The sequence below is a fragment of the Dyella terrae genome (assembly GCF_004322705.1).
Taxonomy (GTDB): domain Bacteria; phylum Pseudomonadota; class Gammaproteobacteria; order Xanthomonadales; family Rhodanobacteraceae; genus Dyella_D; species Dyella_D terrae.
This window is the reverse complement of record NZ_SIZZ01000002.1, coordinates 630,093-745,435: the sequence shown is the minus strand read 5'-3', so window position 1 is coordinate 745,435 and position 115,343 is coordinate 630,093. Positions and strand designations below refer to the sequence as shown.

The 115,343-nt window shown below is 63.4% G+C and carries 98 protein-coding genes and 1 other RNA gene (2 of these 99 cut by a window edge); 47 read left to right on the top strand and 52 right to left on the bottom strand.

Annotation, left to right across the window (positions count from 1 at the left end):
• Window positions 1-12, bottom strand: partial view of an NAD+ synthase gene (locus tag EYV96_RS14150; RefSeq protein WP_131152180.1) — the beginning only. The gene continues 1,620 nt to the left of window position 1, outside the view; only the first 12 of its 1,632 coding nucleotides appear in the window; its start codon is at window positions 10-12; its stop codon lies beyond the left edge, outside the window.
• Between the two features lie 250 nt (window positions 13-262).
• Between EYV96_RS14150 and EYV96_RS14145 the strand changes: the two genes are divergently transcribed.
• The 5 genes from EYV96_RS14145 to EYV96_RS14125 all read left to right on the top strand — a co-directional run bounded on the left by EYV96_RS14145 (window position 263) and on the right by EYV96_RS14125 (window position 7,239).
• Complete coding sequence (locus tag EYV96_RS14145; protein ID WP_131152179.1) at window positions 263-835, top strand: fimbrial protein; 573 nt, start codon at window positions 263-265, stop codon at window positions 833-835.
• Window positions 836-890: 55 nt separating this feature from the next.
• Window positions 891-1,640 (top strand): fimbrial biogenesis chaperone, encoded by a 750-nt coding sequence (locus tag EYV96_RS14140; protein ID WP_131152178.1) that lies wholly within the window; start codon window positions 891-893, stop codon window positions 1,638-1,640.
• Between the two features lie 64 nt (window positions 1,641-1,704).
• Entirely contained in the window at window positions 1,705-4,386 is a 2,682-nt protein-coding gene (locus tag EYV96_RS14135) for a fimbria/pilus outer membrane usher protein (protein ID WP_165488685.1), read from the top strand.
• 338 nt (window positions 4,387-4,724) lie between these two features.
• Window positions 4,725-5,798, top strand: coding sequence for a fimbrial protein (locus EYV96_RS14130; RefSeq protein WP_131152176.1), 1,074 nt, complete (start codon window positions 4,725-4,727; stop codon window positions 5,796-5,798).
• A 340-nt stretch (window positions 5,799-6,138) separates the two neighbouring features.
• Window positions 6,139-7,239: a fimbrial protein gene (locus tag EYV96_RS14125; protein ID WP_165488684.1), complete on the top strand. Its 1,101-nt coding sequence runs from the start codon at window positions 6,139-6,141 to the stop codon at window positions 7,237-7,239.
• Between the two features lie 352 nt (window positions 7,240-7,591).
• Here EYV96_RS14125 and sucD read toward each other — a convergent pair whose 3' ends face one another.
• Both sucD and sucC read right to left on the bottom strand, forming a co-directional pair.
• On the bottom strand, window positions 7,592-8,467 hold the full coding sequence (sucD, locus tag EYV96_RS14120) for a succinate--CoA ligase subunit alpha (RefSeq protein ID WP_131152174.1): 876 nt from the start codon (window positions 8,465-8,467) through the stop codon (window positions 7,592-7,594).
• A 14-nt stretch (window positions 8,468-8,481) separates the two neighbouring features.
• Window positions 8,482-9,645, bottom strand: coding sequence for an ADP-forming succinate--CoA ligase subunit beta (gene sucC / locus EYV96_RS14115; RefSeq protein ID WP_131152173.1), 1,164 nt, complete (start codon window positions 9,643-9,645; stop codon window positions 8,482-8,484).
• A gap of 670 nt (window positions 9,646-10,315) precedes the next feature.
• Here sucC and EYV96_RS14110 point away from each other — a divergent pair.
• Both EYV96_RS14110 and EYV96_RS14105 read left to right on the top strand, forming a co-directional pair.
• Window positions 10,316-11,974 carry a sensor histidine kinase gene (locus tag EYV96_RS14110; protein ID WP_131152172.1) on the top strand — a complete coding sequence of 553 codons (1,659 nt, stop codon included), beginning with the start codon at window positions 10,316-10,318 and terminating at the stop codon, window positions 11,972-11,974.
• 320 nt (window positions 11,975-12,294) lie between these two features.
• The gene (locus tag EYV96_RS14105; RefSeq protein ID WP_131152171.1) at window positions 12,295-13,695 is read left to right on the top strand and encodes a sigma-54-dependent transcriptional regulator; all 1,401 of its coding nucleotides are present in this window, start codon (window positions 12,295-12,297) and stop codon (window positions 13,693-13,695) included.
• 35 nt (window positions 13,696-13,730) lie between these two features.
• Here EYV96_RS14105 and EYV96_RS14100 read toward each other — a convergent pair whose 3' ends face one another.
• From EYV96_RS14100 to EYV96_RS14085, 4 genes are all read right to left on the bottom strand, one after another.
• Window positions 13,731-15,290 (bottom strand): ATP-binding response regulator, encoded by a 1,560-nt coding sequence (locus EYV96_RS14100; protein WP_205746168.1) that lies wholly within the window; start codon window positions 15,288-15,290, stop codon window positions 13,731-13,733.
• Between the two features lie 69 nt (window positions 15,291-15,359).
• Window positions 15,360-15,806, bottom strand: coding sequence for a response regulator (locus EYV96_RS14095; protein ID WP_131152170.1), 447 nt, complete (start codon window positions 15,804-15,806; stop codon window positions 15,360-15,362).
• Complete coding sequence (locus tag EYV96_RS14090; RefSeq protein ID WP_131152169.1) at window positions 15,803-17,599, bottom strand: ATP-binding protein; 1,797 nt, start codon at window positions 17,597-17,599, stop codon at window positions 15,803-15,805. Before EYV96_RS14090 ends, EYV96_RS14095 begins: the two co-directional genes overlap by 4 nt.
• 108 nt (window positions 17,600-17,707) lie before the next feature.
• Window positions 17,708-20,044 carry a GH92 family glycosyl hydrolase gene (locus EYV96_RS14085; protein ID WP_131152168.1) on the bottom strand — a complete coding sequence of 779 codons (2,337 nt, stop codon included), beginning with the start codon at window positions 20,042-20,044 and terminating at the stop codon, window positions 17,708-17,710.
• Between the two features lie 145 nt (window positions 20,045-20,189).
• On the opposite strand from EYV96_RS14085, the gene EYV96_RS14080 reads away from it, so the two are divergent.
• From EYV96_RS14080 to EYV96_RS14065, 4 genes are all read left to right on the top strand, one after another.
• On the top strand, window positions 20,190-21,242 hold the full coding sequence (locus EYV96_RS14080) for a LacI family DNA-binding transcriptional regulator (RefSeq protein ID WP_131152167.1): 1,053 nt from the start codon (window positions 20,190-20,192) through the stop codon (window positions 21,240-21,242).
• Window positions 21,243-21,345: 103 nt separating this feature from the next.
• Window positions 21,346-22,578, top strand: coding sequence for an L-fucose:H+ symporter permease (gene fucP, locus EYV96_RS14075; RefSeq protein ID WP_240732609.1), 1,233 nt, complete (start codon window positions 21,346-21,348; stop codon window positions 22,576-22,578).
• 7 nt (window positions 22,579-22,585) lie between these two features.
• Window positions 22,586-23,563 carry a carbohydrate kinase family protein gene (locus EYV96_RS14070; protein WP_131152165.1) on the top strand — a complete coding sequence of 326 codons (978 nt, stop codon included), beginning with the start codon at window positions 22,586-22,588 and terminating at the stop codon, window positions 23,561-23,563.
• Window positions 23,560-24,777: an AGE family epimerase/isomerase gene (locus EYV96_RS14065; protein WP_131152164.1), complete on the top strand. Its 1,218-nt coding sequence runs from the start codon at window positions 23,560-23,562 to the stop codon at window positions 24,775-24,777. The genes EYV96_RS14070 and EYV96_RS14065 overlap by 4 nt, the downstream gene beginning before the upstream one ends.
• A 43-nt stretch (window positions 24,778-24,820) precedes the next feature.
• On the opposite strand, the gene EYV96_RS14060 is transcribed toward EYV96_RS14065, so the two are convergent.
• From EYV96_RS14060 to EYV96_RS14050, 3 genes are all read right to left on the bottom strand, one after another.
• Complete coding sequence (locus EYV96_RS14060) at window positions 24,821-26,068, bottom strand: hypothetical protein (RefSeq protein ID WP_131152163.1); 1,248 nt, start codon at window positions 26,066-26,068, stop codon at window positions 24,821-24,823.
• 62 nt (window positions 26,069-26,130) lie between these two features.
• Window positions 26,131-26,541: a hypothetical protein gene (locus EYV96_RS14055; protein ID WP_131152162.1), complete on the bottom strand. Its 411-nt coding sequence runs from the start codon at window positions 26,539-26,541 to the stop codon at window positions 26,131-26,133.
• Between the two features lie 35 nt (window positions 26,542-26,576).
• Window positions 26,577-27,137: an energy transducer TonB gene (locus tag EYV96_RS14050; RefSeq protein ID WP_131152161.1), complete on the bottom strand. Its 561-nt coding sequence runs from the start codon at window positions 27,135-27,137 to the stop codon at window positions 26,577-26,579.
• Between the two features lie 171 nt (window positions 27,138-27,308).
• Here EYV96_RS14050 and EYV96_RS14045 point away from each other — a divergent pair, with 171 nt between their 5' ends.
• From EYV96_RS14045 to EYV96_RS14025, 5 genes are read left to right on the top strand one after another with little or no spacing between them, the layout of a single operon-like run.
• Window positions 27,309-29,618: a TonB-dependent receptor gene (locus tag EYV96_RS14045; protein WP_240732561.1), complete on the top strand. Its 2,310-nt coding sequence runs from the start codon at window positions 27,309-27,311 to the stop codon at window positions 29,616-29,618.
• 27 nt (window positions 29,619-29,645) lie between these two features.
• Window positions 29,646-31,652, top strand: a complete 2,007-nt coding sequence (locus EYV96_RS14040) for a serine hydrolase (RefSeq protein WP_131152159.1) — start codon at window positions 29,646-29,648, stop codon at window positions 31,650-31,652.
• Between the two features lie 11 nt (window positions 31,653-31,663).
• Window positions 31,664-32,656 (top strand): dipeptide epimerase, encoded by a 993-nt coding sequence (locus tag EYV96_RS14035; protein ID WP_131152158.1) that lies wholly within the window; start codon window positions 31,664-31,666, stop codon window positions 32,654-32,656.
• A gap of 24 nt (window positions 32,657-32,680) precedes the next feature.
• Window positions 32,681-34,000 (top strand): peptide MFS transporter, encoded by a 1,320-nt coding sequence (locus EYV96_RS14030; RefSeq protein ID WP_131152157.1) that lies wholly within the window; start codon window positions 32,681-32,683, stop codon window positions 33,998-34,000.
• A 10-nt stretch (window positions 34,001-34,010) separates the two neighbouring features.
• Window positions 34,011-34,934, top strand: a complete 924-nt coding sequence (locus tag EYV96_RS14025; protein ID WP_240732559.1) for a MurR/RpiR family transcriptional regulator — start codon at window positions 34,011-34,013, stop codon at window positions 34,932-34,934.
• A gap of 113 nt (window positions 34,935-35,047) precedes the next feature.
• Here the strand turns inward: EYV96_RS14025 and EYV96_RS14020 are convergent, their stop codons facing one another.
• The 4 genes from EYV96_RS14020 to EYV96_RS14005 form a co-directional block, all read right to left on the bottom strand.
• Window positions 35,048-35,581, bottom strand: coding sequence for a TlpA family protein disulfide reductase (locus EYV96_RS14020; protein ID WP_131152155.1), 534 nt, complete (start codon window positions 35,579-35,581; stop codon window positions 35,048-35,050).
• A 150-nt stretch (window positions 35,582-35,731) separates the two neighbouring features.
• Entirely contained in the window at window positions 35,732-36,313 is a 582-nt protein-coding gene (ssb, locus tag EYV96_RS14015; protein ID WP_131152154.1) for a single-stranded DNA-binding protein, read from the bottom strand.
• Window positions 36,314-36,425: 112 nt separating this feature from the next.
• The gene (locus EYV96_RS14010; RefSeq protein WP_131152153.1) at window positions 36,426-37,415 is read right to left on the bottom strand and encodes a VTT domain-containing protein; all 990 of its coding nucleotides are present in this window, start codon (window positions 37,413-37,415) and stop codon (window positions 36,426-36,428) included.
• A gap of 80 nt (window positions 37,416-37,495) precedes the next feature.
• A complete protein-coding gene (locus tag EYV96_RS14005; protein ID WP_131152152.1) occupies window positions 37,496-38,698 on the bottom strand; it encodes an MFS transporter in 1,203 nt (400 codons plus the stop codon).
• A 217-nt stretch (window positions 38,699-38,915) separates the two neighbouring features.
• On the opposite strand from EYV96_RS14005, the gene EYV96_RS14000 reads away from it, so the two are divergent.
• The gene (locus tag EYV96_RS14000; protein WP_131152151.1) at window positions 38,916-39,908 is read left to right on the top strand and encodes a polyprenyl synthetase family protein; all 993 of its coding nucleotides are present in this window, start codon (window positions 38,916-38,918) and stop codon (window positions 39,906-39,908) included.
• 187 nt (window positions 39,909-40,095) lie between these two features.
• On the opposite strand, the gene EYV96_RS13995 is transcribed toward EYV96_RS14000, so the two are convergent.
• Genes EYV96_RS13995 through ubiH form a run of 3 tightly spaced genes read right to left on the bottom strand, consistent with a single transcriptional unit; the run spans window position 40,096 to window position 43,365 of the window.
• Window positions 40,096-40,884, bottom strand: a complete 789-nt coding sequence (locus EYV96_RS13995) for a dienelactone hydrolase family protein (RefSeq protein ID WP_131152150.1) — start codon at window positions 40,882-40,884, stop codon at window positions 40,096-40,098.
• Window positions 40,885-40,918: 34 nt separating this feature from the next.
• The gene (locus tag EYV96_RS13990) at window positions 40,919-42,133 is read right to left on the bottom strand and encodes a UbiH/UbiF/VisC/COQ6 family ubiquinone biosynthesis hydroxylase (protein WP_131152149.1); all 1,215 of its coding nucleotides are present in this window, start codon (window positions 42,131-42,133) and stop codon (window positions 40,919-40,921) included.
• On the bottom strand, window positions 42,130-43,365 hold the full coding sequence (gene ubiH, locus EYV96_RS13985; RefSeq protein WP_131152148.1) for a 2-octaprenyl-6-methoxyphenyl hydroxylase: 1,236 nt from the start codon (window positions 43,363-43,365) through the stop codon (window positions 42,130-42,132). Before ubiH ends, EYV96_RS13990 begins: the two co-directional genes overlap by 4 nt.
• A gap of 216 nt (window positions 43,366-43,581) precedes the next feature.
• Here ubiH and EYV96_RS13980 point away from each other — a divergent pair, with 216 nt between their 5' ends.
• Genes EYV96_RS13980 through EYV96_RS13970 form a run of 3 tightly spaced genes read left to right on the top strand, consistent with a single transcriptional unit; the run spans window position 43,582 to window position 45,696 of the window.
• Window positions 43,582-44,190, top strand: a complete 609-nt coding sequence (locus EYV96_RS13980) for a hypothetical protein (RefSeq protein ID WP_131152147.1) — start codon at window positions 43,582-43,584, stop codon at window positions 44,188-44,190.
• Between the two features lie 14 nt (window positions 44,191-44,204).
• On the top strand, window positions 44,205-44,771 hold the full coding sequence (locus EYV96_RS13975) for a cob(I)yrinic acid a,c-diamide adenosyltransferase (RefSeq protein ID WP_131152146.1): 567 nt from the start codon (window positions 44,205-44,207) through the stop codon (window positions 44,769-44,771).
• 10 nt (window positions 44,772-44,781) lie between these two features.
• Window positions 44,782-45,696, top strand: coding sequence for a histone deacetylase family protein (locus tag EYV96_RS13970; protein ID WP_205746180.1), 915 nt, complete (start codon window positions 44,782-44,784; stop codon window positions 45,694-45,696).
• Window positions 45,697-45,722: 26 nt separating this feature from the next.
• Here EYV96_RS13970 and msrB read toward each other — a convergent pair whose 3' ends face one another.
• Window positions 45,723-46,124: a peptide-methionine (R)-S-oxide reductase MsrB gene (gene msrB, locus EYV96_RS13965; RefSeq protein WP_131152144.1), complete on the bottom strand. Its 402-nt coding sequence runs from the start codon at window positions 46,122-46,124 to the stop codon at window positions 45,723-45,725.
• Window positions 46,125-46,210: 86 nt separating this feature from the next.
• Between msrB and EYV96_RS13960 the strand changes: the two genes are divergently transcribed.
• The 6 genes from EYV96_RS13960 (at window position 46,211) to EYV96_RS13935 (ending at window position 53,261) form a co-directional block, all read left to right on the top strand.
• A complete protein-coding gene (locus tag EYV96_RS13960) occupies window positions 46,211-48,739 on the top strand; it encodes an LPS-assembly protein LptD (RefSeq protein WP_131152143.1) in 2,529 nt (842 codons plus the stop codon).
• 23 nt (window positions 48,740-48,762) lie between these two features.
• On the top strand, window positions 48,763-50,121 hold the full coding sequence (locus EYV96_RS13955) for a peptidylprolyl isomerase (protein ID WP_484488893.1): 1,359 nt from the start codon (window positions 48,763-48,765) through the stop codon (window positions 50,119-50,121).
• Between the two features lie 8 nt (window positions 50,122-50,129).
• A complete protein-coding gene (gene pdxA, locus EYV96_RS13950) occupies window positions 50,130-51,125 on the top strand; it encodes a 4-hydroxythreonine-4-phosphate dehydrogenase PdxA (RefSeq protein ID WP_131152141.1) in 996 nt (331 codons plus the stop codon).
• Between the two features lie 48 nt (window positions 51,126-51,173).
• Window positions 51,174-51,965 (top strand): 16S rRNA (adenine(1518)-N(6)/adenine(1519)-N(6))-dimethyltransferase RsmA, encoded by a 792-nt coding sequence (gene rsmA, locus EYV96_RS13945; protein ID WP_131152140.1) that lies wholly within the window; start codon window positions 51,174-51,176, stop codon window positions 51,963-51,965.
• A gap of 61 nt (window positions 51,966-52,026) precedes the next feature.
• Window positions 52,027-52,410: a Co2+/Mg2+ efflux protein ApaG gene (gene apaG / locus EYV96_RS13940; RefSeq protein ID WP_131152139.1), complete on the top strand. Its 384-nt coding sequence runs from the start codon at window positions 52,027-52,029 to the stop codon at window positions 52,408-52,410.
• A complete protein-coding gene (locus EYV96_RS13935) occupies window positions 52,410-53,261 on the top strand; it encodes a symmetrical bis(5'-nucleosyl)-tetraphosphatase (RefSeq protein WP_131152138.1) in 852 nt (283 codons plus the stop codon). Before apaG ends, EYV96_RS13935 begins: the two co-directional genes overlap by 1 nt.
• A gap of 78 nt (window positions 53,262-53,339) precedes the next feature.
• Here EYV96_RS13935 and secA read toward each other — a convergent pair whose 3' ends face one another.
• Both secA and EYV96_RS13925 read right to left on the bottom strand, forming a co-directional pair.
• On the bottom strand, window positions 53,340-56,072 hold the full coding sequence (secA, locus tag EYV96_RS13930; protein ID WP_131152137.1) for a preprotein translocase subunit SecA: 2,733 nt from the start codon (window positions 56,070-56,072) through the stop codon (window positions 53,340-53,342).
• 246 nt (window positions 56,073-56,318) lie between these two features.
• Window positions 56,319-57,254 (bottom strand): M23 family metallopeptidase, encoded by a 936-nt coding sequence (locus tag EYV96_RS13925; protein ID WP_131152136.1) that lies wholly within the window; start codon window positions 57,252-57,254, stop codon window positions 56,319-56,321.
• Window positions 57,255-57,283: 29 nt separating this feature from the next.
• Here EYV96_RS13925 and EYV96_RS13920 point away from each other — a divergent pair, with 29 nt between their 5' ends.
• Window positions 57,284-57,766 carry a DciA family protein gene (locus tag EYV96_RS13920; RefSeq protein WP_131152135.1) on the top strand — a complete coding sequence of 161 codons (483 nt, stop codon included), beginning with the start codon at window positions 57,284-57,286 and terminating at the stop codon, window positions 57,764-57,766.
• Between the two features lie 245 nt (window positions 57,767-58,011).
• Here EYV96_RS13920 and lpxC read toward each other — a convergent pair whose 3' ends face one another.
• The 17 genes from lpxC to rsmI form a co-directional block, all read right to left on the bottom strand.
• Window positions 58,012-58,926 carry a UDP-3-O-acyl-N-acetylglucosamine deacetylase gene (lpxC, locus tag EYV96_RS13915; RefSeq protein ID WP_131152134.1) on the bottom strand — a complete coding sequence of 305 codons (915 nt, stop codon included), beginning with the start codon at window positions 58,924-58,926 and terminating at the stop codon, window positions 58,012-58,014.
• Window positions 58,927-59,367: 441 nt separating this feature from the next.
• Window positions 59,368-60,546 (bottom strand): cell division protein FtsZ, encoded by a 1,179-nt coding sequence (ftsZ, locus tag EYV96_RS13910; protein WP_131152133.1) that lies wholly within the window; start codon window positions 60,544-60,546, stop codon window positions 59,368-59,370.
• Between the two features lie 146 nt (window positions 60,547-60,692).
• Window positions 60,693-61,925 carry a cell division protein FtsA gene (ftsA, locus tag EYV96_RS13905; RefSeq protein WP_131152132.1) on the bottom strand — a complete coding sequence of 411 codons (1,233 nt, stop codon included), beginning with the start codon at window positions 61,923-61,925 and terminating at the stop codon, window positions 60,693-60,695.
• Window positions 61,922-62,665 (bottom strand): cell division protein FtsQ/DivIB, encoded by a 744-nt coding sequence (locus tag EYV96_RS13900; RefSeq protein WP_131152131.1) that lies wholly within the window; start codon window positions 62,663-62,665, stop codon window positions 61,922-61,924. Before EYV96_RS13900 ends, ftsA begins: the two co-directional genes overlap by 4 nt.
• The gene (locus EYV96_RS13895) at window positions 62,662-63,609 is read right to left on the bottom strand and encodes a D-alanine--D-alanine ligase (protein WP_131152130.1); all 948 of its coding nucleotides are present in this window, start codon (window positions 63,607-63,609) and stop codon (window positions 62,662-62,664) included. The genes EYV96_RS13900 and EYV96_RS13895 overlap by 4 nt, the downstream gene beginning before the upstream one ends.
• A complete protein-coding gene (gene murC / locus EYV96_RS13890) occupies window positions 63,606-65,045 on the bottom strand; it encodes a UDP-N-acetylmuramate--L-alanine ligase (protein ID WP_131152129.1) in 1,440 nt (479 codons plus the stop codon). The genes EYV96_RS13895 and murC overlap by 4 nt, the downstream gene beginning before the upstream one ends.
• Window positions 65,042-66,118 (bottom strand): undecaprenyldiphospho-muramoylpentapeptide beta-N-acetylglucosaminyltransferase, encoded by a 1,077-nt coding sequence (gene murG / locus EYV96_RS13885; RefSeq protein ID WP_131152128.1) that lies wholly within the window; start codon window positions 66,116-66,118, stop codon window positions 65,042-65,044. Before murG ends, murC begins: the two co-directional genes overlap by 4 nt.
• Window positions 66,115-67,359: a putative lipid II flippase FtsW gene (gene ftsW, locus EYV96_RS13880; RefSeq protein ID WP_131152127.1), complete on the bottom strand. Its 1,245-nt coding sequence runs from the start codon at window positions 67,357-67,359 to the stop codon at window positions 66,115-66,117. The genes murG and ftsW overlap by 4 nt, the downstream gene beginning before the upstream one ends.
• Window positions 67,359-68,561: a phospho-N-acetylmuramoyl-pentapeptide-transferase gene (gene mraY, locus EYV96_RS13875; RefSeq protein WP_131152126.1), complete on the bottom strand. Its 1,203-nt coding sequence runs from the start codon at window positions 68,559-68,561 to the stop codon at window positions 67,359-67,361. The genes ftsW and mraY overlap by 1 nt, the downstream gene beginning before the upstream one ends.
• The gene (locus tag EYV96_RS13870; protein WP_131152125.1) at window positions 68,551-69,918 is read right to left on the bottom strand and encodes a UDP-N-acetylmuramoyl-tripeptide--D-alanyl-D-alanine ligase; all 1,368 of its coding nucleotides are present in this window, start codon (window positions 69,916-69,918) and stop codon (window positions 68,551-68,553) included. Before EYV96_RS13870 ends, mraY begins: the two co-directional genes overlap by 11 nt.
• On the bottom strand, window positions 69,915-71,390 hold the full coding sequence (locus EYV96_RS13865) for a UDP-N-acetylmuramoyl-L-alanyl-D-glutamate--2,6-diaminopimelate ligase (protein ID WP_131152124.1): 1,476 nt from the start codon (window positions 71,388-71,390) through the stop codon (window positions 69,915-69,917). The genes EYV96_RS13870 and EYV96_RS13865 overlap by 4 nt, the downstream gene beginning before the upstream one ends.
• A complete protein-coding gene (locus EYV96_RS13860; RefSeq protein WP_240732557.1) occupies window positions 71,387-73,204 on the bottom strand; it encodes a peptidoglycan D,D-transpeptidase FtsI family protein in 1,818 nt (605 codons plus the stop codon). Before EYV96_RS13860 ends, EYV96_RS13865 begins: the two co-directional genes overlap by 4 nt.
• On the bottom strand, window positions 73,201-73,473 hold the full coding sequence (ftsL, locus tag EYV96_RS13855; protein WP_131152123.1) for a cell division protein FtsL: 273 nt from the start codon (window positions 73,471-73,473) through the stop codon (window positions 73,201-73,203). Before ftsL ends, EYV96_RS13860 begins: the two co-directional genes overlap by 4 nt.
• Window positions 73,470-74,399: a 16S rRNA (cytosine(1402)-N(4))-methyltransferase RsmH gene (rsmH, locus tag EYV96_RS13850; protein ID WP_131152122.1), complete on the bottom strand. Its 930-nt coding sequence runs from the start codon at window positions 74,397-74,399 to the stop codon at window positions 73,470-73,472. The genes ftsL and rsmH overlap by 4 nt, the downstream gene beginning before the upstream one ends.
• 213 nt (window positions 74,400-74,612) lie before the next feature.
• Window positions 74,613-75,059 (bottom strand): division/cell wall cluster transcriptional repressor MraZ, encoded by a 447-nt coding sequence (gene mraZ / locus EYV96_RS13845; protein ID WP_131152121.1) that lies wholly within the window; start codon window positions 75,057-75,059, stop codon window positions 74,613-74,615.
• A gap of 323 nt (window positions 75,060-75,382) precedes the next feature.
• Window positions 75,383-75,749: RNase P RNA component class A (gene rnpB / locus EYV96_RS13840), an RNA gene on the bottom strand.
• A 55-nt stretch (window positions 75,750-75,804) separates the two neighbouring features.
• Window positions 75,805-76,638: a 16S rRNA (cytidine(1402)-2'-O)-methyltransferase gene (gene rsmI / locus EYV96_RS13835; protein ID WP_131152120.1), complete on the bottom strand. Its 834-nt coding sequence runs from the start codon at window positions 76,636-76,638 to the stop codon at window positions 75,805-75,807.
• A gap of 89 nt (window positions 76,639-76,727) precedes the next feature.
• Between rsmI and EYV96_RS13830 the strand changes: the two genes are divergently transcribed.
• The 14 genes from EYV96_RS13830 to EYV96_RS13765 all read left to right on the top strand — a co-directional run bounded on the left by EYV96_RS13830 (window position 76,728) and on the right by EYV96_RS13765 (window position 91,467).
• Window positions 76,728-78,548: a penicillin-binding protein activator gene (locus EYV96_RS13830; protein ID WP_131152119.1), complete on the top strand. Its 1,821-nt coding sequence runs from the start codon at window positions 76,728-76,730 to the stop codon at window positions 78,546-78,548.
• Window positions 78,548-78,904, top strand: coding sequence for a YraN family protein (locus EYV96_RS13825; RefSeq protein WP_131152118.1), 357 nt, complete (start codon window positions 78,548-78,550; stop codon window positions 78,902-78,904). The genes EYV96_RS13830 and EYV96_RS13825 overlap by 1 nt, the downstream gene beginning before the upstream one ends.
• A gap of 364 nt (window positions 78,905-79,268) precedes the next feature.
• Window positions 79,269-79,772, top strand: a complete 504-nt coding sequence (locus EYV96_RS13820; RefSeq protein ID WP_240732555.1) for a hypothetical protein — start codon at window positions 79,269-79,271, stop codon at window positions 79,770-79,772.
• Window positions 79,773-79,804: 32 nt separating this feature from the next.
• A complete protein-coding gene (locus tag EYV96_RS13815) occupies window positions 79,805-80,572 on the top strand; it encodes a VirB8 family type IV secretion system protein (RefSeq protein WP_131152117.1) in 768 nt (255 codons plus the stop codon).
• 71 nt (window positions 80,573-80,643) lie between these two features.
• A complete protein-coding gene (locus EYV96_RS13810; protein WP_131152116.1) occupies window positions 80,644-81,417 on the top strand; it encodes a TrbG/VirB9 family P-type conjugative transfer protein in 774 nt (257 codons plus the stop codon).
• Window positions 81,414-82,613, top strand: a complete 1,200-nt coding sequence (locus EYV96_RS13805; RefSeq protein WP_240732554.1) for a TrbI/VirB10 family protein — start codon at window positions 81,414-81,416, stop codon at window positions 82,611-82,613. Before EYV96_RS13810 ends, EYV96_RS13805 begins: the two co-directional genes overlap by 4 nt.
• Before the next feature lie 14 nt (window positions 82,614-82,627).
• Complete coding sequence (gene virB11, locus EYV96_RS13800) at window positions 82,628-83,668, top strand: P-type DNA transfer ATPase VirB11 (protein WP_131152115.1); 1,041 nt, start codon at window positions 82,628-82,630, stop codon at window positions 83,666-83,668.
• A 53-nt stretch (window positions 83,669-83,721) separates the two neighbouring features.
• Window positions 83,722-84,420, top strand: coding sequence for a lytic transglycosylase domain-containing protein (locus EYV96_RS13795; RefSeq protein WP_131152114.1), 699 nt, complete (start codon window positions 83,722-83,724; stop codon window positions 84,418-84,420).
• A gap of 66 nt (window positions 84,421-84,486) precedes the next feature.
• Window positions 84,487-84,858, top strand: a complete 372-nt coding sequence (locus EYV96_RS13790) for a TrbC/VirB2 family protein (RefSeq protein WP_240732552.1) — start codon at window positions 84,487-84,489, stop codon at window positions 84,856-84,858.
• Window positions 84,851-85,147: a VirB3 family type IV secretion system protein gene (locus EYV96_RS13785; protein ID WP_131152112.1), complete on the top strand. Its 297-nt coding sequence runs from the start codon at window positions 84,851-84,853 to the stop codon at window positions 85,145-85,147. Before EYV96_RS13790 ends, EYV96_RS13785 begins: the two co-directional genes overlap by 8 nt.
• Window positions 85,148-85,186: 39 nt before the next feature.
• Window positions 85,187-87,601 (top strand): VirB4 family type IV secretion/conjugal transfer ATPase, encoded by a 2,415-nt coding sequence (locus EYV96_RS13780; RefSeq protein WP_131152111.1) that lies wholly within the window; start codon window positions 85,187-85,189, stop codon window positions 87,599-87,601.
• Window positions 87,602-87,651: 50 nt separating this feature from the next.
• Window positions 87,652-88,416, top strand: a complete 765-nt coding sequence (locus EYV96_RS13775) for a hypothetical protein (protein WP_131152110.1) — start codon at window positions 87,652-87,654, stop codon at window positions 88,414-88,416.
• Between the two features lie 36 nt (window positions 88,417-88,452).
• Window positions 88,453-89,586 carry a TrbL/VirB6 family protein gene (locus EYV96_RS13770; RefSeq protein ID WP_131152109.1) on the top strand — a complete coding sequence of 378 codons (1,134 nt, stop codon included), beginning with the start codon at window positions 88,453-88,455 and terminating at the stop codon, window positions 89,584-89,586.
• 192 nt (window positions 89,587-89,778) lie between these two features.
• Entirely contained in the window at window positions 89,779-91,467 is a 1,689-nt protein-coding gene (locus EYV96_RS13765) for a type IV secretory system conjugative DNA transfer family protein (protein ID WP_131152108.1), read from the top strand.
• A gap of 8 nt (window positions 91,468-91,475) precedes the next feature.
• Here EYV96_RS13765 and EYV96_RS13760 read toward each other — a convergent pair whose 3' ends face one another.
• From EYV96_RS13760 to EYV96_RS13730, 7 genes are all read right to left on the bottom strand, one after another.
• The gene (locus tag EYV96_RS13760) at window positions 91,476-92,999 is read right to left on the bottom strand and encodes a tetratricopeptide repeat protein (RefSeq protein WP_131152107.1); all 1,524 of its coding nucleotides are present in this window, start codon (window positions 92,997-92,999) and stop codon (window positions 91,476-91,478) included.
• An 82-nt stretch (window positions 93,000-93,081) separates the two neighbouring features.
• Window positions 93,082-93,642, bottom strand: a complete 561-nt coding sequence (locus EYV96_RS13755) for an alpha/beta hydrolase (protein ID WP_131152106.1) — start codon at window positions 93,640-93,642, stop codon at window positions 93,082-93,084.
• 114 nt (window positions 93,643-93,756) lie between these two features.
• A complete protein-coding gene (locus EYV96_RS13750; protein WP_165488683.1) occupies window positions 93,757-94,650 on the bottom strand; it encodes a sigma-70 family RNA polymerase sigma factor in 894 nt (297 codons plus the stop codon).
• Window positions 94,647-94,976 carry a putative quinol monooxygenase gene (locus EYV96_RS13745; protein ID WP_131152104.1) on the bottom strand — a complete coding sequence of 110 codons (330 nt, stop codon included), beginning with the start codon at window positions 94,974-94,976 and terminating at the stop codon, window positions 94,647-94,649. The genes EYV96_RS13750 and EYV96_RS13745 overlap by 4 nt, the downstream gene beginning before the upstream one ends.
• Window positions 94,977-95,052: 76 nt before the next feature.
• The gene (locus EYV96_RS13740) at window positions 95,053-95,268 is read right to left on the bottom strand and encodes a DUF3820 family protein (protein WP_131152103.1); all 216 of its coding nucleotides are present in this window, start codon (window positions 95,266-95,268) and stop codon (window positions 95,053-95,055) included.
• A gap of 90 nt (window positions 95,269-95,358) precedes the next feature.
• Window positions 95,359-95,838: a hypothetical protein gene (locus tag EYV96_RS13735; protein WP_131152102.1), complete on the bottom strand. Its 480-nt coding sequence runs from the start codon at window positions 95,836-95,838 to the stop codon at window positions 95,359-95,361.
• 28 nt (window positions 95,839-95,866) lie between these two features.
• On the bottom strand, window positions 95,867-96,544 hold the full coding sequence (locus EYV96_RS13730; RefSeq protein WP_240732550.1) for a hypothetical protein: 678 nt from the start codon (window positions 96,542-96,544) through the stop codon (window positions 95,867-95,869).
• A gap of 345 nt (window positions 96,545-96,889) precedes the next feature.
• On the opposite strand from EYV96_RS13730, the gene EYV96_RS13725 reads away from it, so the two are divergent.
• Complete coding sequence (locus EYV96_RS13725; protein WP_131152100.1) at window positions 96,890-97,327, top strand: hypothetical protein; 438 nt, start codon at window positions 96,890-96,892, stop codon at window positions 97,325-97,327.
• 40 nt (window positions 97,328-97,367) lie between these two features.
• Here the strand turns inward: EYV96_RS13725 and rhtC are convergent, their stop codons facing one another.
• Window positions 97,368-97,997 carry a threonine export protein RhtC gene (gene rhtC, locus EYV96_RS13720; RefSeq protein ID WP_131152099.1) on the bottom strand — a complete coding sequence of 210 codons (630 nt, stop codon included), beginning with the start codon at window positions 97,995-97,997 and terminating at the stop codon, window positions 97,368-97,370.
• Window positions 97,998-98,230: 233 nt separating this feature from the next.
• On the opposite strand from rhtC, the gene EYV96_RS13715 reads away from it, so the two are divergent.
• The 4 genes from EYV96_RS13715 (at window position 98,231) to metK (ending at window position 103,670) form a co-directional block, all read left to right on the top strand.
• Window positions 98,231-99,493 (top strand): nucleoside permease, encoded by a 1,263-nt coding sequence (locus EYV96_RS13715; protein ID WP_131152098.1) that lies wholly within the window; start codon window positions 98,231-98,233, stop codon window positions 99,491-99,493.
• A gap of 168 nt (window positions 99,494-99,661) precedes the next feature.
• Window positions 99,662-101,152, top strand: a complete 1,491-nt coding sequence (locus tag EYV96_RS13710; RefSeq protein WP_165488682.1) for a serine hydrolase domain-containing protein — start codon at window positions 99,662-99,664, stop codon at window positions 101,150-101,152.
• Between the two features lie 109 nt (window positions 101,153-101,261).
• Window positions 101,262-102,248 carry a tRNA dihydrouridine synthase DusB gene (gene dusB / locus EYV96_RS13705; RefSeq protein WP_131152096.1) on the top strand — a complete coding sequence of 329 codons (987 nt, stop codon included), beginning with the start codon at window positions 101,262-101,264 and terminating at the stop codon, window positions 102,246-102,248.
• Window positions 102,249-102,470: 222 nt separating this feature from the next.
• Complete coding sequence (gene metK / locus EYV96_RS13700; RefSeq protein ID WP_131152095.1) at window positions 102,471-103,670, top strand: methionine adenosyltransferase; 1,200 nt, start codon at window positions 102,471-102,473, stop codon at window positions 103,668-103,670.
• A 75-nt stretch (window positions 103,671-103,745) separates the two neighbouring features.
• On the opposite strand, the gene EYV96_RS13695 is transcribed toward metK, so the two are convergent.
• The 5 genes from EYV96_RS13695 to EYV96_RS13675 all read right to left on the bottom strand — a co-directional run bounded on the left by EYV96_RS13695 (window position 103,746) and on the right by EYV96_RS13675 (window position 111,759).
• Window positions 103,746-104,753 carry a DUF2955 domain-containing protein gene (locus EYV96_RS13695; RefSeq protein ID WP_205746167.1) on the bottom strand — a complete coding sequence of 336 codons (1,008 nt, stop codon included), beginning with the start codon at window positions 104,751-104,753 and terminating at the stop codon, window positions 103,746-103,748.
• A 29-nt stretch (window positions 104,754-104,782) separates the two neighbouring features.
• Complete coding sequence (locus EYV96_RS13690; protein WP_131152093.1) at window positions 104,783-105,889, bottom strand: HlyD family secretion protein; 1,107 nt, start codon at window positions 105,887-105,889, stop codon at window positions 104,783-104,785.
• A complete protein-coding gene (locus EYV96_RS13685) occupies window positions 105,886-107,406 on the bottom strand; it encodes an efflux transporter outer membrane subunit (protein WP_131152092.1) in 1,521 nt (506 codons plus the stop codon). Before EYV96_RS13685 ends, EYV96_RS13690 begins: the two co-directional genes overlap by 4 nt.
• A 36-nt stretch (window positions 107,407-107,442) precedes the next feature.
• The gene (locus EYV96_RS13680; RefSeq protein WP_131152091.1) at window positions 107,443-108,549 is read right to left on the bottom strand and encodes an AI-2E family transporter; all 1,107 of its coding nucleotides are present in this window, start codon (window positions 108,547-108,549) and stop codon (window positions 107,443-107,445) included.
• Window positions 108,550-108,891: 342 nt separating this feature from the next.
• On the bottom strand, window positions 108,892-111,759 hold the full coding sequence (locus EYV96_RS13675; protein WP_131152090.1) for a serine/threonine-protein kinase: 2,868 nt from the start codon (window positions 111,757-111,759) through the stop codon (window positions 108,892-108,894).
• A gap of 100 nt (window positions 111,760-111,859) precedes the next feature.
• On the opposite strand from EYV96_RS13675, the gene EYV96_RS13670 reads away from it, so the two are divergent.
• Complete coding sequence (locus EYV96_RS13670) at window positions 111,860-113,728, top strand: ATP-binding cassette domain-containing protein (RefSeq protein WP_131152089.1); 1,869 nt, start codon at window positions 111,860-111,862, stop codon at window positions 113,726-113,728.
• Between the two features lie 48 nt (window positions 113,729-113,776).
• Here the strand turns inward: EYV96_RS13670 and EYV96_RS13665 are convergent, their stop codons facing one another.
• Together EYV96_RS13665 and ppc are read right to left on the bottom strand one after the other, a co-directional pair.
• A complete protein-coding gene (locus tag EYV96_RS13665) occupies window positions 113,777-114,397 on the bottom strand; it encodes a TIGR00645 family protein (protein WP_131152088.1) in 621 nt (206 codons plus the stop codon).
• A 77-nt stretch (window positions 114,398-114,474) separates the two neighbouring features.
• Window positions 114,475-115,343, bottom strand: the final stretch of a protein-coding gene (ppc, locus tag EYV96_RS13660) for a phosphoenolpyruvate carboxylase (RefSeq protein WP_131152087.1). It continues 1,837 nt past the right edge of the window; only the last 869 of its 2,706 coding nucleotides appear in the window; its start codon lies off the right edge, out of view — the gene reads right to left on this strand; it ends in the stop codon at window positions 114,475-114,477.

The window sequence follows — 115,343 nt, the reverse complement described above, 5'->3', positions numbered from 1 at the left end:
AAGCTGAGACATGCACGGATTCCTCGTTGAGCGTTGGCAAATGATAGCCGAGTCCCCGGCACCCAACGTTCGCAGCGTCGAATGAGACGCCTGCGCCTCGGACTGTTCTGAAAGTCACGCCACCCCCTAAGAAGACCCACCGGGAATGGCGCTTGTCCCCTAAGACCCTTGCCCAAGTCCCGAGTCGGTCCCGGCACGGTGCGCTGGCGCGCACCTTCGGAACGAGGGAGGTCACTCTCCAAACCCCTTTTCTGGATACCCAATGAAGATTTCTACCTTCCTCGCTGCCTTGGTCGCAACGCCGATCATGGCCGTCGCCTTCTCGCCCAATGCACACGCCGGCGACGGCACCATTACGTTCAAGGGAATGATCAAGAGCGTTACCTGCGACATCACCGGTGGTGACAACACCGATGGCAGCAAGGGCGACATCACCGTCAACCTTCGCGACACCAACATCACCGCCCTGCCGCGTGGCAGCCGCACCAGCCCCACGGCGTTCTCGCTCAACATCGGCGGCACCGGCGGCTCCTGCACCGATGGCAAGATCGCCAAAGTGGTGTTCGAGCAGCTCGAAAGCCCGCTGATCAACCCGGTCACCGGCAATCTCAAGAACAGCACGGGCGCGGGCCGTGCCACGAACGTGGAAATCTCGCTGAGCAACGACAAGGGCCAGGTCATCAACCTCGCGACGAATGAAAATTCAACCGAGGCGGAGATCGACGGCGGCGCGGCCACGCTCAACTACACCGCGTACTACCAGGCAGACGCCAACAATGACGTGACGGCGGGTACCGTCGATACCAACGTCATCTATTCCATGGACTACAACTGATCCCTGCTTGCGGGGTGCCTTCTGGCGCCCCGCCCTTCACCGGCTTTTCGATCCCATGATTTCCTTGAACCTCCTGCGCCGCGCTCCGCTGCTGGCGCTTTGCGTGTGCAGTTTCGCGGCCGAAGCGGGCATCCGCATTACCGGCACCCGCGTGATCTATGACGGCGGGGAGCGCGAAACCAGCGTCAAGATCGACAACGATGGAAGCCCCCGACTGATCCAGGCGTGGGTGGACGAAGGCGATGCCTCGATGTCGTCCCAGCAATCGACCGCACCCTTCGTACTGACGCCCCCTATCTCGCGCATCGACTCGGGCAAGGGCCAGACGCTGCGCCTGATCTATACGGGCGAAGGCGCGCCGAAGGATCGCGAGTCGGTTTACTGGCTGAACGTGCTGGAGATCCCTCCGCGCGCCACGGGTGATGCCGCCACGGGTGACAACCATCTGCAGTTCGCCATCCGCACCCGACTGAAGATCTTCTATCGACCCAAGGGCCTGGAAGGTTCGCCTGCAAAAGCGCATGAGCAGCTGGTGTGGAGCCAGGTCAGGAAGGAAGGCGACGCGTACTTCGTGCTGTGCACCAACCCCACGGCTTACAACGTGTCCTTCAATCGCCTGACGCTGAAGGCGCGCGACGGATCGGTTGATCGCACCCCGACATTCACCGGCGGCGGCATGTGTCCGGCGCGGGGGAGCGCCACGTTGCAGGTCACCGGTTCGCAGACGTTCGGACACCTCATGGAAGTGAGCGTCATCAATGACTACGGCGGCTTCGACGCGCACGAAGCGCGCATCACGAACTGACTCACCCATCGCCCGATGCCTGTCTGCGAAGCCGGGCATAAAGCTCCAGGAACACCGCCAAGCCATGAACCACGCTAGCCAATCCACGCCCCTGGCAACCGACCATCCCCTGTCCGCACTGAGCCGCAGGCGCCTGTTCGTTGCCACGCTGTTGTCGGTAGCGGCGGCACCGGCGTGGAGCGCCGCCAATGACGCGAGCCCATCGCTGGCCGGACCCAACGACCTGACAGAGATTGAATTCAGTTCCAGCTTCACGGGCTCGTCCATCGACCTGTCGCGCTACGCGCGGCAGAACTTCGTCTCGCCAGGCGCTTACCGTGTCGACGTGCGCGTCAATGGCACGTCGCATTCGCGACAGGAAATCCAGTTCCACGCGGCCACGCAGGGGCTTTCGGCGACGGCATGCTTCCGCATGGAGCAGCTGCTGCAGTTCGGCATCGATCTGCCAGCGAACGAAGACGGCGAGGATGACCGACACTGCGCCTCCGTTGACCAGGTCGTGCCGGGTGCCTTCGCCACTTATGACCCGAACACGCTCCAGCTTGACCTGAGCGTGCCGCAGGTCAACATGAAGCGACAGGCGCGTGGCTACGTGGCGCCGTCGCTGTGGGATCGCGGCACGGTATCGGGCTCGATCGGATACAGCGCACACGCCTATCGTTCCGAGGACACCCACGCTGCTCCCGGCGCCAAACGCCAGCAGACAGACAGCGTCTATGTCGGCCTCAATAACGGCTTGAATGTCGGCGGCTGGCGCGTCCGCCATCGCGCCTCGGCCCAGTGGCAAAGCGGGCGCCCGACCAAAGTGCAGGGCATCGGACTGCAGGCGCAGCACGACATCACGCCGTGGCGCGCGCAGCTCACGGTAGGCGACACCTTCAGTTCAGGCCAGCTGCTTCCCAGCACGGCTGTACGGGGCGTCAACGTCCGCTCCGATACGCGCATGTTGCCGGACTCGCAAAATGGCTACGCTCCCGTTGTGCGTGGCGTGGCGCAGACCCAGGCACGCGTCACCATCGAGCAGAACGGATATCTGCTGCACGAACAAACCGTGGCGCCGGGCGCCTTCGAGATCGACGATCTCTATCCCACCGGCCAGGGTAGCGATCTGCTGGTGACGGTGACCGAGTCAGATGGTCGGTTCCACACTTTCACGGTGCCGTTCGCGTCCGCTCCGCAATTGCTGAGACCCGGCAACACCCGTTTCGAAGTGACAGCGGGCCAGCTACGCTCGCAACGCGCTGACAAGGCCCCATACTTGCTGGAGGGCACGCTTCAGCGCGGCGTGAGCAACAGCGTCACAGCCTATGGTGGCATCCAGGCAACGCACGACGGTGGTTACCGAAGCGTCTTGCTGGGCGCCGCCTTCAATACGGCGGCTGGCGCACTGTCGTTCGACCTCACGGGTGCAAAAGCCAGTCTGCCCGGACTGCCCGATCAGGGTGGTTATAGCCTGCGCCTGGGTTATGCCAAGACCGTGCCTTCCACGCGCACGCAGTTCACGGTGGCCAGCTATCGGTATACAAGCGATCGCTTTCTTCCGCTCAGCGAGGCCGTGGCCTGGCGCGAACAGCTGAAAGCGAGAATCCATCAGATCTCTCCCTCGGGTTCAGGCAGACCCAGGTCGCAAATCCAGGTCAACATCAACCAGCCGTTACCCAAGGGTTCCTTCTACCTGACGGCCAGCCACCAGCGCGGCAGGGCATCGTACGAACGACACACCACGTTCCAGGCAGGGTATTCGACGCAAATCAGGCGAACCGGCATCAACCTTTCCGCAAGCCGCACGTTGCTGCCCAATGGTCGAAAGGACAACCAGTACCACCTGTCCATGAGCGTTCCCCTGGGTTCGCCGAACATGCCGTCGCTCAATACGAGCATCACCCGCGATGCTCGTGGCGTGTACAGCGGGCGCGCGGGCATGTTTGGCGCACTGGGCAAAGAACGCCAGGTCAACTTCGGACTCCAGGCTTCCGCCACGAAAGGCGAGCCGCTTCGCCGGACGCTTGGTGGCAATCTGTCGTGGACCGCGCCGTATGCCAATCTTGGCGCAAGCCATACGTACGGTGCGCGCACAAGGCAGACCTCAGCATCGGCGTCGGGTGGCGTCGTCTTTCATCGCGGAGGCGTGACGCTTGCCAGGCAGCTGGGTGAAACGATGGCCGTCGTGGAGGCGAAGGGCGCGGAAGGCGCGCGCATCAATGGCAGCAGCCGCGTGGACCGCCGTGGCTACGCGGTCATTTCAGGACTGACGCCGTATCGACATAACGAAGTGTCGCTGGATACACGTCGCCTGCCGCACGGATCGGAATTCGAGTCCACGCGCACGCAGGTGACGCCGCGCGCCGGCGCGATCGTGGCAGCTCGCTTCGATCGGATGGGTGGCCGCGCGCTGCTCATTCGATCACGGCAGGCCAATGGTGAACCACTCCCGTTTGGCGCGCAGGTGTTCGATGAATCGGGCGCCGATGCCGGCATGGTTGGACAGGGCGGACAGATCTACGTGCGAACGGAACAACTGCAAGGTCGCCTGCTGATTCAGTGGGGCGCGGAAACCTCACAGCGCTGCCATGTGCCCTATTCACTTGACTCCAGTACGACGGACAGCGACTGGACATCCATTGATGTGGTCTGCGAAGCCGACTCGAGTTCAATCAACGCGACGAATGTCACTAGATCCTCGGCCACTCAACAGGAAGACCACCAACGCGTTGAGGTCAGCACCCCGGAATGGGCTGCGCTGTGATGCTGAAACAGGAATGCATCCATGACGTCTCCATGGCTCACTCTGATCCTCAGACCAAGAGGCTGTCCATGAATCGTCGTCGGCACCTAAGGAGAGGACGTAGCTGGTTTTTAGACTCATGTCTCTGGTTGCTCTGACATGGCAGGCCAATGCGAAATGCCCGGACTCAAACGCCGATGTTGCTCTGGATATCGGAGCCGCTGGCTTAACCCTCCCAAGAGATGCACCCATTGGAACTCAGCTCACACCATAAACAGCCAGGTCATCCAGACCCTTTCCTATGAGTAGCGGATGGCTTTCGATGGGCCGCAGCCCATGAATCGCAGAAGGATACCCCGGTGAACGATCAGATCCCCTCATTTGTCTCGCAAGGCATACGCCGGCTTCGGCGTGTTCGACGCCTTGCGTGCCTGGGCGCACTGTCCCTGATGAGCTTAGGCGCACACGCGGACATCAGCTGCGGCTCACCGGCGGCAAGCTCCTACACGTTGAACATTCCGTCGGGGAATATCGCGGTTTCGCGGGACGCGCCTGTGGGCACTTTCCTGACCTCGTTCAGTTCGATGACGACGCTGAGCACGTCGCTCTGGAAGTGCAGCGACAACGACTGGCCCACCATGATCGAGCCCGTCATGCGCGTCGAACTGATCCCCAGCGGCACATTCGCGGACGGCTATGTCGCCTTCAAAACCAATGTCGAAGGAGTAGGACTGGTCATGCGCGCCGAGGGCTACCTCCACTCGGGCTGGAACGGTTATGCCGACAAGATCGGCGCCGCGTGGCTCTTCCTCGGCGGTCACTATATCGGTGACAACGGCACCTACACTTTTGGTGCCCGCGCCGAGTTCGCACTGGTCAAAACGGGCCCCATTGCCGGTGGAAAGGTCCAGTTGACCGGAGTCGTGGCAAAAGCGGCCATGCGAGGCTCCTACACAAAGACCATTGTGCGGGAGGTCAATATCCTTGCCTCCGGTGGACCCACCTTTGTTTCCCGCGGCTGCAGTTCCAGCGACGTCAACGTGAATCTTGGCGAACACGGTACCAGCAGCTTTTCCGGCGTGGGATCACGATCGACGGCCACGGATTTCCAGATTGACCTGACAGGATGCTCGTCGGGCATGGCTGGCATCCAGTACCGCATCGATCCTGCGCCCGGCATTGACGCGATCGACTCCGGGCGTGGCATTGCAGGGCTGAGCACCGCGTCATCCGCGCAAGGCGTCGGCGTACAGGTGACGAAGCCGGATGAGAGCCTTGTACCGTTTGGCACGCCCCTGGGCGCCTCCGGCTATGACGCATCGAAGGGCGGCCAGCTCAGCATCCCGTTGCGCGCTGCCTATGTGATGCTGAGCCCATCGGTTCGCGGCGGACAGGCAGACTCGCAGATGGTCTTCACGCTTGATTACCTGTAGCTGCACGCACCGGGTGGCGCCAACGCAGTGTGACGGTCATTCCCTTGAGAGCGCGCCATTACCGAACCAGCGGCCCGATCGCACCCGGCACAGCGGACAGCTCGATGATTCACCGTGAGCCATGAGTAGTGCAGGAAGCTCCTTGACGGCCAGGCTGTCATGGGTGGGGAGACTGTCGACACGTCTCCGCTTCGGCGTTGCACCCGCAGGGAACATCCCGTGCCCGGTGCCGGATCGGGATCGCTCTGATCGCCGCGACCGCGCCATGCCAATGCACGAACAATTGCGCATGTCATGGCCGGATATCCGGATCGTCCTCCATTCACAGCCACGAATCACCATGCCAGAGAACACCATGAGTTTGAGTTTGAATCCGCGGGATAACGCGAAGATGGGCACGCGTCATCGCATCGTTTGGCGTGCCTTGACGACGTGGCTGCTGGTGGCCTTCGCGTTGCTGGCACCTCTGACTTCGCATGCAGAGGCGACATGCGAAAGACAAACCACCGAAGGGCAAGGTCCGGACCTTGGCAGCGAGGCCCACGTCATGCCAAGAGATGCCCCCATAGGTACGCAACTGACGCCGTTCTCGCCGATGACACCATTTGGAATGGACGTGTGGAGGTGTTCGTTCAAGGCAGGCGAAAGCGTGTGGCTCAAAATGTCTGGTTATATCCCCACAGGATTCATGAGCAATGGTCGAATGGTCTACCAGACCGCTGTTGATGGTGTGGGGTACGTGTTGGGAGCGCAGGCATTCGTGGCCGATCGATGGATTGACACCCCTGAACCAGAAGGCATACCTGTCAACGACGTTTACACCGTCATCACAAAATGGACCGCGCCGCAGGACATGACGGACGTCCCCATTGGCCTCCGAACCACCATCGCCCTTGTCAAATATGGCCCCGTGACAGGCGGGAAGCTTGCCCATAAAACTGGCGTCGGCTTAGCCACTGTGCACACGCATTGGGATCGAGACGGGTACGAGGGAGGTATCACCCTGGGGTCCATGGGTGAGCCGACTTTTGTAGGCTTATCCTGCAAGACTTCAGACGTGAACGTGACGATGCGAGATAGCAGCGTGCACGACCTGAAGACTCCAGGCTCCGTCGGCGACAGCGCGGACTTCGATATCAAGGTCGAGTCGTGTAATTCAGGCCTGGGCAGCATCCGCTACCGACTGGACCCGGCCCCTGGCATTCCGGCGATCAATTCTGCAGAAGGCATCATTGGCCTGGCAGCGTCATCTGGCGCAAAAGGCTACGGCATTCAGGTCACCAATGCATCCGACCAGCCCGTTGCCCTGGGCGAGTTCTTTGATACGCACTCGTCCAGTGACACGACGATTCCCTTGCGGGCGCGCTATTACAGAACCGGCGGCAACGCCATGATGGGCACCGCCGACAGTGCCATGGTCTTGTCCATGAGCTATGAGTAGCGTGAAGCCGGCAAACCCCCGGGGCATCATCGCAGCCGGCGTTTCCCCGGGGGATGGTGCTCGTCGCGGGACACGCCGACTACCCCCATGGCGGCCTCCCATCGCTCGACATCGGCAGAACCTCGTTCGTGAGATCCTGGTTCGATGCATTGCAATGCACTTCCGACGCAACGAGCCGGGACGCATTCGGCAAAGTTGAGAGCCATGGACGGCGCCTCACGGCGTGCACCGTCGCGACGTTGCGGTTTTGCTCCGCCCGCCGCCATACCTGCCTTTCATGCGCACTCTTCGGTGGGCAGGCACAAAAAAGGCCGCGACATGCGCGGCCTTTTCAGTACCCGGCTGGCAGGTATTACTTCTTCATCAGGCCCGCAAGCGTCTTGCCCAGGTCGGCAGGCGACTTCACCGTGGTGACGCCAGCCTTCTCGAGCGCAGCAAACTTCGCCGCAGCCGTGCCCTTGCCGCCGGAGATGATGGCGCCGGCATGGCCCATGCGCTTGCCGGCCGGAGCCGACGCGCCAGCGATGAAGGACACCACCGGCTTGGTGACGTACTCGCCGATGAACTCAGCGGCGTCTTCTTCCGCCGAACCGCCGATCTCGCCGACCATGATGATGCCTTCGGTCTGCGGATCGTCCTGGAACATCTTCAGGCAGTCGATGAAGCTCAGGCCATTGATCGGATCGCCGCCGATGCCGATGCAGGTCGACTGACCCAGGCCTTCGTTGGTGGTCTGGAACACGGCTTCGTACGTCAGCGTGCCCGAACGGGACACGATGCCGACCTTGCCCGGCTTGTGGATGTGACCCGGCATGATGCCGATCTTGCACTCGCCCGGGGTGATGATGCCGGGGCAGTTCGGACCGATCAGGACGGTTTCCGGATGCTGGGCCAGCACGTTCTTCACGCGCAGCATGTCCAGCACCGGGATGCCCTCGGTGATCGCCACGATCACGCGGATGCCCGCGTCGACGGCTTCGAGGATCGAGTCGGCCGCGAACGGCGGCGGCACGAAGATGACGGACGCATCGGCGCCGGTTTCGTCGACAGCCTCGGCCACCGAATTGAAGACCGGCAGACCGATGTGCTCGGAACCGCCCTTGCCCGGGGTCACGCCACCGACGACCTGGGTGCCGTAATCCAGCGCCTGCTGTGCGTGGAAGGTGCCCTGCTGGCCGGTGAAGCCCTGCACGAGGACCTTGGTGTTCTTGTTAACGAGAACGCTCATGATTCAATTGCTCCTCAGGCCTTGGCCGCAGCCACGGCTTTCTGCGCCGCATCGTTGAGGTCGTCGGCCGGCGTGATCGCCAGACCGGAGTTGGCCAGCAGCTCGCGGCCCAGCTCCACGTTGGTGCCCTGGAGGCGAACCACGACCGGGATGGTCAGGCCCACTTCCTTCACCGCGGCAATGATGCCCTCGGCGATCAGGTCGCAACGCACGATGCCGCCAAAGATGTTGACCAGGATGGCCTTCACCTTGTCGGAGGAAAGGATCAGCTTGAACGCCTCGGTGACGCGCTCCTTGGTGGCGCCGCCACCCACGTCCAGGAAGTTGGCCGGCTCGCCGCCTGCCAGCTTGATGACGTCCATGGTGGCCATGGCCAGACCGGCGCCGTTGACCATGCAGCCGATGGTGCCGTCCATGGTCACGTAGTTGAGGTTGTGCTGCACGGCAGCCGCCTCGGCCGCGTCTTCCTGGCTCAGGTCGCGCATGGCGGCCAGGTCGGCGTGACGGAATTCGGCGTTGTCGTCGGAGTTGACCTTGCCGTCGAGGGCGGCGAGGTTGCCGTCTTCGAGGATGGCGAGCGGGTTCAGCTCAACCAGCGACAGGTCCTTCTCATTGAAGAGCTTGTACAGGCCCAGCATGATCTTGGTCAGCTGGCCGACCTGCTTCGCGTTGAGGTCCATGGCGAAGCCGAGCTGGCGGCACTGGTACGGCTGCAGGCCTTCGACGAAATCCACCACGATGGTGTGGATGTCTTCGGGCGTGTCCTTGGCAACCTGCTCGATATCCACGCCACCGTGCTTGGAGGCGATGAAGGACACCGACTTGGTGTCGCGATCCACCAGGATCGACAGGTACAGTTCCTTGGCGATGTTGGTGGCATCGGTCACCAGGACCAGGTTCACCGGCAGCGCACGGCCAGCGGACTGGTAGGTTTCCATGTTGGTGCCGAGCATGCCCTTGGCGGCAGCGCGGACGTCATCGAGGCTCTTGCAGAACTTGACGCCACCGGCCTTGCCGCGGCCACCGGCGTGGATCTGCGCCTTGACCATCCATTGGGAACCGCCGAGCGCCTTGGCGGCGTCGACAGCGGCGTCGGGAGAGTTGGCAATCTTGCCCGGCGGCACGGCAATGCCGTACTGCGCGAACAGTTCTTTAGCCTGGTACTCGTGGAAATTCATTCGATACCTCGAGCGAACGGGGAAAACATGGCAACCGCGCCCCGCGAGGGACGGGCATGGGGAGCGGACGGCGAAAACACGCTGCCGGCATGCAGTGCGCGGCCGCCATGCCTGACATGACGAGAACTGCGCAATACGGCCGCCTATTTTCGCGGATACGGGCGGGGATGGAAAGGGCTTTGGCCGCTTCGGCACGCGGGGGTTCGGGTGCTGCGCACCCTGTAAAGACGCCACGCTGCGCGTGGCTGTGAACGGTAAACGGATGAAAAGCGGAGGGTTTTCGGAACCTTGGCGGGTGAATTCGGGCGCTGGCGCGCCCTGTGGGGCCGCCCGCTGTGCGGAGCTGTGAATGGTGAATAGGGAGAGCGGACCCGGGTAACCGTCCGCTTTGCTCTTACCGTTTACCGTTCACAGCGCCAAAGGCGCGACACCCCTGAGGGGGCGCTGGCGCGCCGTGTGGTGTCGCCCGCTGCGCGGGCTGTAAACGGTGAACAGGGAGAGCGGGCCCGGGTAACCGTCCGCTTTGCTCTTACCGTTTACTGTTCACAGCGCCAAAGGCGCGACCCCACAGGCGGCGCCAGCCGCCGGCTTCACAGCCCGCGAAGCGGGCGGCTTCCCGGGGCCCCACCCTCATCCCTACACTGCCCCTCAGCCAACCAGGGGCCCCCACGTGCCAAATTCGACGCCGCCCGCCTTCCTCCAGCCCCCGACACCCCCGGAAGCCGTCAGGCACGAACTGTTCTTCCTCAATTACTTCCGGCTGGCGCAGGCCCTGGTTTACGTCGGCCTGGCCTTCAGCCCGCCGGCGCTGGGCTGGCCCCGGATGGTGGATGCGGATTTCGCGCGCATCGTCGCCCTCGCCTACCTGGCGTTCGCGGTCGTCGCGGCGGCACTGACGCGCCGGACCATGCCCTGGACCAAGCTGGTGACCTCGGCGTCCCTGGTGGTCGACATTGTCGTCGCGGTGCTGGCCATCAGCGCCATGCAGGATGCCCGCATCGGCATCGCCATGATGCTCGCGGTGAATCTCGCGGCCGGCGCACTGTTGCTGCCCTTGCGGCTCGCCCTCTTTTTCGCGGCCCTGGCGACGCTGGGCATGCTCGGCCACTCGCTGGTGTCGGTGCCCCAGGACAGCATCACCAACGATCGGCAGATGTTGGAGTCGGGCCTGTTCGGCCTGGCCTACTTCGCCATCACGATGCTGTGTTACGTGCTCAGCCGCCAGCTCCGGGCCACCGAAGCACTGGCCGAACAGCGCAGCATCGACCTGGCCAACCTGGCGCAAGTCAACGAGCTGATCATCCGCCGCATGAAGACCGGCGTGCTGCTGGTTGACGACGCCAACCGCATTCACCAGATCAATGAATCGGCCTGGATGCTGCTGGGCAATCCCACGGCCGATCAGCGCGACCTGGGCCGCGTGGCGCCTGAGCTGTCGCGCCGCCTTTACCACTGGATCACTTCCGGCAAGCTCGACGAAACGGCGACGCAGCTGGCCGACGGCGTGCCCGAAGTCGTACCGCGCTTCAGCCGGCTGGCGCCGAACGACGATTCGCACGTGCTGATCTTCCTTGACGACACCTCGCTGCTGTCACGTCGTGCCGAAGAACTCACCCTGAGCTCACTGGGTCGCCTCTCCGCCTCCATCGCCCACGAAATCCGCAACCCGCTGGCCGCGATCCGCTACTCCGCGCAGCTGCTTGCCGAATCGCAGGATCTGGGCGCCACCGACCAGCGCATGGTGGAGATCATCAACAACCACTGCGTGCGCCTGAACGAGATCATCGAGAACATCCTGCAGCTGTCGCGTCGCGAACGTTCGCGGCCGGAGACGCTGGACCTGGGGCGCTGGTCGCAATCCTTCGTCGACGAATACCGCCAGGGCAACGACCTCGGAAACGACACCCTGCGCGTGATCACCAACGGGAGCGAGCCTGTGGCGGCCGTGGCCGATCCGCAACAGTTGCAGCAGGTCGTGTGGAACCTCGTCCAGAATGCGCTGCGCTATGGCCGCATGCCGGGCGAACCGGCGCGCGTGATGGTGGTGGCCCGCCATGGCGAGCACGGCGTGCCCATTCTCGAAGTGATCGATCGTGGCCCAGGCATTGCGCCAAAGGTGGCCGCGCAGATCTTCGAGCCGTTCTACACCACGCACGAGTACGGCACGGGTCTGGGCCTCTATCTCGCGCGCCAGATGGCAGAAGCGAACCAGGCCGGGCTCGAATACGTGCGCGTTGCCGGCGGCGGCAGTTGCTTTCGACTCGTGCTTACCCCGCCAGCGCGCGTCCCGGGCAGTGAAGGCGACACCGCCGCGCACCAGATGATCTGAGCTGACGCGGCGCCCACCCGGGCCAAGGGCGGCCCCACCCGGCGGCTTGCAGCGCGGGGCGAACCCTTCCACAAGGCGCCCGGCCCGCGCGATGGCCCGGATCACGGCCACCCCTGGCCAGGGCATGCCAACACGCAGGCGAACTGACTTCTGGCAGGACGAAGGTTCTTTCGGACGGGTGGCCTCGCGGGAACACCACCGGGGAGTGACACCACACGGCGGCGCACGGGCACTTCCCAGCGCAGCCAGAGCTTTGACCCTCTCGCGCACGGCAAGTAACCTAACGCGATAGGGAATTTCCGAACTCAGCCGGCAGAACCATGAGCCAACAGACCGTCCTGGTCATCGACGACGAACGCGACATCCGCGAACTCCTCACCATCACCCTGGGCCGCATGGACCTTCAGGTGGATGCGGTAGGTACGGTCTCCGAGGCCCGGCGGGCATTGGCGGAGCGCACTTACGACCTGTGCTTCACCGACATGCGCCTGCCCGATGGCAGCGGCCACGAGATTCTCGAGCTGATCGCGGCGCAGTACCCGGACATGCCGGTGGCCATGATCACGGCCTATGGCAATGTCGATGCGGCGGTCAACGCGCTGAAGGCCGGCGCCTTCGATTTCGTGTCCAAGCCGGTCGACATCCAGATGCTGCGCCAGCTCGTGCGCACGGCGCTGCGCCTGGCCGAGGAAAAGCGCAGCGGCGCCGCTGCAGCCAAGACCAGCCCGCCGGGCGATCGCCTCATCGGCGACTCGCCGGTGATGCAGCAGGTCCGCGCCACCATCGGCAAGCTCGCGCGCAACCAGGCCCCGGTGTACATCGCCGGCGAGTCGGGCGTGGGCAAGGAGCTGGTCGCCCGCCTGATCCACGAACAAGGTCCGCGCGCAAGCGGCCCCTTCGTGCCGGTCAACTGCGGCGCCATTCCCTCGGAGCTGATGGAGAGCGAGTTCTTCGGCCATCGCAAGGGCAGCTTCACCGGCGCCGTCAGCGACAAGGAAGGCCTGTTCCAGGCCGCCAACGGCGGCACCCTGTTCCTGGACGAAGTGGCTGAGCTCCCTCTGCACATGCAGGTGAAGCTCCTGCGCGCGATCCAGGAAAAGGCGGTGCGCCCGATCGGTGCCCGCGAGGAAATCCCGGTCGATGTACGCATCCTCTCGGCCACCCACAAGAACCTTGCCGCGCTGGTCGAACAGGGCCAGTTCCGCCAGGACCTTTTCTATCGCATCAACGTGATCGAGCTGCGCGTGCCGCCGTTGCGCGAGCGTCGCGGCGACGTGCCCATGCTGGCATCACACATCCTTCGCCAGCTGGCCCAGAAAAGCGGCGGCGCCACGGGTCGCCTCCTGCCGACAGCGCAGCAGGCGCTGGACAGCTACGACTTCCCGGGCAACGTGCGCGAGCTTGAGAACATCCTCGAGCGCGCCATGGCGATGTGCGACGGCGACGAGATCGACATCATCGACCTCATGCTGCCCCAGCGCACGCCGCGCGGCGTCAGCGAAGCGCCCGCACCGGCTTACGGCACGCCTCCGCCCGCACCGCCCGCCACGCCGGCCAGCGCGAGCGACGGCGGTCTCGACGACTACATCAGTAATCTCGAACGCACGGCCATCATCAAGGCGCTGGAAGAATCGCGCTACAACAAGACGGCGGCCGCGAAAAAGCTGGGCATCACGTTCCGCGCGCTGCGCTACAAGCTCAAGAAGCTGGGTATCGACTGAGCAACCAAGGGCGCCATGGACGCGGCGCCCTTCCCTCAAATGTCTTCGCTCGCCAGAAGCGCCTTGCGCATCGTGCGCAAAAGGTCATTGGTCTTGATCGGCTTGTCGACCAGGTACAGATGCTCCACCACGGGCATCTCATCCAGATCCGGCGGCGCGTCGGGACGAGCAAGCAGAATCACGGCACGCGCATAGCCGTGCTCGATCAAGGCAGCGAGCGTACGCACGCCGGTGAACAGGTTCATGTCCGAATCCATGACCACCAGGTCAGGCACGCCGTGCGCTTCGATCCACTGCAACGCCGCCGTACCGCTCTGGCTGGCATGCGGCTGGTAGCCCCAGGCGTCGAGCGTGTCGACCAGCAGCGACAGCTGCGCGGCCTCTTCGATCACCACCAGCACGCGCTCGGCATCACCCTGAAGACCCACGGCCTCCGATACCTCCGGCCCGTCTTCGTTGCGTTCGGTCAGCGGCAGGTACAGGTGGAACGTCGTGCCTTTGCCCGGCGCACTATCGACGCGCATGACGCCGCCATGGCTGGTGATGATGCGCTGGCATGAGACGAGGCCAAGACCCGTACCCGACTCCTTGGTCGTGAAGAACGGCTCGTACAGATGCGCGATCGCCTGTTCGTCCATGCCCACGCCGGTGTCGGATACGGACAAGCGCAGGTAATGGCCTTCGACAAACGATTCATCGTCGTCGAAAAAGGATTCGCCCAGGAAGAGATGCGTCGTTTCCACGCGCAACTGCCCGCCGCCGGGCATCGCCTGGATGGCGTTGAGACACAGGTTCAACAGGCATTGCTGCAACTCGGTATGGTTGCCCGAAAACTGTAGCTCCAGGTCATCGGCAAACAGATCCAGCGAAATGTTCTTGGGCACGCTGCCCTGGAGCAGCAAACGCAAGGCGTCGAGCAGTGCATTGACGCGCACCTGTTCGGCGCGCTTCGCACCGCGTGCGAACGTCAGCATCTGCTGCACCATTTCCAGGCCGCGCCTTCCGCAATCACGCACCAGCTTGCCCAGGCGAGCCAGGCGCGGATCTTCCTGGTAATCCTGCAGGCTTTCGCCGGCCAGCAGCAGCGGCTGCAGCATGTTGCGCAAGTCATGGCTCAAGCCACCGGCGAGCATGGCCAGGCTCTCGAAGCGCTGCGCACGGATCAGCTCCGCTTCCGCGCGCCGTTGCGAGCGCTGCGCTTCGGCTTCACGCATGGCGCGGCGCACTGCGCTGGCGAGGCGCGCGGGATTCTGCTTGAGGATGTAATCCGTCGCGCCATTGCGAAGCGCATCAATGGCCGCTTCTTCGCCGAGCGTGGCCGAGACGAAGATGAAAGGCAGATCCTTGTCCTGCTCGCGCAACAGTTCCAGCGCGCGCTCGCCCGAAAACCCCGGCATGCTCAGGTCGGACAGGATCACGTCCGGCTGGAACTCGTTCAGCGCCTGCACGAAAGCGCCCTCTTCATCGACGAGGCACACGTCGAACTCGATGCCGTCGGCTTCGAGTTCCGACAACACGAGCTCCGCATCGAGCAGACTGTCTTCGATCTGCAGCACCCGAATGCGTGGCAGCTGTGCGATCGTTTTCTCCGGCATGCGGTACATCTCCCGGCACGTCCGTGCCTTCACCACCGTGCGGTCACATGCGCCCCACGGCCGAAACGGTTAATCCTGTTCGGGCCCCTGATTCAGCACGGCCCAGAACTGGCCGAGCGTGCGGACGGCTTCGAAAAACTGATCGACATCCACGGGTTTGATCACGTAAGCATTGACGCCAAGGTCCCAGCTGCGCGCCAGATCGCTTTCCTCGCGCGACGAGGAAAGGATCACCACGGGAATGCGCCGGAAACGCTCTTCCTCGCGCATGCGCGTGAGCACCTCCAGGCCATCCATGCGCGGCATCTTGATGTCGAGCAGGACGACCGACGGATCAATCGGATCCCGACCGCTGAACTGCCCGCGACAGTAGAGGTAGTCGAGGCAGTCCACGCCGTCTTCGACATGGATGACCGGGTTGGCGAGATTGGCGTCGTTCAGCGCCTCCATGGCCATTTCGGCGTCGGCCAGGCTGTCTTCGACCAGAAGGATGGTACGGATATCTCGATGGTTCATTGACGTTCCTGCGCGAAGCTATCCGCCAGGTCCGAAGCGGGCAAAGTGAAGTGGAAACGTGCGCCCTGTCCTGGCTGTGCATCGGCCCAGACCTTGCCACCGTGACGCGACACGATGCGCCTCACGTTGGCCAAACCGATGCCATTGCCCGGGAATTCCGATGCCCGGTGCAGTCGTTGGAACACGCCAAACAGCTTGCCGGCGTATTGCATGTCAAAGCCGGCGCCGTTGTCGCTCACCACAAACTCGTAGTCGCCATTGGTGCTGCGATGGACTTCCACGTTGATGCGCGCCACGTCGCTGTGGCCCGTGTATTTCACCGCGTTGCCCAGCAGGTTCTGCCAGACCGTGCGCAACATGTTTTCGTCGCCGATGACGATGGGCAGCGGCGCGATGGTCCACATGATGCGGCGGTTCTGCACATCCGATTCAGCAAGGACGCGCGCCTCTTCCGCCAGGGACTGCATGTCCACCGGCTGCAGGCGCAAGGCGCCGCGACCCAGGCGTGAGAACACCAGCAGGTCCTCAATCAGCAGGCCCATGCGCTTGGCCGCGTCGTTGATGACGCTGATGTAGTGGCTCGTCTTTTCGTCGGCGCCGGCACCCAGGTGCTGTTCGAGCTTGTTGGCAAATCCGGCGATATGGCGCAGGGGCGCCCGAAGATCGTGCGATACCGAATAGCTGAAAGCCTCCAGCTCGCGGTTCACGTCGGAGATCTGCGCGACCTTGCCTTCGAGCTGGCGATTGAGTTCCTTGACCTGCTGCTCCACCAGCGCGCGCGCGGTCACATCGCTGACGGTCAACAACAGCACCGGCTCGCCACCATCCCCCTGCTGCAAGCGGCGGGCGTTGATCACCACGTGGCGATCCACGCCATCGACCGTGCGCTGGATCAGTTCGTAATCCCACAATTCGCGGTCGAGCAGCAGGACATCATTGAGTCGCTGCAGCAGCGCGCTGTCACGCCATGCCCCTTCGCCGATTTCCACCAGGGCCATCGACTGGCGATGTCCGGGCAGCAATCCATAGAGCTCGCTAAACGCGGCATTGACCAGCAAGGTGCACAGCTTGGTGTCGAGCAGGGCGATCGGCTCGCGCACGGCCTGCACGATCATCTGCGAACGCTGCACGGCCTGGCCGGCGCGCTCTTCGGCCATCAGGCGACGACTGATCTGGCGCTCGGAGACGATCACCACGATGCCCAGCAGGATGATCTGCGCGGCCGCGGTAATCGACAGCACCAGGCTGCTGTTGAACGAGGCGCTTTTCGCTTCTCCGCGCCGCGAGGACAGGGTGGTGTCTTCGCTTTGGACGATGCCGTCGATCAGCGAGTCCATCTGGAACAGCGACACCGAATCGCGCAAGGCGTCGGTGGCACCTTCCTTGTCGCCGACCTTCAGGCGCATCACCGCCTGCTCCATCAGGGCCAGGCGCCCGCTGACCGTGCTGCTGAGGGCACCGATGCGCGCCTGCTGGTCGGCGCTGTCCAGCGTCATGTTGCGCAGCTGGTTGAGCATCACCGGGACTTCCTTGGTGGCCCGGGTGGCGCGCTCCTTGGTCTGCGCGTCGTCGGCGCCGTCCATCAGGCGGTACATCGCCGCTTCGCTGTCACGGGTGACGTAGGCGATGCGATAGGTCAGCGATTTGACTTCGGAGGAATGCGTGACGCGCTCATTGGCGGCAATGGCGTCACGAGACCCGCTGCGGGTCACCATGAAGGGCAAGGCCACGATGACGAGCACGGCGAACAGTAGCCCGCCGAGGCGCCAACGCAGGGCCACCCGGTCCCGCATACGGGGCCGGGTGACAGGCGGAGCTTTCCGTGAAGCATGCTGCATGCGAAGCATGGTTACAGAATCCTCCCATGCTCGCCACCCGACAGATCAAGTCGGGAATCCTTCTTAGCGTTTATAGGAACTGGTCGAGGCTGGGCGTGAGCCTTCACTGACACCCCAGGCCTTCCCCGGCTGCGCCTGCATGGTGAAGTGCAGCTCGCCACCGGCCAGGATCTCGCCGTGTCGCAGAAAGACCCGATCCAACGGCTTGCCGTTGAGGGTGACGCTGCCCACGTAGGGGTGCGCGTCATCCAGCGGGGCAGCCGTGACCGTGAAGGTCTTGCCGTTGGCCAGGTGCAGGGCGGCCCTCTTCACGAACGGCCGGCCGATCGCGTACTCGTCGCTGGCCGGGGTCACAGGGTAGAAACCCAGCGCCGTGAAGACATACCAGGCCGACATCTGGCCCAGGTCATCGTTGCCGGCCAGTCCGTCCGGACGCGGGGCGTACTGGCTGTCCATGATCTGCTTCAGGCGGGCCTGGGTTTTCCAGGCGGCCCCGGCGTAGTCGTAGAGATAAGCCAGGTGGTGACTCGGCTCGTTACCGTGTGCGTACCAGCCGATCAGGCCCGTAATATCTTCGACATGGGCAAAGTGGGACTTATCCACCTTGGCGTCGAACACGCTGTCCAGCTTGGCAGTGAACGCCTGGTCCCCGCCCATGGCGCCAATCAGGCCGGCAACGTCCTGCGGCACATACCAGGAGTACTGCCAGGCATTGCCTTCGGTGTAATCGCTGCCATAGCCGGCGGCATCCGGATCAAACGGTTCACGGAAGCTGCCGTCGGTCTTGCGCGCGCGCATGAAGCCGGTCTTTTCGTCGTAAGCGTTGCGCCAGTTGGTCGCACGCTTGCCAAAGGCCTGCGCCACGTCGTCCTTGCCCATGGCCTTGGCCATCTGCGCGATGGACCAGTCGTCGTAGGCGTATTCAAGGGTTTTGGAGGCGCCTTCAGGCTCTTTGTCGATCGGCACGTAGCCGAGCTTCATGTAGTCGCCAAGTCCGCCGTACGGTGCGTAGGTGGCACTGGCGACCATGGCCTTCATCGCCGCGTCGGCGTCGAAGCCGCGGATGCCCTTGATGTAGGCGTCGGCAATCACGGGCACGGCGTGGTAGCCGATCATGCACCACGTCTCCAGGCCCTGGTATGCCCATACCGGCAGGATGCCGAAGGGGCTGGCCTCACGCGCGGCGATCAGCGACTTGATGAAGTGCACGCTGCGATCAGGCTGCAGCAACACCATCAGCGGCTGCTGCGCGCGGTACACGTCCCACAGTGACCACGTCGAATGGAAATCGAAGCCCTCCGCGCGATGCACGTTGTTGTCGGGGCCGCGGTATTCGCCATTGACGTCCATGCTCAGGGTCGGTGAGAGCATGGCGTGGTACAGCGAAGTATAGAAACTGGTCCGCTGCGCCTTGGGTGCATCGATATCGACCACCGAGAGCACGTCGTCCCAGGCCTTGCGCGCCTCGGCCCGACGCGCGTCGAAGTCCCAGCCCTTGCCATCGCTGTCGAGGTTGGCGACGGCGTTGGCTTCACTGACGGGGGAAATGGCGACCTTCACCTCCAGCGGCTTTTTCAGCGCACCGAAATCAAAGACGCCCACCAGCGCCCGCCCCTGCTGCGCATCGCTGTCTTCGGCCTGGTTGCCCGGACCCTTGAAGCCTTTGTAGGACACGTTGGTTTCGCGATTGAGGATCTGGCGCGAGGTCATCGGCTGCGAGAAGCGCATGGCGAAGCACAGCTCCCGACCCGGGGCCCAGCCGCGCGTCTGGCGGCAGCCGGTGATGGTGCCGTCCTCGTGCACCCTCAGGTTCGACCAAAGCACCTTGCCGGGGTAGTCATAAATGCTCGGGCGCAGGTCCAGCAGGACATGCGCCGGCTTGCCGGCCGGGTAGGTGTAGCGGTGCCATCCGACACGGCGTCCGGCCGTGAGTTCGGCACGCACGCCATATTCACTGAGGGTCACGGCGTAATACCCGGCCTCGACCCGCTCCGAGTCGTGACTGAAGCCGGAGCGATAGCCACTGCCGGGCTTGGCGGGGTCACCCGGTTCGAGGCGGACGTCGCCGGCGATGGGCATCACCAGCACATCGCCCAGGTCCGAATGGCCCGAGCCGGAAAAGTGGGTGTGGGAGAAACCCAGGATGCTGCTGTCACCGTACTGGTAGCCGGCAGCCCATTTGTAGGCGTGCTTGAAGTCGGGCATCGCCGTGTCGGGAGAGAGCTGGATCATGCCAAAAGGCACCGTGGCGCCAGGGAACGTGTGGCCATCGCCTCCCGTGCCAATGCGCGGATCCACGTCCGCGGCGTTGCCGCTTTTCGCCGGCACGGCGCCAGCGGAAGTGCACAAGGCGGCCAACAGCGCGGCGGGCAGCCAGGCGCTTGCTCGGATCTTCCCCATCAGCATTTCTCCCCAGACCTGTTTAGATCGTTCCAAATGCCATACGCTAGCACCGCCAGCCCAGGCACTGCATGCTGCGGTGCGAGATCACTATCTGGCGCGGATCGACTACTTTTAGATCGTTCCAAACAACCTCAGGGCCGCCATGGAAAGCAGCGCTTCCATTCGACGAAAGATCACTTTGAACGACATCGCCGCCGGTTGCGGCGTATCGCGGGCCACCGTGTCACTGGTGTTGCGCGGCAGCCCCCTCGTCAACAAGAACACGCGGGCACGCGTGGAGGACGAGCTGCGTCGTCAAGGCTACGTCTACAACCGTGCCGCTGCCAACCTGCGGCGCCGCACGTCCTCCAGCGTGGCCCTGGTGCTGAATGACCTGGCCAACCCGTTCTTCGCGGAATTCGCGGCCGGCGTGGACGAAGTGCTGGCCGAAGGCGAGTTCGTCACCCTGCTCGGCAACACGGGCGAGTCGGCCGAACGCGAACAGGCGGTGCTCGGCTCGCTGATCGAGCACGGGCCCGGCGGCATCATTCTTTCGCCCGCCGAAGGCAGTGATGCGCGGCACGTGCTTGCCGCCGTCGGCACGCAAACACCGGTCCTGCTGTTCAACCGCGAGCTCGGCGGCAGCCTGCCCGAATACGCCCACTGGGATCGCCTGATGCTGGATAACCAGCGCGGCGCGAAGCTGGCCACCCAGCATCTGCTGGAGCAAGGCCATCGACGCATCGCTTTCTTCGGCGGCCATGACGATTCGAGCTCGGTGCACCAGCGTTTGGACGGCTACCGAGAAGCGATGCACGAAGCCGGCGTCGACGTACTGCCGCACTGGCGCGTCGAAACCGCGCCCACGCGCATGGATGCGGCGCGCGCAACCGAGCAACTGTTCGCGCATGACGCTGCGCCCACGGCGGCTGTCTGCTACAACGACGCCGTCGCGCTGGGCCTGATGCTGGGCCTCAACCAGCGCGGCATCAAACCAGGCGAGGACTTCGCCATCACCGGCTTTGACGACGTTGCGGAAGCCGCTTTCAGCACGCCGCCACTTACTACGCTGGCCACTGATCCGCGCGCACGCGGACGACAGGCGGCGCAGATCCTTCTCGCGCGCCTGCGCAATCCGCAAGCCGATGCCACCACCACGGTGGCGCCGGTGACGCTGGTGATCCGCGAAAGCAGCGCTCACCCGCCACGCTCCTGACCTCCACTAGGAACACGACATGGCCTTTGCTGCACCGCCTGCCGACACGTCGCGCCCGACCGACGGTACCGCCCACGAGCGCTACACGGATTACCCCGTGGCGATGGGTGTCGCCACCACGATCTTTTTCATGTGGGGCTTTCTCACCTGCCTCAATGACATCCTGATCCCTCACCTCAAGTCCGTGTTCGATCTGAACTACGCACGGGCCATGCTGGTGCAGTCGACGTTCTTCGGCACGTATTTCCTGATGTCCCTGCCGGCAGGCTGGCTGGTGCAGCGCCTGGGTTACAAGAACGGCATCGTGGCGGGACTGGCGATTGCCGGACTGGGCGCCGTGCTGTTCTGGCCGGCGGCGCAGGTGCACAACTACTACGTGTTCCTGTTCGCGCTGTTCGTGCTGGCAACGGGCATCACCGTGCTGCAGGTCGCCGCCAATCCCTACGTTGCGCTGCTTGGTCCCGAACGCACCAGCTCCAGCCGATTGACGCTGGCGCAGGCACTGAACTCGCTGGGCACGACACTGGCGCCGCTCTTCGGCGGCATGCTGATCCTGGCCGAGGCGGTGAAGTCGAGTGCGGACGTCGATGCCATGCCTGCCGCCGAACAGATCGCCTATCGCGCCGAGCAGGCGCAGTCCGTGCAAGGTCCCTATCTGCTGCTGGCCATCGTGCTGTTCCTGCTTGCCGTTTTCGTCTGGCTCTTTCGCCTTCCGGCCTTAACCGAAGCGACCGAAAAGGCCGACCACAAGCACCACACGTTGCGCGAAGCACTGAGCCACCCGCACGTCTTTTTCGGCGTGCTGGCGATTTTCTTCTATGTCGGTGCCGAGGTTTCCATCGGCAGTTTCCTGGTCAACTACTTCTCGCTCCCCGAGATTGGAAACATGACCGAGCGCGACGCGTCGAAGTACGTCGCGCTGTACTGGGGTGGCGCCATGGTGGGCCGCATCATCGGTGCCGGCCTGCTGGTACGCGCCAACCCGCGCCGCCTGCTGGCGCAGTTCGCCGGTGCCGCGGCCCTGCTGCTTGTCACCACCATCCTCACCCATGGCCACGTCGCCATGTACAGCGTTATCGCCGTGGGCCTGTTCAACTCGATCATGTTCCCGACGATTTTCGCGCTGGGTATCGAACGCCTGGGTCCGCTGACCGGCAAGGCATCGAGCCTGCTGATCATGGCGATCGTCGGCGGCGGCCTGCTGCCCTATGTGCAGGGCGCGATCGCCGATCAGGTGGGCGTCCAGCACGCCTTCGTGCTTCCCCTGCTTTGTTACGGCTACATCATTTTCTATGGCTTGCGCGGTTCGTTGATCCGTTCGGCAACACCTCACTGAGATCGTTATGTCACGCAATATCCTGTGCTTCGGCGAAGCACTGATCGACTTCCACAGCGAGGGCCGCGACAACCACGGCTTCCCGCGCAGCTTCATCCCTTTCGCTGGCGGCGCGCCGGCGAACGTCGCCGTGGCCGTCGCGCGCCTGGGCGGCAGGGCCGCCTTTGCCGGCATGCTGGGCAAGGATCTGTTCGGCGACATGCTGCTGCACAGTCTGGGCGACGCCGGGGTCGATACGTCGGCCGTTGCGCGCACCGATGAAGCCAACACCGCCCTCGCCTTCGTCGCACTGGATGCACATGGTGAACGCAGTTTTACCTTTTATCGTCCGCCGTCGGCCGACCTGCTGTTCCGGCCAGAGCATTTCAACGACGAAAGCTTCCGCCAGGCAGCGGTTTTCCACGTCTGCTCCAACAGCATGACGGACGCCCAGCTCGCCGAGACCACGCGCGAAGGCATGCGGCGTGCGCATGCGGCCGGTGCGTGGGTGAGTTTCGACCTCAACTTGCGGCCAGCGTTGTGGCCAACAGACGTCGATGCGCGCCCGCTCGTGTGGCCGGCGCTGCTGCTGGCAGACGTGGTGAAGCTCAGCGCCGAGGAACTCCACTGGCTCGCACAAGGAGACCAGGATGCCGTGCTTGAACGCCTGTGGCAGGGCCGCGCGCGTTTGCTCATCGTCACGGATGGCGCGCGTGCCTTGCGCTGGTTCCATCCTGACGCGGAAGGCGAAATGCCGGTGTACCACGTGCCGACGGTCGACAGCACCGCGGCGGGCGATGCCTTCGTGGGTGGCCTGCTGCACGGTCTGGCTGCACAGGAGAACCGCGCCGACCAACTCGATCGCCTTGTCGCCGAAATGCCGCGCCTGCACGCCATGCTGCGCTTCGCCGCTGCGTGCGGCGCCCTCACCGTCACTCGCCTGGGCTCCTTTGCGGCCATGCCTAACGAGACGGAAGTACTTGCTTTCATGGATACCCAGGCATGACCGACGCCTCGCTCCCCGCCTTTCGCACCATCACGTTCCTGCGCGAGCATATCGAGCGGACGATGGCTTTCTATCATCCGCATTGCATCGATCCCGACGGCGGCTTCTTCCACTATTTCAGGGATGATGGCTCGATCTACGACCACGGCCATCGCCATCTCGTCAGCAGCACGCGCTTCGTCTTCAACTACGCGATGGCGTCACGCGAATTCGGCAACGCGGAATACCTCGCCGCTGCGCGCCACGGCCTGCGTTACCTGCGCGAAGTTCACCGCAACGCCGAGACCGGCGGTTATGCCTGGACCATTCGCGACGGCAAGCAGGAGGACCGCACCAACCACTGCTACGGCGTCGCCTTCGTCCTGCTCGCCTATTCGACTGCGTTGAAGGCGGGCATCACGGAAGCGCGGGCCTGGATGGATGAAACCTGGGACCTGCTTGAGCTGCGTTACTGGGATGCGGACGCCGGGCTTTACCGCGATGAGGCCGACGAACACTGGAACTTCTCCGGCTACCGCGGCCAGAACGCCAACATGCACATGTGCGAAGCGATGCTGGCGGCGTACCAGGCCAGCGACGAGCCGTACTTCCTGGATCGCGCGCTGACCCTGGCCGATCACATGACGCGCCGCCAGGCCGCCAAGGCCAACGGCCTGGTGTGGGAGCACTATGACACCCAGTGGAACGTCGACTGGAATTACCACCTCGACGATCCCAAGCACCTGTTCCGCCCCTGGGGATTCCAGCCCGGTCACCAGACGGAATGGGCGAAACTTCTGATGATCCTCGAGCCGCTCCTGCTCGAACGCAATCGCGAGGAGCCCTGGATCGTGCCTACGGCCATGCATCTGTTCGACACCGCGCTCGAGCGTTCATGGGACGACTTGCATGGCGGCATGGCCTACGGCTTCGCGCCCGATGGCAAGGTCTGCGATGACGACAAGTACTTCTGGGTGCAGGCCGAGTCGCTTGCCGCTGCCGCCCTGCTCCATGCGCGCACGGGCCAGGCGAAGTACGACGCCTGGTATGAAAAGCTTTGGGAGTACTCGTGGAAGCATTTCGTCGACCACCAGCACGGAGCGTGGTATCGCATCCTCACGGTGGATAACCGCAAGTACAGCGACGAGAAGAGTCCCGCCGGCAAGACCGACTACCACACGATGGGCGCCTGCTACGAAGTGATGGAACTCATCCGGGCCGGCGGCACGCCCTGATGCAGAAAACCCCGGAGCGATCCGGGGTTTTCTTTTGGGGATGTCAGCCCGACAGGCGCTTGGCCAGCGCTTCCATATCCGGCCGCAAGGGGTCCTCCGGAAACGCGCGCATCAGCTTGCCCAGCAACACCACGCCTTCCGTGCCGCGATTGGGTTGATCGCCAAGCAGGCGTGCTGCCAGCAATCCCACCCGCGGCGTTTCCGGCGAATGGGGCCACTGCCGGAGATAGCTGCGTGACATCTGGAGCGCCAGCTGTGACATGCCGATGCGCGAGGCCAGATCGATCAGCGGCAGCGCCGTCACCGGATCATCCGGGATAAACGACGCATCGAGTTCAAGGCATTCCTGCACGACACCCAACGCGCGCCGTTCCTCCGCATTCGCCACCAGCGCAGCGATCCAGACCTGCCCGTGCACCATCAATCCTTCACGCATGCCCCGCTTGCGCATCAGATCCCGGTAGGCGCGATGGATGGTCGCGGGTGCCGCGCGATGTTGCAGGCGCGCGACGAACTGGTCGAGCGCGGCCTCGGGGTCGGTCTCCGCCAATTGATCCATCCGCACCACAAAAAGATCGTCGGCATCCTGCCCGCTGCGTTGGGCTATGACGGCCGCCTCCGGCTGCATCCCAAGATCTTCGTGCTGCTCGTGCACCATCGCTCCCATCAGCTGGAAATTCATGATGACCAGGCAAGCGACGGCATAACCGTATAGCGGCAATGCCAGCACTGCCGGCAAGTGCAGGCGCATCCACGTCGACACCAGCACCACAAGCGCAAAGGTCAGCAGGTTCAAACCCAGCGGAATGAAGTAGTGGAAGCCGAAGCGCCCCATCGTTCGCCACCAGGTGACGGGATTCAGCGCTGTGGCAAGATCCCCGTCGAAGGCCAGCGACATGTCGATGGCCGGCAACGCAAAGCCCAGCACCATGGCAAGCACCACCATCGATGGGATGTTGTAGACCACGCCGGCCGTCGCGCAGGCAACGACCACGAGGTGGATCACGGTCAGGATCACGCCCACGCGCGTGCTTTCTTCGACGCCCATGCCCGGCGGGTCGGCATAGCCGTTGGCCGCATGCAGCAGGCAGGCTGCGCCGTAACGCCACAACATTACCCAGAACGCCAGGGCCACCAGTCGGCCGAGCAGGCCAGGAAGGGCCGTTGCCAGATAGACGCCCGCCAGAATCAGGCACGTCACCAGTGCCGTGCCTCGCAAGGGGTAGCGCAACGCGCCAAGCAACAACTCACCCACCGACGCGCCCGTCCGCGACACGGCAATCTTTTGCATGAAAGGAGTCCCCTGACTCGTCGAAGCTCGGGCGATGTTAACGAATGACGCCGCGTTTGGGTTTAGCCCCGATGGCTGCTGCAATAGAGCAAGCCGCGCGCAATCGGTGGATCGCCGAAGAGCTTCGGGTCGGGATGGGCTGCAATGTAGTGGGCCGCCTCACTCAGGCTTTCGCGCTCTTTATCCGTGCAGGCGGGTGCCGTGCCGTTCGGCGATTCTGCCGCCAGGGACCACAGAGCCAACCGCAGGTTAATGGATACCTGGGTCTTGAGCCGCCCTGGGTCGTTCTTCTGCAGGGCCTCCGTCGAATAATGGACATCGCTGATCGCATTGGCGACTCGATTCTGGCTGTCCAGATAGCCGGCGATGGCAGCACCCTTCCCGATACCCTCGTAATAGCCGAATCCACCGCTGGCACCCATGAGCAAGGCCACGACGACTAACTGCAATGATCTGCGCCATCGGTTGGACACGGTGAGTTCTCCTGGCAAGGACTGCCATGCACCCGTTACAGGATGCCCGGGATCGGGTCGTCGCCGTGCACGGTGATTTCCACGACGCGCTGAAAAATGGATTCATAGCCGGCATACGGCATCGGGCTGCCGCTTTGCACGGCCCTGACAAGGGATTGGCGTTCGGCTTCGTTGTAGGGGCAGCCCGCATCGAACTCGGTGCGCATGACCTCGCCGCCAGGAAGCTGCTGGATTCGCACCCGACAGTCCCGATGGGCGACGGAACGTGGCCGTTCCCAGTGCGCCTGAATCCTCGCCTCGACGTCGAAGTGGTACCGCTCGGCCAATGAGAACAAGGCAAGAGCGTGGTCGAAGGATGGCTCTGGCGGCAGGCCGTGCGCCCGGCGGCACGCGTTGTACGCGCGAAACTCGGGAAAGCCATGATTCCCGTCTTTCCGGGCGTCGCTTTCGACCCTGTCCATGTGGGCAAAGACGGCGTCCATCCATTCCTTGCTGCAGGAGGGCCTGGGCTCCGCCGCATGCACCATAAGCGGCATCCACGCGGACAGCCCCGCCACAGCCGCCATCCGGCGCCATCCGTCGTACCGATCAGCCATGGCTCCCCCCTTGTTCGCCCCAGCCTACTGTCGCCCCTTGCCGCGGCCAAGTGACCCACCACCGTGACCCCGGCCCGGATCGATAACTGATAGCTACCTACCATTGACCTACCAAATGGTAGCGTGCTACCAATGGAGAAAGGCTTGTCACTATCTCCGGGGGGAGGTGTCGTGAATAACGTTCGTTCGCCGTTCGTTCGCCGTCATATCTGTACTGCCATCGCCGTGGTCCTGATGGGACCGCTCGCCGCCCATGCCTATCCGGGCGACGGCGACGAAGCAGCCACCAGCGCCCAGGGGCAGGCGCAAACCACCCAGTCGACGGACGCGAAAACGTCCACGTCGCCTGACAAGAAACCCGTGGAACTGGGCACGGTGATGGTCAGCGCCAACAAGCGCAGCGAGCGCTTGCAGGACGTGCCCATGGCGGTGTCGGTGATGTCGGATACGCAGCTGGAGCGCCAGCATGCGGTGAATTTCGCCGACTACGCCACGCAGATTCCGGGCATGAACTTCATCTCCAGCGGTGAAGGCCAGACCCAGCTGGTGCTGCGCGGCATCACCTCTGGCAGCGGCCAGCCCAACGCCACGGTGGGAACGTACATCGACGATTCGCCGTACGGCTCAAGCACGGTCTATTCGGCCGGCAGCGTGCTGACGCCGGACATCGACCCCAGCGACCTGCAGCGCATCGAGGTTCTGCGCGGCCCGCAGGGCACGCTGTATGGCTCGAACACTCTCGGTGGCCTGGTGAAGTTCGTCTCCACGCCACCGGATGCCACGCAGGCCAGTGGCCGGCTCAGCGCCGACGCCAGCAGCGTCGATGGCGGCGGCAACGGTTTTGGCGTGCGTGCCATGGGCAACGTCCCGTTGATCAAGGATCAGCTGGCCTTGCGCGTGAATGCCTACAGCCGCACTGACCCGGGCTACATCGACAACGTCAACACCGGTGACAAAGAGGTCAACGAGGTCAAGGTCGATGGTGGGCGCGCGCAGTTGCTGTGGACGCCCAACGCCATGTGGAACGTCCGTCTCTCCGCGTTGGCGCAAAACCTCAACAGCGATGGCATCGGCAACGGTGGCGTCGATGTCGACCCGAACACGTTGCGTCCGATCTATGGCGACGACAAGCAGTGGCGCGCCGCCGGCACCGGCCTGTTCAAGCTGAAATACCGCCTGTACGACTTGTCGATCAACGGTGACTTCGGCTGGGCCAAACTGGTTTCCACCACGAGCTACGGCACCCTGCGACTCAACGAAAACGTCGACGCCACCCAGGCCTATGGCCCGCTGCTCAACCCGGCCTTCGGCATCGATAACGGCGGCTATTCCATCGCCCAGCGCATCGCACTGAACAAGACCACCCAGGAACTGCGCCTGCAGTCGCCGACGGACCAGGCGTGGGAATGGCGAGTCGGCGTGTTCTACACGCAGGAAAAAACCACCGACACCCAGGACGTCATGTCGTTCGACGCCCTGACCGGCACGCCCATTGCGCTGCCCACGCTTGCCAGCCTCGCCATCGGTCCGGCCAAGTTCACCGAATGGGCCGGCTATGGCGACCTGACCTGGCATGCCACGGACAAACTCAGCGTGCAGGTCGGCGCCCGCTACAGCAGTGATGACACGACCTACAAGCAGACGGGCGACGGTGCGCTGACGGGACCGAGCGACTTCCAGACGCGCAGCAAGGATCACCCAACGACATATCTTTTCAGCCCGAGCTACAAGATCACGCCAGACACGATGACGTATCTGCGCATCGCATCCGGCTTCCGTCCGGGCGGCCCGAACGTCGGCGTGCCGCCGGGGCTGGGGGCACCGCTGAGCTTCGGTCCCGACAAGCTCACCAGCTACGAGCTCGGCCTGAAATCGCTGTTCCTCGAACACCGCATGAGCGTGGAGCTGGCGGCCTTCTACATCGACTGGAAACAGGTGCAGCTCACCACGTCGACGGGCGGCTTCAGCTTCCTCGGCAACGGCGGCAAGGCTTCGAGCGAAGGCCTGGAAGCGAGCTGGCGTTACTCGCCGGTCGCGGGCCTGACGCTTTGGGCGAACGCGACGTACACCAAGGCCGAACTCAAGGCCGACACACCGCCGGGTGGTCTGTACGGTTACAAGGGCGACACGCTCCCTTACGTGCCGAAGTGGAACGGCAACCTGGGCGTGGACTACAACTTCCCGCTCGGTGAAGGCTGGTCCGGTTTCGTCGGCGGCAACTACAGCTACGTCGGCTCGCGCGAGTCGGACTTCAACGCCGTGCCGTCGCCACGCATCCACCTGCCGAGCTATAGCAACATCGGCCTGCAAGCAGGCGTCAACCGTGCGAACTGGACGGTCACGCTGTACGCGAAGAACCTGACCAACCAGCGCGGCATCACGTCCACAGCCGCTCTGACGCTTGATCCGACGGCCAGTCCTTACCAGGCGTCGTACCAGACACCGCGCACGATCGGCATTTCCGCCAGCGTTGATTTCTAAGCTCGCCCTTCTTTCAGGAGTGATTGCATGAACCGCTTCTCCAAGCGCTGGGTGGCACTGTTCGCGGCACTGGCCGCGAGCACCGCCATCGCGCAGACACCGACCGTGCCCACACCCATTCCCGCACCGGCCACGTCCACCAATGCACCGGCACCGGTCAGCAACGTCGCCACGACGCCGGAGCTGACCCGCGAAGACCTGACCACGTTCTTTGACGGCATGGTGCCGTTCGCCATTCGCCGCAGCGATATCGCCGGTGGCGTGATTTCCGTGGTGAAGGATGGCCAGATCATCTACGCCAAGGGATTCGGCTATTCGGATCTTGAAAAGCGCACGCCGGTTTCGCCGGACGACACGCTGTTCCGCACCGGCTCCACGTCCAAGCTCTTCACCTGGACGGCGGTGATGCAGCAGGTCGAGCAAGGCAAGCTGGATCTGGACAAAGACGTCAACGAATACCTCGACTTCAAGATTCCGCCGTACAACGGCAAGCCGGTCACGCTGCGCCATCTGATGACGCATACCGGCGGCTTCGAGGAAGTGGCGCGCGGCTTGCTGCCGGCCACCGCAGACGAAGTGGGCCTGGAGAAGTACCTCAAGACGCATATTCCGGCCCGCATCTTTGCGCCGGGCGAAGTGGTGGCCTACTCCAACTACGGTTGCGGCCTGGCCGGCTATATCGTGCAGCGCGTGTCGGGCGAGGAATTCAACGCCTACATCAAGCACCACATCTACGATCCGCTGGACATGAAGCATTCGTCGTTCGATCAGCCGCTGCCGGCCGATCTCGCGCCACTAATGTCCAAGGCGTACAAGAGCGCCTCCGATGGCAAGCCGCAGCCGTTCGAGTTCGTGAACCCGGCACCGGCCGGCTCGCAGGCCAGCTCGGCCGTGGACATGGCGCACTTCATGATTGCGCACCTGCAGAACGGCCAGTACGACGGCAAGCGCATTCTCAATGACAAGACCGCCATCGAGATGCACAGCCCGCAGTACACCGCCGCACCGGGTCTGCCCGGCTTTGCGCTGGGCTTCTACCAGGAAGACCGCAACGGCCTTCGCATCATCGGCCATGGCGGTGACACGGTCGTCTTCCATACCGACCTGCACCTGCTGCTCGACAAGAACGTCGGCGTCTTCATGTCGTTCAACAGCGCCGGCAGCCACGAAGGCGGTGGCGTCCTGATGGTGCGTACGGCGATCTTCCATGCATTCCTGGATCGCTATTTCCCGCAGGCCGCGCCCGAGCAGCCGACGCTCTCCACCGCGAAGGCCGATGCCGCGCGCGTGGTGGGCACATACGAAGTCAGCCGTCGCAATGAAAGTGCGCTGCGCATGCTTTACCTGCTGACCCAGATCAAGGTGTCGGCCGATGAGAACGGCGAGATCTCCGTGCCGATGTTCGTCGACTACGCCGGCAAGCCGCTGCATTGGCGCGAAGTGGGTCCGCTGCAGTACCGCGAAGTGAACGGCAAGAACAGCCTCAACTTCGTCGTCAACGAAGATGGCAGCATCCGCCACTTCGCCACCGACTTCATCCCGGGCGTGGAACTGTTCCAGCGCGTCTCCAACGCAAGGAGCATGGGCACGGTCCTGCAGTGGGGTGGCTTGTCGCTGCTGGTGGTCTTCGCTGCACTGATCGTCTGGTTTGCGGGCTGGTGGATGCGTCGTCACTACCGCAGCACACTGGACCTGCCGCAGGAACTGCGTCGTTCGCGCCTGCTGTCGCGCCTGGGCGCCGTGAGCCTGGCGGTGGGTGTGGTGGGCTGGTTTGCACTGATCGCCGCCACGTCCGCCAACGAGAACCTGATGCTTCACGGCACGGCCGCGCCGTGGATGCTGCTGCTGTATGTGTTGTGCGTCATCGCGCTGCTCGGCGTCATCGCCATCGTGGTGCATACGGTTCGTACGCTGCACCCGGCCCGTCGCAGCAAGTGGGTGCGCATCGGCGAGATCCTGCTTGCGATCGCGGCGCTTTACCTGGCCTGGGTGATCGTGGTGTTCGGCATGATCAGCTTCAACGTGCGCTTCTGATCGAGGACACCATGAAGCTCAGCGCACATGTCGAAAAGGTTCCTCTGATCCATCCGTTCCATATCACCGGCTACACCTTCACGCACAACGACCTGCTGGTCGTGAAACTGCAGGATGGCACGCACGTCGGTGTCGGTGAAGCGTTGGGTGTGTACTACAAGCACGACACGCCGTACACGATGCTCGAACAGGTGGAGGCCCTGCGCCCCACCCTCGAGCATGGCATCACCCGGAAGGAGCTCCTCGAGCTCCTTCCCCCCGGTGGCGCCAGGCATGCCATTGATGCGGCCCTGTGGGATCTGGAAGCCAAGCAACGCGACATGCCGGTATGGCAGCTCGCCGGCATGGAACCGCCCCGCCCCTTGCTGACCACGTTCACGCTGGGTGCGGACGAGCCGGAGGTGATGGCGACCGAAGCGCGCGGTTTCGAAGGCGTCCGCGCGATCAAGCTGAAGCTGACCGACGACGCCCTGAACGCCGAACGCGTTCGTGCCGTGCGGGCCGCCTGCCCCGATGCGTGGATGATGATCGACGCCAACCAGGGCTTTACCCGCGAAACACTGGCGAGCGTCTTGCCGGCCTTCGTGGAAGCCCGCGTGGCCGTGGTCGAGCAGCCCTTTCCGGTGGGCAAGGAAGACTGGCTCGATGGCCTGGACTGCCCGATTCCGATTGCGCTGGACGAGAGCATCCAGGACCACCGTGATCTCGGCCTGGCCGTCGGCCGCGCCCAGGTCATCAATATCAAGCTGGACAAATGTGGCGGCCTGACCGAAGCGCTGATCCTCGCGCACAAGGCGCAGGAGATGGGTTTCAAGCTGATGGTGGGCAATATGGGCGGCTCGTCCTGGTCCATGGCACCGGGTTTCGTCATCGGCTCGCTGTGCACAGTGGTGGATCTGGACGGACCGATCTATCTTTCGGCAGACCGCACGCCTGCCGTGAGCTACCACGACGGCCACATCTGGTGTCCGGAAACTGTCTGGGGCGGGCCGGTAGCGGCCTGATTCCTCTTTGAGCAAAGGCAACGCATGACCACGACTGTCGCAGGGCCCCGGGAACGCAACTGGTTCGGCCATCCCATCGGCCTCACCGTGCTGTTTCTTACCGAGATGTGGGAGATGTTCTCGTTCTTCGGTATGCGGGCCCTGCTGGTCTACTACATGACCAAGCGGCTGGATATCGCGCAGGATCATGCGTCGCTGATCTACGGTACCTACGCGGCATTCGTGTACTTCACACCGGTGTTCGGTGGCATCGTCGCCGACCGCTGGCTGGGCAAGCGCAACGCCGTGATCATTGGTGGCGCCACAATGGCCCTGGGCCATTTCATGATGGCGTCGGAGTCGCTGTTCTACCCGGCCCTCGCGACGATTGCCTTGGGTAACGGGCTTTTCCTTCCCAGCCTCGCCAGCCAGATCGAAGGCCTTTACCGCCACGGCGATCCGCGCAGCAAGACGGCCTACAACGTGTATTACGTTGGCATCAATCTCGGCGCCTTTCTCGCGCCGCTCGTGTGCGGCACCCTGGGCGAAGCTTTGGGCTGGCACTACGGCTTTGCCGCCGCGGGTATCGGCATGGTGGTGTCGCTGGTGATCTATCTCGCCGGCAGCAAGCATCTGCCGCCCGAAGCGCCGCGTGCAACGGCCGAAGCGCCGCATCCCAAACACGATCATTCGATCCTGAAGCGCATGGGCTTTCTGCTTGGCATCGCCGCCATCGTGGTGATTTTCCGCGGCGCTTACGAACAGGTCGGCAATACCATTGCATTGTGGGCAGACGAAGGCATCGATCGCCAGGTCACGGCGACCTGGAGCATTCCGATGACCTGGTTCCAGTCGCTGGATTCACTGATCGTCTTCACCGCGACGCCCTTGCTGGTGGCGCGCTGGACGCGCCTGGCCAAGCGCGGGATCGAGACGCCCTGGCTGAAGAAGATGGCCTTCGGCGCGGCCGTGGTGGCACTGTCTTATGTGCTGCTAGGGGCAGTCGCAGGCTGGTCGAATGCACATGGCGTGCGCGCGCATTGGGGCTGGCTGGTCGCCTGGTTCGTCATGTTCACGTTGGGCGAGTTGTATATCCTGCCGGTGGGACTGGGTCTGTTCGGTCGCATGGCACCGGAGGGGCTGCGCGCCACCAGCATCGCCACCTGGTTCTTCGCCGGCTTCTTCGGCAACCTGCTGGCCGGCGCGCTCGGTACGCTATGGACGCCGCTGTCGCACGGCTGGTTCTTCGTGGTGATCGGGGCGGTCGCACTGGTCGCCGCGGCGTTGTTGTATGCGGTAGCCCTGCGACTGGGACACGTGGAAAAGGATGACAATGCCGGCATGGTTGCCATGCCGTCACGCTGAGCGGAAGACGATGACGACGAAGGATTTCCAGCAGAAACTCAAGGACCAGTGGGAAGTCTTCACTGCGTCCGAACAAAGGATCGCCAGTTACCTCCTGCAACACCCGCGCGACCTGCCTTTCGAAACGGCCGCCTCACTGAGCAAGCGCGTCGGGGTCAGCCCGATGACCGTCGGGCGCTTCTTGCGCACGCTTGGCTACGAAGGCTTTGGCGAACTGAAGGAGGAGCTGCGCGGCGATGGCACGTGGCGCCAGCTGTACCGCATCGCGGAAAACTCCAGTGGCCCGGACACGGTTTCCGCGCACCTGCAGGCCGAGATGCGCGCGCTGACCGAAATTCACGCGCTGGCTGGCACCAAGGAATGGAAGGCCATCACCAAGCTGCTCATTTCCGCCGACCGTGTGTCGGTGGCGAGCTTCCAGCACGGCGCCTTCCTCGGCATGGCCTTCGCCACCATGCTCCAGCAACTGCGGCCGCGCGTGAGCTTCAACTCCGGCAGCGACGGCGCTTACATCGACATGCTTCTGGACTCCACGCGACACAGCTGCGTGGTGCTGATCGACGTGCGCCGCTATTTCCGACAGTTCCGCCTGCTAGCGGAGGAAACGTCCAAACGCGGCATTCCGTTGGTGCTGATCACCGATTCGGAGTGCTACTGGGCGCGCGAGCTGACACCCCATGTACTGATGGCCGAGGCCGATCGCGTGTGGCACACGTACAGTGCTTTCATGAGCCTGTTCAGCCTGCTCACTGCCTCGATCGTGCATGAGGTGGGCGGTGTGATGGATCGGCTGGGCGACATCAATGATCTGCGGCAGAAGCTGGTTGGGTATATCGGCGCGCCGGTGGAGCCGATAGCTTTGTCGCTGAACAACGAGACGGAGAAACCTGCGCATCGCGGCGCCCCCAACAAGGCCGAACGGAAGCGCAGGTAAGGTTTCCGCGCCGTCGGTGAAAACAACAAGGCCCACGCAAAACGTGGGCCTTTCTTTTCGATCTGATCCGGGCCTGCCAGCACTTTTCGGAAGTCCAGGAACACGCTTTGCCGTCAGGACGAAGGCGCTGCCGCTTGGGTAGCAGGTTTCGCCAGCAGTTCATTCAGCTCGTCGGCAAGCGACTCAAGCGTGCTCTCGCCGTAGCCAACATGCACGTACGCCACCTTGCCGTCACGATCGACCAGCATGGTGCGTGGAATGGACGTTGTACCGTAGGTCTTGCCAACCTCGCCGGGGTCGTACGTGTAGATAAGATCGGGCGTTGCTTTGGTGAGCGCGCGGACCAGCTTGATGAACGTCTCGCGATCATCCTGATTCACGGCAACCACCTGCAGTTTCTCGGGACTGACAAGCTTCTGGATATTCGCCAGGACCGGGAATTCCTTCTGGCAGTACGTGCACCAGGATGCCCAGAACGCCACCACCACCACCTTTCCGTGCATGGCGCTGATGTTGATGTCGTCGCCATGACGCGTTTTGCCGAGATAGTCCGGCGGCGTATCGCCAGCCGATACCTGGGCGTGGGCGACGGTGACGAAAAGAAACAACGATACGGCCATCAGTAGCCGCTTGAACCGTGCCGACATGCTCCCCCTGTGTTCGCATAAGGCCGTTGGATCATATTACCTGAAGGGCATCGAGTCGCTTCTGCATCGAGGCTCCGGCGCCATCTGAAAAAAAACCCCCGACGAATCGGGGGTTTTTCGGAACACAAATGTCTGAGTCCAGGACACGTCTCAGAACGGGATATCGTCATCATCAAAGCTGTTGTTCTCGACCGGCGGCGGAGTCGACTGGCGCTGTTGCTGATTGTTGCCGTAATCGTTGCCACCGCGCGAACCGTAGTCGTTACCGCCGCCGCGCTGGCCGCCACCGCCACCGCCGTAGTTGCCACCACCGCCACCACCACCCTGGCGCTGCTGACCACCACCCTGCGAACGCTGGAAGCCACCGCCACCACCGCCGCCGCCACCTTCACCGGCGTTGCCGCCGAGCATCTGCATTTCGTTGGCGATGATGTCGGTGCTGAAACGCTCGACGCCATCCTTGTCGGTGTACTTGTCGGTGCGCAGCGAACCTTCGATATAAACCTGGCGACCCTTCTTGAGGTACTCGCCGGCGATTTCGGCCAACTTGCCGAAGATCTTCACCCGGTGCCACTCGGTGCGTTCCTGGCGCTCACCGCTCTGCTTGTCGGTCCACTGTTCGGAGGTGGCGATGCGCAGGCTGGTGATGGCCGTGCCATTACCGGTGTAGCGGGTTTCGGGGTCGGCGCCGAGATTGCCGACGATGATGACTTTATTGATGCCACGCGCCATGGAGTGCTTCCTGTGTTGACCGCCCGTACTTGAAGTGAATTACAGGCGGGATTGTTGTTGGCGGAGCATGATACCGGGCTGCCGGCTCATGGGAAGCGACTCAGGGGTCGGATTACGCTGCTGATTGTGTCGGGAACTTGCCCGGCACCATGTCCACGGGCGCCGCCGGCAGCCGTTCGACCGGATAGCCAGCAGCTTCCCAGGCATCCAGGCCACCCAACAGCGGCCGGACGCGACGATATCCCTGCGCCATCAAGGCCTTGGCCGCCGTGGCAGCCGACACCTCGTTAGGACAGGCGCAATACAGCACCAGCTCGGTCTCGACCGGCACGTCGTGGACGGCCAGGTCGATGCCTGCCAGATCGGCAAGCACCGCGCCCGGGATGATGCGGTCATCCATCTGGCGGGACAGCGCAGAACGCACGTCCACCACCACGGGCTTGTTGCCGCCGACATACGACGCCTGCAGCTCCTCGACCGAAATGCGTGCCATCCTCAGGGCCCTGATCAGCCGCTGTCGTTGCCACCACTTCACCAGGACATAGATCGCCAGCAGCACGCCCATAGTCTGCAGGGCGATGGTGCCGGCCTGGGAGATCGCCAGCAGCACCCGGTCGATCTGCGGGGCAAGCGCATACCCCGCCGCCACCGTCACAGCGACCCACAGCAGTGAACCCAGGGTGTCGAACAGCACAAACGCCCCCGATCGCAGGCCCAGCGCGCCCACCAGTGGCGGTGCCACCGTCGACAGCCCGGGCAGGAACTTGGCGACCAGCAAGACCCGTCCGCGCCAGCGCTCGAAACGGGCGGCGGACTGTTTCACGCAGGAATCGGGCGACAGGGACACCCGGCAGATGGTGCGCAGCACGCGCGAGCCATAGCGCCGCCCGGCCAGATACCAGGCGCCATCGGCGATCAGGCAGGCCAGGACGGCCGCGCCAACCAGGCTAGCCAGCGGAAGCTGGCCATTGGCCGCCAGGGCGCCCGCCACGACCAGGGTAGGCACGGCAGGCACCGGGACGCCGGCCTGTTCGACCAGGACATTCAGGAACACCAGCAACACGCCGTACTGGGTCAGCAAGACGATGATTTCGTGTGCCATGGCAACGCCCGCAAGCCGCATCCGCGCCGGGAAGGGCCTTGATCATTGGGCCGTCGACGCGGCTTTGCAATGGCGCCGGGTCAGGCGGCAGCGGCCGCCATGGCGGCCTGGGCCGTGATGCGACGCGCGCCCATCACCACCAGCGGCAACCAGAACAGTGTCAATGCCGCCGCCGCGACGAATACGCCCGACGTCCCCAGCTTGCCGAGCGCGATGCCGCCCACCGCGCCACCGATGAAGGCACCGATGAACTGACTGGTGGAATAGGCACCCATCGCTGCCCCGCGGAGATTCGCCGGGGCCAGACGCGACACCAGGCTGGGCAATGCCGCTTCGAGCAGGTTGAACGCCGAGAAGAACACCGCCGCCATCACGCCCAGCAAAGCCATGTGTTCGCCCGACCACGCCATGCCCAGCAGCGACACGCCAATGGCGACCACGCAGATCGCCACGATGCGCAGGCTCTGCTGCACTTCGCGCATGCGGTGCATGCAGGCCCCCATGACGAAGGCCGCGATCGCCATGACCGGGAGATACACCTCCCAGTGGCGATTCACCGGCAGATGCAGCTTGTCGGCCAGCAGCAGCGGCAGTCCGACAAAGCTCGCCGTCAGCAAGGCGTGCAGGAAGAAGACCGAGCCATTGAGCACCAGCATGCGGCTGTCGCGCAGCATGCCCAGCACGCCACCCAGCGATGCCGACGCGGGCGCCTTGGGTCGTTCCGGCGTTGGCACGATCAGCCAAAGGAGGGCCAGCGACGCCAGCGCGAGGATCGACGTGGCGCCGAACAGTCCGGAAAGGCCACGCACCGCCTCCAGCGGCGGCCCGAGGATCAGCGCCAGCAGGAAAGCCACGCCAATCGAGACACCAATGATGCCCATCACCTTGCCGCGGTTTTCCTCGGCCGTCAGATCGGCTGCCAGCGCCGTACCCGCGCCTGCGACGGCACCCATGCCCTGAAGAGCACGACCGATGACAATGCCCGTCAAAGAATCCGACATGGCTGCCACGAATCCTCCGACAGCGAACACCACCAGGCCCAGAGTGATCGCCGGCTTGCGGCCGATGCGATCGGACAGCAGCCCCAGCGGAATCTGCAGCATCACCTGACCCAGGCCGTACACGCCCAGCGCCAGACCGATCATCAGCGGCGTCGCATCCGGCATCTGCTGCGCATACAGCGAAAATACCGGCATGATCAGAAACAGGCCAAACAGGCGCAGACTGATGACGCACGCCAGGGTCAGCGCGCTGCGCAGTTCGGGTCGGGAGAGTTTGGCCACTGCAACCACTCGTGTGAGCCGGCAACAGGGCCGGTTGATCGGAATTCGCCGGCAATTATAAGGGCATGAACCTGACCGCCCCTGCGGCCGCGCGTCGCGGGTAGCGGCATACCCCCGACAAAGCTGCCGGAATTGGCTGATCAGCCCTCGCCAAAGGGCAAACTCTGCCCGCCTGCCCCTATAATCAAGGGCTACGCCCGCAACAAGCTACGAACCGATGCCAGCCGAAGCCATTCGCCCCGCCGATTTCGCCGCCGTGCGCGCACTTGCCGCCGACGACATGCAGCGGGTGGATGCGCTGATCCGGCACCGCCTGTCCTCGGACGTGGTGCTGATCAACCAGATCGCCGACCACATCATCGCCAGCGGCGGCAAGCGCCTGCGCCCGATGCTGCACGTGCTGGCTGCCCGTGCCGCCGGCTACCAGGGCGAAGAGCACGACAAGCTCGCGGCCATCATCGAGTTCATCCATACCTCCACGCTGCTGCATGACGATGTGGTCGACGAGTCCGACCTGCGCCGCGGCCGCAAAACGGCCAATGCCCTCTGGGGCAACGCCGCCAGCGTGCTCGTGGGCGACTTCCTGTATTCGCGCTCGTTCCAGCTGATGGTGGAGCTCGATGACATGCGCATCATGCGCATCCTCGCCGACACCACCAACACCATCGCCGAGGGCGAGGTGCTCCAGTTGCTCAACATCGGCAACGCGGATGTAAGCGAAACAGCCTACCTGGCTGTCATCGAACGCAAGACCGCCGTGTTGTTCGCCGCAGCGACCGAGCTGGGCGGCGTGCTGGGCGGCTTGCCCGAGGACCAGATCGCCGCGCTGCGTCGTTACGGCATGGAACTGGGTTACGCCTTCCAGATCGCTGACGACCTGCTCGATTACGTCAGCGACGCCGATACGCTGGGCAAGAACATCGGCGACGATCTCGCCGAAGGCAAACCCACCCTGCCGCTGATCTATGCATTGCAGTCCGCGACGCCCGAACAGGTTCAGTCGCTGCGCCACGCCATCGAGCATGGCGGCCTGGATTCCCTGGATCGCATCATTGCGTCCATCCGCGACTCCGGCGCACTGGAGCGCACGCGCGATCGCGCGGTCATGCATGCCGATGCCGCACGTGAGGCACTGACGAACTTGCCGCCTTCGGCCTATCGCGATGCGCTGGCAACGCTGGCGGATTATTCGGTGCAGCGCACGTTCTGATGCGTCAGGTCGGCCGCGCTGCGGCCTGTGAAGCCGGCGCGCTCCGCGCCCCTGTAAAGCCGGCGGCCATGCCGCCTGTGAATGGGAAGGACGATGCGCGCACCACTTGCCGCACCCGGCTTTTCCCCGTTCACCCTTTACAGGCCGCAAAGCGGCCGGCTTTACCGGGGCGCGAAGCGCCCCGAACTCACGGAACGCCGGCGAACGCCGACTTCAGCCAATCGTGCATCTGGCGATAGCTGCGCTTGGCGGCGCGCTCGTCGTAGGCGCAGCCTTCGCGATGCTGGTCGGTCTCGGTGAAGCAATGCACCGCATTGCCGAGCACCACAAACTGCCAGTCGGCCTTGCTGCCGCGCATCTCATCCATGAACTTGTCGGCATCGGGCATGGTGCCCTTGTCGTCGGCACCGTTGAACACCAACACGCGCGCCTTGATCTGCTTGGCCAGCGAAGGATCATCGGTGGCGAGGCCGCCATGGAAGGAAACAACCGCAGCGACGTCTGCACCGCTGCGCGCCAGATCCAGCACCGCCGTACCGCCAAAGCAGAAGCCGATGGCCGCCAGTTTGGACACGTCCAACGGCGATGACTTCGCCTGCGCCTTCAACTGGGTCAGCGCTTCGTTGATGCGCTTGCGCATCAGCGTGCGATCACCGTAAAGCGGTTTCGTGGCCGCCTTGGCCTGATCGTCACTGGTGGGACGCGAGGCTTCACCGTACATGTCAGTGACGAGAATGACGTAATCCTTGCCGGCAATGGCTTCGGCCTTTGCCACGGCACCGTCGTTCACGCCGTACCAGTTGGGCACCATCACCAGACCGGGACGCTTCGTGGTGACTGAGTCGTCGTACACCAGGACGCTCTTGAACTTCGTGCCGTCCTGTGTCCACTCCACCGCCTTGTGGACCATCTTCGCCTGCGCGGAAAAAGCCAGGCCCATGAGCAACAGGAAACCACCCAGACGTGCCGTGCGCATACTCCACCCCTCGTTGGTTTTGGAAAGCCGCGAATCAGCGCCCTGCGGCGTGATCGGAGAACAAGCGTTTCACCGGTGCCAGTTTATTGAGCAGACGCACGCCCACGCCTCGTGCCGCCACCATGGGTGGTGACTGCCACGCGTAGATGCGCGCCAGGGCATCAAAGCTCCAGGCATCAAGGTTGTCGGCGCTGCGGCGACGTCGCGCGTAACGACGCAGGACGTGCGAAGCGGCGATGTCGCGACCGTGCTCGCGCGCATCCAGCAAGGTGGCGCGCAGTTCTTCGACATCGCGCAAGCCAAGATTGACGCCCTGCCCGGCGAGCGGATGCACGGCATGCGCCGCATCACCCAGCAGCACCATGCGTTCGGACTGGTAGGTTTCGGCCAGCTGCAGCTTCAGCGGGAAGGCCGCGCGACGCGTGGTAGCCGTGATCTGGCCAAGCCGGAAATCGCTGGCAACGCCCAGCTCGGTCATGAAACCTGCATCATCGAGCGCCAGCACGCGTTGCGCCTCGGCTTCCGGCAGCGACCACACGATGGAACTGCGGCCATCGGCCAAGGGCAGGAACGCAAGAGGCCCGGTCGACACAAATCGCTGCCAGGCAGTGTAGTCGTGCGGGCGCTCGGTCCTAACGTGGGCAACGACACCGCGTTGGGCGTAATCGCGCCCGGACGTGGCAATGCCGGCCCACTGGCGCAGGGGCGACGCGGCGCCATCGGCCGCTACCAGCAATCGCGATGCAACCGATTCGCCGTTGGCGAAGTTGAGATGGATGCGATCGTCGCCGATGTCAAATCCTGTCACTTCCACCGGACAAAGGCGCTGGACGCCGGCGCTTTCGAGCGCCTCCCACAATCGCCATTGCACGAGGTTGTTTTCGACGATGTAACCAAGCAGGTCGCGACCTTCGCTGGCCGCATCGAAATCGATGGCCGAACCGTTCTCCGCATCCCAGACATGCATGTGCGTATACGGCCCGGCGCGCGAATCGCGAATGGACGTCCAGACGCCAAGATCATCGAGCAACGCAATCGACGACGGCGCCAGCCCGACGACGCGCAGATCGACTTCATCCCTGGCCGACCAGGCCGAAGGCGCGCGCGCCTCGGCCAGCGCCGTCGCAAATCCCGCGCGCGCCAGCGCCAGTGCGGTCGCCGACCCAACCATGCCGCCGCCCACGACGATCACATCCAGTGACGGACCGCGGCGACGTGCACCTTCCCGCGAAAGCAGCGAGGTACTCATGGCAGTCGCTCCAGCACCGCGCGCGGCGGCTTGCCGCGAAATCCCATGCCACGCCGCGCGATGAAACGCTGGAGCGGCGGTACGTGATCAAAGGCCAGCAGCGCCAGCGAACGCAGCGGTCCGAACAACGGCTGTTCCAGACAGGCCAGACGGATGAGGCCATGGCTCATGGCCATGGTGCCTTCGCGATCCGGCGCCCGGCGCGCAGCGTACTCGGCCAGCAAGGCTGCCTCGCCGGGATCGGCGACGGGCGCGATCAGTTCGGCCAGGGTCAGCGCATCACGCAGGCCCAGATTGAATCCCTGCGCACCGATCGGATGCACGGTCTGCGCCGCATTGCCGATCACTACCGCGCGCCGCCCGACAAGTTGCGCCGCGGCAACACGCTTGATCGGATAGGGAAAACGCTTACCCGGTCGCGACAGGCGCCCCAGGCGCCAGCCAAAGCGTTGCTGCGCAAGGTCGATGAATGCTTCGTCGTCCAGGGCGGCCACCGCGTCGGCCTCTTCCGCGGGAACGGTCAGTACCAGGCCGCATCGCTTCTCCGCCAGAGGCAGCACAGCGACCGGACCGCCATCGGCAAAGCGCTCGAAGGCCCGGCCCGCGTGATCGCGCTCGGGCGTGATCGTGCAGACGAACAGCGCCTGTTCGTAATCGTAAGTGTCCGCCTCGATGCCCAGTTGTTTGCGCACCGACGAGGTGGTTCCGTCGGCGCCGACCAGGAGCGCGACATCCAGCGTCCGGACACCCTCGGGCGTCCTTATGTGTGCGCGCCAGCCATCGTCCAGCGGCTCCATCGTTTCCAGCGTCGCCGGTGCAAGGCGCGTCAACTGCGTGCATTCGTCCAGTCGACGCAGCAAGCCTGCGCCCAGTTCGCGCGCAGGCAGCGTGTAACCCAGTGCATCGACGCCCTCGCGTCCGGCATCCATCCGCGTGGCGCCAAATTCACCGGCCCGGCTCACGTGGATCTGGCGAATGGGCGTGGCGCCCCCCCTGGCATGGCGCCAGACGCCGATGGCGTCCAGGCCGTTGACCGTGGCCCGGGCCAGAGCAAGGTTGCGCTCGTCGTAGCTGGGCTGCGCGTCGACACGCGGCGCGGCGGCCTCGACCAGGATCGCGGGACAACCCGCGGCGTCCAGGGCAATGGCCAGACTGGCACCCACCAGTCCGCCACCCACGATGAGAACCGGACGGCGCGATCCGCCGTTGGGGAGGGGGCTATCGAGAGTCATGGGCGGCGATCATACGCGGGTTGAAGTCGATTCCGGGGCGAGGTTTCGCTGACCGTAGGTCCCAGCATGACCCACGCCGGTTCAGTCCCGCCTGACGCCGGTCATTCACATGGCGCACACGCGGCCCGGCCAGACACGCCCCTTCCCGAGTCTCAAGCCCCACCGCTTGGGCTAGACTAGGTGATCTCTATCGGGCTTCTGTTTCCGGAGCAATTCATGGTTACCAAGCAATCCCAGCGCCTCGGCATTTTCCTGGCGCTCGCCCTGGTGATGGCGGCTACCCGCATGCACCACTTCGAAGGTCACTTCGATCGCCTGCCCGACGCCTCCTGGGCCGTGTTCTTCCTTGCCGGCTTCTGGCTGCGCGGCTCCGTGCGCTGGGCCTTCCCGATCCTGATGGCGCTGGCGGTGGCGCTCGATTACCTGGCCATCCGCAACCTTGGCCTGAGCTTCTGGGATCACTACTGCGTCTCGGTGGCCTATTGGTTCCTGGTGCCGTCGTACTTCGCGCTGTGGATGGGCGGCAGCTGGCTGTCGCGCCATTACGCCGGCCTCACCCTGAAGACCCTGGCGTTCGGTGCCGCCGCGCTGTTGGTCAGCGAAGGCGTGTGCTACCTGCTGTCGAACGGCAGCTTCTACTGGCTGAGCGACAGCGTGCCGGCTCCGCGCAGCTTTGGCGCATGGTTCAAGAACCTGGGCGACTGGTACATGACCTTCCTGGTCGGCACCGCAGCCTATGCCGCCGTCGGTGCGGTGTTGCACGTCGTGGTGACCCAGCTTGCCCGCGTGCTCGGTCACGCCGGCGAGCAGGGCCTGCGTCGCTGACCGGCCACGCTTAAGTGGGCAATCGTCTTTCCAAGATCTACACCCGCACGGGTGATGACGGCAGCACCGGCCTTGGCGATGGTTCGCGCGTCGCCAAGGACTCGCTGCGCGTTGGCGCCTACGGCACGGTCGACGAGCTCAACAGCACCATCGGTATGGTGCTGGCGAGCGAAGGCGTGGACGACGCGGTGCGGGAAACCCTGACCCAGGTGCAGCACGATCTGTTCGACCTGGGTGGCGAACTGTGCATTCCCGGCATGGCGATGATCCAGGATGCGGACATCGACCGCCTCGAACAGGTGCTCGACACGTTCAACGAGCCGCTGCCGCCGCTGAAGGATTTCATCCTGCCCGGTGGCGGCATGGCTGCCGCCTGCTGCCACGTGGCACGCACGGTCTGCCGGCGCGCCGAGCGCGAAGTCGTCGCGCTCGGGCGCGTCGAGGAAGTGCGGCCGCAGGCGCAGCGCTACCTCAATCGCCTGTCGGACCTGCTCTTCGTGATCTGCCGCGTGCTGGCACGCAACAGTGGCCATGGCGAAGTGCTGTGGCAGCACGAGCGTCGCCGCAAACCGCAAAGCTGAGAGCCGCATGCTGCGGCTCTACACCCATCCGATCTGTCTCGAGCATGACCCGGGCCTGGGCCACGCGGAATCGCCGTCGCGTCTTCGCGCCGTCCTTGAAGCGCTCGACCAGGACCGCTTTGCCGCGATCGACCGCATCGAAGCCCCGCTAGCCACGCGCGAACAGCTGTTGCGCGTGCACACCGAAGCCCACGTCGACACCCTGCTGGCCATCGCCCCGGATACCGGGACGGTGCAGCTGGACGAAGATACCTGGATGTCGCCGAACTCCGCCCAGGCCGCCCTCAGGGCTGCGGGTGCGGCCGTGGCCGCCGTCGATGAAGTAATGCAGCACGGCGGCAAGGCATTCTGCGCCGTGCGCCCGCCCGGCCACCACGCCACCCCCGACCGGGCCATGGGCTTTTGCCTGTTCAACAATATCGCCATCGCGGCCGCGCATGCGATCGGGCGCCATGGGCTCAAGCGCGTGGCGATTGCCGACTTCGACGTGCACCACGGCAACGGCACGCAGGACATCTTCTGGCGCGAACCGCGCGTGATGTTCATTTCAAGCCACCAGTCGCCGCTGTACCCGGACACGGGCAGCGCCAGCGAGCGTGGGGTCGGCAACATTTTCAATGCGCCGCTATCGCCCGGCGATGGTTCCTACGAGTTCCGCGAGCTGTGGCAGGGCGACCTCTTGCCGAAGCTCTACGCCTTCAAGCCCCAGTTGGTGCTGGTGTCGGCGGGATTCGACGCGCACCGGGGCGACCCGCTCGCCGATCTTCGGCTTGGCACGGAAGACTACGCCTGGATCACCAGCCGGCTGGTCGACCTGGCACATGCCCATGCCAACGGGCGATTGGTTTCGACGCTGGAAGGCGGTTACAACCTCGGCGCCCTGGCCGCCTCCGTCGCGGCGCACGTAGGCGAACTGCTCGACTGAAGTTCAGCCGAGCAGCCGTGCTTGCGTCAGCCTTGCGGCTCGAAGTCCAGCGCCACCGAATTGATGCAGTAACGCAGGCCTGTCGGCTTGGGTCCGTCGGGGAAGACGTGACCGAGGTGCGACCCGCACTGGGCACACGTTACCTCGGTGCGCCGCATTCCATGGCTTTCATCCTCATGCAAGGAGACGGCGGCCCGATCCAGCGGCTGAAAGTAGCTGGGCCAGCCCGAGCCCGAGTCGTACTTGGCTTCCGAAGCGAACAGTTTCGCGTGGCAGGCCGCACAGACGTAGGTTCCTGCTTCCTTGTGGCGATACCACTTTCCACTGAACGGTGGTTCAGTCGCCGAGCACCGACAGACAGCGTATTGCTCCGGCGTCAGCTCGGCCTGCCATTCGGCGTCGGTCTTCTGAACTTTTTGCTGGCTCATGCTGAACTCTCCTGAGGTCATTGACCTGCCGTATATGGGGGCTTTCTGTTAGCTTAACGACCCTCTCGGACCGACAGAGCGCCAACGTGACGCCCAAGCCGCCTTCACGCCTTCTGCCTCCTCGCCGCCTGATCGCGGTTGCAGCAGCCCTCGCCCTGTTCGGCAGCCAGGCCGAAGCCCAGACGGCCCCGTCGAATGAAGAAAGCCCGGCGCCCGCGGCACCGACGGCCCAGCCTTCGATGGCACCGCCCGTGGCTGAAAGCTGCCCGCTCGGTTCGTTCCATTGCAAGCCCCGGCCGCTGAACTATGCCATGTGCCGGCCCAACGCCCTGCTCGAGTTCTACGATCCGGCCCTCACCAAGGACACGACCTTGCGTGAGACCTCCAATACCGAGGTGTATGCGGAGGAAGTCGACAGCTCGGACCAGACGGTCTACCACCTGAAGGGCCGCGTCGACATCACGCGCGCCGACCAGCGCCTGCGCTCGGACACCGCCGACTACAACAGCGATACCACGGACTACGACGCGCACGGCAATGTGCGCTACCAGGAGTCCGGTCAGTTGCTTGCCGCTGAGCACATCAAGGGCAACACCGACAGTAGTACGGGTATCGCCGACAACGTGCGCTACCAGATGCTCACCTCACGTGGTAACGGCACGGCCAAACAGGGCCAGATGCTCGATGCCCAGCGCACGCATTATTCGCAAGTCACCTACTCGACCTGCGACGTGGGCCATCACCTGTGGGAAGTGCGCTCGAAGGATCTGCGCATCGACAAGGAAAGCGGCGTGGGCGTGGCGCATGGGGCGACGATGCGTTTTGCCAACGTGCCGTTCCTGTACCTGCCCTACTTCTCGTTCCCGGTGGATGACCGTCGCAAGAGCGGCTTCCTCTATCCGATGATCGGCAACAGCAGCCGCTCCGGGTTTATGGTGAGCGCGCCCTACTACCTCAACCTGGCACCGAACTACGACGCCACCCTGGATCCGCGCTACTACAGCGACCGCGGCTTCCTGCTGGGCGCCGAGTTCCGCTACCTGAACCTGATCCCGGGCACCACCGGACAGCTCAATGTCGAGTACATGCCCCACGACAGCGGCGGCAATGACCCGAACAGCGTCGAGGACACCAAGGGCGACAGCCGTTACCTGGTCAAGTGGAACAACGTTTCGCATATCGTCGGGCCGGTCAATTTCTCGGCGAGCATCAACCGCGCGTCGGACCGCAATTACCTGCGCGACTTCGGCAACGATCTGTATACCTCGTCGATCGGCACGCTGACCTCGTCGGCCTACCTGACGGCAGGCGGCAACCACTGGAATGCCTCGTTCGGCGCGGACACCTACCAGAACGTCGATCCGAATCTGCCCGACACCGTGGTGCAGTACAAGCGCTGGCCGCGTGCCACTTTCAATTTGAACCTGCCGATCGAGCGCTGGCTCGAATTCGGCGCCACGACCGAAGCCGTGGCGTTCCGCAAGGACGACGTGGTGGAAGGCAACCGCCTGGACATCTACCCGTACCTGCAGGCGGATTTCCGTGGCGCCTCGTGGTTCGTTCGTCCGCGCGTGGCTTACCGCTACACCGGTTACGAGCTGAGCAGCGGCTACCAGAACTACAACTACTACGGCCTGACCACGCCGGGCCTCGCCGCCGCGGGCGTCACCACGCCGTTTACCCAGCGCTCGCCCAGCCGCTCGTTGCCGGTGGTGAGCCTGGATACCGGCCTGATCTTCGATCGCATGACCACGCTGTTCGGCAACAGCTATACGCAGACGCTCGAACCGCGCCTGTATTACCTGTACGTGCCGTACCGCAACCAGAACGACATCCCGCTGTTCGACAGCAACCTGATGTCGTTCGACTACTGGCAGCTGTTCTCGCCGAACCAGTTCTCCGGCGCCGATCGCCAGATGAACGCCAATAACCTCACGGCGGCCGTCACCACGCGCCTGCTCGACGACAACGGCGTCGAGCGCCTGTCCTTCAGCTTCGGCCAGATTCGCTACTTCACCCAGCAGAAGGTGCAGCTGCCGAACGGCTACAACACCACGACGGCGGCGACCGATTTCGGCGGTTCGGACTACGTCGCCCAGTTCACCGCCCAGCTGAGCGACGACTGGCGCCTGAATTCGTCCTACCAGTGGAACCCGAACCATATCGCCGTGCGCGACGCCCAGGGCAACGTGATCAGCTACCAGGGTCGCAATACCGACGTCGCCACCGTGGGGCTGCAGTACCGCCTGGGCCTCGATGGCGTGATGAACTTCGGCTATCGCTACCGTCGCGCCGGCACCACCGACCTGGCTCAGCTGGAACAATACGACGTCTCCGCGGTCTACCCGATCTCGGACCGCTGGCGCATTCTCGGCCGCTGGGCCTACTCCGTAGCCGACAAGCGCACCGTCGAGGCGCTGGCCGGCATCGAGTACGACAGCTGCTGCGTTGCCGTTCGCCTGGTCGGCCGTCACTACGTGGATTCCTCCAGTCCGACGCTGACCAACGTCCGGGCCAATAACGCGATCATGTTCGAGTTGCAATTCAAGGGCTTGGGTGCGTTCAACGGCCAGACGGAAGGCGTTCTGCGGCGTGGTATCCTTGGCTATCAATAAACACACCCCATCGCCTGAGGCGATTGAAGGCACTTAACCAGATGAAGCAGCCTCTCGCGTTGTTCCTCCTCGCGGTCGCCTCCGTGGCGACCGTCCTGCCCGCGCATGCCCAGCTCCTGCCGCAGGCGGAGGCCAACAAGCCGCTCGACCGTATCGTCGCTGTCGTCGACGATGGTGTGATCCTGCAAAGCGAGCTGGACGACGCCGTCCGCTCCGTGCAGCAGCAGTACGCCAGCCAGCCGGGCCAGCTCCCGCCGCTGGATGTTCTGCGCCGTCAGGTGCTCGACCGTCTCGTGCTGATGCGCCTGCAGGTCCAGCGTGCCGACGAGCAGGGCATCCGCGTGTCCGACCAGGACGTGGACCAGGCCGTCAATGCCGTGGCCCAGCAGAACCGCATGACGCCGGAACAGCTGCGCTCCGCCGTGGAGCAGGATGGCTCGAGCTTTGCCTCGTTCCGCAAGCAGCTGTCCGAACAGCTCATCGCCCAGCGCCTGCATGAAAGCGTCGTGCGCGATTCGGTATCGGTGACCGACAGCGAAATCAACAACCTGCTGGCCAGCCCCACCTACAAGGCCGGTGAGGTGCATCTGGCGCACATCCAGATCAGCATTCCGTCCGGTGGCACGGCCTCCGACATCCAGTCGGCCCAGGCCAAGGCCCAGCAGGCGATGGACGCGATCAAGGGCGGCATGGACTTCAATGCCGCGGCCATCCGCTTCTCCGACGCCCAGGATGCCCTGGACGGTGGCGACCTTGGCTGGCGCCGCATGGACGAAGTCCCGCCGGCCTTTGCCGACGCCGTGGGCACCATGAAGCCGGGCGATGTCAGCCCTGCCCTGCGTGGTCCGACGGGCTTCCATATTCTCAAGCTGGTCGAGACCCGTGCGCCGCAGCGCCAGGTGGTACCGGAGTTCCACGCCCGCCAGATCCTGATCAAGCCCAGCGAACTGCTGACGCCGGAACAGGCGCACCAGAAGGCGCAGGACATCTACAACCGCATCGTCAACAAGAAAGAAGACTTCTCGAAGCTGGCGAAGGAAAACTCCAAGGACAACACCACGGCCAATGCCGGCGGTGACATGGGTTGGTTCCCGCAGCAGGCCTGGGGCTCGATCATTGCCCAGCAGCTGGGTCAGCTGAAGGACGATCAGGTCTCGCAGCCGTTCCAGAGCGAAGCGGGCTGGCACATCCTGCAGCGACTGGGTGAGCGTCAGAGCGACCGTACGGACGAGATCGAGCGCGACCAGGCGCGCCAGGCCATCGGCAACCGCAAGGCCGAGCAGGCGTACGAGGATTACCTGCGCGAAATGCGCTCGAACGCCTACGTCGACATCCTGGTACCGGACCTGCGCGACCCGAACCAGCCAAACAAGAAGTCCTGAGCCGGGCCTTGAACGCGAACGCACTACCCCGGCTCGCCGTCACCGCTGGCGAACCGGCGGGCGTCGGCCCCGAACTGCTGATCCGATTGGCCGCCACTTCGCTGGCGGCCAATTTCGTTGCGGTCACCGATCGCCGGTTACTTGAGCGTGCCGCGGCGCGGTGCGGTGCAGCCATCCGTCTGATCGACGACGATGGTTTGCCGGTCGATCATCGGGATCCGGGAACTCTGCGCGTCCGCCATGTCGACCTGGGCGCACCGGAGACACCGGGACACCCGGATCCCGCCAATGCGCAGCACGTGCTTTCGACCCTGCTCGAAGCCGCCGATGGCTGCATGGCCGGTCGCTACGACGCCGTGGTCACCGCACCATTGCAAAAGGCGTCGATCAACGACGCGGGCGTGCGCTTCAGCGGTCACACCGAGTTCTTCGCCGAACACAGCCGCAGCCAAGTCGTGATGATGCTGGCCAGCCCGGAGCTGCGCGTGGCGCTGGCGACCACGCATTTGCCGTTGTCGCGCGTGCCTGCGGCGATCACTGCCGAGGGCCTGCAGAAGACGTTGCACATCGTCCACGACGAAATGCGCGCGAAGTTCGCTATCGCCCAACCCCGCATCGCCGTGCTCGGACTCAATCCGCATGCCGGTGAAGACGGACACCTTGGACGCGAAGAGCTCGACATCATCATTCCCGTGCTCGACGCCTTGCGCGCGCAGGGCATGACGCTGATCGGGCCGATGCCGGCGGACACTGCTTTCGTGCCGGCACAACGATCGCGTTACGACGCGGTGCTGGCGATGTATCACGACCAGGCCTTGCCGGTGCTCAAGAGCGAAGCCTTCGATCGCACGGTCAATCTCACCCTGGGATTGCCCTTCATTCGCACGTCGGTCGATCACGGCACCGCACTCGACCTGGCCGGTACCGGCCGCGCGGATCCATCCAGCCTGATCGCCGCGGTGACCATGGCGCTCGACCTGATCGCGCGTCGACGCGCGGCCTGACGGCTGCTTGACCGCCCACTCACTCCCTTCCGATTACTTTTTCACCTTATGAACGCCCGCCCCAAGAAGAGCTTCGGCCAACACTTCCTGCACGAGAAGCGCTACATCGAACGCATCGTCAGCGCCATTTCACCCAAGGATGGCGACGTCGTGGTGGAGATTGGCCCGGGTGAAGGCGCACTCACCCTGCCCCTCCTGGCCGTGGCCCACAAGATGACGGCGATCGAACTGGATACCGACCTGATCCCCGATCTGCAGGCGCGTGCCGCTGCCGTTGGTGAGCTGGAGATCATTCACTCGGACGTCCTCAAGGTTGATTTTTCCGAGCTCGCCCGCGCTCGTGGCGTGGAACGCCTGCGCATCGCTGGCAACTTGCCCTACTACATTTCCAGCCCGATCCTGTTTCATTGCGTGGACCACAGCAGCGCGATCCAGGACATGCACTTCATGTTGCAGAAGGAAGTGGTCGACCGCATGGCCGCCGAGCCCGGCAGCAAGGTCTATGGACGACTCTCGGTCATGTTGCAGCTCGCCTGCCGCGTCGAACCCCTCTTCACGGTGCCACCGGGCGCGTTCCGGCCCCCGCCGAAGGTCGATTCCGCCGTGGTGCGCGTTATCCCGCTGCCTGCCGCCGAGCGCCATGATGCCGACCCCAGGCGAGTTCATGACATCGTGAAGGCCGCGTTCGCGCAACGTCGCAAGACGCTGAACAATGCCCTGCGCCAGGTCATGGACAGTGAGGCGATCCGCAGCGCCGACGTGGACCCCAAAGCCCGCGCGGAAACCCTGTCCCCCGCGGACTTCGTGCGACTCGCGAAAGTGCCCGTTTTACCGGCCTGATGTTCCGACGCCTCCGCATGGTTTTGCCCCTACGGAGAGCGGCAGGCCTTACAATCGAGCCATGACTGAGAAAGCTTCCTACACGATCGACGTGCAGGTCGAAACACGCTTCGTCCCCGACCAGTCCAAGCCCGGTGACAATCGATATGTGTTCGCCTACACGGTAACTTTGCGCAACGACGGCGACGTGCCGGCGCGCCTGCTCGGCCGCCACTGGATCATTACCGACGCCAACGGCAAGGTTGAGGAAGTTCGCGGCGAAGGCGTGGTCGGCGAACAGCCGTGGATGCGCCCCGGCGACGATTACGAGTACACCTCCGGCGCCGTACTTGAAACGGCTGTAGGCACGATGCACGGAAGCTACGAGATGCTCGCCGACGACGGCACGCGCTTCGAGGCCCCCATCCCTGCCTTTACCCTCTCCATTCCGCGTACGCTGCACTGATGGCTACGTACGCGATTGGCGACGTCCAGGGTTGCCTCCCCGAGCTTCAGAAGCTGCTGGACAAGCTGAACTTCGACCCAGCCCAGGACCGCCTGTGGTTCTGCGGTGACCTGGTCAACCGCGGAGGCGAGTCGCTGGGTACGCTGCGCTTCATCCATCGGATTCGCGAGAGCGTCATCGTCACGCTCGGCAATCACGACCTCAGCTTGCTGGCGATTGCGCAGCGACGACCTGAGGCGCAATCGAAGGTCAATCCGGAACTGCGCGAGGTGCTGTTTGCCGATGACGCCCCGGTGCTGTTCGAGTGGCTGCGTACGCAGAAACTGCTGCATCACGACGAACAGCTGGGATGGACGATGGTCCATGCCGGCATGGCACCTGCGTGGACACTGCGCCAGGCGCAGCGCTCGGCGCAGGAAGTCGAGCGTGAGCTCTCGAGCCCCAGGCACGCGCGCATTCTCAAGAATCTGTTCGGCAATCGTCCGGCCGCGTGGTCGAGCCGACTGCAGGGCATCGAGCGTCTGCGCGCCTCGATCAACACGCTGACGCGCATGCGCTATTGCGATATCCATGGCCGCATCGACTTCGAGAGCAAGGGCATTCCGGGCACGCAAAAGCCGGGCATGTATCCCTGGTTCGAAGTGCCCGGCATGAAGCGTCGCGAGAACACGCGCATCGTGTGTGGCCACTGGTCGGCGCTCGGTCGCTTCGCTGGCCTGGGCATCTATGCCATCGACACAGGCTGCGTGTGGGGCGGACAACTCACGGCACTGCGCCTCGACACCGAGGAGCCGCAGTACATCGCGGTGAATGCGGAGCCGCATCGCAAGCGCCTCCCCGGCGGGGACTGAGTTCCCGGAGGAACCGCGACCGCTCGCGTACCCCAAGTCTCCATACAAAAACGGCGCCCATGGGCGCCGTTTTCTTGATCAGCTCAACTGCCCGTGGCAGTGCTTGAACTTCTTGCCCGAACCGCAGGGGCAAGGATCGTTGCGTCCGACCTTGGGGCCCTGCGCGCCAGCAGCATCAGCCGCCACCATGCTGCCCAATGCCAGCGCTTCCGGATCTGCACCGAGCGCGCCCACCGGGGCACCGCCGCCCGTGGCCTGCATCTGACGGGCGAGGCGATCGGCCATGCGCTGCTGTTCTGCTTCCATCGCAGCGACTTCCTCCTCGCTGCGAACGCGGATGCGCGCCAGCATCTGCACCACTTCGGTCTTGATGCGCTCGAGCATGCTGGAGAACAGTTCGAACGACTCGCGCTTGAACTCCTGCTTCGGCTGCTTCTGCGCGTAACCGCGCAGGTAGATGCCCTGGCGCAGGTAGTCCATGCTTGCCAGATGTTCCTTCCAGGCGTTGTCGACCACGCTCAGCATGATGTGCTTTTCAAGCTGACGCATGGTGTCCGGACCGATCTGCGCTTCCTTGGCCTTGAACAGCTCGTCCATGCCCTGCTGGACATGCTTGAGGATCATGCCGGCGTCAATCTCGTGCTGCTCTTCGACCCAGTGCATGAGCTGCAGCGACAGGCCGAACTCGCTCTCCAGCTCACGATCCAGACCCGCCAGATCCCACTGGTCATCGATGCTGTCCGCCGGGACATAACGATGCACCACATCGGCCACCACGTCGTCGCGGATATCGCGCACGGTGTCGGACACGTCGTCGACTTCGAGGAGCTCATCGCGCTGGCTGTAGATCACCTTGCGCTGATCGTTGGCGACGTCGTCGAATTCGAGCAGGTGCTTACGGATATCGAAGTTGTGCTGTTCGACCTTGCGCTGCGCCTTTTCGATCTGGCGACTGACCATGCGGTCTTCCAGCGCTTCGTTTTCCTTCATGCCGAACATGCGCATCCAGCGACCGACCCAGTCGCCCGCAAAGATGCGCAGCAGGTTGTCTTCCAGCGACAGATAGAAGCGCGACGAACCCGGGTCACCCTGGCGGCCCGAACGACCACGCAGCTGGTTGTCGATACGACGCGACTCGTGGCGCTCGGTACCGACGATGTGCAGGCCACCGGCCTCCAGCACCTGCTCGTGCTTCTTCTTCCACTCGGTCTTGACCTTGGCGCGATCGGCATCGGTCGCCGTTTCCGGCAACGCCTGCAGCGCCGCTTCGAGGCTGCCGCCGAGCACGATGTCAGTACCGCGACCGGCCATGTTGGTGGCGATCGTCACCGAACCCGGCGCACCGGCCTGGGCGACGATATGCGCTTCGCGCTCATGCTGCTTGGCGTTGAGCACTTCGTGCGGAATCTTCGCCTTGGTCAGCAGCGTGGACAGCAGCTCGGACACTTCGATGGAGGTGGTACCCACCAGCACCGGCTGCCCGCGCTTGTGGCAATCCTGGATGTCCTCGATCACGGCGTCGTACTTGGCCTGCTGGCCAAGGAAAACCATGTCAGGGTTGTCCTTGCGGATCATCGGCTTGTGGGTGGGGATCACCACCACTTCCAGGCCGTAGATCTGCTGGAATTCGTAGGCTTCGGTATCAGCCGTACCGGTCATGCCGGCCAGCTTCTTGTACATGCGGAAGAGGTTCTGGAAGGTGATCGTCGCGAGCGTCTGATTTTCGCGCTGGATCGGCACGCCTTCCTTCGCTTCCACGGCCTGGTGCAGGCCATCGGACCAGCGACGACCCGGCAGCGTACGACCGGTGAATTCGTCAACGATCACCACTTCGCCATCGCGCACGATGTAATCAACGTCGCGGTGATAGATGGCGTTCGCGCGCAACGCGGCATTGAGGTGATGCACGACCGCGAGGTTCTTGGAGTCGTACAGGCCACTGTCGGCGTCGATCACGCCAGCCTGGCGCAGCAGTTCGTCCGCGTGCGACATGCCCTCTTCGGACAGGTGCACCTGCTTCTGCTTTTCGTCGACCCAGTAGTCGCCGGCGCCGTCTTCCTTTTCCTGGCGATGCATCTTCGGCACGATCTTGTTCACCGCGATGTACAGCTGCGGGGAATCTTCGGCCGGGCCGGAAATGATCAGCGGCGTGCGCGCCTCGTCGATAAGAATGGAGTCGACTTCGTCGACGATGGCGTAGTTCAGGCCGCGCTGGTAGCGCTGGTCCTTGCTCGACGCCATGTTGTCGCGAAGATAGTCGAAACCGAATTCGTTGTTGGTGCCGTACGTGATGTCAGCAGCGTACGCGGCGGCCTTGTCGGAGTGATCCATGCCCGGCCACACCACGCCAACGCTCAGGCCGAGGAAGTTGTAGAGCTTGCCCATCTGCGCCGAGTCACGACGTGCCAGGTAGTCGTTCACCGTCACCACGTGCACGCCCTTGCCTTCGAGCGCGTTGAGGTACACCGGCAACGTACCGACCAGGGTCTTGCCTTCACCCGTGCGCATTTCGGCAATGCGACCGGAATGCAGGACCATGCCGCCGATCATCTGCACGTCATAGTGGCGCATGCCGAGCACGCGCTTTGCGCCTTCGCGCACGACGGCGAATGCTTCCGGCAGGAGCTTGTCCAGCGACTCACCGGTGGCGATGCGCTGCTTGAACTCGTCGGTCTTGGCGCGCAGGGCGTCGTCGCTCAGCTCCTGGAATTCCGCCTCGAGCGCATTGATGCGCGTAACGGACTTGGAAAGCTGGCGCAGCACACGTTCGTTGCGGCTACCGAAAAGGCTGGTCAGAGCGCGATTAAGCATCGATCTTCCGGATCTTGGAGTCGTAGGCAGCCCACCGGACAAATCCGGCGGGACGAAAGGATTGATGATACTAGGGTCGGTCGGCGATCCCAAACGGCCATAAGCCGCGGGCTGGCCCCCTCCAGGGCAAGGCGAACCGGGTGTCCGCAAGGTTCTGCGGATGGCTTCCCCACATCGTTCCGACGATAGGGGTGGCGGCGCGCCCGCCCGGTTTCAAGGGCGGCGCGGCGTGAATTGCCCGGGGATTTACCGGTGATTTCGGACGTACGCCAGCGGATTGACGACGTTGCCCTTGTACCAGACTTCAAAATGCACATGCGAACCTGTGGAACGTCCGGTGGAACCGGCCTTGGCCACCACATCCCCGACGTGCACGCGCTGCCCCGGATGCACCACCAGCTTGCTGTTGTGGGCATAACGGGTCATGTAGCCGTTGCCATGATCGATCTCGATCACGTCGCCATAGCCGCTGCGGATGCCCGCAAACGTCACCATGCCTTCGGCCACGGCCAGGACCGGCGTACCGGTCGGCGTGGAAATATCGATGCCGGTATGGCGCGCGGAGTGCCCGCTGAACGGATCGGGGCGACCGCCAAAGTAGGATGAGATGTAGCCGCCCTCGACGGGCATGCCGGTTGGCTTGAGATTGGACTCGACGCGCGCGTCGAGCAGGAAACTTTGCAGCGCCGACAACTGCGCCTGCTGGCTGTCGAACTGGCCGGCCAGCTGGTCGATGCTGGCATTGAGCGTCTGCGGCAGCGGATACGCACCGCCATCCACGCTGTCTTCCACGCCGCCGACGCCGGGGTTCTGGTCGAAATTGAATTCGCCTTCGCCGATCTTGCCGACCTGGGTCAGGCGTTCACCGAGGGCATTGAGACGCGTGGATTGCGCCTGGAGTTGTCCGAGCTTCATGGCCAGCGCGTCGATATCGCGCTGCGCATCCTTGCGAACGCCGCCAAGCTGGGCGTTTTGCTGGGCGACCTGATCGCGCAGTTGCTTGATATCAGCCAGCGCGCGATCGCGCGGACTGGCGACAGCCAGTGCCACCGTGGCACCGAGGCCTGCGCAAGCAAGTACGGCACCGGCGGTGATGGCTGCCAGCCGAAAGCGCAAGCGCCGGTCGGCCAGATTGAATGTTTTCGGCACCCGCTTGGTGCGTGACACTAGTATGATTTGCATGTTTTTCCACGTCGAAGATGTCGGCACCCATGCAGCGCGATACGCCCTACGTTCCTCGCCGCACCGGATCCGGACTAAAAGCCCTCACCGAATGTGGCCCCTTCGCTTCGCTGGCTCGTAAAGCCGGCGAGCTGGACGCGTTGGACCGCGCACTGCGCCAGACGTTGCCATCACCACTGCGAGAACAAGTTCGTTTTGCGAACCTGCGTGACGGGCGCCTTGCGTTTTTGGCTCCTACACCTGCGTTGGCAGCCAGGCTGCGCCTTCTTCAGGCACAAATCCTCGCCACCGCACGCGCCATCGGCGTGCGAGCCTGGTACGTCTCCGTGAAAGTGGCCCCCCCTCCGCCGGTCGAAACCATACCGGATCGGACAAAACCGCTTTCGCCTCGTGCCGCAAGCCATCTCAAGGCTGCGGCGGTCTCTGTGACAGACCCCGAATTGCGGCGTCTGTTCCTCGAGCTGGCGTCCATCGCCGAAACTTCTGTTTCCCGGAAAAACCCAGGCGATTGATCGAGCATCGCCCCCTGTACAGCAAGATCGAAAACCGCAGTAGGTGTTCCGAACACCTGACACCCGTACCAACGGTGTCAGGTTTATAGCACGTACCCACACGGCAAGAAGACCTCGACATCTCCAACACGTGAATCACGGCCGCGTGAAGGGTTGAGGTATATCACAAAAGCAAAAGGCCGCACCTCTTGGGCGCGGCCTTTGCGATTTTTCCTACTTTATACCCGGATATTACTTAGGCGTTCTCAGATCGCCTGAGCCGGGTGGGCGTAGGAGATCGGCGAGGTGGCCGGATCGTCCTGGTAGCTGACCTCTTCCCATGCGGTGGCATCGGCCATCAGCGTGCGAAGCAGCTTGTTGTTGAGCTCATGACCGGACTTGTGCGCGTAGTACGCGCCGATCAGGCTGTGACCGAGCAGGTACAGGTCACCGATCGCGTCGAGGATCTTGTGCTTCACGAACTCGTCTTCGTAACGAAGACCGTCTTCGTTGAGCACGCGATAGTCATCGAGCACCACGGCGTTGTCCATCGAGCCGCCGAGCGCGAGGTTGTGCTCGCGAAGCATTTCGATGTCGCGCATGAAGCCGAAGGTACGGGCGCGGCTCACTTCCTTCACGAACGAGGTCGTGGAGAAATCGATCTCGGCGCGCGAGGTGCGCTTGCTGATGATCGGGTGATTGAATTCGATGGAGAAGCCCACCTTGAAGCCTTCAAACGGCTCAAAGCTGGCCCACTTGTCGCCTTCCTGCACCTTGATCGGCTTCTTGATGCGGATGAAGCGCTTGGCGACGTTCTGCTCTTCGATGCCTGCGGACTGCAGCAGGAAAACGAAGGGACCGGCGCTGCCATCCATGATCGGCACTTCCGGCGCGGAAAGATCGACGTAGGCATTGTCGATGCCCAGGCCGGCCATGGCCGAGAGAAGATGTTCAACCGTGGAAACGCGCACGTCACCGTTCACCAAAGTGGTGGACAGGCGAGTGTCACCGACGTTGTCGGGACGCGCATGAATATCGACCGGCGGGTTGAGGTCGGTGCGACGGAAAACGATGCCCGTGTTCGGCGCAGCCGGACGGAGCGTCATGTACACCTTGTCGCCAGTATGGAGACCGACGCCGGTGGCACGAATAATATTTTTGAGCGTACGCTGCTTGATCATTTTTTTGGTACCTGCTTAAGGGGCAGCAGCCAACAGGGAACGGATGCTAACACAGTCTTAACCACTGAAAAAGCAAACCGGCCCGTACAGTCTGTTCTGGCTTTCATCCTCCTTTCATCCTTCTAAGGGGGCTACTCGCCTGGCGAACAGGTCAATACCTCTTTTCCGTCAATAGCTTAGGGCAACACAGTGCCCCGCACCGGGGACGGGAGTCCGGCGGCGGGGCACTGGGCCGGCCAGCTCGCGAGAGCTGCCCGGGCCATGCGTCATCCAGGACGCACAGTCTTAACGTTCCTGCCAGAGCAAAAACCCAGACTGACCCGCACGCAACTGCCGGAACTCACCCCGTAAACCGCACAATGTGCAGGTTCGGATCGGCAGCATCTGTGACTGACAAGTCAATCTGACGTTTGTTCACTCCTTTTTGAACGAAATTTTTCTTTAGTCGGCCTGGCGACGCAGGAAGGCCGGGATATCCAGGTAGTCAAAGCTCGGATCGGCACTCTTGGCCGGGCCATCGGCACGGGTCGTCGAGGCCACGGTCTCCGGCTGGGCGTAATCCACCACTTCGTTGCCCGTGCCCGTGCGAAGCACGACCGGACGCGGACGCTGGCGCATTTCGACCTGCTGGGTGGCGACCGGACGGACCGGCTGACGCGACACGGCACGGTTGAGGCCGGTAGCCACGACCGTCACGCGGACGTCGTCCTGCATTTCCGGGTCAAGCGAGGTACCGATCACCACGGTGGCGTCTTCGCTGGCGAAGTCGTGGATCACGCGACCGATCTCGTCGAATTCGCGCATCGTCAGGTTCGGACCGGCGGTGACGTTCACCAGGATGCCGCAGGCGCCATTGAGATTGACGTCTTCGAGCAACGGGTTGTTGATGGCAGCTTCGGCGGCGGCCTGGGCGCGGTCATCGCCACGGGCGGTACCCGAACCCATCATCGCCATGCCCATTTCGGACATCACGGTGCGGACGTCGGCAAAGTCGACGTTGATCAGGCCCGGCGAGGTGATGAGGTCGGCGATACCCTGCACGGCGCCCTGCAGCACGTCGTTGGCGGCCTTGAACGCATTGAGCAGGGTGACTTCGCGACCGAGCACCGAGAGCAGCTTCTCGTTGGGCACGGTGATCAGCGAATCCACGTGCTGCGAGAGGTCCTCGATACCTTTCATCGCAACCTGCATGCGACGACGGCCTTCGAACGGGAACGGCTTGGTCACCACGGCCACGGTCAGGATGCCCTTTTCCTTGGCCAGCTGAGCCACCACCGGCGCAGCGCCGGTACCGGTGCCACCGCCCATGCCCGCGGTGATGAACACCATGTCGGCGCCATCGAGCATTTCCTCGATGCGCTCACGGTCTTCCAGCGCGGCCTGGCGGCCTACTTCGGGGTTCGCGCCTGCGCCCAGGCCCTTGGTGACATTGGCGCCCAGCTGCAGGTGCGTGCGCGAGCCACAATTCTTCATGGCCTGCGCGTCGGTGTTGGCGACGACGAATTCGACGCCATCGATGTTTGCATTGAGCATGTGCGCCACGGCGTTACCGCCGCCGCCACCCACGCCAATCACTTTGATCACTGCATTCGGTGCGAGTTTTTCGATCAGTTCAAACATTTCCCGTCCTCCGTAGAGCTTTCGTTGTCGTTGTAACCACGAGTCCGGCTCCCTGCCGGCCCGTGGTGGTGGGTGAACATCCATTCACCCGCGGTGGCACTCCTGCACCACCAAACCGCCCCTGTTTCCGCGCCTTTCGCGCGAAATCAGAAATTCTTGGTCAACCAGCCGCGCAGCTTCTCGACCAGCCCGCCCACGCTGCCGCCACCCGTACTGCCTGCACGCATGCCGCCGGCGCGCGCGCCATGCAGCAACAGGCCGACGCCCGTCGAGTGCAGCGGATTGGCGACCACTTCGCCCAGGCCCGTCACGTGCTGCGGCACGCCGATACGCACCATCTTGTGGAAGATCTCCTCGGCCAGCTCCAGCGCACCTTCCATGCGCGAAGCACCGCCGGTGAGCACCACGCCCGCCGCGACGAGGCTCTCGAAGCCCGAGCGACGCAGCTCGTCCTGCACCATCTCGAAGATTTCCTCGTAACGCGCCTGCACGCTCTGCGCGAGGGACTGGCGCGCCAGGCGACGCGGCGGACGATCGCCCACGCTCGGCACCTGGATGGTTTCTTCCGCGTGCGCCAGCTGGGCCAGCGCGCAGGCGTACTTGATCTTGATCTCCTCGGCATGCGCGGTGGGCGTGTGCACGCCGTAGGCAATGTCGTTGGTGACCTGGTCACCGCCCACCGGCAGCGACTTGGTGTAGCGGATCGAGCCCTGCGTATAGATGGCGATGTCGGTCGTGCCCGCGCCGATGTCGACCAGGCACACGCCCAGCTCGCGCTCGTCGTCGGTCAGCACCGACTTGGCGCTCGCCACCGACGAGGGCACCAGTTCGTCCACGGACAGGCCGCAGCGCTGGATGCACTTGCTGATGTTCTGCACGGCCGCGGCCGCGCCGGTCACCAGATGCACGCTCGCCTCCAGACGCACGCCACTCATCCCGACCGGCGAACGGATGCCGTCCTGGCCGTCGATGCGGTATTCCTGCGATTCCTTGTAGAGCACCTTGCGGTCGGCCGGGATGGCGACCGCGCTGGCAGCTTCCAGCACCTGGTCGAGATCGCCCGGCGTCACTTCACGGTCGCGGATCGGCGCGGTGCCGTGCGAGTTGCGGGTTTCCAGATGGCTGCCGGAGATCGAAGCGTAGACCGAGCGGATATCGCATCCGGCCATCAGCTCCGCCTCTTCCACGGCACGCTGGATGGAGTGCACGGTCGATTCGATGTCGACCACCGAACCGCGCTTGAGACCGCGCGAGACGTGGGTGCCGATGCCGATGACCTCGATGGGCTCGCCCGGCTCGTACTCACCCACGATCGCCACCACCTTGGAGGTGCCGATGTCGAGGCCGACGACCAACTGCTTGTCGTTACGAGTTTTCATGTATTGGGCGTGCTCTTAGAGTTGACGTTGGCGGGGGCTTGCGTGGTTGGCCAACGCACGGCAAATCCATTGGTGTAGCGAAGATCGGCGTATTCGAAGCCTTCCGGGTGGGTGGCCTTGATCTGCGGAAAGACGTCCAGGAAGCGACGCAGGCGGCGACCCGCCTGATCGCGATCGCCCAGCACGATCTGCGCGCCACTCTCGGTGGTGAGCGACCAGCTGCCGCGTTCGGTCAGCGCCACCCCGGTAATGCGCAGATGCATGCCACCGAAAGCCTTGGTTGTTTCGGCATAGAAGCTCACAACTTCAGCAAGACGTGCATCCGGGCCGTGCAACGACGGCAGCGCCATGTCCGCTTCGCTCGGTGGCGCGTCAAACACCATGCCCTGACGACTGATCAGCTGCTTGTCGTTCCACCGCGCAAACGCCTGGCGCTCGTAAATGCGCAGCACGAGGGTGTCCGGCCAGCGCTTGCGCGCCTCGACCGATTCCACCCACGGCATCGCTGCGACGGCCTTCTGCACACCATCCAGATCGAGCGCGAAGAAGCCTTTGCCGAGACGCGGCAGCACGGCGGCGCGGACTTCGTCAGCGCTCACGTGCTTGAACTCGGCTTGCACCGTCAACTGGGTCACGGGCCAGCGATTGGCCGCAAACCATCCGCGCAGCACGCCCACGATCGGGAGCGCCACCAGCGCGATGGCCAGACACCAGGCAACGAGGCGGATAGCTCCCCTCACGCATCCTCCCTGAAGCTCGTTTCGAGGACGCGCCAGCACAGCGTCTCGTAGTCGATACCGATCGCCTTGGCGGCCTTGGGCACCAGCGAATGCGAGGTCATGCCCGGCGCAGTGTTCACTTCCAGCAGCCAGTTGCGACCGTGCTTGTCGCGCATCACGTCGACGCGCCCCCAACCGCCGCAGGCCAGCGCGTCGAACGCGGTCAGCGCCAGTGCCTGCATCTCGCGTTCGGCATCGCCACTCAGACCCGGGCAGATGTACTGCGTGTCTTCGGCGATGTACTTGGCGTTGTAGTCGTAGTACTCGCCCTTCGGGACGATCTTGATCGTCGGCAACACCTGGCGACCAAGGATGCCGACGGTGAACTCACCACCTTCGCTGGCATCGCCTTCGATCAGCGTTTCCATCAACAGCTCACCCGGATAGCGACGCGCCAGTTCCACGGCGGCATCGAGATCCTTTTCGTCGAACACGCGGGTGACGCCGACGCTCGAACCTTCCCACGCCGGCTTCACGATCAGCGGGAAGCCGATCTCGCGTGCCGCGGCATGCACATCGGCACCGTGCGGCAGCGCCTTGAAGCGCGGCGTCGGCAGGCCCAGCGACAGCCACACCTGCTTGGCGCGGATCTTGTCCAGCGACAGGGCCGAGCCGAGCACGCCCGAGCCCGTGAACGGCACGCGCAGCGCCTGCAGCGCGCCCTGGAGCTCGCCGTTCTCGCCGCCACCGCCATGCAGGATGTTGAACACGCGCGCGAAGTGACCGGCCCGCACGGCGTCGAGCAGCGCGGGGATGCCGTCGATGGCATGCGCATCCACGCCGCGCGCCTTGAGCGCTGCGAGCACACCGCGACCGGAGTCGAGGGAGACCTCGCGCTCGGCCGAGCTGCCGCCCAGGACGACAGCGACGCGGCCAAATTGTGCGGGATCGGTAATCGTCTTCACTTGCTCGTCCTCAGGTTGCCGGTGTTGGCGATGTCCACGGCAGCGGCGCCGATATCGCCCGCACCGAGCAGCAACAACAGATCGCCGTCACGCAGCAGCGTCGGCAGCGTTTCCTTGAAATCGCGCGGATGATCGATCAACACCGGATCAACCTTGCCGCGTGCACGGACCGCACGCGCCAGCGCGCGGCCGTCGGCGCCAGCGATCGGCGCTTCACCGGCCGGATAGACCTCCGTCAGCACCAGCACGTCCGCTTCAGCCAGCACGTTGGCGAAGTCGTCGAGCAGATCACGCGTACGGCTGTAGCGATGCGGCTGGAAGCCGACCACCAGGCGACGGTCCGGCCAGCCGCCACGCGCCGCGGCAAACACCGCCGCCAGCTCGCGCGGGTGGTGACCGTAGTCATCCACGAGCAGGGCCGTGCCCTTGTCGAGCGCCAGTTCGCCCCGGCGATGGAAGCGACGACCGACACCCTGGAAACCTTCCAGCGCGCGGGCGATCGCTTCGGCTTCCACGCCCAGCTGCCAGCCGATGGCGGCGGCGGCAAGCGCGTTGAGCACGTTGTGGCGACCCGGCAGGTTGAGCTTCACATGCAGCGCATCGGCACGACCCGGCAGCCACAGGTCGAAATGCATTTCGAAGCCGTGCTGCGACAGGTTGGAGGCGCGCACGTCGGCGTCGGTGGTATCGATGCCGTAGGTCATCACGCGGCGCGACGTGCTCTTCGCCAGCGCGGCGACTTCCGGATCGTCAACGCACAACACGGCCAGGCCGTAGAACGGCAGGCGATGCAGGAAGTCGGCAAAGGCTTTCTTCACCAGCGCGAAGTCGCCCTGGTAGTTCTCCAGGTGATCGGCGTCGATGTTGGTGACGGCGGCAACCACTGGCGACAACATCAGGAACGAGCCGTCGGATTCATCGGCTTCGGCGACGAGGTACTGACCGGTGCCCAGTCGCGCATTCGCGCCGGCCGCATTGAGCTGGCCGCCGATCACGAAGGTCGGGTCGTATTTCGCCTCGGCCAGCACGCTTGCGGTGAGACTGGTGGTGGTCGTCTTGCCGTGCGTTCCGGCAATCGCGATACCCCGGCGGAATCGCATCAGCTCGCCCAGCATTTCGGCACGCGGCACCACCGGCACGCGCAGCGCGCGCGCCGCGACCAGTTCCGGGTTGTCTGCATGGATCGCGCTGGAAGTCACCACCACGTCAGCGTCGCCGACGTTTTCAGCGGCATGGCCGACATGCACCGTGATACCCAGGCTCGCCAGGCGCTGCGCGGTCGACGAGTTCGACTTGTCCGAACCGGACACGGCATAGCCGAGGTTATGCAGCACTTCGGCGATACCACTCATGCCCACGCCACCGATGCCGATGAAGTGGACGCGCTGGAACGTGGCCATCAAATCTTCGTGCGCGAGGAGACGACGCGGCGTCATGCGGCCACCTCCACGCAAGCGCGCGCGATCACCGCGGCGGCATCGGGCTTCGCCAGCGTGCGGGCGGCGTTGGCCATGCCCAGCATGCGCTGGCGATCATCCAGCAACGCCTCGAGGCGTTGCGCAAACTGCTGTACGTCCAGATCTCGCTCCTGAATCAATTCGGCCGCGCCCGCCGCCACGAGGGCTTCGGCGTTGCGCGTCTGGTGGTCATCCACCGCATGCGGGAACGGCACGAGCACCGCGCCCAAACCGGCAGCGGTCAACTCGGCCAGGGTCAGCGCGCCAGCACGGCACACCGCCAGGTCGGCCCATGCATAAGCACCGGCCATGTCTTCGATGAAAGGAACGATCTGCGCGTCGACGCCGGCCTTGGCGTAGGCCTCGCGCGCCTCGTCCACGCCGCGGCTGCCGCACTGGTGCAGCACCTCAGGACGCTGCGCGACAGGCAGCACGGCCAGCGCTTGCGGCAGCGCCAGGTTGAGCGCTCGTGCGCCAAGGCTGCCGCCCAGGACGAGCAGGCGTGCCCGACCTTCGCGCGCACCGAAGCGGTCGCTCGGAGCGGGCAGCGCGGCAATCGCGCCACGCACCGGGTTACCGACCCACTCGGCATTCGGCAGCGTTTCGTCGAAACCTTCCATCACGCGCGCGGCATGCGCGGCGAGCTTGCGATTGGTGAATCCGGCCACGCGATTTTGCTCGTGCACCAGCAGCGGCTTGCCCAGCAGACGAGCCGCCACGCCGCCGGGGCCGGCCACATAACCGCCCATCGACAACACGCTGCGCGGACGCACCGTCATCATCACGCGCAACGATGCGAGCAGCGCACGCGCCAGCATCAGCGGCGCCATCAGGCGCGTCGCGATGCCCTTGCCGCGCAAGCCGCCCACGGCAACGGTCTTAAGTTCAATGCCATGCGCCGGCACAACCTTGGTTTCCATGCCGCCGACTGCACCCAGCCAGACCACCGGCACGCCCTGGTGACGCAGCGTTTCGGCCACGGCCAGGCCGGGGAAGATGTGACCGCCGGTACCGCCGGCCATGATCAACACGGGCGCCACGTGCTTGCTCATGCGCTCACCGCCTCGCGCTCCCGCGCGGCAGCCGTGGCGACGGCCGGATTGGCATCCGGCACGGCCATGCCCGGAACGCGGGCCGCCATCTGGCGGGCGTCCATGGCACGGTTGATTTCATACGTGGCACGCAGCAGCACGCCGGCCATGGCACAGGTCAGCACCATCGACGAGCCGCCGTAGCTGATCAGCGGCAGCGTCAGGCCCTTGGTCGGGAGCGCGCCGAGGTTCACGCCAATCGACACCATGGTCTGCAGGCCGATCATCAGCGAGATGCCAAAGGCAACGTAGCCGGCGAAACGCTGGCCGATCTCGACGCCCTTCAGGCCCATGTACAAGCCGCGACCGACGGTGAGCGCGAACAGGCTCATCACGCCGATGATGCCGGCCAGGCCGAGCTCCTCGGAGATCACCGCAAAGATGAAGTCGGTATGCGCTTCGGGCAGGTACGACAGCTTCAGCACGCTCGAACCCAGGCCCACACCCGTCCATTCGCCACGACCGATCGCCATCAGCGACTGCGTCAGCTGGAAGCCGTCGTTGAATGGGTCCTTCCACGGATCCATGAACGAGGTCAGGCGCTTCACGCGATAGCTTTCGCTGGTGGCGGCGATCGCCAGCAGCGGCATCAGCGGCAGGCCCATGCCGAACAGGAAGATCGGACGCGCGCCGCCCAACCACACCATCGCGATGGTCACAGCGATCACCAGCGTGGCCGAACCAAAGTCCGGCTGCGCCAGCAGCATCAGCACCATCAGGCCCGCCACCATGATCGGCTTGAGCAGGCCGAGGAAGCGCGTTTCCACGCTTTCCCGATGACGCACGAGATAGCTGGCGATATAGACCACCAGAATCAGCTTCACTGCTTCCACCGGCTGGAAGCTGGTGACCACCAGGTTCAACCAGCGACGCGCACCATTGATGCGCATGCCAATGCCGGGCAGGAACACCATCAGCAACAGAATGAACGCGACCATCATCAGCAGGAACGCGTTCTTCTCCAGCACCTTTAGCTCGGTGCGCATGGCGAAGCCGGCCAGGAACAGGCCCAGGCCCAGGAACATCAGGTGCTTCTTCAGGAAATAGAACGGACCCAGATGCTGGCTGTCGGCCACGGCAATCGAGCTGGACGTAATCATCACCAGACCCACGCACGCCAAACCGACAAGCGCGATCAGCAGCAGCAGATCGAAGCTGCCCTGCGGACCTTGTCGGCGTTTGGCTTGCGAGGATCCGAACATCAGCGCACCTTCAACGTGGCGAGGCCGATGAGCACCAGCACGACGCTGATGATCCAGAAACGAACGATGACGCGAGGCTCGGGCCAGCCCTTCAACTCGAAGTGATGATGGATCGGCGCCATGCGGAAGATGCGCTTGCCGGTGAGCTTGAAGCTCGCCACCTGCAGCATCACCGACACCGTTTCCATCACAAACACGCCACCCATCACCAGCAGCACCACTTCCTGGCGCACGATCACGGCAATCGCGGCCAGCGCGGCGCCGATGGCCAGCGCGCCAACGTCACCCATGAACACCTGCGCGGGATACGTGTTGAACCACAGGAAACCCAGGCCCGCGCCCGAGAGCGCGCCGCACAGGATCGCCAACTCACCCGCACCCGGAATCGACGGGATGCCGAGGTATTCGGAGAACACGCGGTTACCGGCCAGGTACGCGAACACGCCCAGCGCGCCGGAGACCAGCACCGTCGGCATGATCGCCAGGCCATCCAGTCCGTCGGTGAGGTTCACCGCGTTGGAGAAGCCCACGATCATGAAGTACGTCAGCACCACGAACCACAGACCCAGCGGAATCGCGACCTGCTTGAACAGCGGCACGAACAGCGCGGTCTCGGCGACTTCCTTCGCGCAGGCGATCGGCGCCGGCTCGCTGGTCAGGCGCAGTTCCAGCGCGCTCTTGGCGACCGGCTCGGCGTGCTGCACGACGGCGGTCACCGGCTTCACGCACGGGGGCGGCGTGGTCGGCGCGGTGAAGTACAGGAACAGCGCGGCGATCAGGCCGAACACCGACTGCCAGAAATACTTCCAGCGCGAGGCCAGGCCGCGGCTGTCCTTGAGCACCAGCTTCTTGTAGTCGTCGTAGAAGCCGATGACGCCGAAGCTCAGCAGCACGGCCAGCACCACCCACACATAGCGATTGTGCAGATCGGCCCACAGCAACGTGCTGATGGCGACGGCGAGCAAGATCATCACGCCACCCATGGTCGGCGTGCCGGCCTTGGACAGGTGCGTCTGCGGGCCATCCTTGCGCACCACCTGCCCTGCCTTCAGGTCCGCCAGCTTGCGGATCAGGTAGGGGCCGAACAGCAGCGAGAGGGACAGCGCGGTGAGCGCCGCCATGATCGTGCGGAAGGTGATGTATTGGAAAAGATGCAGCGCAGTGAAGTGGCGTGCCATCCAGTCGGCGAGTTCAAGCAGCATGATCTGCGCCTCCCGCCTGGGTGTCGTTGCGAAGCGCGGCAACCACCTGTTCCATGCCAGCCGAGCGCGAGCCCTTGACCAGACAGGTGACGCCGGCATGGATCTGCTTGCGCAAGGAAGCGCTCAATGCCGTCTTGTCCTCAAAATGTTCGGCGCCTGCGCCGAAGGCTTCTGCCGCTGCCGCACTGAGGGGGCCAACGGCGAACAGGCGATCCACGCCGCGCTGACGCGCGCGTTCGCCAATGGATGCATGCAACGCTCGCCCGGTCGGCCCAAGCTCTGCCATATCGCCCAGCACCAGCCAGCGCTCGCCCTGCGCCAGTGCCAGCGTATCGATGGCGGCAGCGACGGAACCGGGGTTGGCGTTGTAGCTGTCGTCAATCAGGGTCCAGCCGCCGGGCATGCTTTCGGCATTCAGGCGACCGGCCACGCCCGGCACGTTTTCCAGGCCGGCGACGATGGTGTCGAGCGGGACTTCCAGCGCGATGCCGATGGCGGCCGCAGCCAGCGCATTGGCAATGTTGTGGCGGCCCGGCAGCGGCAGCGCGACCTCGGCGTCGCCCACGGGGGTGCTCAGCACGAAGCTCGAACCGTCAACGCGCTGGTCGAGGATGTCCGCGCCGATGTCGGCCTTGTGGTCGAGCGCAAAACGCAGCTGCTTGCGACCGTTCGCCAGCCCGGCGAAGAAACTCGCAAACGCATCGTCACCATTGATGATCGCCACGCCGTCCGCCGGCAACGCCTGATACAGCGCGCCCTTGGTTTCGGCCACGCCTTCCACGCTACCCATGCGCTCAAGATGCGCCGGCGCAATGGTGTTCACGAGGCCGATATCGGGCCGCGCGATGGCAGCCAGGTAGGCGATGTCGCCCGGCTTGCCCGCGCCCATTTCCAGCACGGCGTACTCGGCGTCCTGCGGCATGGCCAGCAGCGTCAGCGGCAGGCCCAGCTCGTTGTTGTAGTTGCCGGCATTGACGTGGGTGCGGCCGTGGCGCGACAGGATCGACGCAGCCAGGGTCTTCACGGTGGTCTTGCCGTTGGAGCCGGTGATGCCGACCACGCGCACATTGCTCTGCGCGCGCACGGCACTCGCCAGGTCGCCGAGCGCCAGCTGCGTGTCATCGACGATGACCTGCGGCAGCGGCGAATCCACCTTGCGCTGGACCATCGCAGCAACGGCGCCCGCTTCGGCGGCCTGCGCCAGGAAATCGTGCCCGTCGACGCGCTCGCCCTTGATGGCGACGAACACATCGCCGGCGGCGATCTTGCGGGTGTCGATGGCCACGCCATGGACGTCCACGTCGTTGCCGACCAGATGTCCGCGGGTCCACAGGGCAATGGTATTCAGACGCATCATGCGCGAACCTCCAGCGCAGCACGAGCGACTGCAAGATCATCGAAGGGGCGCTTGCCCTGCGCACCCTCCTGGTAAGTTTCGTGGCCCTTGCCGGCGATCAGAACCACGTCGCCGGTGCGTGCCATGTTCAGTGCCAGCGCGATGGCCTTGGCGCGGTCACGCTCGATCAGCATGTCGTCGGGACGGCTGAGCCCCGCAACGATGTTCGCCACGATGACGTCGCCGTCTTCGCCGCGCGGATTGTCGTCGGTGATGATGGCCACGTCGGCCAGGCGCTCGGCGATCGCACCCATCAGCGGGCGCTTGCCGGCGTCGCGCTCGCCACCGCAGCCAAACACGCAGATCAGTCGGCCTTCGCCATGCGCGCGCACGGCCTTGAGCGTCTGCTCCAGCGCGTCCGGCGTATGCGCGTAATCCACCACCACGAGCGGCTGGCCATGATGGCCGCCGAGGCGGCTCATGCGGCCATCGACCGGATGCAGCGCGTGCACGGCGTCGAGAATGCGTTCGAACGGCTCGCCCAGCGCGCCAAGGCTGGCGATCACCGCCAGCATGTTGTCGACGTTGAAGCGGCCGATCAGGTGCGTCTGCACCGGACGCGAACCCCACGGCGTATGCAAGTCGAAGCGCAGGCCTTCGGCCGAGGTTTCGATATGCGAGGCACGCACGTCGGAAGCCAGATCCGCCACCGCGCTCATGCGCAGCGTGCGCACGCGCGACGGCACGCGACCGAGCAGTTCGCGACCGAACGCGTCGTCAACATTGATCGCGGCATGCGTCAGCGTCGGCCAGGCGAACAGCTTGGCCTTGGCGTCGCCATAGGCTTCCATGCTGCCGTGGTAATCAAGGTGATCGCGCGTCAGGTTGGTGAACACAGCCGTGTCGAACGCCACGGCGCCCACGCGACCCTGCTCCAGCGCATGCGAGGACACTTCCATCGCCACATGCGTCGCGCCCTGCTCGCGGAACGAGGCCATCAGCGCATGCACATGGATGGCATCCGGCGTCGTGCGCTCACCTTCTTCGACATGCCCGTGCATGCCCGCACCCAGCGTGCCGATCGTGGCGACGCGGTGACCGAGGTGATGCAGGCCCTGCGCGATCAGCTGCACGGTGGACGTCTTGCCGTTGGTACCGGTAACGCCCACCACATGCATGGCTTCGGACGGACGGCCGTAGAAGCGCGAGGCGATCTCGCCCACCTGCGCATGCAGATTGTCGATCCACACTACAGGCACACCGAGCGTCGGGGCCTGGCGTGCCGGCGCTTCGGCCAGCACCACCTGGGCACCCTTCTCCACCGCACCGGCGGCAAAGTCGATGCCGTGGCCGCGCGTACCCTGCAGCGCAAAGAAGGCGTTGCCCGCGCGCACCTGGCGGGAATCGAGCGTGAGGCCCGAGACGACGATATCGCCGGCACCCGGGGCGTCGGCGATACCTTGCAAAAGCTGGTCGAGGCGCTGGCCCGTCATGGCGTGAAATCCTCGACGGGCGCGTCTTCTACAACGGGCGCTTCCGGCGGCTTGGTGCCGACCAACCCGCTATTGCCTTGCAGCGGACCGCCGACATACCAACGCCCGATGTTGTCGGGCGGGACATCCAGCAGGCGCAAGGCGCCATCCATCACCTTGGCGAAAACGGGCGCGGACACCAGGCCACCGTAGTAGCTGCCCTTGCGCGGGTTATCGATGATCACCACGGCAGCCATGCGCGGATGGCTCGCCGGCACCAGGCCCGCGAACGCCGCGCTGTAGTTGTTCTTGGCGTAGCTGCCGTTCATCGCCTTGTGCGCGGTGCCGGTCTTGCCCGCCACGGCGTAGTTGGCGATCCAGGCATACGGCGCGGCGGTGCCGCCCGGCTGCGTGGTCGATTCGAGCATCTGCACCAGCTTCTGCGCGATGGTCGGGTCGATGATCTGACGCGTATCGCCCTCGGCACCCTTCACGAACGACGGCGAGTGCATCACGCCCTGGTTGCCGATGGTGGCGTAGGCGTTGGCCAGCTGCAGCGGCGTGGCGTTGAGGCCGTAGCCGTAGGCCATGATCGCCTTTTCCAGCGGGCGCCAGTCGCGACCCACCTTCATATAGCCGGCGGCCTCACCCGGGAAGCCGCTGTTGGTGCTGCTGCCGAAGCCAAAGGCGCGGTAGGTGTCGTACATGAGGCCCGTGTCGAGCGTCATGGCGATCTTGGCCGCACCGATGTTGCTGGATTTCTGGATGACACCCGTCGGCGTGAGCACACCCCAGGCGTGGGTGTCACGGATGGTGTGCGTCATGTAATAGAAGTTGCCGTTGCCCGTGTCGATCAGCGGGCTGGTCGGCGTGTACTTGCCCGTCGACAGCGCGGCAGCCATCAGGATCGGCTTGATCGTCGACCCCGGCTCCACCACGTCGGTCATCGCGCGGTTGCGGCGCTGTTCGGCGGTGCTGGTGCGCAGGGCATTGGGGTTGTAGGTCGGCCAGCTGACCATGGCCAGCACTTCGCCCGTCGACACGTCCAGCACCACCATCGTGCCGGAGTCGGCCTCCGACTTCTCGATGGTGTTCTTCAGCTCGTTATAAGCAAGGAACTGAATGCGGCGATCGATGCTGAGCGTGATGTTGCGACCCGGCTGCGGCGCACGCACCTGCTCCACGTCTTCCACCACATGGCCCATGCGATCGCGGATCACGCGCTTGGCGCCCGGCTTGCCGGCGAGCCAGTCGTCGAACGCCAGCTCCAGGCCTTCCTGGCCGTGGTCGTCGATATTGGTGAAGCCCAGGATGTGCGAGGTGACCGGGCCCGACGGATAGAAACGGCGGAATTCGCGCTGGCCGTTGACGCCCGGGATGCCCAGGTCCAGAACGGCCTGCGCCGCGTCGGGGCTCATCTGGCGACGCAGATACACAAACTCGCGACCGGCGCGCTGCTGCAGGTAATCCTTGATCTGCGCCGGATCGGCACCGATGGCTTTGGCCAGCGCCGGAATGCGGTCTTCGCTTTCCAGCACTTCGGACGGGTTGGCCCAGATCGACATCACCGGCGTCGACACCGCCAGCGGCTCGCCGTTGCGATCGAAGATGGTGCCGCGCGAAACGGCGATCGGCACTTCACGCAGGAAGCGGGCGTCGCCCTGCGTCTGGTAGAACTCCTTGCGCACCACCTGCAGGTCAAACGCGCGCGCCACCAGGCCCATCGAGGCCAGCGACAGCACGGCCACCACGACCACCATGCGACGGCGGGCGCTCGGTCCATTGCCGCGACGGCGAGAGCTGGTGGGAAGGTGGTTGCGCGGGCGCATGTTCATCGGCGCACCAGCTGGATGTCTTGCGGGCGCGGGTTGACCATGCCCAGCTTCTGGCGCGCTTCGGTATCGACGCGACGCGGCTCGGCCCAGGTGGCCTGCTCCAGTTCCAGCTTGCCGTATTCAATATTGATTTCGTCGCGCTGGTTCTGCAGCCGGGTCAGCTCGACGAACAACACGCGGCTCTCGTGACGCGTCCACACCACGCCGACCGCGCTGGCCAGGACGGCCGCGAGGATGATCAGCAGGCAGGCCACGCCCAGTGCCTTCATGAAAGCTTCTCCGCCACGCGCAGCACGGCCGAACGCGAACGCGGGTTCGCTTCCAGCTCGGCGTCGGACGGAAACTGCGCCTTGCCGACGGCGGCAAGACGCGCAGGTGCGGCAGCCACGGGCGGGCCACGGCGACTACCCTGCACGCGACCGGAGTGGTCACGGATAAACAGCTTCACCGCGCGGTCTTCCAGCGAGTGGAAGCTGATGATCGACAGGCGACCGCCGACGTTAAGGCGATCCAGCGCGGCGTTGAGGCCGACCTGGAGCGAATCCAGCTCGCGGTTCACGCGGATGCGCAGCGCCTGGAAGCTGCGCGTGGCCGGGTTCTTGCCCGGCTCGCGACGACCGACGATGCGCTCGATCAGCGCGGCCAGTTCGCCGGTGCGGGTGATCGGCTGTTCGGCGCGGCGCTCAACGATGGCGCGGGCGATCTTGCGGCTGAATCGCTCATCGCCAAAGGTCCACAGCACGTCGGCGATCTCGCGCTCGTCAGCATGGGCGAGGAAATCCGCGGCGCTTTCGCCCTGCGTGGTGTCCATGCGCATGTCCAGCGGCGCATCGGCCATGAAGCTGAAGCCACGGGCGGCTTCATCGAGCTGGGGCGAGGACACGCCGAGGTCGAGCAGGATGCCGTCGAGGCCGGCGGCGGTTTCGTCCCACTCGCCCAGCGTCGAGAAGTTTGCGTGGCGGATGGACACGCGCGGATCGCCGGCGAATTCAGCCTGGGCCGTGGCGATGGCGGTGGGATCGCGATCCATCAGCAGCAGGCGACCGTCGGGACCGAGGCGCGACAGCACCTCGCGAGCGTGTCCGCCGCGGCCGAAGGTGCCATCGAGATAACGCCCGCCTGCCCGCACGGCGAGTCCCTCCACTGCTTCAGTCAGCATTACCGGGATGTGCCGCAATTCAGAGCTGGTTGCCATGCTTCAAGTCGCCCGTGTGTCCATGCCGAGGTAATCAGCTACTGCGTGTGTGAGACCCGAAGAACTTCCGGGCCCATACACCCGCTGTCGCATGACAGCCACTGCATGGCCACTTGCCGGGCGCGACTTGACACATAGGTCCAGGCTCTTGGCCATGCCGCACTCCCGCTCCCGTCCCGTTTCTTGCGCTGCGCCGCAACCGCCCGGAGGCCGTTACAGACGCAGGTCAGCCATTTCGTCGGTGATGTCGTCTTCGCCGATGGTCTGGCGGATCTTCGCGAGGTGCGCCTGTTCGCTCCAAAGCTCGAACTTGTTGCCCATGCCCAGCAGCACCGCTTTCTTCTCGATGCCTGCCGCCGCGCGCTGACTTGCGGGCAACAGGATGCGAGCAGCGCTATCGGGCTCGACGACAGTCGCGGCACCCACCAGCTTCATCTGCATGTCGCGGTGGGCGGCCTTCACCTTGGGCAGCGCATTGACCTGGTCGCGTACCTGCTCCCACTCCCCGTACGGAAACACCCACAGACAGCCGGGCTCGAACGGGTTGTAGGTGATCACCAGACGATTGGCACAGACGCCCGCCACCTGATCCCGATATGCAGTCGGGATGGCCAGGCGGCCCTTATCGTCAACAGTGATGGCGGTTTCACCCTGGAACACGACCAATAGGCTCCACGAATTCCCACGATTTCACACCGGAACCCACGATAGTCTCGCCCTATGAGACTGTCAAGGGATTTTTGCTTGTGAATCAATGAGAAAGGCAAGGGTGTGGCAGTAATTCCAGCCTTTTCTCAGGAAGCATCCAGAGGTGTTTGAATGCAGGAGATTTTTTGCGCCAGGCGTGATGCCTAGGAAGGTACTTACAGACCCTTCGAAGGCCCTTCAGATGAATCCGCATTCATCCGAGCCTTACATCCGGACAAATCTCACCCACATCCCCGCCAAAGGCGGGAATGTGAATGAGCTCATCCGTGATAAAGAGGTGGAGTCGGCCTATAAGCCGGGTTCTGTACGCCTTGCGACGCGACAGTCATTCCTCTCGGCCTGGCGTCACCGCCAGGCTCCAGCAACCTACCCGGGAACAACGCGGGCCACGTTAGCGTTCCCCTATTTGGTCTTGCTCCGAGTGGGGTTTACCGTGCCACGCGGCGTTAGCCCCGCGCGCGGTGCGCTCTTACCGCACCGTTTCACCCTTACCACGCACGCCCGGAGGCGCCGTTCGGCGGTTTGCTTTCTGTTGCACTGGCCGTCGGCTCACGCCGCCCAGGAGTTACCTGGCACTCTGCCCTATGGAGCCCGGACTTTCCTCGATGCACTTGCGTGCGACGCGACTGTCCGGCCGACTCCGCCGCGCATTCTATAGGAAGGTGATCTCAGGCCCCAGCGTTACCTGAGTGCCGGTTCAGTCGCCGGAGCCGTAAAGTGCCTTGCGCGGCGCACCCGTGATCGCCGCGGCCAGCTTGGCCGCCTTCGCCGGCGGCAGCTCTTCCTTAAGGATGCCGAAGACGCGCAGTCCCTCGGCCACGCGCCCGTCCGCATCCTCGCCCCGCCCGCGCACCATCAGCACGAACTCGCCCTTCTGCTGGTCGGTGTCCCGCACCACGTGCCGGGCCAGCTCGCCCAGCGGCTCGCCCAGCACCGTTTCGAACAGTTTGGTCAGCTCGCGCGCCAGCACCGCCTCGCGCTCGGCACCGAACACCTCGGCCATGTCGGCCAGGCTCTCAGCGACGCGATGGGAGGACTCATAAAAGATAAGCGTGCGCGTATCGCCAGCGAGCTCTTGCAGACGCGCCTTGCGCGCCGACGACTTCGGCGGCAGGAACCCCTCGAACACGAAGCGATCACTGGGCAGCCCCGACACCGACAGCGCCGCGATCGCCGCGCACGCGCCCGGCACCGGCACACATTTAATACCCGCCGCACGCGCCGCACGCACCAGCCGGTAACCCGGATCGCTGATCAGCGGCGTGCCCGCGTCGGAGATCAGCGCCACCGATTCCCCGCGCAGCATGCGCTGGATGATCGCATCCACCGCGTCGCGCTCGTTGTGCTCATGCAGGGCGATCTGCGGCGTGGCGATGTTGTAATGCATAAGGAGTGGACGACTGTGCCGCGTGTCTTCGCAGGCAATCACGTCCACCGATCGCAAGGTTTCGACGGCGCGCACCGAGAAGTCGTCGCGATGGCCGATGGGCGTGGCAACCACCCACAGGCATCCGGGTTGTTCATGTGACATCTGCGGCATTCCTCGGCGTGGGGCTGGCGATACGATCGGCTATGATCGCCCATCTGCCCGTCATATCGACAGAATCCAAGGGACGTCCCATGCGCCTGATTCGCGCCGCAGGCCTCGGCCTGCTGATATCGCTGGCCCTTTCCGGATGCGTTACGGCTCCCACGCCGCGCACCCAGGCCGAACTATCCGCCGAACAGAGCGCCAGCGCGCTGGCGTCGCAAGGCAAGTTCAGTGATGCCGCCAGGGCCTACCTCGCCCTGGCGCAGACCTCGCCCGGCCACGCCGATTACTACCAGCTGCTCGCCGCCGAGGCCTATCGCCAGGATGGCCAGCTCGCCCAGGCCGCGCCCTTCCTCAACACCATCAAGCGCCAACGCCTCACCGATGACCAGCCGGTACGCCTGGATCTGCTTCAGGCCGAATACGCGCTGACCCAGCACGACCCGCGCCGCGCCCTGCAGCTCACCACGCAACCGGAAGTGGCCGTGCCCGCCGCCTTGCGCCTGCGCCTGCTGGAACTTCGCGCCACCGCGCAATTCGACAGCAACGACTTCTGGGGTTCCGCGCACAGCCGCGTCGAGATGGATGCGCAGCTGAGCGGCCTCGACCAGAGCCAGAACCGCAAGCAGATCCTTGCCGCCCTCACCAAGCTCGGCGCCGATCCGCTCAAGCAGCGCGCAGCCGCCATGCAGCAAGGCGACATCATGCTGCCGTGGGTCAACGAAGCCCTGAACCAGCTCGGCGTCGCCGTCGCCCGCACGGCGCCGCAGCTCGAGCAGCAAGTCGGCACCATGATGCCGGGCCAGAACGCCAACGTGCGCGAAGGCTACAAAATGCCCGAGCGCGTGGCCCTGCTCATTCCCGGCAGCGGCAGCTTCGCCGGTGCCGGCGCCGCCATCCGCGAAGGCTTCTTCGCCGCCTACGCCGATGCCTCGCGCAACCACGCACCACGCCCGGAAGTGAAGGTGTACGACAGCGGCGGCACCGCCGCCGGCGCCGTCAAGGCCTACCAGCAAGCCGTCGCCGATGGCGCCAAGCTCGTGGTCGGCCCTCTCACGCGCGGCGAAGTGTCCGCGTTGTTCGGCCTCAACGATCTGCCCGTGCAGCTGCTCGCGCTCAACCACCCTGACGACAAGAGCCTCCCGGCAAGCGGCGTGGCCGAGTTCGGCCTGCTGCCGGAAACCGAAGGCGCACAAGCCGCCGATCACATGATCGAGCGCGGCCTGCACAGTGCCTATGTCGTCGTCGCCGCCGAAGACTTCGGCCAGCGCGCCGCCAACGCCTTCAAGGCCGAGTTCGAAGCGCGCGGCGGCACCGTCGCCGGCCTCGCCAAAGTCAGCGGCATCAACTACGCCCAGGCCATCGCCGGCCTCAACGCCAGCAACGCCGCACAAGACGCCGGCGTGTTTATCAGCATGCGCCCGCAGCAAGCACGCCTGCTCGTGCCGCAGCTGCGCCTCGCCCGCGTCAGCCTGCCCATCTTCGGCACCTCGCACGTCTACGCCGGCAGCGACGACGCCAGCGCCAACCGCGATCTCGACGGCGTCGAATTCTGCGACGCCCCGTGGCTGTTCGACGCCCAACCGGGCCTCCCCAACCACACCGACATCGCCGCGCAACTCCCCGCCGCACGCGGCGCCTCCGCCCGCCTCTTCGCCTTTGGCATGGACGCATGGAGCCTGGTGCCCTACATCGACTGGCTGCGCGAACACGCCGGCAGCTACCTGCCCGGCGCCAGCGGCCAACTCACCGCCGACCAGTTCGGCCGCGTCCGCCGCGTCCTTGTCTGGGCCCGCTTCGACGAAGGCATCGCCAAACCGCTAAGCGGCAGCCTGGAACTCGACAACGCGCCGATGCAGGCGCCGCCGGTGACTGATGATCAGAACGCGACGCCGCCGCCGCAGGGTTGATGCGGGCAGCAGGAGCACTTTTTGAAGAGCGCGCTTGCAAGGAATTGCAGCGCGCCGGGCTTCAACTGATCGAACGCAACTACACGACGCGCTTTGGCGAGATCGATCTCGTCATGCGAGATGATGAATCCATCGTCTTCGTGGAAGTGAGGCATCGACTGCGCGCCACGCAAGGTGGGGCTGCCGCATCGGTAACAGCGCCCAAGCAACGAAAGCTGATTGCAGCAGCACAGCTTTGGCTCGCGACCCATTCGCGTTACGTCCATGCGCCGTGCCGTTTCGATGTCGTTGCGCACGACGGCCCTTTTGAGTCCGCTCAAATGACATGGTACCGCTCCGCGTTTGAGCAGGTTTGAGGACGCGGCCTTTTGGGAGCAGCATTCCCACGAGTCGCAGCGCCAAACGAGCATCCGCATTGTCATCATGCGTCGTGGGTTGACGAACACCCCCACCGCGGGTGCCACGGTAATAGGACTACACGCACTGACTGAATGCCCTGATCACAAGCCGGGGCGAAAGTCGGGCCGATCGGGGTTGTTCCCAATGCGCAACTCGCGGACCATTTGCACTCGTCGCGAAGGCCATCAGCACCGCTCAAAACGGCACCGCTGCAATTCCTTCGCCAGGCAGCCGATCACGCTGTGATCGCTCACCACCGACCACTCAATCCCGAAATCGCTGATGAAATCAGCGGTACGGACTCGCTCGCCCGGAGACAACATGACCTGTGCGATCCAACTTGTGTCATCCGCATGGAGATGTGTCCGGCCGGAACCAGGCCGCGGCGCATTTCGACACACGCTTCTCGCCATCGTGTTCGCCGCCCTCGCCGCATGCGGACCGCCAAGGGCGCCTGATTATGGCGGCCGGTGGAAGCCCATCAATCATTACGCAAGAAGCACCACGGGCATACCGATCGACCCTGCCTACGTCTACTTCGCATCACCGCTAGATACCACGTTGACCCATCTCCTGCTGCGATGGGCTAAAGACAGCGGCCGGCGACTCGACTACGGCGTCGCAGAAGATTTCACGCTCCATCAGCCAGTCAGCCGCATTCACACCACCGATATCACACGCGCTGCCGATGAATTGAACCGCATCTACCTTCCACAAGGCATCCGGGTCGACATTGAGCCGCTTCGCATTGTCGTACGCAGCGCGAACCCGCCATCTGAATCAACCACGTCAGGCAATACCGGCACCGGCAACAACGGCGCCTGAAGAAGAAACCTCCAGACAACCTGCGCAAAACAATGCACAAGAACAAAAACTCAACGAGAGTGGAAGAGACCGTCAAACGCGGGATCAATTTCGAGGTGACGCTCGAAGAAATGTCCCGAAGGAGCGAGCGCCGCGCATGGTGGGTTGCTTCGGCAGCGATGGTCGCCACGGTGGTTCTCGCAGGCGGATATATCTTTGTCATTCCACTTAAGGAAAAGACACCCTTCCTGGTTATGGCCGACGCATACACCGGAACATCCACCGTTTCACGGCTCGCTGATGATCGCACGCTCGGCCAGATCACGACCAGCGAGGCCGTCAATCGCAGCCACATTGCCCGTTACGTCATGGCTCGCGAGTCCTACGACGAGGCCATCATGCGCATGCGTGACTGGAAGACAGTTTTCGTCATGTCGTCGCCAGGAGTCGCCTCCGCCTATCGCGCAATCTACGCCGACAGTAATCCTGATAGTCCGTACGTCGTGTACGGAAAGGAACGAGCTCTCCGGGTCCGGATCCTGAGCATCGTGCTTCACAGTAGCGCAACCAACAAAGCGCCCACCGGCGCAACGGTTAGATTCCAACGATCGGTATATGCCAAGTCTTCCGGGACGTCCGTCTTGCTGGACGGCAAGATCGCTACCCTGACTTATTCCTACAAGCCTGGATTGAAAATGGATGAACGGGATCGTGTTGAGAATCCGCTCGGATTCCAGGTTTCGAACTACCGGATAGACGATGACTTCGGCGAGAGCGTCAAACCGGGAGAAAGTCATGCCATCGAAGAGACCACATCATGACATGCCTCGCTCACAACCACTCACTCTCAATTCGCCCAGGCCGCATCAATGGCCCTTCATGCATCCACCGAATGAAGAGGCACTACTCAGCTTTCGCCTACCTCACCCTTCTTTCCGGAATGCTGACAGTGGATGCACACGCAGACGCCGTGAGCCGACTTGGCTTTGAGCGAGACAAAGTCATGGAAGTGCGCACAGGTCTCGGCATCACAACTCAGGTCGAGCTCGACAAGCACGAAAAGGTTCTTGATTTCAGCAGCGGATTCAGCAGCGGCTGGAGCCTGTCCCGGAGGGACAATGTCTTCTACGTACGCCCCAAAGACGTAGACGTTGACACCAATCTGATCGTACGAACGGAGTCGCGCACCTACATCTTTGAACTCAAGGTGGTAGCAACTGACTGGAAAACGATTGAACAGGCCAAAAAGAGGGGCGTTCAATATCGGGTCATCGTGACCCCGCCCGATGCTGCTGAAATCGCGGCTGACCCCGCTCAAGACCGGCAGGAGACGATCGCGCCCCCTGAATTGAGCACTGATCTTCTGAAGGAACGTCGCTACAACTTCAACTACGACTATTCGACCCACGACCGCACCCACCCATGGTTGATACCGGTCAACGCGTACGACGACGGTCGATTCACGTATCTACGCATGGCGCGGCACCCTGGCTCCCCCTCAGGAGACTTCCCAGCCATTTTCGCGAGAGAGAAGGCGCACGGAGAAGAGTCCATGATCAATACAAGCGTCTCTGGCGACACTATCGTCGTCCACGGCACCTACCCCTATCTGATCATTAGACATGGCCGGCGCGTCGTAGGCATTCGAAGGAATGCCACGAAGTGAACGAACAGAATCCATACGAACGCCAAAATGAAAGCACACAGTCACCAGGCAAAGGCAATCCCGACGATGGCGTAAAGGCCACCCCTCCCTCCTCACATCCCAATCTCGAAGAAGCAGCACCTCGCTTGAGTACGCTTTCCGCGGAGGGCCGCGGCGCGCGCCCCATTTTGATGATGGCTGCCATCGCAACCCTTCTGGCCACCACCACTGCGCTGCTATTTGGCGCGATTGGCTCCCGTGGAGGGAAAGAGCCGACGCGAAACCCAGAGGAGCTAGTTACTGTACCCGCTGCACCGAGTAAACCCATCCGGACGAGTACCGTCCGATCGCAGCCATCTGCACCTATCCCTCTGGCCAATTTACCGACATCTCGAGAGCCCACTTCACCACAACTTGCTTTGATTCCTAAGCCGAACGCAGAGCGGGAATCTCTCCTTGAACGCAGAAAGCAAGCGGGAGACACCGGCATCCTGCCAGGGGTCGGCATACCCGGCGGCATACCCGGCGCTATTTCCGAACCGTCGGCCGCGAATGCACTTGTCAGTTCGCTTGGCGCCGGCGTCCGCAAAGCCGCAGCCGGCCAACCCGATAAGGCCTACGCCCTCGAACAGAAAGACACCTTGATGGCCCAAGGCACTTCCATACGGTGCGCACTTCAAACTCGGATCATCACCGACCACCCCGGCTTTGCTTCTTGCGTGGTGACAGAGCCAGTCTACTCGTTCACGGGTAAGCATCTCCTATTACCCAAAGGCACCAAAGTAATGGGTCAGTACGACGCCGAACCCGACTCAGGAAGAATTGGCGTCATCTGGGAGCGCGCCATTACTCCCAATGGAGTGAACATCGACATGGAAAGTCCCGGCGTTGACAATCTTGGTAGCGCAGGCCACCCGGGTCACTATTCCGCCCACTGGGGAAGTCGAATCTCCGCAGCGCTTTGGATCAGCATCTTCAGTGACGCCTTCAAATACGCAGGCGCCAAATATGGCCCCACACAGACGAGCACCAGCAGCGGAATCGTCACGCAAGACCCGTTCGAGAGTAATACGGCGGAAACCATCCAAAACATCGCAAAGCAGGCAGTTCGACGTGCGGCCAACCGGCCAGCCACCGTCACCATCAACCAAGGCACGATCGTAAGCATCTTCGTTGCGAAAGATGTCGACTTCAGCCAAACCATTAAAGCGCATTGATCGTCATTCCATCCATGCACAAACTCGCTACAAACCCATTCCTTCAACATCAGTACGCTGCGCTTGGCATAGCGGAGCTGATGGAATGTCCTGACGTAACTGAGATATGTGTCAATAAACCCGGCCAGATCTATGTCGAACGAAACGGCATATGGCAATGTCATCCTGCACCAACATTGACACTCGAACGCGCACTCCAGTTCTGCACCGCTGTCGTGAACGAGAGCCACACAGGCCAGCGAATTACAACGATGGATCCCGTCGTTTCCCTCACCTTCCCCACTGGTCAACGCGCCCAGTTCGTCATTCCTCCAGCCTGCGAATCAGGCACTTTGTCGATTACGATCAGACTACCTTCAAGGACATCGCGCTCACTTTGCGACTATGAACGCGATGGATTCTTCAGCGAGCTTGCCGATCGACAATCGGTCATGCCTCCGGAAGATGTACGCATGCTGGAGCTCAAGTCAGATGGTAGATACGCTGAGTTCTTCAAGGCGGCTGTTTCATGCAGAAAGAATGTAGTTGTCGCTGGGGCTACAGGAAGCGGCAAGACAACTTTCATGAAGGCCCTGGTAAGCCAGATCCCGTCACACGAGCGCCTGATAACCATCGAAGATGCGCGGGAGCTCTTTCTGCAACAGCCCAATGTTGTTCACCTGCTCTACTCCAAAGGGGGGCAGAGCGACAGCAACGTAACCGCCAAGACCTGCATGGAAGCCTGTCTACGCATGAAGCCCGACAGGATCCTCCTTGCGGAGCTTCGGGGTGACGAGTCCTTTTTCTTTATACGCAATTGTGCGTCGGGCCATCCCGGGTCGATCACTAGCTGTCACGCGGGTAGCGCAGAGCAGGCCTGGGATCAGCTAGCACTGATGATCAAGGCGTCCGCAGAAGGATCGGGTCTCGAATTCAACACCATCAAGGACCTTCTGAAAATGACGATCGACATTGTGGTCCATATCGCTTCCCATCAGGGAAAGCGAAGAATCACCGATATCGACTTCCGGCCTCCGGGTGCTTCGGATCATGAAATAGTGAGGAAGCACTCGTGATACCTGTTCTCGATATTTCAAGCTGCGGTGTCTCACCCGAGACCGCGCGAGTCATGCACCACATTGTCCGAGTGGAGTCGAATTACAATCCCTACGCCATTGGTGTAGTCGGCGGACACCTGGTTCGTCAGCCTAAAAACCTCGGCGAAGCAGTAAGCACCGCCGACATGCTTGAACGAACAGGCCGAAACTACTCCCTTGGCCTGGCGCAACTCAACAAATCAAACTTTGCCGCCTACGCAATCGCCACTCCTGCCGATGCGTTCGATCCGTGCACCAATCTTCGCGCAGGATCAAGCGTACTCGAACAGTGCCGGACGAGAGCAGATGGTGATTGGCCGAAGGCCATCAGTTGCTACTACTCAGGAAACTTCACGACAGGCTTTCGCCACGGGTATGTGGGCAAGGTACTGACGTCAATGCGAGGCACCGCACGCGCGCCCGCATGGGCTCGACGCAAGAAGGATGGGAAATTTCAGGAATCAACTTCCCCCGAACAGGTTGATTCCCAGGAGATGGATGATCTCATCAAGCGCCTCGACCAGGCCCGCGCCACTGGGCGTCAAGAGGCGGCCGCGCTTTCGCCCTCATTTGACGCCAGCAACCAAGATGCTGGGTCACAGGCAAGGCAAAGTCCCAGCGTTCCGGGAAGCCACACCCCAAAGGCCGCGCACGGTCCGTCAGTTGTCACGCCGACGTTTATCGGGAGTGGGTCAGGTCGCGAGGATGGAGACGGCGCTTTTGTGTTCTGACACCCAACACCCAACAGTTTGAAACCACTCAAATTCGCTAACGCACAACCAAGGATGGCCATACCAATGAAATCAGTAGAACGCCTGACGACATTTCAGCTCCTCGCATGGACAGGAATCGCTTGCGCCGCAACTGTGCTACCGGACATCGCATTGGCAGACGGCTTGGCCGGTGCCGATCAAAAAGTCTGCGGCTTCTTTAGCAACGTCAACAATATCCTCAATTTGGCTTCGGTGACCGTTGTCACCATCGCGATCATCTTATCGGGCTATCAGATCGCATTTGCGCACAAACGAATCAGCGACGTCGCACCCATATTGATAGGAGGGATGCTTATCGGCGCAGCGGCTCAGGTCGCCAAAATGCTTATTGGAGAGGAAGGATCCGCAGAACAATGCGCGGCCATGGTCATCTCGGCGCTTCGTTCGTATGCGTAAGAACGTCCTATTCCGCGGCTGCACAAGGCCACCCATGTTTCTAGGCGTCCCGTATGTTCCGTTCTTTCTTGGAGCCGGATCGTGCCTTCTGTTGGCAATGTACGTCAGCATGACGCTGCTGATCTTCGGACCATTCATCGTCGTTGCCATGCAACAGATGGCCAAGCGCGACGAAATGATCTTCAGGCTCCTTGGGCTTCACATCCAAACCCGAATGGGCGTGTCCAATGTCGCGCTTCACGAGGGCCTGTGGGTAGTAAGCCCCCTTGGTGGTCGAGTCACGCCCTGACCGTTCAGGCATTTCAAGTCATATCACGGAGCCAAGGACGTGCCCCAACCCAACGCATATCCTGGAGACAACATCCCCCTTTCCAGCCATGTCTCACCGACAGTTGCCAGGACTAACGGAGGAGACTACGTCATGTGCTGGCGTATGGATGGCTATCCTTTCATCGGGCGCGAAGATTGGGAGATCGAGCACCGGCACGCGACCTTCAACCGTCTCATTCAATCGCTGCGGGCCCCTGACTTCAACAATGTCGCATTCTGGGTGCACGACATACGTCGAAAGGGACGACTGCGAGACGACTCAAGATTCAATCACGTATTTAATCAAGAGCTCTCCGACGCCTACTTTGAAACTCTCTCAAGCCAGCGCCTCATGGTCAACGATCTCTTTCTAACCATGATTTACCGGCCTGAGGTAGTGGCGGGAAGAAGGCGGCGTCGCAATCTGAGCGCAGACAACTTGCGCGCTTTTCAGGAACAAGCCATATCCACCTCCCTGGATCTTGCGGGGGGTGTCGAGGCCGGCCTGAAAGACTACAGTCTTTCCCGACTTGGCCTGTATGAGGGTGCCGGCGGCATCGTCTTTTCGGAGATCTACGAGCTGTTCGGTTACATCATCAACCGCAGCAGCGAGCCCGTGCCTGTTCTCAGCGCGCCTGCGCGCACATACCTTGCCACGAGCACATTCAGGTGCTCGCCAAGCACAGGAAATTTCGTCATAACTGAGCCCGACGGGAGGCATGACTACGGCGCAATGCTTAACATCAAGGAATACCCGGAAGGCACATTTCCCGGAATATTGAATGGCCTCAAGTATCTCAGCTTCGAGTACGTCCTCACACATTCATTCAGCCCGATGGGTCGTCATGAGGCACTGAAGGCTCTGGATCGAACCAAGGGAATGATGATCTCCTCCGGAGACAAAGCGGTCAGTCAGATCGGCGAGCTCGACTATGCGATGGATCAACTCGCTTCGGGGAACTTTGTCCTTGGCGAATACCATTCCAATCTTGCAGTTTACGCAGAATCCCAAGAGCGCCTTTCGCAGAACTTAGCGGCCGCGCGGGCGGAGCTGTCCAACGCGGGGTTCGTGAGCGTTAAGGAGGACATCGCCGTGATGGCTGCCTTCTATGCACAACTGCCCGGGAACTGGCGTTACCGGACGCGCCTGGCAAACGTTAGTTCCCTGAATTTCCTTGGCCTTTCACCACTGCACAATTTTGCCTCCGGAAAGAAGGATGGCAATCCGTGGGGTCCGTGTGTAACAACACTACAGACAACCAATGGACAGCCCTACTACTTCAACTTTCACGCCACGTCCCCTGGCGAGAACTCATTCGGCGAGAAGGCCATTGGAAATACGCTCGTCATCGGAAAGTCCGGAACCGGGAAGACCGCTCTTATCAATTTTCTTCTCAGCCAGGTTCAGAAGCTCGAACCGGTTCCCACCATCTTCTTCTTTGACAAGGATCGTGGAGCCGAAATTTTTGTCAGAGCATGCGGCGGAAACTATCTCGCGCTGGAGAATGGGAAGCCCACGGGATTCAACCCGTTGCATTGTGACGACACACCATCAAATCGCCAGTTCCTTGCCGCTCTTATCAAGGAGCTCGCGGGAAAGAGCGCTTACTCGTCAAGAGAAGAAGAGGATATTCATCGCGCGGTCGCGGCCATACTGGATACGCCCGTTCCCCTAAGAGGTCTCGCCAATCTTCGGAACAGCTTCCCCAACCTTGGCGATGATGGCATCTACACACGGCTAAAGCGGTGGACTTCAGGTCAGTCACTGGGCTGGGTATTCGACAACCCTGAAGACACCATTGATCTGACCAAGGCCAAGATCATCGGCTTTGACTACACGGATCTCATCGATAACACAGAGACCCGATCGCCAGTGATCAATTACCTCCTCCATCGACTGGAAGGATTGATCGACGGACGTCGCCTGATTTATGTCATGGACGAGTTCTGGAAAATTCTTGACGGTGGCGGCGGCCTGAAAGAGTTTGCGAAGAATAAGCAAAAAACGATCCGCAAACAGAACGGCCTCGGGATTTTCGCCACGCAGAGTCCAGAAGACGCACTATCAAGCGACATCGCTGCAGCACTTATCGAGCAGACTGCAACGATGATTCTTTTGCCAAATCCGAATGCCAGCAGGCATGACTACATCAATGGTTTGAAGCTCACCGAAGCTGAATACCAGGTCGTCACCGGTCTTGACGAGCGTTCACGCGCATTCCTCGTGAAGCAGGGCCACTTCGCAAGCGTATGTCAGCTCAATCTGAGGGGCCTGCATGACCCACTGTCAGTGATATCGAGCTCCACCGACAACATTGAGGTTCTCCATGACGTCCTCAAAGAGGAAGCAGACATCAAAGGCGTCTCGATCGAAATGCTGCCCACCAATGAATGGCTTCCAAAGTTCTACGCACGACGGAAAGGAAGTCGTTGAGCGGCGACTCTCTACCGCCCAATAGCGCACACCACACAAGGAACAAGCATATGGGCAAGAAGCCCCTTCATATTCTTTTCGCGGCAATCATTTCAACTTTCGCCATTCAGTCGACCCAGACGGCGCATGCGCAATGGGTCGTCACTGATGCATTACACACCAAGCTTCAGGCCAGCGAGTTTTTCACGCAAGCCAGCCGCCATGGCGCTCAGGTCCTCCATTGGAGCAAAGAGCTTAAGCAATGGAAAGAACAGATAGATCACTGGAAGCTCCAGCTGGTCACGCTAGCCCCCAAAGAGTTGGCGCAATTAACGCTCAAAAACGAATTTCAGAAAATTGATGAAGACTTTGGCGTTCGCGAGTCATGTCAGTCAGATGCATCGTCATTTGGAGACGTAACTGGAATCCTAAATGGCGTCCTAAGCGCGGATGATGGCAACATCAGAGCGGAGCAGCAGAGGCTTTGCGAAGGGATTGTCAGGACGAAGAATCGCCAGTTCAACGACACGGTGGAGTATCTCGCCGCCCTAGATCAGGCAAAGGAGGATCTTAACGGGCTTGAGAGTCGCCAGATCAATGAGGCTGGTAAATCACCTGGCAATCTTCAGGCGATTGCAGCTGACATAGAGCGCCTAACCAACAAGATCTCCCAGTCGCGCGAGCAATGGCAAAGCAACGTTCAGCAGTGCGAGATGCAAATTCGTACGCTCGAACAGATGCAGGGCGTTTACGCGCGCAAGGCGCTACAAGGTCAAGGCCCCTGGGGAAAGGTCGTCGGCGCCGTCGCATTGAAGGCGGCACTCAGCCATAAGTGATGGGCAATCCACAGTTCCGCTCCCAGCAAATACTACATGCCCATGCCTGACGACTTTGGTGATTTTGCCTACTTCGCCCTGATCTATCAGTTTCTCCGCGACGAGATTGATGATTTTGGCAATGGATTGATGCGGAGGTTTGCCGCATGGGCAAGTGCTGCTGCCCTCAGCCTACTGACCCTTTGGATTATGCAACGAGGGTTTCGCATCCTCTCGGGCGGATCTCGTGAGCCCATCATGGGCGTTGTCATGGGGCTCGCACGAAACACGGTGGTTGTCGCCGCATCGTCAACCATGGCAGTAGCAGGAACCGACCTCCAATCCTGGCTGACCGTTGGCTTGGATAAGGAGATTCACTACGCCTTTACCGGGAAGCGCAACTCGGGCACAGCCGACTCCATAGACAAGACCCTGGCGTTGACGCAGGTCGCCATTTCGATCATTTCGGGCATCCAGGTGACATCAGGAGATGCTGAGGCGCACTCCCTCAAGGAGCGCGCCATTGCAATGGCAACGGTCGGCACTGCGGCCCCCCCGATGGCGGCGGCTGCGATGCTTCTGCTCTATCAGTTCGGCATCAGCCTGTTCATTGGCTTGGGTCCATTGTTCATTCTTTGCCTACTGTTCGAACAATCGAAGGAGCTCTTTCGAAGATGGCTTTTGTACGGCATAGGGACCCTTTTCTCGATGGCGCTCTTGAGCGTGGTTTGCAACATCGTCTTGAAGCTGACCTATCGCGTAGGAGAGGCATTCTGGCTCGCCAAGGTCGCCGGCTGGTTTCTTAAGATCGATAGCGAGAGCCTGACATTCCAGGCCATGCAGCAAGGTGGCATCGGCGTGCTTCTGACGGTACTAGTCATTTCTGTGCCTCCGATGGCAGCCATGTTCTTTCAGGGAACACTCGGCCACTTCATGGCCCACTCGGCATTTCACAGCGGCACCTCGCCGAGGCCTCATGGACTGAATGCAGGTTCCACACCCCATTCGGGACAGCCCTATGGGCACGGGACTCCGACTCGGGACGGAGGCGCCATGCACGACGAACCTGCAAGTCCTCGATCAACCCCCGACCCCGGAGTGCAGTTGCAGACAGCTACGAGGGTATCTGTAACCGGAGAAAACCCAGGCGACCTTGACGTTATAAAGACGGATCGGATGGGTCGCGCGTAAGTTTCGCATCGTCAAAAGACACTGCCGGAGAAGCACTTGCGCCACATGGGTTGACCCGGCATTCAACCAGCTTCACATGATTCATGAAACGTTTCCTCCAGCCCGAGGAGCGAACCTTCGCACCCCATCGACGAAGGAGAGCGCGGCCTTAAAGCCCCCTGTGAGAAGCAACAAGCAGTATGGAGTCCACGAATGCAAAAATGGAGGATTGCAGCCACATTTGTGGTAGCAGGCGTATCTTTGCTCATTGGGGAGATCGCCGCTGGTTACATTCTAAGCATGGGATCCGGAGTGGAATTACCCGATCGCATGCTCGGTTACTACACGCTTGCATCGCTGCGCGGCTCCCCGATGCCAACCCCCTCGATGGGTGCCAGCGTTATCGGCGCCGGGCTAGTGGGCCTCGGGATCAGTACCACCCTGGCGCTGGTACTCGCAGGATTCCTTTGGCGCGGAAAGCGAGCCGCGCTGCACGGCAGCGCGCGTTTCGCTGGGTGGAGGGAGATCCGAGCACAAGGCTTAGTCAGTCATTCCAGGAAGGGCCTCATCCTGGGAAAGGCCCGAAATCGGCTGATCCGAATGTCGGGACAGCGTTTCGCCATACTTGCGGCTCCAACACGGTCAGGGAAGGGCGTCGGCATTGTCATTCCCAATTTGCTCGACTATCAGGATTCCGTAGTCGTCCTGGATATCAAGCTTGAGAATTTCGAACTGACGAGCGGCTGGCGCGCACTTCAGGGGCAGAAGATCCATCTATTCAATCCGTTTGCAGAAGACAGGTGCACCCGGCGCTGGAACCCGTTGAGCTACGTGTCAGCGGAACCCTCCTTCCGGGTCTCCGACCTAATGACCATCGCAGCAACGCTTTATCCGGATGTTTCAGACGATCATAAATTCTGGGTAAGCCAGGCAAGAAACGCCTTCATGGCTTTCACGCTCTTTCTCTTCGAAAAGTACGATGGTGAGGTGGCCATGGGTCTCGCGTCTGACTTGCGCGACACCCCAACGCTTGGGCGAATTTATCGTCTGTCCAGCGGCAGAGATGCCACGGACCTGAGGGCGCACATACTGACACTCTCATCGAAGACGTGGCTAAGCGATGCGAGCCAGATCGCCTTTTCAAATTTGCTTGGACTTGCCGATGAGACCTTTGCCTCAGTCATGGGCACGTTCAAGGAGCCACTGAATGCATGGATCAATCCAACCGTCGACGCAGCGACAAGCGCGGATGATTTTCTACTGACAGATGTTCGAAAGGTGCCCATGACGATCTACGTGGGCATCCAGCCCAATCGGCTGGCCGAGGCGAAGCTCATTCTCAATCTATTCTTCAGTCAGTTGATCCAGCAGAACACAAAAGAGCTTCCGCAGTCGAACTCTGAACTGCGCCATCAATGTCTCCTTCTGATGGACGAGTTCACCTCAATTGGGAGGATCGATATCGTCGCATCCGCCGTATCGTACATGGCTGGATACAACTTACGACTATTCCCCATCATACAAAGCATGTCGCAACTCAGCGCCACCTACGGAAAGGACGTGGCCAGAACATTGATTACCAATCACGCCGCCCAGATCGTGTTCACGCCACGTGAGCAACAAGACGCTCAGGAGTACTCTGAAATGCTTGGTTACACCACGGTAAGGCGATCGAGCGTGACGCGAGGAAGAAAGTGGCGCGACCGGACACGTAGCGCCAGCGACGAGCGTAGAGCCCTCATGCTTCCGCAGGAAATCAAAGCCATGAGCCCCAAGAACAGCATCATTTTCCTCGAGGGCCTGGAGAACGCCATTCTCTGCAAGAAGATCCGGTACTACGAGGACAGCCACTTCAGTTCACGTGTCTTTCCAAAGATTGAAGTCCCCCGCCTTGAGATTTGACATTCCAACTAAAGCTGCAAGGCAGCGGAAGGGCCAGCGGGCACCGACTTGGATATTGAGCCTGACGCTTTCCGCTCCCCTTCCATCCCATGCCTGCGCCCGGGCGCAACCGCGAGGGCATTTCTGTACGCCACTAATGCCTCTTTCGGATTGCCTTGCGCCAACAAGAGGTCCCCCAACTGCTCGCGGGCCGGCCATACGGGGCCTGGTGTGACAGGCCGCTTCTCAATGGCGTCCTCGCGGTCAGCCGTGGCACGCAGGATCTCTACCGCGTCCGCGGGCTTGCCCATCGACTGCGCGACCCAAGCGCTTACTTCGTCCGCCAGAACGCCGGTTTGTGCGGACCCATAGTCGTCGCCGGAATCGTGCAGCGTTTTTTCGATGACACGGAGCTGGTCCACCTGCGCCCGTGCGCCCTGCGCGTTTCCCGTGCGAGCCAGACCCATCCCCTTTGACCATACGGCAATGGCGATGACCGACGGCGGGACGCCATCAGGCGCGGCTGCATGTGCGGCATCATCCCATCGCCCTCGCTCCACCGCCATGCGAATCGGCATGACGGTAACGGCGTACGCCACGGCGAAGTTATTCATATCGAGGGACTGCATGCCTTTGGCTTCATCAACGATGCGCTGTGCGTCGGTGTCCTTGCCTTCCTGGAGATAGGCGTACACCAGATAGTCCATGGCATGGAGCTCGCCCATGCTGTCGTTTTGTGCGTGCGCGGCGTTCTTGGAGGCGATGTTCGACTTTATGGAGTCGTCCCACAGGCCAAGGCGCGTGAAGATGTGCGATGGCATATGCAGCGCATGGGGTGCGGATGGGGCGATGCGTGCGTACATGCGGGCGGCGGGTAGTCCGCGCTGTGCCAGTTCGGCGCTGTCGCAAGCGTGGATCAGGTAGTGCGCGAGGCCGGGATGATTGGGGTGGGTGCGATAGAGCGGCTCAAGGATATCGATGGCCTGCTTTTGCTTGGCGTGTGTGCGATCGGTGGGTGAGGCGTTGGCCAGCATGGAAAGTGCGTAGAAGACTTGCGCTTCGACATCCTTGGGCTGGTCCTTGGCGACGGTTGCCATGGCCTGTTCATAAGCCTGCGTGCGCTGATCGCTCTTCATGCCATCGTTGGACTGGTAGAGCACCGCTGCGGCGTGAATGAAATCCCGTTCGCGATCGGTCTTCGCGCCGAGGTGCTCGGCTTGCAGGGCGTGCTGCTGCGCCTCGGCAAAGGTCTCGGCCGGCAAGCTCGGTTGCCACACGGGATGGAACTGCACCATGGCCATGCCCCAGTACGCCATGGCGCATGCGGGATCGGCCTCGGCGACTTGGTGGAAGGCCTCGTCGGCGGCCTTGTAGGCAAAGGAATGCAGTAGTGCGACGGCGCGATTGAACGGCTGCTGCACGCCAGGCTTGCAGGAGATGGGGAAGGACACCTGCCCCAGCTTTTCCGGCACGCCGTGGTCGTGCATCTCGTCCGCTAGGACGGCCGTGCTTGCGAATACAAGGCCCCAAAGGACCGGTATCAGACGTGACATGGCCACCTCCCTGAAGCATCCCGCGCATTGTGCACCGGCGGGGCGCATGCGGCGGTCAGTCAAACGGCCTATCCCCGGGCAACTAATGCACCGACAGCGAGCGGATTTCTTCCGCTACTTCCTGTAAGTCCTGATTGAGCTGATGGTCGCGGCCCGGCAGGCGATGGATGTGGGCCTGTGGCACCGCTCGCGCATAGAGATCCACGTGGGCCGGCGGCACCACGTCATCGGCCATGCCCTGGAAAATGTGGATGGGCACGCCCTTGGGCAGGCGGGCGCCTATGTCTGGTGGCACCTCCAGATCATCGCTGGACCAGCCTCCGTCGCCTACGAACGCCGGCGCCAGCAGCACGATGGCGCCCGGCTTGCGCGCATGGTGTTCGGCCAGCAGCTTCATCAGCACGGTGCCGCCGACGGAATGGCCGATCAGGACCGAGCCTTTGGGCAGTTCGTCCATTACGCGCTCCAGCGCGGGTTTCCACGCGCCATAGGTCGGGTCGTCCTCGTCGGGCATGCGCGGGTAGTGAATGGACCATGCCGGGCCCAGCTCCCAGCCAAGACTGTCGACAAGGCGGTCGTCCCACGCGTCATGCGCGCCTTTCCCACCACCCTGAACAAAAAGAAGCTGTCGCCGTTTGTGCATCAAGCCCATCACCTGCCGGAACTACGAGACTCGTACCCTGAGGCAAGCCTTGTCGTGGCGATGACAAGAAAACCGGCTCGATGAGTGAAGCGGGCTCATCCTTTACCTTGCTGTTCAGGCCAGGCGCACCCAGTCGGCCGCTTCCAGCGTATACGGCGCAAAGAGGTAGTCACGGATCACGGCGATGCGGTCGCCCTGCCAGTCGACCAGCACGAAATGCGACGGTGCCCGGCTCTCGCTGCCACCCTCGCCCTCGCTGTCGAACACCAGCATCGCCGGCCGACCCTCCATGGCACCGAAGACAAAGCGCCAGCGCGTCGCCTCGGCGTAGCGGGTGAAGTACGGCGTGACGCCGTCGCGCCCCTGAAGCTTGAGCCGGTTGACCAGATCCAGTTGCACGTCGTCAGCCAGCATGGCGCGAATGGCATCGAAGTCGCCCTGCTGAAACAGGCGGACAAAGGTACTCACCTTCTGGCGGTTCGCATCGGACATCAGCGGCAGGCGCGTTTCATCGGGATGATGCGCCAGCTGCCGCAAGGCCACCCGTCCACGCTGCAAGGCCGACTTCGCGGCCGCCGGCGTGGTCTGGGCGATGTCCGCCACTTCGTCGATGGAATGCCCGAGCACGTCCTTGAGGATCACGGCGCAGCGCTGAAGCTCGGGCAGTCGCAGGAAGACGTGGAAGCTCACCTCGACGACATGCTCGTCCGGCTCCGATACCTCGTCCATGTCGTCGTTGAGGGGAACGACGCTGTAGCGCGCACGGCTGCGCAGCAGGTCAAGGCAGGTGTTGTGCGCGATGCGGATAAGCCAGGCTTCCAGATGATCAACCGACTGGCCCTCCCCTTGCGCACGCAGGGCTTTCAGCAAGGCGTCCTGCACCGCGTCTTCGCCGTCGACGGACGAGCCGAGCATGCGCGCGCAGTAGCGATGCAGCCGTGGCCGCAGTTCGCCCAGGCGGGCTTCGAAGGACTCATCGGTCATGGTCGACTTAGGCGTGGCCGTCATGCCGACACAGTATCGCGAGCGGTCGAACGCCGCGAGAACACCTCGCCACCGGCAACCGACTCGAACTGGGCCAGGGCCCGGATGCGCGGAAAGTAAGCCTGCATCCGGGGATCGGCCCGCATGGCGTCCACCGCTGCGGGCGTTTCCCATTCCGAATGAATGACCACGCTGCGACCATCCGCGGCTGCAATCAACCGGCTCGCCCTCCAGCCGCCGAGCGTGCTGATGACGTTGTCGATGTTCTGCTTGAGGAGATCGATCAGCTCGGCCTGATGCTCCGGCTCGACCTTGAGGACGTTGATCAGGGTGATGGCTTGGGTGGACATGGCGTGGCTCCTTCTTGAGAGAGGCACACCAAGGACGATGCGGGGAGCCGAAACGGATCGGTGCCCAACAAAAAAACTATCGCCGCTTGCGCAGCGGATCCAGCAACCCCTTCAGGCCGTTGTGATCCAGCTCCAGGGCCAGCGCCAGCAGATTGCCCAGGTCACCCGGCGGAAACCCTTTGCGCGCGTACCAGGCCAGATAGGCACCTGGCAGGTCGGCGATAAGGCGGCCCTGGTACTTGCCATACGGCATGGGGAGGGTGACGAGGCGCTGGAGGTCTTCGGGTTTCATGGCAAGGCGCAGGATGTGCAGCGACCACGTGGCAGCCGGGCGTGCATCGTAGACGACCTCGTTGCGTATTTCACGGCCCTGCGGCGCGTCTCAATAACCCTTCGCCGTGATGGTCAGGACGTTCCCGCCGATCGCTTCATCGGGCGCAAAGTGGAGGGTGATGAAGCTGCCGCGCGAGTCCGTGCCGCTGGAAATCTCCAGGTCGATGCGACGTAGCGTGGTATGGCGGCCGAATCGCATGTCCGGAGCCAGGCAGTGAATGGCTGACATGGCATTGAGCTCTGCAAACTCGGTGACGCCGTAAGTGATCAACGCATCGCAGAGCGTTCGCCCCGGCGCATAACCCGAATCGTCGCAGCGCTTGGCCATGACCGATCGCTCGGTTTGCGGATCATCCTTGAAACCACCGAACCATGAGGTGCGAAACAGAACCTGCTTCGACTCTTTCGGCGCGATGGAGGCGACAAACGCTTTCAGCGGCGCACACATCGGATCGCGTGCTGCATTCGCCGCCTGGACATGCGCCAGACCCAGCAAGCCAAGCGCCAGAGCCTTCCATGCTTTCAACATGCTCCCTCCCTGAATGACTCGCCCCAACTCAAGCGTGCGCCACCTCGGCCATCAACGGCGCAACGCCACGCAACTCCTGCAACACATGGTTCTGCCGCTGCACATCAGCCAGCACGCGCTTGAAGATCCCGCGCAAGGAGGGTTTCAGGTACGCCAGCGTTTCTCGGGGCGGCGTCCCGAGCAAGGCGCAGCGGATGGCGTGCATGTGCAAGATCTCCGGCTCGGACACATACCCTTGCTGACGCCACTTCCACCCCATCACCTGGCCATCGGTGTACTGGGAAAAGTTGAAGCGCGAGTTGGCCATGAAGATGCCGAAGCCCAGGAAGACAGCGCCCATGTCGGTGGCGTGTTCCCACACTTCCCAGCCACCGGGCGGCGGCTCGGTGGCGCCGCCCGTCAGATAGTGCGCCAGCTCATGGGCAAAGGTGGCGACCAGGCTCATCGGGTCGTCCAGCTGGCGCGGGTGATAGGTGATCAGCGCGCCGGCATCCGCCTTGCGAAACGTACCCGCGGGCGAGTGCGGCGTGTTCTGCACCAGCAGGGTCGGGCCGACTTTGGCGTCGGGATCGTCCTCCTGCATGTGCAGTTTGCACGGCCACGTGCCCATGCCGGCATAGCCTTTGACGCGCGCGAAGATCGCATCGGCCATCGCGGTACCCCGCAGACCGCGATCGGGAAAGAACCGGGGTGTCGGCTGCACCATCGGAGATTCCCTGAGCGCGGGAAAACCGCCCGTGTGTCGTAACAGCCATTGGCAGCAGTCGAACTGCCATGCACTCAGCTCGTCGCCGAGCAAGGACTTCCTGCGAAACCATCCCAGCACGTCGTTCCCTCCCCCCGGAGAATGCGATGTGGACGCATTCTGGCAAATGCGTGGTGCGTCGTTCCAGCCCCATGCGCAGCGGACCCCGGTCGCAGTTTTTTGCGCCATCACCGCCAGACGTTTTGCGCTGAATTTACGGCGCGCCGCCCTTTCGGCGTAGCCCGTTTACATCATGCCGTGGAACGATGGCCTTACCGCCGATCCGGCGCCGATGGACCATCCACGTTGAGCATCATGATCATCCAGGGGCCGCATGCAGCGGGTCGCCTGCCCACCCGTGCCGTGCTTGATCAACTGCACGCGCTGGCGAAAGCGGCCGGCCAAACACTGGAGTTCTGTCGTTGCGGGCGATGGCGTGAGCTGCTCGCCCATGTGCGAGCGGCACGCGCGTCGGAATTTACCCTGATCGATCCGGGTGAGCTCGCACGGCAAGCCCACGATGATCCGGATTCGTTTCAGGACGCACTCGATCAACTGGACCGCCCCTACGTGGAAGTCCACGACGACTGCAGCGAGTCGCTGACATGCGGCGCGCATCACGCACCGGTGGCGACGATCATCAGCCAGGGTGACCTGGGCCAGGGCTATCGCATCGCGCTGGCGATTGCGCTGCGCCAGCTGGGCGGGGGCGGCCCGTCGCCGGCGTTGCGCGTCGCGGCGTAACCGAGCGGCGCGCGCGGTCGGCGCACCCCGCCCCTATCGGTCAGACGCCCTTCTTCCCCAGCACCAGATGCAGACCGAACGCGACGAACACCGCTCCCGCCGCGCCATCGATCCAGCGTGAGAGGCGCAGATAGCCACGTCGCATCGCCGGCAGCGCAAAGAACGCGGCCACGATGGCGAACCACACGAAGGTTTCCACCACCACCAGCGTCCAGATGCCCCAGCGCGTTGACGATGTCACGCTGCCGCTGAGGAAAGCGGAGAAGACGCTGCCGAAATAGACCACGGCCTTCGGATTGGCGAGGTTCGTCAGAAACCCGGAGCGAAGCGTCGCCCAGTCACTCTGTTCGATCTTCACCTTTTGGGTCGGCATGCCATCGGCGGGTGCTTTGAATGCGCCGCGCAGCATCTTCAAACCCATCCACGTCAGGTAGAGGCCGCCCGCCATGGTGATCAGCCGCTCCAGCCAGGCGAGCTTGTGCAGCAGCAGTTGCAGGCCCAGCAGCGCCAGCGCCGACCACACCACCATGCCCAGCGTGATTCCGATGACGCCGAACAGTGCCTGGCGGCGCGTGCGGCTCACGGCAGTCTGCGACACGAAGAAGAAATCGGGGCCGGGGCTGATCAGGGCGATCAGATGGACCAGGGCAATCGTCAGGAACAGGTTCATAAGTGGACCTATCGGCGGTGATCACGCGGGAAAATGCGGCTTCGCAGCTTGTCGGCGGGTGGCCGGTCCTCTACGCTGCCACTGTTTTGGCTAAGGTCCCGGCGGTTCCGGGGCCTCACACAGGGGAAATCCGAGTGCCGGAACGGGTGGGTCACGCTAACGTGCCGCCCCCGTTATCCGTGCGCCGGGTTTAACCGTGATGGCCGTGGCGACCATTGGACCAAGAAAACCTGATGAGCATCAAACTCCGCCTTATCATCATGAGCTTCCTGCAGTTTTTTGTGTGGGGAGCGTGGCTGATCACGATCGGCGCGTACTGGTTCCAGAACAAGCATTGGTCGGGCGCGCAGTTCGGCGCGATCTTCTCGACCATGGGCATCGCCTCGTTGTTCATGCCCTCGATCGCGGGCGTCATCGCTGACAAATGGGTCAATGCGGAAAAGCTTTACGGCCTGATGCACATCGGCGGCGCCGTCATGCTGTTCTGCGTGCCAATGGTCGAGTCGCCGCACCTGATGTTCTGGGTGATGCTGCTCAACATGATGTTCTACATGCCGACGATCTCGCTCTCGATCGCCGTGGCTTACAACGCGCTCAAGAAGGATGGCGCGGACATCGTGAAGGTGTATCCGCCGATCCGCGTGTGGGGCACTGTGGGTTTCATCGCCGCGATGTGGACGGTGAGCATTCTGCGCCTGGAAACCTCGGCCGGCCAGTTCTATGTTGCGTCTGCTGCGGCCGTGCTGCTCGGCCTCTATGCGTTCACGCTGCCAAAGGCGCCGCCGACGTTCCAGCGCAAGGACAATCATTCGTGGCTGGATACGTTTGGCCTGACCTCCTTCGCGTTGTTCCGCAACCGCCAGATGGCGATCTTCTTTATCTTCGCGATGTTGCTGGGCGCGGCACTGCAGCTGACCAACGCTTACGGCGACACCTTCCTGCATGATTTCGCCAAAGAGGATGCCTTCAAGGACCTGATTGCCGTGCGCTACCCGGCGATCATCATGTCGATTTCGCAGGTGTCGGAAACCCTTTTCATCCTGGCAATTCCGTTCTTCCTGAAGCGCTTTGGCATCAAGACGGTGATGCTCATCAGCATGCTGGCCTGGACGCTTCGCTTTGGTCTGTTTGCCTATGGCGATCCGGGTGCTGGCCTGTGGATGATCGTGCTGTCGTGCATCGTCTACGGCATGGCGTTCGACTTCTTCAATATTTCCGGTTCGCTCTTCGTGGAAGGCCAGGCCAACCCCGCCATTCGCGCGAGTGCGCAGGGCCTGTTCATGCTGATGACGAATGGCATCGGCGCCGTGCTGGGTAGCTCGATCAGCGGCCTGGTCATCGAGGCCTTTTTCACCCATACCGATGGCAGCAAGGACTGGCCGGGCATCTGGATGACGTTTGCGACGTATTCGCTCATCGTCGCCATCGCCTTCATGGTGCTGTTCAAGCACAAGCACGATCCGGCCGCCGCTGGCGCACCGCTGCCGACGCACTGACCCCTCGGGGTCAGGTGTCATCCAAAAAGGCCGCCCGGGCAACCTGGCGGCCTTTTTTGATGCCCGACACGGCCAAAGGGTTGAACGTGACTTGCGTCATTAGGCGCCAGGCGTGGCCGCAGGTTACCGTGGCGTGGACGAAGCCCATCGCGCCCAAGGATGCACGCCATGCAACGCTCGCCGTACCTGCTGACCGCCCTCGCCTTCTCCCTCGCCGCCGCCTTGCCTGCAACTGCCCGCGAAGTCGCTCCCGGCAGCGAAGACATGCAGACCGTGATCCGAAGCGAAGCGGAAGCCCTTATCAAGCAAGGCCGCACGGATGCGATCTCCATCGCCGTGGTGCGCGACGGCAAGGCCACGTTCTACAACTTCGGCACGATCTCGCGCGACAAGCCGCAGGCGCCGACGAAGGACACGGTTTACGAGATCGGCTCCATCAGCAAGACCTTTGGCAGCCTGCTCCTTGCGCAATCGATCGTGGCCGGCAAGGCCAAGCCCGGCGACGAGCTTCGCCAGTTTTTGCCGGGTGATTATTCGAACCTGGCATTCGAAGGTAAGCCGGTCCGGCTGATCGACCTGGTCACCACCACCAGCGGTCTGCCCGACAACCTCCCCGACTTCAGCGCGCTGGCCAAGGATGTGCCGCCCGACCAGATCTCGCTGAAGATCGCCCAGGCGCTGAACGCCTATTCGCAGGCCACGCTGCTCAAGGATCTCCAGTCAGTGTCGTTGGCCACCGCACCCGGAAGCACGCCGAAGCACTCGAACCTGGCGGCCGAACTGGTGGGCGTCTCGGTGGCGAAGATCGAAGGCAAGCCGTTCGATCAATTGCTCGCCACGCGCATCGAAAAGCCGTTCGGCATGCAGAGCGGCATCGGCAACAGCCGCAAGGCACTGATGGCCACGGGCTACAAAGACGGCGGCGCCGTGGCACCCGCGCTGGATGCGCCGGTGATTCTTGCCGCGGGCGGCCTGCACTACAGCGCGGCCGACATGGCGCGCTACATCACCGCCCAACTCAAAGGCGGCAACGCCGCCATCGACCTCACCCATCAGCCGGCCTGGCGCAGCGACAACAAGACCATCGGCTACAACTGGGTCATCAACACGACGATGGATGGCGAAACACGCCTGAGCCACACCGGCGGCACGTTCGGTTTCTCCAGCCTGATTGATCTCTATCCGGACGCGGATTACGGCATCGTGTTCCTCACCAACCGCAGCAGCGGCATGTTGCAGGGCCAGCTGTGGCAGATGTCCGACAACATCATGCGGCGCGTGTGGGGTGAATCGCCCGGGTTCTCGGCGCTTAAGACAACGCTCGACAAGGTTGGCTATGCGCATGTGAGCGACACGGTCGCGCAGGTGCGCAAGACCTGGCCCAAGCTCACGCTGTCCGAAGACGACGTGAACCTGTGGGGCTATGCGCTTCTGAAACAAAAGCGCACGCCCGAAGCACTCGCGATCTTCGTCTACAACACCGAGCAGCATCCGAAGAGCGGCAACGCATTCGACAGTCTTGGCGAAGCGCGGCGTGCCGCAGGTGACATCCCGCAGTCGATCCGCGATTTCCGCACATCGCTCGAACTGAATCCGCAGAACGAGAACGCGCGCAAGCAGATTGCCGAGATGGAAGCGGCGGACGGCAAGAAGTCCTGAGTCTCCCCCCGGGGTGGCTGGAGCGACCCGCCACGGCCATTAGCCGGACCCCGGGACCCCGGTGTGGCGCCATCCGACGCCACCCGGGCGCTCCCGCTACAATGGGCGGATGCAGATCGGCCCTTACCTCATCGACCCGCCCGTGGTGCTCGCGCCCATGGCCGGGGTCACGGACAAGCCTTTCCGCCTGCTGTGCAAACGGCTGGGCGCGGGTCTCGCCGTGTCCGAGATGACCACGGCCGACCCGCGCCTGTGGAATACGCGCAAGTCGTTGCGCCGCATGGACCATGAGGGCGAACCCGAACCGGTAAGCGTGCAGATCGCCGGCTACGACCCGGGCATGCTGGCCGACGCGGCCCGCTACAACGCCGACAACGGCGCCCAGATCGTCGACATCAATATGGGCTGCCCGGCCAAGAAGGTGTGCAACGTCTGGGCAGGCTCCGCCCTGCTGCAGGACGAGCCGCTGGTGGCCCGCATCGTCAAGGCCGTGGTCGACGCGGTGGACGTGCCGGTGACGCTGAAGATCCGCACGGGCTGGGACCGCGACAACAAGAACGCCCTGACCATCGCCCGCATCGCCGAGGACGCTGGCATCGCCGCCCTCGCCGTGCATGGCCGCACGCGCGCCGACAAGTACGAAGGCGATGCCGAGTACGACACCATCGCCGCCGTGAAGCAGGCCGTGGGTATCCCCGTGTTCGCCAACGGCGACGTGCTGACGCCCCAGAAGGCGAAGCACGTGCTGGCGGTGACCGGTGCCGACGCCGTCATGGTGGGCCGCGGCGCCCAGGGCCGCCCCTGGATCTTCCGCGAGATCGCCCACTACCTGGCCACCGGCGAGCTTCTGCCGGAGCCGACGCCGGCCGAGGTCTGCGCCATCCTCACCGGGCACCTGCAGGACTTGTACGCCTTTTACGGCGAGCCGCAGGGTGTGCGCATCGCGCGCAAGCACCTGGGCTGGTACGCCAAGGATCGTCCTGAAAACGCGGCGTTCCGCCATGTTGTGAACCGGGCCGAGTCGCCCCAGGAACAGCTGCAGCTCACGGCGGATTACTTCGCCTCGCTGCAGGACCCGCTGATCCTCGCGGCCTGACGCCGCCGCTTGGGCCCGAAACGGTCTTATTCCGGCGCCCCGGCCGGCGTATCCTTGCCCGGTCCCGCCCTTCCCCAGGCCGCCGCCCGGACGTCCAAACGGCTGAATCGGCATGAAATCGTCACCTGGGGCGGGCATGCTGGTAGTGCAAACCCTGACCACCCCATGTATCATGGCCGGTCTCTTTTATCTCTTTATCCGTAAGGAAGGATATATACCGCGATGAGCAACTTCCTCTTCACCTCCGAGTCGGTCTCCGAAGGCCATCCGGACAAAGTCGCCGACCAGATCTCCGATGCCGTCCTCGATGCGATCATCGCGCAGGATCCGCGTGCGCGCGTGGCCTGCGAAACGATGGTGAAGACGGGCGTCGCGATCGTCGCCGGTGAAATCACCACCAGCGCCTGGGTCGACCTCGAAGGCCTGACCCGCAAGGTCATCACCGACATCGGTTACGACTCCTCGGACGTCGGTTTCGACGGCGAGACCTGCGGCGTGCTGAACCTGATCGGCAAGCAGTCGCCGGACATCAACCAGGGCGTGGACCGCAAGAAGCCGGAAGAACAGGGCGCTGGCGACCAGGGCCTGATGTTCGGCTACGCGACGAACGAAACCAAGGACTACATGCCGGCGGCGATCTACTACTCGCATCGCCTCGTCGAGCAGCAGGCCAAGATCCGCAAGAAGAAGAACTCGCCGCTGTCGTGGCTGCGTCCGGACGCCAAGAGCCAGGTCACCCTGCGCTATGAAGACGGCGTGGCGACCGCCATCGATGCCGTGGTGCTGTCGACCCAGCACGACCCGGATATCAAGCAGAAGGACCTCATCGAGGCCGTCCGCGAGCACATCCTCAAGCCCGTGCTGCCGGCCAAGCTGCTGCACAAGGCCACCAAGTTCCACATCAACCCGACCGGCAAGTTCGTGATCGGCGGCCCGGTGGGCGATTGCGGCCTGACCGGTCGCAAGATCATCGTCGACACCTACGGCGGCTGGGCCCGTCACGGTGGCGGTGCGTTCTCGGGCAAGGATCCGTCCAAGGTGGATCGTTCGGCCGCTTACGCTGCCCGTTACGTCGCCAAGAACATCGTGGCTGCCGGCATTGCCGACCGCTGCGAAGTGCAGGTGTCGTACGCCATCGGCGTCGCTGAGCCGACCTCGATTTCAGTCACCACCTTCGGCACCGGCAAGATCGCCGACGAGAAGATCGAGAAGCTGATCCGCAAGCACTTCGACCTGCGTCCGTACGGCATCATCAAGATGCTCGACCTGATCCACCCGATGTACCAGCAGACCGCGAGCTACGGCCACTTCGGCCGCACCCCGCAGGAAGTGAAGGGTCCGGATGGCAAGGTCTACTCCACGTTCTCGTGGGAAAAGACCGACAAGGCTGCCGCGCTGCGCGCCGACGCCAAGCTGAAGTAAGCCACGGCTGCTTCAGGCGATACAAAAACGGGCCGCATTCAGCGGCCCGTTTTTTTTGTGTGCACGATGAGCCCGTCAGGCTTGCGCAGCCTGCGCCGCCCTTCCCTTCGCCCAGGTATCCAGCAACCACACCATCGCCGACGCATAACCCGTCACCGCAATGAACAGACCCATGCGCACGGCGAACGCCGTATAGACGTCCTTCCCCGCCACGCTGTCCTGCACTGACTGCGCCAACAGGATGATCATCGTGACCATGGCGTTGAGCCAGAAGCCGGCACCCTGGCGCGACGGTGCCAGGCGATAGAGTCGCCGCGCGGCGAACAGGGCGAACAGCAGCATCCAGAGAAAGAACATCCACAGGTGCACGAAGGCGCGCAGGGCGAACCAGCAGCTGATCGCCATCAGGCCGCCCATCAGCGTGGAACCGAGCAATTCGCGTGCGGCGCCGCGTGCCGATGCCGTGCAGCTTTGGCGCCCCAGGCTCACGGACTTCATGATGATGGGCATGTAGCTGGAAGGATCGGCCAGGGCAAAAAGAAAAGCCGGAAGCACGACCAGGGTCGCCCGCAGCGCCAGTCGCGAGGCCTCGCCCGCAGACAAGGCACCTGCGGCCGGCGGCTTCTTCGCCGCCGCACTTTCAGGAAACGCCGCGTGCACGGCAGCATGCACCAGTACCGCCAACAGCAGGCCCTGGACCAGTGCCTTGATCACCGTCATGGCCAGCTGTTGATCTGCCGTACCAGCGGCAGAAATCATGGTGAGACCGGCGGCGAGAAACGTTGCGACCAGATTGCTTCCACCACGCAGCCCGTAGGCGAATGCGAGGAACAGGCACAAACCCACCAGCAGCACGCCGGCGATCAGGTAGTAGCGCAAAAGGGGCACCAGCAGCATGCCGCTGCCCGTGGTCAGCGCCACCAACACTAGCAAGCCAAGCCCGGCTTTCAAGGGCAGCGGACGCGGCAGCGAAGCAAACAGAAACACAGCAAACGCCGGCGCCACCATGGGCAACGGCAGATCCATGCCAAAGTTGATCGCGGTGCACAACGCCGTGCCCAGCGCGAGACGCCATGCGCGCATGCCCAACACCTGCTGCATGCCGGCGTCCATCAGTAGAGGTACGACAGCCAGCTCATGATGCGCAGGAACAGCCGACCAAGCGGGTTGAGCGGATTGCCCTGGGTCGGAAAAGCCATGACCTCCACCTGCCCGCCCACGCGCAGATCGCGCGCTGGAATCGGGTCCTTGGCGTCAAATTCGACGATCACCGGAAAGCGCTGGGCGGGGCGCAGCCAGTCGCGGCTGTTCTGCACGGTGGGCAGGCTGCCTGGCGGTGTCGGCTGGCCCGCACTCACGCCATAGCCAATGCTGCGCACGCGTCCGGCAAACACCTCACCGGGGCGTGCATCGAGCACGATCGACACGGGCGAGCCGGGCTTGAGGTGGCCGAGGTTGTTCTCGGTCATGTCGGCACTGATCCACACGTCGTTGATGGCGATCAATGTCATGACCGGATTGCCCGGTGCCGCGTATTGGCCCGCTTCGACACGCATGTCGGTGATGAGCCCCGCCGAGCGCGCACGTACCTGCGTGTTGGTGAGATCCAGTTCGGCCTTCTCGAGCGCACCGGCCGCACTGCGCAGTTGCGCGTTGTCCGCTTCGCCGCCGCCCTGAGTTTCCTGCGCGCGAACCACTTCGGCGCGCGCCGCGGTTACCTGACTGATGGCCTGCTCGTAGGTCGCGCGCGCCACTTCGAGGCGGCGTACTGACACGGTGCCCTGGTCTTCGCGATATAAGCGTTCCAGGCGATCGCTGTCCTGGCGCGCCTTCACTTCATTGGCCATGGCGGCGCGCAACGACGCCTGCGCCGAGTCGATGCCGGCCGTGCTTGCGCCTACCTGCCGGCGCGTGGTTTCGAGATCGGCGCGGGAACGCTCCACCGCAATGCGATAAGGCTCGGCATCCACTTCGAACAACAGATCACCCGCTTTGACCTCCTGGTTGTTGCGCACCAGCACGCGAACCACCCTGCCAGAGGCTTCGGCAGCCACGGGCACCACGTATCCCTGCACGCGCGCTTGCGCGGTGTAAGGCGTGTAGCGATCGGCGAGCAGATACCAGACGAGGCTGATGGCGATGGCCACCAGAACCCATCGCACGGCTTTGCGCGAGGGCTCGGCAGCGGCGACCGGAGCAGGCGCGGCAGCGTCGGTCATGGTGTCGTCGTCCCTGCAGAGGCCGTGGGGGAAGCCTTGTCACCGAGGAGATCGTCCCAGTTCGTGCGCTGCTCCATCTGCTGGCGCGTCGCCGGATCGACCAGCGGCGCGTTCGTGTGCCAGCCGCCACCCATGGCTTTGTACAGCGCGATAAGGCTTCCAACGGCATTGCCCCGATTGACGATGTACGCATCCTGTTGTGCCGATAAGGCACGCTGGGCATCCAGCACGCGCTGGAAATCGGAATAGCCTTCGCGATAGATCGTGTTGGCCAGCGACAGCGAGCGCTGCGCCGCCTGCTCGGCATCATGCAGGATGCCATCGCGATGCAGCGCCGTGAGCAAGCCCGTCGCCGCATCGTCCGCTTCGCGCGCGGCATTGAGCACCGCTTTCTCGTACGCCACGGTCAGTTGCTGCAGGCGTGCATCCTGGACGCGTACGTTGTTGGTAATGCGTCCGTGATCGAAGATGTTCCAGCTGATGCTGGGACCTGCACCAAGCAGCAGCGAACTTGGCGATCCGGACAGCGAACTGGCACTCCATGACAAAGTGCCGACGAGTGAAACCGATGGATAAAGGTCTGCCTTGGCGACCCCGATCAGCGCCGACTGGGCAGCCATCTGCCATTGCGCGGCACGCAGATCGGGCCGCCGCAGAAGGAGCTGGGCGGGCACGTCGTCGACGACCGCCTTGTCGACCAACGGAAGGTATCCGACCTTGTCGGGCGCGACATCGAGCTCCGGCAGCGGACCGGGTGGACGTCCCACCAGCACGCTCAACGCATGACGCGCCAGTTCGATCTGGCCCTCCAGCTCGGGAATGCTTGCGCTGGTGCTCAGGTACTGCGTGCGTGCCTGTTGAAAGTCGAGCTCATCGGTCTCGCCGCTTTTGAACAGGCGCTCGGTGATCTCGAAACTGCGACGCTGCAGTTCCGCATTGGCCTTGGCGATACGCAACCTTGCCTCCGCCGTGCGCAACACGAAGTACGTGTCCGCCACCTGGGCATGAAGCAGGACCAGCACGTCTTCGCGATTGGCTTCACTGGCGAAGTACGCAGCGTCGGCCGACTCGATCGCGCGACGGAAGCGCCCCCAGAAATCCAGCTCCCAACCGATGTCGAAACCCGCGCCAAACTGCCACGAACCGGGCACGCCCGGCAGTCCGGTGTCGTGCTGGTGGTTCTTGGTGTACAACGCCGACGCACCGATCTGCTGCACCTGCGGATAGCGACCGCTTTGCGCGATACCCAACTGCGCCCGGGCCTCGAGCACGCGCAGGCCGGCGATCTTCAAATCGTTGTTCTGCGCGTCGGCCTCGGACATCAGCTGTTCGAGGCCGGCATCGCCGAACACTTTCCACCATGGGCTCAGGTCTGCCGTCGAGGTTGACTGCGTCGACTGAGCCACCGCATCACTGTGCCATGACGTCGCGCTGCCGGTGGATGGCGGATGGAAATCCGGCCCTACCGTGGCACAACCCGCGAGCAGGAACGCCGCGCCCGCGCTCCATCGACGCATGGCGTGAAGACACGGCACGAAGGCGCCCCGCATGGCTCAGGCCGGAGGCGTCTCGCCAGGCGTCGGTGCCGGCGCCTGGCCTTGTTCCACCCAGTGCCAGAACAACTGGTAACCCACGGCCAGCACCACGGGCCCGATGAACAGGCCAATGACGCCACCCGTCACCATGCCGCCCAGTGCACCGATCAGCACGACGGGCATCGGCACGTCCACGCCGCGACCGAGCAACAGCGGCTTGAGCACATTGTCGGCCAGGCCCGCGATGAACACGTACACCGCAAACACGATGTTCGCGCCGGAGAAGCCGCTGCTGGCAAACACCCAGATGATCACGGGGATCGTAATCAGCGTGGCCGGCAACTGCATGATGCCCAGCAGCAGCACGGCCAGCGCAAGCAGCCCTGCGCCTGGGATGCCTTTGAGCACGAACGCCACGCCCACCAGCAACATCTGGATGAACGCGATACCCACCACGCCCTGCGCCACGGCACGGATGGTGGCAGCGCAAAGTTCGGTGATGCGGGGGCCGCTTTCCGGACCGAAGAAGCGAGCGGCGATCTTCAGCGCAGCCTCACGGGACTCCACGCCCCAGGCCATGAAGATGCCAGAGATGATCAACGCGAAGATGAAGATCAACAGGCCGGATCCGATGCTCGCCGCCACGCCCAGCATCACCGCTGCGGCGTCTTTCAGCCACGGCGTAAGGCGCTGAAGCAGTCCGGTCAGATCGGTCGAGGCCTGCATCCAGAATGCATACACTTTCGCACCCACCAGGGGCCAGCCTGCGACCGAATCCTTCGGCGGAGGAATGCGCAGATTGCCTGCCTTGGCAACTTCCATCGCCTGGTCGACCGAATCGAACAGTGCCACGCCAAGCAAATAGGCAGGCACGATGATCACGATCAGGGCGATGATCACCAGCAGCGTCGCCGTGAGTCCGTCCTTATTGCCAAAGTGCTTTCGCATGCGCAGATGCAGCGGATACAAAGTGATCGCCAGGATCAGCGACCACACCAGCAAGTTCGCAAACGGATAGAAAATACGGAAGCACACGACAGCCAGAAGCGCGATCAGGCCGGCGCGCAGTAGCGCATCCAGCGTCGCGCGCGACATGGTCTTTTCGGGAAGCGAAGTGGACAGCATCGACCCTCTCCTTGCACGGCGTAAGCAGGAAGATCCGAGCGTCTGTGGAGCTGTTGCGGTTGGGCGAGGCCTGGCAGTCCGGAAAACGCGCGAGCGGATGGTCGGCTGAGGCGCGTGTTTTCCGCGACAAGGTCGAGCCCGTCGCCGCACGGCATATCGTGATCCAATCGCGCGCGCACGCCAATGCATGGCGCGTAAGTAGAAATACTTAGCATCCGTCGCCTGAGTACTTAAGTGTCCCGATGGAAGTTCGTCCCGGTGCGGCGACGCAAGCGGGCTGAAAGGAATCGACGAATAAAACCTTAGCCTTCGCTTCGCTGATGGACCGGCGCCCGATAGCGGTCAGCGACTGAAATCCGCCAGCGTCTCCTGCGCCTCTTCGCGCACGCTCTGCATGCTGGCATTGAGCGTGCTCGGATCGGTGTCGATCAGGCCAGCGAGATAGGTCTTGCGCACCTCTTCAGCACGCGCGGGTTCGCCGCAGTGCATGAGCGCAGCGTAAGAACGCGTCGCGCTTTCCACCGTGTGCGCATCGCCACGACCCAGCGTGCGATCGCGACCGGCCAGCGCCTCCATGTGCGCGTCGCGCGCGGCAGGCCAGTGCCCGGCCGCGCTTTCGATACGCCCGATGAGATCGAGCACGCCGAAATTATGGTAGTAGTCCGGTCCGAACTGGCGACGCTGCGATGCCAGCACGGCGTCGGCCAGCTTGCGTGCTTCGGCGAACTGACCCGTGCGAATGAGCAGACTCGAAAGGCTGGCGCGCGCGAACAGCGTGTCCGGATGATCCGTGCCAAGACGATGCTCGCGCGCGGCGAGAATCACGCGCTGCAGCTCGATCGCCTGTGCGTTGGCGTCTTCCTTCGCGAGCAAGCGGACCATGTCGGTCATGGCTTGCAGCGTCTGCGGGTGTTCTGCGCCAAGCACGCGCGTACGCAGGTCGATGACGCTTTGCAGACGGGCGTGCGCCTGGGCCAGTTCGTCCTTGCCATGCGCAAGGCGCACCATGTTGGCGGCGGCGATGCCGGCGGCCTGCAGGGTCGACGGATGATCCGCGCCGAGGCGACGCTCGCGCACCGCCAGCACGTCATTGGCCAGGGCAAGCGAGCGCTCGTATTCGTTGTCCTGGAAATGCAGCAGCTCCGCCAGGCTCACCATCGCATCGAGCGTGTCGCGATGCTCCGGGCCGAAGGTGCGCTTGTAGGACGCGACCAGCGGCTCGAGCTCGTCACGCGCGCGGTCACGCTGGCCCAGGTCCATCAGCGTGGCAATGCGATCGGCGCGCAAGTGGAGCATCGAGGGATGGTCGGCGGGAAGCCGTGACTGGAACTGCGCCAGCAGGGCGTCCTGCACCTGCAACGCTTCCTGCAACTTGCCCTCTTCCGTCAGCAGGCGCGCGCGCGCGGCTTCGGCGTCCACGCGCAGCGACGTGTTCAACGGCAGCGCCTGGGCGTCGTCGCGGGCACGCGAGGCGATGCGCATGGCTTCGGTCAGCTGTCCCTGCCGCATCAGCGATTGCGCAAGATCGACGCGTGCGGCGATGGTTGCCACGTCACCTGGAGGCAGACGCGTTTCACGTGCCACAAGCACCTTGCGCAGCTCGCGGGTCGCGTGCTCATAGCTGCCGATGGTCATCAGCACTTTGGCCAGCGACTGGCGAAGATCGGCGGCCGGAAGCGGTGCGTTCGGGAACGCCTCGTCGAGGCTGGTGAGCGCATGGGAAATCACATACGTGTCCAGGGCATCGCGCGCCATCGCGCTCGACGGCAGGCCCTGGAAAGCCTCGGTCAACCGGGTGGCCATGACCGGCGTGAACGACGGATCGGCCTTGAGCTTGTCGATCAGCTGGCGTTCCTGCGCGTGCGATACGGCGTGTCCCATCGCTTCGATGTCCACGCTCTCGAACATCGATTGCTGGAACTGGACCATCCGCTCCAGCTCATGCTGTCGCGATTCGGCGAGGCCACGTGCACGACGCGCCTGTTGCAGCGCGTTCAACGAAGCGAACAAGGCCACGAGGATGACAATGACAAGCACGCTGACCGCGGCGAGCGACCAGCGATTGCGCTGGGCGAAGCGGCGAAAGCGATAGAGTGCCCGGCCGCGCTGCGCCAGCACGGGGCGATGCTCCTGCCAGCGTTGCAGATCGGCGACGAACTCACCCACTGTGGCGTAACGCTCGCTGGCCTGGCGGCGCATCGCCTTGAGCACGATGGCGTCGATATCGGCCGGCAGCGACGTCGCGCGTTTTCCGGCGGCGGTCGCCAGCTGTGCGGCCAGTTTGCCCGGCGGCACGATCTCGCCGCTGACGATGGCGTTCGACAGCTGGTGCGGCGTCGACAGATGCTGGAAGGGGCGGCGTCCGGCGACCAACTGGTACAACACGACGCCCAGCGAATAGACGTCTGCGGCCGTCGTCAGCGGCTGATGTTCGATCTGCTCCGGACTCGCGTACGCCAGGGTCAGCGCGTGCTGACCGGTCTGCGTCATCGCCACGTCCGGCGCGGCGTCCACGATGCGCGCGATGCCAAAGTCCAGCAGCTTGGGTTCGCCCAGCGCGTTGACCAGGATATTGGCCGGCTTGATGTCGCGATGGATGATCAGGTTGCGGTGCGCGTATTCCACGGCGCCACAGACCTTGAGGAACAGCTCGATGCGTGCACGCAGATCCAGATGCTGCGCGTCGCACCAGACATCGATGCGTTCGCCTTCGACGTATTCCATCGCCAGGAACGGCTTGTCACCTTCGAGCACGCCGCCATCGACCAGGCGCGCGATGCCGGGGTGATCCAGGCGCGCCAGTAGCTGGCGTTCGCGTGCAAAGCGCTCGGCCAGAATGGGCGAGCCTTCGGAAGCGGCGCTCAGGACTTTCAGCGCCACCTGCTGGACGAAACCGCCATCACTGCGCTCCGCCAGGTAGACCACGCCCATGCCGCCCTCGCCAAGCTTGCGCAGCACCCGGTAGTGGCGCGGCGCCGCGGCGGTGGTGTCATGGCCGGTCAGATCGGGTGAAGCAATCGCCATGCGCGGCAGGCCCGTTGCCTGGCTGTCTTCCAGGGCGGCGAGCATCCAGCGGACTTCGCGCAGCAGGGCGTCATCGCCCGCCGTTTCGCCGGCAATGTGCGCTTCGCGGTCCTCTGGAGACATATCCGCAGCCGCCATGGCAATGGCCTTGGCCCGCAGATAGCGGTCAGTCAACTCCCTGGTCATGCGCTATCCCCTGTCCTGTCGCAGTATAGGACGAGTCTGCCGGGGCTGTCGGGTGCCGCTACCGGGCGGTGTCGGGGCGCCGGCAGGCTAGAATAGGCGGATGTCACTTATCCAACTGCACCACGTCGACTTCAGCATCGGCGGCCCCCTCCTGCTCGAGCACGTCGACCTGTCGATCGAGTCCAATGAGCGCGTCTGTATCGTCGGTCGCAATGGCGAGGGCAAATCGACCCTGATGAAACTCATTGCCGGCGAGTTGAAAGCCGACGATGGCGAAATCCGCATCCAGAACGGCATTGTCGTCGCCCGTATGGCCCAGGAAGTGCCGCAGGACACGGCCGGCAGCGTCTTTGACGTGGTTTCCGAAGGCCTCGGCGACCTCGGCCACTTGCTGGCGCGCTACCACCACCTGCTCCACGAAGGGGACATGGACGCCCTGGGCGATGTGCAGTCGGAGATCGAGGCACGCAACGGCTGGGACCTCGACCAACGCGTCTCGGACGTGCTTGACCGCCTGGAGCTCCCCGGCGACACCGATTTCGCGGCGCTGTCAGGCGGCATGAAGCGCCGCGTGCTGCTGGCCCAGGCGCTGGTGCGCAAGCCCGACGTGCTCCTGCTGGACGAGCCGACCAACCACCTGGACATCGAAGCCATCGGCTGGCTTGAGAGTTTCCTCAAGCAGTTCGCCGGCAGCATCATCTTCATCACCCATGACCGTAGCTTCCTGCGCGCACTCGCCACGCGCATCGTCGAGATCGATCGCGGCCAGCTCACCAGCTGGCCCGGCGACTACGACAACTACCTTCGTCGCCGCGAAGAGCGCCTGCACGCCGAGGCACAAGCCAACGCGCTGTTCGACAAGAAGCTGGCGCAGGAAGAAGTGTGGATTCGCCAGGGCATCAAGGCGCGCCGCACGCGTAACGAAGGCCGCGTCCGCGCGCTGAAGGCCCTGCGTCGCGAACGCGCGGAGCGCCGGGAGCTGTCGGGCAACGTGCGCATGACGATGGCCAGCGCGCAGGCCTCGGGCAAGAAGGTGATCGACGTCGATCACGTGCATCAGTCGTACGGCGGCCGCGTGCTGATCGACGATCTGACCACCACGATCATGCGCGGGGACCGGGTCGGCATCGTCGGCCCCAATGGCGCCGGCAAGAGCACGCTGCTGAAGATCCTGCTCGGTGAACTGACGCCCGAGCGCGGCACGGTGACCATGGGCACGGGCCTGCAGATCGCCTACTTCGACCAGCATCGGTCGCAGCTCAACGACTCGCTCAATGCACTCGACAACGTGGCCGAAGGTCGCGAATACATTGAGCTGAACGGACAGCGCAAGCACATCATCGGCTACTTGCAGGACTTCCTGTTCTCGCCGGAACGCGCCCGGGCGCCGATCACGCGACTGTCCGGCGGCGAGCGCAATCGCCTGCTGCTGGCCAAGCTGTTCGCGCAACCGTCCAACCTGCTGGTGATGGACGAACCCACCAACGACCTCGATGTGGAAACGCTGGAGTTGCTGGAAGAACTGCTCACCGAATACCAGGGCACACTGCTGTTGGTATCGCATGACCGCGAGTTCCTCGACAACGTGGTGAGCAGCACGCTGGTGCTCGAAGGCCAGGGTCGCGTAGGCGAATACATCGGCGGTTTCAGCGACTGGCTTCGCCAGCGCCCCACCGAGGTGCTGGCGACGCCTGCCTCATCCAAAGCCGCTGCGGCGCCTGCACCTGCACCGGCCGCGCCTGAGGCGCCGAAGAAGAAGCTCAGCTACAAGGACGCCCGCGAACTGGAGCAGCTGCCGCTGCGCATCGAACAGCTCGAAGCGGACGTCGCAGCGCGCGGCGAAGCGATGAATGCGCCGGGCTTCTACCAGCAGAACAGCGCGGCGATCCTGAAAGCCAACGAAGCGCTGGCCAAGGTACAGGCCGAGCTCGATCGGGCCTATGCGCGCTGGACTGAGCTGGAAGGCTGAGCGTGTAGCCAACGGCTCCCGTGCATCGCCCGGGAGCCGTCTTCATCGTCAGTGATGCTTCGGCGCGTGTCCGTTCATCAGCTTGTCGGTCCAGGCAATGCCGATGGCGGACACGATGAAGACCAGATGGATGATGGTCTGCCACATAACGCCGGTCGGCGTCAGCGCCGTGCACTTATAACCGGACGCCGCACCACCATTCTCGGCAATGAGGGCCAGCGTTTCCGCCGAGCAGAACGGCAGGCCGTCCAGCGCACCCGCCGCGATAAACGTCTTGAGCAGGTGGATCGAGGAGATGCCGATGATCGCCATCGCCAGCTTCACCTTGAGCACCGAGGCATTCACGTGCGACAGCCATTCCGGCTGATCCGGATGATTCTCCAGGCGCAGGCGCGAGACGAAGGTTTCATAGCCGCCCACGATCACCATGACCAGCAGGTTGGAGATCATCACCACATCGATCAGGCCGAGCACGATGAGCATGATTTCCTGCTCGCCGAGCTTCGGTGCTTCATGGATCAGGTGCCACAGTTCCTTGCCGAACAGGAACACGTAGACGCACTGGGCGAAGATCAGGCCGAGATAAAGCGGCAGCTGCAGCCAGCGCGAGCCGAAAATGAGGATCGCCAAGGGACTCAGGCGCTTGGGGGCGTTCTGGGGAGTGGACATGCGAGGTCGGGAGGCCGGGGAAAGTCTCCAGCCTAGCGGCTTCGCAAGTTCTTGCGCAACACAGAAACCGCTTAGGATCAGCCGGTGTTCTGCAAACCCTGCGAGACGCCATTGACGCAAGCCACCAGGGCGCGCAGCAGGTCATCTTCTTCGCTACCGGCGTCTCGCCAGCGTTTGAGAAGGTCGACCTGCAGCAGGCTCATGGGGTCCACGTAGGGGTTGCGCAGGCGAATCGAGACCGCCAGCCGGGGCGACTGCTCCAGCAGCTCCGTGCTGCCTTTCAGACGCAGGAGCCAATGCGTCGTGCGCTCGAATTCGTCTTTAATGAGGCCAAAGAACGCGTCGTGCCGCTCACCGGCAAGTCGTGAGAACGCCTCGGCGATGCCCAGGTCGCTCTTCGCCAGCACCATCTCCACGTCGTCGAGCATGTTGATGAAGAAGGGCCAGTCGCGGGCCATTTCGATCAGGGCCTCGTCGCCATATTGCTTCGCACCCTCTTCCAGTGCGGAGCCGAGCCCGTACCAGCCGGTGATGATGGAGCGGCACTGTGTCCACGCGAATACCCACGGAATCGCGCGCAGATCCTGCACGCCTCGCATGCTGCGACGGCGCGACGGACGCGAACCCAGGCTCATCCGCTCGATCACGTCGATCGGCGTGGCGCTGCGAAAATAGTCGATGAAGCCGTCGCGATCGATCAGTTCTCGGTAGGTCTTGCGGCTGCTCGATGCCAGCGCCGACATCTGCTCGCGCCACACTTCCTCGCGCGCCTCGACGTCGCGCGGACGCAGGCTGGCGCGCAACACCGCGCCAACGGTCTGCTCCAGGTTGCGCAAGGCCAGCGCGCGGATGCCGTACTTGCGATGGATGACTTCACCCTGCTCGGTGATACGCAACACACCGGCCACCGAACCGCGCGGCGACGACATCAGTGCCGGGGCGATAC

Bases quoted from the DNA above. Each gene is read 5' to 3' on its own strand.
- EYV96_RS13675 (WP_131152090.1), bottom strand. From the start codon at position 111,759: ATGACCAGGGAGTTGACTGACCGCTATCTGCGGGCCAAGGCCATTGCC.
- EYV96_RS13815 (WP_131152117.1), top strand. From the start codon at position 79,805: ATGCACAAGAACAAAAACTCAACGAGAGTGGAAGAGACCGTCAAACGC.
- EYV96_RS14020 (WP_131152155.1), bottom strand. From the start codon at position 35,581: ATGTCGGCACGGTTCAAGCGGCTACTGATGGCCGTATCGTTGTTTCTT.
- ftsA (WP_131152132.1), bottom strand. From the start codon at position 61,925: ATGAAAACTCGTAACGACAAGCAGTTGGTCGTCGGCCTCGACATCGGC.
- EYV96_RS13860 (WP_240732557.1), bottom strand. From the start codon at position 73,204: ATGAACATGCGCCCGCGCAACCACCTTCCCACCAGCTCTCGCCGTCGC.
- EYV96_RS14145 (WP_131152179.1), top strand. From the start codon at position 263: ATGAAGATTTCTACCTTCCTCGCTGCCTTGGTCGCAACGCCGATCATG.
- metK (WP_131152095.1), top strand. From the start codon at position 102,471: ATGAGCAACTTCCTCTTCACCTCCGAGTCGGTCTCCGAAGGCCATCCG.
- rsmI (WP_131152120.1), bottom strand. From the start codon at position 76,638: ATGTCACATGAACAACCCGGATGCCTGTGGGTGGTTGCCACGCCCATC.
- EYV96_RS13790 (WP_240732552.1), top strand. From the start codon at position 84,487: ATGAAATCAGTAGAACGCCTGACGACATTTCAGCTCCTCGCATGGACA.
- EYV96_RS13755 (WP_131152106.1), bottom strand. From the start codon at position 93,642: ATGCACAAACGGCGACAGCTTCTTTTTGTTCAGGGTGGTGGGAAAGGC.
- EYV96_RS14070 (WP_131152165.1), top strand. From the start codon at position 22,586: ATGTCACGCAATATCCTGTGCTTCGGCGAAGCACTGATCGACTTCCAC.
- mraY (WP_131152126.1), bottom strand. From the start codon at position 68,561: ATGCTGCTTGAACTCGCCGACTGGATGGCACGCCACTTCACTGCGCTG.
- EYV96_RS13685 (WP_131152092.1), bottom strand. From the start codon at position 107,406: ATGCGTCGATGGAGCGCGGGCGCGGCGTTCCTGCTCGCGGGTTGTGCC.
- EYV96_RS14105 (WP_131152171.1), top strand. From the start codon at position 12,295: ATGAGCCAACAGACCGTCCTGGTCATCGACGACGAACGCGACATCCGC.
- EYV96_RS14140 (WP_131152178.1), top strand. From the start codon at position 891: ATGATTTCCTTGAACCTCCTGCGCCGCGCTCCGCTGCTGGCGCTTTGC.
- EYV96_RS13670 (WP_131152089.1), top strand. From the start codon at position 111,860: ATGTCACTTATCCAACTGCACCACGTCGACTTCAGCATCGGCGGCCCC.
- murC (WP_131152129.1), bottom strand. From the start codon at position 65,045: ATGACGCCGCGTCGTCTCCTCGCGCACGAAGATTTGATGGCCACGTTC.
- EYV96_RS14095 (WP_131152170.1), bottom strand. From the start codon at position 15,806: ATGAACCATCGAGATATCCGTACCATCCTTCTGGTCGAAGACAGCCTG.
- EYV96_RS14050 (WP_131152161.1), bottom strand. From the start codon at position 27,137: ATGGCTGATCGGTACGACGGATGGCGCCGGATGGCGGCTGTGGCGGGG.
- EYV96_RS13765 (WP_131152108.1), top strand. From the start codon at position 89,779: ATGCAAAAATGGAGGATTGCAGCCACATTTGTGGTAGCAGGCGTATCT.
- ftsZ (WP_131152133.1), bottom strand. From the start codon at position 60,546: ATGTTTGAACTGATCGAAAAACTCGCACCGAATGCAGTGATCAAAGTG.
- EYV96_RS13935 (WP_131152138.1), top strand. From the start codon at position 52,410: ATGGCTACGTACGCGATTGGCGACGTCCAGGGTTGCCTCCCCGAGCTT.
- fucP (WP_240732609.1), top strand. From the start codon at position 21,346: ATGGGTGTCGCCACCACGATCTTTTTCATGTGGGGCTTTCTCACCTGC.
- EYV96_RS13715 (WP_131152098.1), top strand. From the start codon at position 98,231: ATGAGCATCAAACTCCGCCTTATCATCATGAGCTTCCTGCAGTTTTTT.
- rhtC (WP_131152099.1), bottom strand. From the start codon at position 97,997: ATGAACCTGTTCCTGACGATTGCCCTGGTCCATCTGATCGCCCTGATC.
- EYV96_RS14135 (WP_165488685.1), top strand. From the start codon at position 1,705: ATGAACCACGCTAGCCAATCCACGCCCCTGGCAACCGACCATCCCCTG.
- EYV96_RS13735 (WP_131152102.1), bottom strand. From the start codon at position 95,838: ATGTTGAAAGCATGGAAGGCTCTGGCGCTTGGCTTGCTGGGTCTGGCG.
- sucD (WP_131152174.1), bottom strand. From the start codon at position 8,467: ATGAGCGTTCTCGTTAACAAGAACACCAAGGTCCTCGTGCAGGGCTTC.
- dusB (WP_131152096.1), top strand. From the start codon at position 101,262: ATGCAGATCGGCCCTTACCTCATCGACCCGCCCGTGGTGCTCGCGCCC.
- EYV96_RS13710 (WP_165488682.1), top strand. From the start codon at position 99,662: ATGCAACGCTCGCCGTACCTGCTGACCGCCCTCGCCTTCTCCCTCGCC.
- EYV96_RS13760 (WP_131152107.1), bottom strand. From the start codon at position 92,999: ATGTCACGTCTGATACCGGTCCTTTGGGGCCTTGTATTCGCAAGCACG.
- EYV96_RS13865 (WP_131152124.1), bottom strand. From the start codon at position 71,390: ATGACGGGCCAGCGCCTCGACCAGCTTTTGCAAGGTATCGCCGACGCC.
- sucC (WP_131152173.1), bottom strand. From the start codon at position 9,645: ATGAATTTCCACGAGTACCAGGCTAAAGAACTGTTCGCGCAGTACGGC.
- EYV96_RS14080 (WP_131152167.1), top strand. From the start codon at position 20,190: ATGGAAAGCAGCGCTTCCATTCGACGAAAGATCACTTTGAACGACATC.
- secA (WP_131152137.1), bottom strand. From the start codon at position 56,072: ATGCTTAATCGCGCTCTGACCAGCCTTTTCGGTAGCCGCAACGAACGT.
- EYV96_RS13925 (WP_131152136.1), bottom strand. From the start codon at position 57,254: ATGCAAATCATACTAGTGTCACGCACCAAGCGGGTGCCGAAAACATTC.
- EYV96_RS13745 (WP_131152104.1), bottom strand. From the start codon at position 94,976: ATGTCCACCCAAGCCATCACCCTGATCAACGTCCTCAAGGTCGAGCCG.
- EYV96_RS13665 (WP_131152088.1), bottom strand. From the start codon at position 114,397: ATGTCCACTCCCCAGAACGCCCCCAAGCGCCTGAGTCCCTTGGCGATC.
- EYV96_RS14060 (WP_131152163.1), bottom strand. From the start codon at position 26,068: ATGCAAAAGATTGCCGTGTCGCGGACGGGCGCGTCGGTGGGTGAGTTG.
- EYV96_RS14030 (WP_131152157.1), top strand. From the start codon at position 32,681: ATGACCACGACTGTCGCAGGGCCCCGGGAACGCAACTGGTTCGGCCAT.
- EYV96_RS13785 (WP_131152112.1), top strand. From the start codon at position 84,851: ATGCGTAAGAACGTCCTATTCCGCGGCTGCACAAGGCCACCCATGTTT.
- EYV96_RS13980 (WP_131152147.1), top strand. From the start codon at position 43,582: ATGGTTACCAAGCAATCCCAGCGCCTCGGCATTTTCCTGGCGCTCGCC.
- EYV96_RS14025 (WP_240732559.1), top strand. From the start codon at position 34,011: ATGACGACGAAGGATTTCCAGCAGAAACTCAAGGACCAGTGGGAAGTC.
- EYV96_RS14040 (WP_131152159.1), top strand. From the start codon at position 29,646: ATGAACCGCTTCTCCAAGCGCTGGGTGGCACTGTTCGCGGCACTGGCC.
- EYV96_RS13695 (WP_205746167.1), bottom strand. From the start codon at position 104,753: ATGCGCGCATGGCGTCTCGCGCTGGGCACGGCGTTGTGCACCGCGATC.
- EYV96_RS14010 (WP_131152153.1), bottom strand. From the start codon at position 37,415: ATGGCACACGAAATCATCGTCTTGCTGACCCAGTACGGCGTGTTGCTG.
- murG (WP_131152128.1), bottom strand. From the start codon at position 66,118: ATGAGCAAGCACGTGGCGCCCGTGTTGATCATGGCCGGCGGTACCGGC.
- EYV96_RS13870 (WP_131152125.1), bottom strand. From the start codon at position 69,918: ATGATGCGTCTGAATACCATTGCCCTGTGGACCCGCGGACATCTGGTC.
- rsmA (WP_131152140.1), top strand. From the start codon at position 51,174: ATGAACGCCCGCCCCAAGAAGAGCTTCGGCCAACACTTCCTGCACGAG.
- EYV96_RS13740 (WP_131152103.1), bottom strand. From the start codon at position 95,268: ATGAAACCCGAAGACCTCCAGCGCCTCGTCACCCTCCCCATGCCGTAT.
- EYV96_RS14000 (WP_131152151.1), top strand. From the start codon at position 38,916: ATGCCAGCCGAAGCCATTCGCCCCGCCGATTTCGCCGCCGTGCGCGCA.
- ubiH (WP_131152148.1), bottom strand. From the start codon at position 43,365: ATGACTCTCGATAGCCCCCTCCCCAACGGCGGATCGCGCCGTCCGGTT.
- EYV96_RS14100 (WP_205746168.1), bottom strand. From the start codon at position 15,290: ATGCCGGAGAAAACGATCGCACAGCTGCCACGCATTCGGGTGCTGCAG.
- EYV96_RS13920 (WP_131152135.1), top strand. From the start codon at position 57,284: ATGCAGCGCGATACGCCCTACGTTCCTCGCCGCACCGGATCCGGACTA.
- EYV96_RS13795 (WP_131152114.1), top strand. From the start codon at position 83,722: ATGCACCACATTGTCCGAGTGGAGTCGAATTACAATCCCTACGCCATT.
- EYV96_RS13830 (WP_131152119.1), top strand. From the start codon at position 76,728: ATGCGCCTGATTCGCGCCGCAGGCCTCGGCCTGCTGATATCGCTGGCC.
- virB11 (WP_131152115.1), top strand. From the start codon at position 82,628: ATGCACAAACTCGCTACAAACCCATTCCTTCAACATCAGTACGCTGCG.
- apaG (WP_131152139.1), top strand. From the start codon at position 52,027: ATGACTGAGAAAGCTTCCTACACGATCGACGTGCAGGTCGAAACACGC.
- EYV96_RS13730 (WP_240732550.1), bottom strand. From the start codon at position 96,544: ATGGTGCAGCCGACACCCCGGTTCTTTCCCGATCGCGGTCTGCGGGGT.
- lpxC (WP_131152134.1), bottom strand. From the start codon at position 58,926: ATGATCAAGCAGCGTACGCTCAAAAATATTATTCGTGCCACCGGCGTC.
- EYV96_RS13995 (WP_131152150.1), bottom strand. From the start codon at position 40,884: ATGCGCACGGCACGTCTGGGTGGTTTCCTGTTGCTCATGGGCCTGGCT.
- EYV96_RS13820 (WP_240732555.1), top strand. From the start codon at position 79,269: ATGACCTGTGCGATCCAACTTGTGTCATCCGCATGGAGATGTGTCCGG.
- EYV96_RS14035 (WP_131152158.1), top strand. From the start codon at position 31,664: ATGAAGCTCAGCGCACATGTCGAAAAGGTTCCTCTGATCCATCCGTTC.
- EYV96_RS13810 (WP_131152116.1), top strand. From the start codon at position 80,644: ATGAAGAGGCACTACTCAGCTTTCGCCTACCTCACCCTTCTTTCCGGA.
- EYV96_RS14065 (WP_131152164.1), top strand. From the start codon at position 23,560: ATGACCGACGCCTCGCTCCCCGCCTTTCGCACCATCACGTTCCTGCGC.
- EYV96_RS13990 (WP_131152149.1), bottom strand. From the start codon at position 42,133: ATGAGTACCTCGCTGCTTTCGCGGGAAGGTGCACGTCGCCGCGGTCCG.
- EYV96_RS14090 (WP_131152169.1), bottom strand. From the start codon at position 17,599: ATGCGGGACCGGGTGGCCCTGCGTTGGCGCCTCGGCGGGCTACTGTTC.
- ftsL (WP_131152123.1), bottom strand. From the start codon at position 73,473: ATGAAGGCACTGGGCGTGGCCTGCCTGCTGATCATCCTCGCGGCCGTC.
- rsmH (WP_131152122.1), bottom strand. From the start codon at position 74,399: ATGGCAACCAGCTCTGAATTGCGGCACATCCCGGTAATGCTGACTGAA.
- ftsW (WP_131152127.1), bottom strand. From the start codon at position 67,359: ATGTTCGGATCCTCGCAAGCCAAACGCCGACAAGGTCCGCAGGGCAGC.
- EYV96_RS13690 (WP_131152093.1), bottom strand. From the start codon at position 105,889: ATGACCGACGCTGCCGCGCCTGCTCCGGTCGCCGCTGCCGAGCCCTCG.
- msrB (WP_131152144.1), bottom strand. From the start codon at position 46,124: ATGAGCCAGCAAAAAGTTCAGAAGACCGACGCCGAATGGCAGGCCGAG.
- EYV96_RS13750 (WP_165488683.1), bottom strand. From the start codon at position 94,650: ATGACGGCCACGCCTAAGTCGACCATGACCGATGAGTCCTTCGAAGCC.
- ssb (WP_131152154.1), bottom strand. From the start codon at position 36,313: ATGGCGCGTGGCATCAATAAAGTCATCATCGTCGGCAATCTCGGCGCC.
- EYV96_RS14125 (WP_165488684.1), top strand. From the start codon at position 6,139: ATGCCAGAGAACACCATGAGTTTGAGTTTGAATCCGCGGGATAACGCG.
- EYV96_RS13770 (WP_131152109.1), top strand. From the start codon at position 88,453: ATGCCCATGCCTGACGACTTTGGTGATTTTGCCTACTTCGCCCTGATC.
- EYV96_RS13680 (WP_131152091.1), bottom strand. From the start codon at position 108,549: ATGCTGTCCACTTCGCTTCCCGAAAAGACCATGTCGCGCGCGACGCTG.
- EYV96_RS13825 (WP_131152118.1), top strand. From the start codon at position 78,548: ATGCGGGCAGCAGGAGCACTTTTTGAAGAGCGCGCTTGCAAGGAATTG.
- EYV96_RS13775 (WP_131152110.1), top strand. From the start codon at position 87,652: ATGGGCAAGAAGCCCCTTCATATTCTTTTCGCGGCAATCATTTCAACT.
- EYV96_RS14085 (WP_131152168.1), bottom strand. From the start codon at position 20,044: ATGGGGAAGATCCGAGCAAGCGCCTGGCTGCCCGCCGCGCTGTTGGCC.